Source organism: Streptomyces sp. NPDC012769 (assembly GCF_042901205.1).
GTDB lineage: Bacteria > Actinomycetota > Actinomycetes > Streptomycetales > Streptomycetaceae > Streptomyces.
The window spans coordinates 1,243,731-1,354,749 of record NZ_JBIBCP010000002.1; the positions used below are offsets into that span (position 1 = coordinate 1,243,731).

The following is a 111,019-nucleotide window of genomic DNA, read 5'->3' on the forward strand; positions in this document are numbered from 1 at the left end:
CAGCACGTAGCCGCCCTTGGCCGCGTCCTCGTTCGGCGCGTAGGTCGGCACGCCCTGGCGGGTCAGGGCCAGACCGTGCGGGGTGCCCTTGCCGAAGACCTTGGTGTGGCGCTGCATGATCTCGCGCCAGGCGATCGCGGTCTCGTTGGCGTCGGCCGGGCGGACGATGTTCAGACCCGGGATGGCGCGCAGCGAGGCCAGGTGCTCCACCGGCTGGTGGGTCGGGCCGTCCTCGCCGAGACCGATCGAGTCGTGCGTCCACACGTACGTCACCGGCAGGTGCATCAGCGCGGAGAGGCGCACCGCGTTGCGCATGTAGTCGGAGAAGACCAGGAACGTGCCGCCGTAGACCCGGGTGTTGCCGTGCAGGGCGATGCCGTTCATCTCCGCGGCCATGGAGTGCTCGCGGATGCCGAAGTGGATCGTCCGGCCGTACGGGTCCGCCTCGGGCAGCGGGTTGCCCTCCGGAAGGAAGGAGGACGTCTTGTCGATCGTGGTGTTGTTCGAGCCGGCCAGGTCGGCCGAGCCGCCCCACAGCTCCGGGATCACCGAGCCGAGCGCCTGCAGCACCTTGCCGGACGCCGCACGCGTCGCCACGCTCTTGCCCGCCTCGAAGACCGGGATCTTCCCGGCCCAGCCGGCCGGCAGCTCGTTCGCCTGGACGCGGTCGAACTCGGCGGCCCGCTCCGGGTTGGCGGTGCGCCACTCGGCCAGGGACTTCTCCCACTCGGCGCGGGCCTCGCGGCCCCGGTCGCCCAGCGCGCGGGTGTGCGCGATGACCTCGTCGGAGACCTCGAAGGTCTGCTCCGGGTCGAAGCCCAGGACGCGCTTGGTGGCCGCGACCTCCTCGTCGCCGAGCGCCGAGCCGTGCGCGGCCTCGGTGTTCTGCGCGTTCGGCGCCGGCCAGGCGATGATCGAGCGCATCGCGATGAACGACGGACGCTCGGTCTCGGCCTCGGCGGCCTTGATCGCCGCGTACAGGCCGGCCGGGTCCAGGTCGCCGTTGGCCTGCGGCTCCACGCGCTGGACGTGCCAGCCGTACGCCTCGTAGCGCTTGACGGTGTCCTCGGACACGGCCGTCTCGGTGTCGCCCTCGATCGAGATGTGGTTGTCGTCCCACAGCATGATCAGGTTGCCGAGCTTCTGGTGCCCCGCGAGCGAGGACGCCTCGGCGGAGATGCCCTCCTGCAGGCAGCCGTCACCGGCGATCACGTAGATCCGGTGATCGAAGGGAGAGGTGCCCCGGGGGGCCTCCGGGTCGAACAGGCCGCGCTCGTAACGGGCGGCCATCGCCATGCCCACGGCGTTGGCGACACCCTGGCCCAGCGGACCGGTGGTGGTCTCCACGCCCGCCGTGTGGCCGTACTCCGGGTGGCCCGGGGTCTTCGAACCCCAGGTGCGGAACGACTTCAGGTCGTCGAGCTCCAGCCCGAAGCCGCCCAGGTACAGCTGGGTGTACAGGGTCAGGGACGAGTGCCCGGCGGAGAGGACGAACCGGTCGCGGCCCACCCACTCCGGGTCGGCGGGGTCGTGGCGCATCACCTTCTGGAAGAGGGTGTACGCGGCGGGGGCCAGGCTCATCGCGGTGCCGGGATGGCCGTTGCCGACCTTCTGTACGGCGTCGGCGGCCAGGATGCGGGCGGTGTCCACGGCCCGCTGGTCCAGTTCGGTCCACTCGAGGTCTGTGGTCGTCGGCTTAGTGCTCACCCTGGGTCAGGGCTCCTCTCCGCATGTCTTGAGCCGGTGACTGAGGGTGTCCCGGCGATGTCGAGCCTACCCCCGGATTTCGCCCCTCTTTTCGTGTCCATGCCCCTCATATGAGCGCTTACTTCCAAAGACTGCCGGTGGCCGCGGGAGTTCGCCTCCCGAGGTGGGCGCGCTCCGCCGCGGGGCGTGTCCACCCCTTGGGACACGCCCCGCGGCGGAGCCCCTCAACACGACCCCACCCCCGCGAAGATCGGCGTATGGGCAACGTCTACAGTGGCGTGGTACGCGCAAGTTTCATCCCCTCTTCACGCGGGGAGCTTGCTGGGATTTCTCTGTCAGGGGTGTGCGTGACGGCCGTCGAGTCCCGACCCGCCGGGGTCGTCTTGACTCCCAGCCCGGGGGGCCATCGGCCGTTCGGGGCCCGCGTCAAGGCATTCGTGGCGCTGACCAAGCCGCGGATCATCGAGCTGCTGCTCATCACCACCGTTCCGGTGATGTTCCTCGCCGAGCAGGGCGTGCCCGACCTGTGGCTGGTGCTCGCCACCTGCATCGGCGGCTACCTGTCCGCGGGCGGCGCCAACGCGCTGAACATGTACATCGACCGCGACATCGACGCCCTCATGGACCGCACCTCCCAGCGGCCCCTGGTCACCGGCATGGTGTCGCCGCGCGAGGGACTGGTCTTCGGCCTCACCCTCGCGGTGGTCTCCACCGTCTGGTTCGGCCTCCTCGTCAACTGGCTCTCCGCCTGGCTGTCGCTCGGCGCGCTGCTCTTCTACGTCGTGGTCTACACGATGCTGCTGAAGCGGCGCACCACCCAGAACATCGTCTGGGGCGGCATCGCCGGCTGCCTGCCGGTGCTCATCGGCTGGTCCGCCGTCACCGACTCGATGTCCTGGGCCGCCGTCGTCCTCTTCCTCGTCATCTTCTTCTGGACGCCGCCGCACTACTGGCCGCTGTCGATGAAGGTGAAGGAGGACTACGCGCGCGTGGGCGTCCCCATGCTCCCCGTCCTCGCCTCCAACAAGGTCGTCGCCCGGCAGATCGTGATCTACAGCTGGGTGATGGTGGCGGTCTCGCTGCTGCTCACCCCGCTGGGCTACACCGGCTGGTTCTACACGACCGTGGCGCTGCTCACCGGCGGCTGGTGGCTCTGGGAGGCGCACGGTCTGCTCAACCGCGCCAAGGCGGAGGCGACGGGCGCGAAGCTGAAGGAGATGCGCCTGTTCCACTGGTCCATCACCTACGTCTCCCTGCTCTTCGTGGCGGTCGCCGTGGACCCGTTCCTGCGCTGACCCCGACGGTCCCGGTCGACGGCCGGGGCGCGTGGCCCACGCCACGTGCCCCGGCCGTCGCCAGTCGATCTACCCGGCAGTAGCATCCTTGCCATGGCAGACACGCAGCAGGCGGACACGAAGCAGGCCGACACCAAGGGCGCGGAGCGCAAGGCGGCCAAGCTGGCCCGGGAGATCAAGGCGTTCTCCGCGAAGCACGGCGGCGCCGAGGGCCAGCTCGCCCACATCGGCCAGGCGGGCACCCGCATCGTCCTCGTCGGCGAGGACGGCGGCTGGGGCGACCTGGTGGCCCCCACTCACGCGATCGCCCAGGCGGCGGCCGAGAAGGCCGGTCTGACGCTCCACGAGGAGTTCGATGGCGAGTTCGCCGCCAAGGTCGTCACCGGGCCCTACGAGTGGACCCGTATGGCGGGCATCCAGATCGGCGGCCCGGCCAACGCCTGAGCCCCGGGGCCGGGGCGCGAGGCCGGTCGCCGGCCGGTCGCGGTCGGGCCCCGGAAGGCAACAACCTCACGCGGGGCTCACCCGTTAGGAGGGGTGCAAGCCCGTCCACACGTGGGAGCCCCCCGAATGATCGACACTCCGAGCCTGGTGGACCAGTACTGCCACGGGGTGCTCCGTACGGAGCTCGGCCTCGGCACCTTCGAGAGGCACCTCGCCCCGACGGCCGCCCTCCCGGCCGCCGGCACCACCTTCTTCGACACCCAGGCCGGCTTCGCCGTACGCCGCTGGTGTCCGCCGCTCCTCGGCCTCGAACCGCACTGCCCGCCCGCCCGCTATCTCGCCCGGCGCCGAGAACTCGGCGTCATCGAATCGGGCCGGCGGCTGCTGCGCGCCTCGGGGATCGCCACCTACCTCGTGGACACCGGACTGCCCGGGGACCTGACCGGCCCCGCCGAGCTCGCCGCCACCGGCGGCGCCGCCGCGCACGAGATCGTGCGCCTGGAGCCGCTCGCCCAGCAGGTCGCCGACACCTCCGGCACCGTCGACGCCTTCCTGGCCAACCTCACCGAGGCCGTGCACGGGGCCGCCGAGGGCGCGGTCGCCTTCACCTCCGTGGCGGGCGTACGGGGCGGGCTCGCGGCCGTGCCCGAGCCGCCCGGACCCGGCGAGGTGCGCGGCGCCGCGGGGCGCTGGCTGGCCCGGCGCACGGCCGGCGGGGCGGTCGACGACCCCGTGCTCCTGCGCCATCTGCTGTGGGTCGCGGTCGGCGCGGGCCGGCCGCTGCAACTGCACGCCGGCGAGCGTGACCCGGACACGCTGGCCGGCTTCGCCGCCGCCACCGGCGGGCTCGGCGCCGACCTGGTGCTGCTGCACGGCTACCCGTACCACCGCCAGGCGGCCCGCCTCGCCGGACACTTCCCGCACGTCTACGCGGACCTCGGCCCGGTCGTCGCCCGCACCGGCGCCCGCGCGGCGGCCGTCCTCGCCGAGTTCCTGGAGCTGGCCCCGTTCGGCAAGCTGCTCTTCTCCAGCGGCGCCCGCGCCCTGCCCGAGCTGCACGTGGTGGCCGCCAGCGTCTTCCGGGGCGCGCTCGCCCGGGTCCTGGGCGAATGGGTCGGCGACGGCTCCTGGTCCCGTACGGACGCGCAGCGGGTCGCCGACATGATCGCGGCGGGGAACGCGCGGCGGGTCTACCGGCTGGGCTGACCGGGCTCGCGGGCGCGCCCGGCTCCGCCCGGTCCCGCTCAGGCGGTCGCGAGCTCCGCGTCCGGCCGGGACGGGATCTCGGGGGCCGTCACCGGCCGCTCGCGCAGGCTCAGCGCCAGGCGCACCACAGCGATCCACATCAGCGACGAGCCGAGCATGTGGGCGGCCACCAGGAGCTCCGGGACGCCCGTGAAGTACTGGACGTAGCCGATGCCACCCTGGGCGAGCAGCACGATCAGCAGGTCGCGGGCGCGGGCCCGGGTGTCGTCGGGGGCGTCCACCACGCGCAGGACCAGCCACATGGCGAGCGCCAGGGCGCAGACCACCCACGCGGCGATGGCGTGCAGATGGGCGGCGGCGGTCCAGTCCCACGGCATGCGCGGCACGTCACTGCTGTCACCGGCGTGCTTGCCGGCGCCGGTCACCGTCGTGCCGAGCGCGATCAGCAGCGCGGAGACCACGACGATCGCCCAGGACAGCCTGCTCACCGGGCGCGGGACCCGCGGCCGGGGAGCGGTGTCGCCCTCGCCGGTGCGGTGCCAGGTGATCACCGCCACCGTCAGGAGCGCGTTCGCGGCGAGGAAGTGGCCGGCCACCGTCCACGGGTTGAGGCCCATCCACACGGTGATGCCGCCGAGGACGGCGTTGCTCATCACGATCCAGAACTGGAGCCAGCCGAGCCGCGTCAGGCCGCGCCGGCGGGGCTTCACGGAGCGCGCGGCGATGATCGCCCAGCCGACGGCCGCCGACAGGACGTAGGTCAGCATGCGGTTGCCGAACTCGACCAGGCCGTGGAAGCCCTGCTCGGAGGTGACGATCAGGCTGTCGTCCGTGCACTTGGGCCAGGTGTCGCAGCCGAGACCGGAGCCGGTCAGCCGGACCGCGCCGCCGGTCACGATGATCAGCACGCTCATCACGACGGCGGAGAGCGCGGCGCGCCGGAGCGTCCGGGGGGACGGGGTCCAGCGCTGGGCGATGAAGGCGAGGGGGGTCTGCACGGGCCCCATCGTAGGCGGGGGCTTGTGCACGCTTTCACGAGGGGGTGGTTACGGGGCGAGTCGCCTCGAATCGACCCCGAAACGTCACCGCGCGGCTACGAGGAGCGTCACTCCCAGCGGAAGAACCGCGCCGCCGCGCCCAGCCCCAGGGCCGCCCACACGGCCAGGATCAGCGCGTCGCCCCACGGCATCCCGGCGCCGCCCTGGAGGACGTCGCGCAGGCCGTCGGAGAGCGCGGAGATCGGCAGGAACGCGAGGACGTCGCCGGCGGGGCCGAACTTCTCCAGCGGCACCATCACCCCGCCGCCGACCAGCAGCAGCAGGAACACCAGGTTCGCGGCGGCCAGCGTCGCCTCCGCCTTCAGGGTGCCGGCCATGAGCAGGCCGAGCCCGGAGAACGCGGCGGTGCCGAGGACGAGCAGGACGATCACCGAGAACGGGTCCCCGTGCGGGGACCAGCCGAGCGCCAGCGCGATCGCCGTGAGCAGTGCCACCTGGAGCACCTCGGTGACCAGCACCGAGAGCGTCTTGGCGGTCATCAGCGCCCAGCGCGGCAGCGGAGAGGCGCCGAGCCGCTTGAGCACCCCGTAACGGCGTTCGAAGCCGGTGGCGATGGCCTGCCCGGTGAAGGCGGTGGACATCACGGCGAGCGCGAGAACACCCGGGGCGAGGAAGTCGACGGCCTTGCCCGCGCCCGCGACTGTGCTCGTGTCGACGATGTCCACCGTCGAGAAGAGCACCAGGAGGAGGGAGGGGATGATCACCGTCAGGAGCAGCTGCTCGCCGTTGCGCAGCAGCATCCGGGTCTCCAGCGCGGTCTGCGCGGCGATCATCCGCCCGACGGGAGCGGCCCCCGGCTTCGGTGCGTACGTACCCGTGCTCATCCGCGCAGCTCCTTGCCGGTCAGCTCCAAGAAGACGTCCTCCAGGGTGTGGCGCTCGACGGCGATGCGTTCGGGCATCACGCCGTGCTGGGCGCACCAGCTGGTGACGGTGGCGAGGAGCTGGGGCCCCACCTCGCCGGTGATCAGGTAGGTGCCGGGCAGCGGCTCGGCCGCGGCGGTGCCGTCCGGGAGGGCCTTCAGGAGCGAGCCGATGTCGAGGCCGGGGCGGCCGGTGAAGCGCAGCGTGTTCTCGGCGCCGCCGCGGCACAGCTCCTCCGGGCTGCCCTGGGCGACGACCCGGCCGGCGTCGATGATGGCGACGTCGTCGGCGAGCTCCTCCGCCTCGTTCATGAGGTGGGTGGTCAGCACGACCGTCACGCCGTCGGCGCGCAGCTCGCGGACCAGGTCCCAGGTGGCGCGGCGGGCCTGCGGGTCGAGTCCGGCGGTCGGCTCGTCGAGGAAGACCAGCTCGGGGCGGCCCACGACGGCCATGGCGAGGGAGAGCCGCTGCTGCTGGCCGCCGGACAGGCGCCGGTAGGTGGTGCGGCCGCAGGAGCCGAGGCCGAGGCGCTCGATCAGGGCGTCCACGTCGAGGGGGTGGGCGTGCAGCTTGGCCATGTGGCGGAGCATCTCGTCGGCGCGGGCGCCGGAGTAGACGCCGCCGGACTGGAGCATCACGCCGATCCGGGGCCGCAGCGCGGCGGCGTCGGCGACCGGGTCGAGGCCGAGGACGCGTACGGTGCCGGCGTCCGGGCGCCGGTAGCCCTCGCAGCTCTCGATGGTGGTGGTCTTGCCGGCCCCGTTGGGTCCGAGGACGGCGGTGACAGTGCCCGCGCGGACGTCCAGGTCGAGGCCCTGGACGGCGGTCTTCGTCCCGTACCGCTTGACCAGGCCCCGGACCCGGACCACGGACTCGACGGAGTCGTTTCGCATGCCGGGAAGTCTAAGGACCCGCCGGGAACGCTCGGTCCGCGGGCCCGGTCGGGGGCCCGGCGGCCCGGCCCGGGGCGATCCGGGTGTGCGGCCGCCCGGTGCGGGAGGAGGGTGCCGGATGACCGGGGCCGGGGCGGGGCAGTGGCCCCGTATGACGGTCTTCGTGGGCACCTCGGGGTGGCAGTACCGGGACTGGCGGGGCGTGCTCTATCCCGAGGGCGTGCCCCAGCGCCGCTGGCTGGAGGAGTACGCGCGCCGGTTCGGCGCCGTCGAGAACAACAACGCCTTCTACCGGCTGCCCGGGCGGGACACCTTCGCCGAGTGGCGGAGGCGGACCCCGGACGGCTTCGTCATGGCGGTCAAGGCCAGCCGCTATCTCACCCACATCAAGCGGCTGAAGGAGCCGGAGGAGCCGGTGGCGCGGCTCATGGGGCGGGCGGAGGCGCTCGGCGAGCGGCTCGGCCCGGTGCTGCTCCAGCTGCCGCCCACGCTGCGCGCGGACCCGGCGCTGCTCGACGCGGTGCTGGCCTGCTTCCCGCCGGAGGTGCGGGTGGCGGTGGAGCCGCGGCACGTGTCCTGGTGGACGGAGGAGACGGCCGCGCTCCTGCGGGCCCGGGGCGCGGCGCTGTGCTGGGCGGACCGGGGCTCGCGGCCGGTGGCGCCGCTGTGGCGGACGGCGGACTGGGCCTATCTGCGCCTGCACGAGGGCCGGGCGCGGCCCCACCCCTCGTACGGCCGGCGGGCGCTGATGACCTGGGCGGAGCGGCTCATCGACACCTGGCCGGACGAGGCGGACGTGTACGTCTTCTTCAACAACGATCCGGGGGGCGCGGCGGTCCGGAACGCGGAGACTTTCGTCGGTCTGATGGAGCGGCGCGGAAGGATGATCAAGGTGCCGGAGGTCGGCCGCGCCGGGGCGGAAACCGCTGGTCAGGCCGGTCGGCATTCGTCCTACGAATGATCGTTTCCGCAGGTCAGGTAAGGCTTACCTGCGTGACGCACAGCACCGCCCCGGGCCCGGACCGCGCTTGTCAGTGCCTGATTAATTACGCAACAATGGCGTTGTGAAAAACGTCGGTGAGGCTCCCACGGAGGAACTCGCGACCGGTGAGCGATCCACGCGCAACCGGGTCGCGCGCTCCATCCTGGACCACGGGCCCTCGACCGTCGCCGATCTGGCCCAGCGGCTCGGCCTCACCCAGGCCGCCGTCCGCCGGCATCTCGACGCGCTGGTCACGGAGAACGTCGTGGAGGCGCGCGAGAAGCGGGTCTACGGCGCCCGCACCCGGGGCCGCCCCGCGAAGGTCTTCGCGCTGACCGACTGCGGCCGGGACGCCTTCGACCAGTCGTACGACACCCTCGCCGTGGAAGCGCTGCGCTGGATCGAGCGGAACGCCGGGGGAGAGGCGGCCGTCGCCGCCTTCGCCCGCGACCGGATCGAGGCCCAGGCCGAGGCGTACCGCGAGGCCGTCGAGTCCGCCGACCCCGAGCGGCGCACCGAGGCTCTGGCCAGGGCGCTGACCGCCGACGGGTACGCTGCCACCGCACGCAACGCGCCGGTCGGCGAGCAGCTCTGCCAGCACCACTGCCCGGTCGCCCACGTCGCCGAGCAGTACCCGCAGCTGTGCGAGGCGGAGACGGAGATCTTCTCCCGCCTCCTGGGAACGCACGTCCAGCGTCTGGCCACCATCGCGCATGGTGACGGCGTCTGCACCACGTTCATCCCGCACGGCAGCCCACCACAGACCACGCCATCCACAGCATCCGCAAGCACGGCCGGGAGGAACCCCGCATGACCACCGAGATCAGCCACCCCGAGCTCGAGGGCCTGGGTCGGTACGAGTACGGCTGGGCCGACTCCGACGCGGCCGGCTCCGCCGCCAAGCGCGGTCTCTCCGAGGACGTCGTCCGCGACATCTCCTCGAAGAAGAACGAGCCCGAGTGGATGCTGAAGCTGCGGCTCAAGGGTCTGCGGCTCTTCGACAAGAAGCCCATGCCGACCTGGGGCTCCGACCTGTCGGGCATCGACTTCGACAACATCAAGTACTTCGTGCGGTCCACCGAGAAGCAGGCCGAGTCCTGGGAGGACCTGCCGGAGGACATCAAGAACACGTACGACAAGCTCGGCATCCCGGAGGCGGAGAAGCAGCGCCTCGTCGCCGGTGTCGCCGCCCAGTACGAGTCCGAGGTCGTCTACCACCAGATCCGCGAGGACCTGGAGGAGCAGGGCGTCATCTTCGTCGACACCGACACCGCGCTGAAGGAGCACGAGGAGCTCTTCAAGGAGTACTTCGGCACCGTCATCCCGGTCGGCGACAACAAGTTCGCCTCCCTGAACACCGCCGTCTGGTCCGGCGGATCGTTCATCTACGTGCCGAAGGGCGTGCACGTCGAGATCCCGCTCCAGGCCTACTTCCGCATCAACACGGAGAACATGGGCCAGTTCGAGCGGACGCTGATCATCGTCGACGAGGACGCCTACGTCCACTACGTCGAGGGCTGCACCGCCCCGATCTACTCCTCGGACTCGCTGCACAGCGCCGTGGTCGAGATCATCGTCAAGAAGGGCGGCCGCTGCCGCTACACGACCATCCAGAACTGGTCGAACAACGTCTACAACCTGGTGACCAAGCGCGCCGTCGCCTACGAGGGCGCCACCATGGAGTGGGTCGACGGCAACATCGGCTCCAAGGTCACCATGAAGTACCCGGCCGTCTACCTGATGGGCGAGCACGCCAAGGGCGAGACCCTGTCCATCGCCTTCGCGGGCGAGGGCCAGCACCAGGACGCCGGCGCCAAGATGGTCCACATGGCCCCGAACACCTCCTCCAACATCGTCTCCAAGTCGGTGGCGCGAGGCGGCGGCCGCACCTCCTACCGCGGTCTCATCGAGATCGGCGAGGGCGCCCCGGGCTCCAAGTCGAACGTCCTGTGCGACGCGCTGCTCGTCGACACGATCTCCCGCTCGGACACGTACCCCTACGTGGACGTCCGCGAGGACGACGTCTCCATGGGCCACGAGGCCACCGTCTCCAAGGTCTCCGAGGACCAGCTCTTCTACCTGATGAGCCGCGGCCTCACCGAGTTCGAGGCGATGGCCATGATCGTCCGCGGCTTCGTCGAGCCCATCGCGAAGGAGCTGCCGATGGAGTACGCGCTGGAGCTCAACCGGCTGATCGAGCTGCAGATGGAGGGTGCGGTCGGCTGACGCCGCCCCGCCGTCCGTACCCCCTGGTCTTTGCGTAGTAACGAGGAAGAGAGCAACACGACAGCCATGGCTGAGGCTCAGAACATCCCGGCGGGCTCCACCACCGCCGGCTCGATCGCGGTGGCCGCCGAGTCCACCGTCGCCACGCGCATGAGCGCCCCCCCGTCCTTCGACGTCGCGGACTTCCCGGTCCCGCACGGTCGCGAGGAGGAGTGGCGGTTCACGCCGCTGGAGCGGCTGCGCGGTCTGCACGACGGCACCGCCGTCGCGACCGGCGAGGGCGTCAAGGTCGAGATCGAGGCCCCCGAGGGCGTCACCGTGGAGACCGTCGGCCGTGACGACGCGCGGCTCGGCAAGGCCGGCACGCCGGTCGACCGGGTCGCCGCCCAGGCGTACTCCTCCTTCGAGAAGGCCTCGGTCGTCACCGTCGCCAAGGAGGCGGTGCTCGCCGAGCCGATCCGCATCACCGTGCACGGCCAGGGCGGCGTCGCCTTCGGCCACCAGGTGATCGAGCTCGGCGCCTTCGCCGAGGCCGTCGTCGTCATCGACCACACCGGTGACGGCGTGCTCGCCGCCAACGTGGACTACGTGCTCGGCGACGGCGCCAAGCTGACCGTCGTCTCCGTCCAGGACTGGGACGAGAAGGCCGTCCACGTCGCCCAGCACAACGCGCTGGTCGGCCGCGACGCCTCCTTCAAGTCGGTCGTCGTCACCTTCGGCGGCGACGTCGTCCGCATCCACCCGCGCGTGACGTACGCCGCCCCCGGCGGCGAGGCCGAGCTCTTCGGCCTGTACTTCACCGACGCCGGCCAGCACCAGGAGCACCGCCTCCTGGTCACCCACAACGTGCCGCACTGCAAGTCCAACGTGGCCTACAAGGGCGCGCTGCAGGGCCAGGACGCCCACGCCGTGTGGATCGGCGACGTCCTCATCGAGGCCAAGGCCGAGGGCACCGACACCTACGAGCTCAACCGGAACCTCGTCCTCACCGACGGCGCCCGGGTCGACTCCGTGCCGAACCTCGAGATCGAGACCGGCGAGATCGCCGGCGCCGGCCACGCCTCCGCCACCGGCCGCTTCGACGACGAGCAGCTCTTCTACCTGATGTCCCGCGGAATCCCGGAGACCGAGGCCCGCCGCCTCGTCGTCCGCGGCTTCTTCGCCGAGCTGGTCCAGCAGATCGGCCTGCCGGACGTCCAGGAGCGCCTCATCGCCAAGATCGAGGCCGAGCTGGAGGCGTCCGTCTGATGGCCTTCGTCCGCGCCTGTGCGCTGAGCGAGCTGGAGGAGGACACCCCGAAGCGGGTGGAACTCGACGGCACGCCGGTCTCCCTCGTCCACACCGAGGGAGAGGTGTTCGCGATCCACGACATCTGCTCGCACGCGAACGTCTCCCTGTCCGAGGGCGAGGTGGAGGACTGCCAGATCGAGTGCTGGCTGCACGGCTCCGCGTTCGACCTCCGCACCGGCAAGCCGTCCGGCCTCCCCGCGACGCGCCCCGTCCCCGTATACCCCGTAAAGATCGAAGGGGACGATGTGCTCGTCTCCGTCACCCAGGAGTCCTGAGTCACCCATGGCAACGCTTGAAATCCACGACCTGCACGTCTCCGTCGAGGCCGAGAACGGTCCGCGTGAGATCCTCAAGGGTGTCGACCTGACCATCAAGCAGGGCGAGACCCACGCCGTCATGGGCCCGAACGGCTCCGGCAAGTCGACCCTGGCGTACTCGCTGGCCGGCCACCCGAAGTACACGATCACCGGCGGCACCGTCACCCTCGACGGCGAGGACGTCCTGGAGATGTCGGTCGACGAGCGCGCCCGCGCCGGCGTCTTCCTGGCCATGCAGTACCCGGTCGAGGTCCCCGGCGTCTCGGTCTCCAACTTCCTGCGCACCTCCGCCACCGCCGTCCGCGGCGAGGCGCCCAAGCTGCGCACCTGGGTGAAGGAGGTCAAGGAGGCCATGGAGAAGCTCCACATGGACCCGGCCTTCGCCGAGCGCAACGTCAACGAGGGCTTCTCCGGCGGCGAGAAGAAGCGCCACGAGATCCTCCAGCTCGAACTCCTCAAGCCGAAGATCGCGATCCTCGACGAGACCGACTCCGGCCTCGACGTCGACGCCCTTCGCATCGTCTCCGAGGGCGTCAACCGCGTCCGCGAGACCGGTGAGGTCGGCACCCTGCTGATCACCCACTACACGCGCATCCTGCGCTACATCAAGCCCGACTTCGTGCACGTCTTCGCGAACGGCCGCATCGTCGAGTCCGGTGGCGCCGAGCTCGCCGACCAGCTGGAGAACGAGGGCTACGACAAGTACGTGAAGGGTGGCGCATCCGCGTGACTTCCGCCCATCAGGGGCTGACCGGCCTCCTCGACACCGAGGCGATCCGCAAGGACTTCCCGCTCCTGGATCGCACGGTCCACGACGGCAAGAAGATCGTGTACCTGGACTCCGCGGCCACCTCGCAGAAGCCGCGCCAGGTCCTCGACGCGCTCAATGCCTACTACGAGCGGCACAACGCCAACGTCCACCGCGGCGTCTACACGGTCGCCGAGGAGGCCACCGCGCTGTACGAGGGCGCCCGCGACAAGGTCGCCGCCTTCATCAACGCGCCGAGCCGCGACGAGGTGATCTTCACCAAGAACGCCTCGGAGTCGCTCAACCTCGTGGCCAACATGCTGGGCTGGGCCGACGAGCCCTACCGCGTGGACCACGAGACCGAGATCGCCATCACGGAGATGGAGCACCACTCCAACATCGTCCCGTGGCAGCTGCTCTCGCAGCGCACCGGCGCGAAGCTGAAGTGGTTCGGCCTCACCGACGACGGCCGTCTCGACCTCTCCAACATCGAAGAGGTCATCACCGAGAAGACCAAGATCGTCTCCTTCACGCTGGTCTCGAACCTGCTGGGCACGGTCAACCCGGTCGAGACGATCATCCGTCGCGCCCAGGAGGTCGGTGCGCTCGTCTGCATCGACGCCTCCCAGGCGGCCCCGCACATGGTCCTGGACGTGCAGGCGCTCCAGGCCGACTTCGTGGCCTTCACCGGCCACAAGATGTGCGGCCCGACCGGCATCGGCGTGCTGTGGGGACGGCAGGAACTCCTGGAGGACCTGCCGCCCTTCCTCGGCGGCGGCGAGATGATCGAGACCGTCTCGATGCACTCCTCGACCTACGCGCCGGCCCCGCACAAGTTCGAGGCGGGTACGCCCCCGATCGCCCAGGCCGTCGGCCTCGGCGCGGCCGTGGACTACCTGTCGGCGATCGGCATGGAGAACATCGCGCGCCACGAGCACGCGATCACCGAGTACGCCGTCCGCCGCCTCCAGGAGGTGCCGGACCTGCGGATCATCGGCCCCACCACGGCCGAGGACCGCGGCGCCGCGATCTCCTTCACGCTCGGCGACATCCACCCCCACGACGTGGGTCAGGTGCTCGACGAGCAGGGCATCGCGGTCCGGGTCGGCCACCACTGCGCGCGGCCGGTCTGCCTCCGGTACGGAATTCCTGCGACCACGCGGGCGTCGTTCTATCTGTACTCCACTCCGGCCGAGGTCGACGCCCTGGTCGAGGGACTGGAGCACGTTCGGAACTTCTTCGGCTAGGGGACGGCTCGTGAAGCTGGATTCGATGTACCAGGACGTCATCCTGGACCACTACAAGCACCCGCACGGGCGCGGTCTTCGGGACGGCGACGCCGAGGTGCACCACGTCAACCCCACCTGCGGCGACGAGATCACGCTCCGCGTGAAGTACGACGGCTCGCGCATCGCGGACGTGTCGTACGAGGGCCAGGGCTGCTCCATCAGCCAGGCCTCGGCCTCCGTCCTCAACGAGCTGCTCGTCGGCAAGGAGCTGGCCGAGGCGCAGAAGATCCAGGGCACCTTCCTGGAGCTGATGCAGTCCAAGGGCCAGATCGAACCGGATGACGCGATGGAGGAGATCCTGGAGGACGCGGTCGCGTTCGCCGGTGTCTCGAAGTACCCCGCCCGGGTCAAGTGCGCCCTGCTCAGCTGGATGGCGTGGAAGGACGCGACCGCCCAGGCCCTGGGGGACTCCGATAAGTCTGTGAGGAAGTCGGCATGACCGAGAACGCCGAGGCCACGATGAAGCCGGCCTCCGAGGAAGAAGTCCGCGAGGCGCTGTACGACGTCGTCGACCCCGAGCTGGGCATCGACGTGGTCAACCTGGGCCTGATCTACGGGATCCACATCGACGACTCCAACGTCGCGACGCTGGACATGACCCTGACGTCGGCGGCCTGCCCGCTGACCGACGTGATCGAGGACCAGGCGAAGGCCGCCACCGACGGCATCGTCCGCGAGCTGAAGATCAACTGGGTCTGGATGCCGCCGTGGGGCCCGGACAAGATCACCGACGACGGCCGCGAGCAGCTCCGCGCGCTCGGCTTCAACGTCTGACCCGACGTCCCCATGACGGGCCGCACCCCTCCGGGTGCGGCCCGTCGGCGTTCTCAGGGTCGGGCGGGGCAGCGCGTCTGCCGGTCAGGGTGCCGGCGTGGCGGCCGTCTGGGCCAGGAGCTGGGCCAGGTTCTCGCGGCGGATGCGCTGGTCGACGTAGAGGAGGCTGGAGACCAGGGGCTGGAAGGGGGCGGCGACGGCCTGGACGACGAGCTGGCCGATGACCAGGACCACCATGAGGCCGCCGAACGCGGCGAAGACCTCTCCCGGGGTCGGCTCCGCGCTCAGGTCGATCGTGGCCATCGGGATCGCGCCGATCTGCGAGATGACCTGCTGAATCAGACCGACGGCCATGCCCACCATCATGGCCGTGGCGATCGTGCAGCCGAAGACGCGCCACCAGGAGCCCTTGACCAGGGCGGAGGAGCGGCGCAGGGAGGCCATCGGGCCCTGGTCCTCGATGACGGCGACCGTCGGGGCGAGGCTGAACTTGATCCACAGCCACAGCGCCAGCGGGAGCAGCGCGAGCGCGCCGACGAAGATCAGTACGCCGACGACGGCGAGCCCGGACCCGTCGTCCGTCCGGCTGCCCTCGGAGCTGGCGAGGGAGGCGAACATCGCCGCCATCAGGACGCCGAAGCCGACCATGAAGAGCAGCATCGGGACGAGCGTCGCGAGCATCGCCAGGAATACCGAGCCGATCACCGCGCCCAGCCGCGACCAGGCGCGGCGCCACACGGCGCCGAAGCCGATCGGGCGGCCGAGCACGGCCTCCTGGACCACCGCCGGGGCGGCCGCGAAGACCAGGCCGCTGGAGACGACGTAGACGACCATGGCGACGAGCCAGACGCAGACGAAGGCGACGATCAGCGGCTGGACGTCGGAGAAGTCCGGGCTCTGGCCGTCCGGCATGGCGATCAGACGCTGCACGTCGTCCTCGACGGCGACCCAGGCGACCAGCAGCGCCGCGCCGATCAGCGCCGCGGCGGCCGCGTAGGCGGCCACGGCGACACCGACCAGAGGCTTCCAGTAGCGGCCGTAGGTGGCGAAGGCGCCGGTCAGGATGTCGCCGAAGCCCAGCGGCGCCAGGGGTATGACGCCGGGCTTCGGCGGCGGTGGCGGAGGGGGATAGCCGTATCCGTACGGCCCCGAGGCGTATGTCATGCGCACACCGTAGCCGGGACCCCCTCCACCGCCGCCATCGCTTGTGCGTCCGCTGTGCGTCCGCGCGCGGCAGGCCGGCGTCGGGTGCCGGACGAAGACTCCAAGGAGGCGGCCGCCGGCTCGTCGAAAGCCACGGACCGGCGGCCCGACACCTGAGACCGGTTGGCCCGTGCGCCGCCCGGCCGGTTAGGTTTTCCGTCATGACCACTGCTCCTCGCACCACCGGCGCCGTCGCCGCCGGCCTCGCCACCCTCGCCGCTGACGGCACCGTTCTCGACACCTGGTTCCCCGCCCCCGAGCTGACCGACGCCCCCGGCCCCGCCGGCACCGAACGGCTCACCCCCGAAGCGGCCGTGGACGCCCTCGGCGAGGGCGCCGCCAAGGCCCTCGGCGTCGACGCCCGCCGCGGTGTCGAGGTGGTCGCCGTCCGCACCGTCATCGCCTCCCTCGACGACAAGCCGCTCGACGCGCACGACACCTACCTGCGGCTGCACCTGCTGAGCCACCGCCTGGTCAAGCCGCACGGCCTGAGCCTGGACGGCATCTTCGGCCACCTCGCCAACGTCGCCTGGACCTCGCTCGGCCCCGTCGCCGTCGACGACATCGAGAAGGTGCGGCTCAACGCCCGCTCCGAGGGCCTGCACCTCCAGGTCACCTCGATCGACAAGTTCCCCCGCATGACCGACTACGTGGCGCCCGCCGGCGTCCGCATCGCCGACGCCGACCGGGTCCGCCTCGGCGCCCACCTCGCCGCCGGCACCACCGTCATGCACGAGGGTTTCGTCAACTTCAACGCGGGCACCCTGGGCACCTCGATGGTCGAGGGCCGCATCTCCGCCGGCGTCGTCGTCGGCGACGGCTCCGACATCGGCGGCGGCGCCTCCACCATGGGCACCCTCTCCGGTGGCGGCAACGTCGTCATCTCCATCGGCGAGCGCTGCCTCATCGGCGCCGAGGCGGGCGTCGGCATCGCGCTCGGCGACGAGTGCGTCGTCGAGGCCGGTCTCTACGTCACCGCCGGCACCCGGGTCACCATGCCCGACGGCCAGATCGTGAAGGCCCGTGAGCTCTCCGGCGCCTCGAACATCCTCTTCCGCCGCAACTCGGTCACCGGCGCCGTCGAGGCCCGCCCGAACAACGCGGTCTGGGGCGGTCTGAACGAGATCCTCCACAGCCACAACTGATGGGGGCGACTCCGCGTTACCAAGGTGACGCGGAGTCAATCATCGGACAAGACGAGGAGTCGACATGAGGACGAGGCCCACCGTTGTCGGTGCACTGGTGATCGCGGCGGTCCTGCTGCCGGCAGGGGCCGCCTCGGCGGACGAGACGCACACGCGTACGCACAACGGGCCCCAGGTCACCAACGGTCCCAGCCTCTCGCTGCACACCGGGCAGATCGACGACCCGCTCGAGGACGTCCTCGAACACGCGGCGATCCTCAACAGTCGGACCCACACGACCGACGCCGCCTGAACTCCGCTCCTCGCCGACGGCCCGCCACCCCTCCCCGGGGGCGGCGGGCCGCCCGCGTCTCTGGCATGATCACCCTGCGCGACAGGAGGCCAGCGAAAAGGATCCCGCACATGACTGCCGAACAGCGCGTCGCCCTCGTCACCGGCTCGTCCTCCGGCATCGGAGCCGCCGTCGCCCGCCGCCTCGCCGCCGCCGGCTACCGGGTCGTCGTCAACTCCGCCCGCTCCGTCGAGGCCGGTCGGAAGCTCGCCGCCGAACTCCCCGGCGCCCACTACCTCCAGGCCGACGTCTCCGACGAGGCCCAGGCCACCCGGCTCGTCGAGGAGACGGTGGCCCGCTTCGGCCGCCTCGACCTCCTCGTCAACAGCGCCGGTACCACCCGGTTCATCCCGCACGACGACTTCGCGGCCGCCTCGCCCGACGTGTGGCGCCACCTCTACGACGTCAACGTCATCGGTGTCTGGCAGACCGTCACCGCGGCGGTGCCCCACCTGCGCGAGACCCGCGGCGCCATCGTGAACATCTCCTCGCAGGCCGGCGTCCGGCCCGGCGGCAGCTCCATCCCCTACGCCGTGACCAAGGCCGCCGTCAACCACATGACCAAGCTGCTCGCCAAGACCCTCGGGCCCGAGGTGCGGGTCAACGCCGTCGCGCCCGGCCTCATCGACACCCCCTGGTTCGACGGCGTCGAGGGCGCCGACGCCGCCAAGGAGCACGTGGCCTCGGTCGTGCCGCTGCGCCGGGTCGGCCGCCCCGAGGACATCGCCGAGGCCGTCCACGACCTGGCGAACGCCTCGTACATCACGGGCGAGGTGCTGCTCGTGGACGGCGGCGGGCACCTGCTGGGCTGACCGGCCTCAGAGCGCCAGCTTGAAGCCGTCGTGGCTGCGGGCGAAGCCCAGCGACGCGTAGAAGCGGTGGGCGTCGGTCCTGCTCTTGTCACTGGTCAGCTGGACGAGGGCGCAGCCGCGGGCCCTGGCCCGTTCGACGGCCCGGGCCATCAGCTCCCGGCCGAGCCCGCCGCCGCGCCGGTCGGCCCTGATCCGTACCGCCTCGATCAGCGCCCGCTCGGCCCCGCCCTTGCCGAGGCCGGGGATGTACGTGGCCTGGAGGCAGCCCACGACCGGGCCGCCCTCCTCCGCCACGAGCACCAGCACCTCGTTGCGCGGATCGGCCTCGATGTCCGCGAACGCCCGCTCGTAGGCGGCGGTGACGGTCACCGTCGCCGGGTCCACCACCCGCTCCTCGTCGGCGAGCAGGGCGAGGACGGCGGGCAGATCGGCACGGGTGGCGGGACGGAGGATCATGGCCGGAAGTCTCGCACGACCGGCCCTGGGCCCCGGGGGGTCTCCCTTGACTGTGGGGTCTTCCTTGACCTCAAGTGCGGTCGAGGAGCCAGCCTGGGAGTCATGGACACCATCGAGAATCCGCACGCATGGGAGACCCGGGACTGGCCGGACGCGGGGCTGCTGTCGTACAGCGTCCTCGTCGGCAGCGACGGCGACACCCTCCTGCACTACTCGCAGTGGACGGGCGAGGAGGCGTACGAGGACTTCTTCCGCACCCACCGCGACGACCGCAACGCCGAGATCGACGCCGCGGTCCCGGGCATCGAGCGCGTCGGACTGCGGCGCCTGGCGCCGCCCTTCCGTACGACGGTGTACGGCGACGGGGTGGCCGACGGGGCCGACGCCGCCGAAGCGGTGCCGGGGTGCGTGGCCGCCGTTCTCGTCGAGGTGGGCCCCGAGGGCCCGGAGGCCCTGGCCGACGCCCTGGAGGCGGGCGGTGCGGGTGGTGCGGGGGTGGCCGGCGGCCAGGGCGGCGGTGCGGGCGGTGGTCGGATCGCCGCGTACGCCCATCTCACCACCGACGGCACCCATCTCTTCCACTACGCCGAGTGGGAGAGCGAGACGGCGCACGTCTGCCGGCAGGCCGAGGCGGGGCCCCACCCGGGGATCGCCGACGACCGCACCCGCAGGTACGCGCCCGCGCTCAGTCTGAGCGCGGGCGCGTGAGTCGCCGTCCGGCGGTTACGGGCGGAAGCGCAGGACCTGCGGGTCGTGGTCGCTGTTCTGGTCCGCGAACTCGGCGTTGATGTGCACGCTGTCGTACTCGAAGTGGTGCACGCCGGGGCTGGTCAGGATCTGGTCGAGGACCTGGCTGTTGCCCTGGTAGACGTACGAGTAGCGCTCGCCGCGCGGCAGCGACTTGATGGCGGGGAACAGCGCGCCGCCGTCGGTCAGCGCCTGCGTCGTCCCGGAGAACTCGAAGTCGTTGATGTCGCCGAGCACGACCACGTCGGCCTGCTTGTCGAGGGCCAGGGCGTCCTTGACGAAGGCGTTGACGGCCTGCGCCTGGAGCAGGCGCTTGGCCTCGGAGGAACGGTTCGGCGGCTGGTGGTGCGAGACGAGCGACTCGTCGCCGCCCTTGGAGCCGAAGTGGTTGGCGACCACGATGACCGTGCGGCCGCGGAAGACGAACTCGCCCGCGAGCGGCTTGCGGCTGTTGTCCCAGGCGGTGTTCGCCGGGTCGATCCGGCCGGGCGAGACGGTCAGGTGGGCGTCGCCCTTGGTGCCGGTCACCGCGGTCGCGGTGGTGGCGTCGCCGCCCGGGCGGTCGACGAAGGAGACCCGCGCCGGGTTGAAGAGGAAGACCTGACGGATGTTGCCGCCGGGCTCGCCGCCGTCCTTGTTGTTCTGCGGGTCGACCGAGCGCCACTCGTACGCCGGGCCGCCGGCCGCCGTGATCGCCGCCGTGAACTTCTTCAGCGTCTCGCCGGCCGTGACCGTGCCGTCGTTCTTGGCGCCGTTGTCGTCCTGGATCTCCTCCAGGGCGAGGATGTCGGGCGAGGCGAGGTTCTCGACGACCGCCTTGGCGAGCGCGTCGAACTTGTCCTGCGGGTCGCTCGGGTCGAGGTTCTCCACGTTGTACGTGGCGACGGCCAGCTCGTTCTTGTGCTGCCGCTCGGTCACCTCGCGCTCCAGGCCGAGGTCGACGTGCTCGCCGAGGGTGTTCGCGACCAGGGTGTAGCCGCCGAACTGGTTGAAGTCCAGCGGGCCCTCGGTGGTGCCGGCCAGCCAGTCGCCGACGTTCGCCTTCGGGAACGGCTTCTGGGAGATCGGGGCGAGCTGCTGGATCTGGAGCCGGCCGGTGTTCTGGGAGTCGTACGAGCCGTAGACCGTGCCGCCGCGGACGCTGTCGTTCTCGAACGGCTTCACCGTCACCCACAGCTCGGAGTACGGGTCGGTCGCGCCGACCACCCGCGAGGTGCCGATGCGGACGTTGGCGCCCTCCAGGGACTCGTAGTAGTCCAGGGCGTAGGTGTCCGGTCGCAGGGTGAGCCCGTTGATGGAGCCGCCGGCGGCCGGGTCGCCCTCGGGGGTGTACGCGCCCGGGACGGAGCCGGCCCAGATCGTGACGGGGGCGGGGACGGCGTTGCCCTTCGACAGGACGGTGATCGCCGGCTTGGAGATCTGGGTCAGCGACTGGTTGCCGGAGTTGAGGCCGCCCGGCACGTACTCGGTGACGGTGCCGTTGACGCTGACCGCGTCGCCGACGGCGACGGTCGGGATGGAGCTGGTGAAGACGAAGATGCCCTCACTGGTGGCCGGGTTGTCATCGGATTTCGGATCCTGGATCCAGAATCCACGCGAACCGTACGTACGCACACCGGTGACGACGCCCGTGACGCCGGTGACCTGCTTGCCGACGAGCGGCGAGACGCGGGTGGTGCCCTGGATGTCGTGGATCCGGACGGGGGCCGCCGCGCCGGTGGCCGAACCGGTGGCGGTGGTGGTCGCGTCGTCGGCGGAGGCGGACGCGCCGCCGAGCAGACCGGCGGCGAGGGCGGCGGAGACGACGGCGGCGACGGCGGCCGATCTCGGTATGGAGGAAGACATCAAGGTGCTCCGTGAGGGATTGGAGAAACGATCCAACGATCTACGCGCGTCAATTTCGTAGGAGAGCGGCACCCTTGTCAAGGGTTGACGGGTGTACGAAGGCTGACGCCTCGATGAACCGGCGGACCGCCCCCCGAATGCGTCTACGCTGAAGGCTTCGAGAAGCTACCCGAAGCCCACCGCCCCGCCGAGGAGAACACCCCAGATGGCACCGGACCGTCCGACCCTGCCCCCCGTTCGACTGCCCTCGGACGCGGAACTGGCGCGGGACGCCCTGGCCGCACCCCTCCTCGTCCGCGCCGTGCGGCTGGCCCGCTGGGCCGGCCCCGAGACCCGGGTCGGCGCGGGCGGCGAACTCGTCGACGAGCAGCTGCCGGCCGCCGCCGAGGTCCTCGGCCTCGCCGACGACGAGGACGGCGAGGCGTACGCGAGCGAGGCGTGGCGGGTCGCCGTCGACACCGGCCTGGTCGACGTGGAGGACCCGGAGGAGGCGGAGGCCGGGGACGCCGAGGAGGCCGGGGAGGGCGAGGGCGGTACCGCCGCTCCCGGCGAGAACCTGAAGCTCCTCACCGGCGGTTCGCCCCAGGACGTCCTCGCGATCTGGCTCGAGGCCCTGGAGGCGGTCTTCGCCGACGCCGCCGCGCCCTACTTCGACGACCTCGACGCGATCGTCGGCGCCGACGGCGAGATCGACTTCGAGGCGCTCGACTGGGACCCCGAGGGCGAGGCCGAGTTCCTGGAGCGCGTCCTCGGCAACCTCTACCTGCTGACCGTCAGCGAGGGCGGGGCCGGCGACGGCCCGGTGCCGCTGCCCGCGCTCGCCGCGTCCGTGGTCGTCCCCGACGACATGGGCGAGCCCACCGACGACGTCCTGGAGCAGGTCTCCGACGCGATGATGCGGCTGGACGAGCAGTTCCGGATCCTCGAACCGGTCGGGTTCGTCGAGTACCGGCCCGTGGACGAGGCCCTGATGGTCGAGGAGGGCGAGGCGGCGGACGAGCCCGTGCCCTCCGTCGACGAGGAGGACGTCAGCCGTTACGGGCTGGTCCGGCTCACCCCGCTCGGCCTCTACGGCATCCGCGCCCGGATGCTGGAGGCCGGCCTCGGCGCGCCCGCGGTCGGAGACCTCGCCGACAAGGGCGCCGATGTGCTGCTCGACGGCATCGCCAGCTATCCGCAGGACGCTGCCCGTGCCGAGACCGTCGGCTGGCTCGCCGGCCGCGACGGCGCCGCGGCGGCCCGCGAACTCCTCGCCGCGGCCCGCGGCTCCGACCCCGGCGCGCCGGTGCGCCGCCTCCACGCCCAGCAGGCCCTGTCCCTCGTCGGCCCGGAGGCCGAACCCGCCGTACGGGAGGTCCTCGACGACCCGGAGCTCGGCGGCCTCGCCCGGGTCTGGCTCGCCGAGCGCGGCGCGGCGGACGTGCCGGCTCCGCCGGAGTCGATGATCTACTGGCTGGCCGTCGACACGATCGCCGCCCACCTCGACGCCGACGGCGACCTGGAGGAACTCCAGGACCTCATCGAGGGGCTGACGGGCCGCCACGGAGGCTTCTTCGAGGCGGTCTGGCGCGTGGACCACCCGGCGACCGCCGACGTCCTCGACGCCATGGGCCGCCTCCACCGCGACAAGCCCACGGCCAAGGAGGCCCGCAAGGCCGCCTTCAAGGCGAGGTCCCGCCCCTGACGAGTGCGCCGGCCCGGAGCGTGGGCCCGGCTGGGCTCGGTGCCCCGGGCCCCGGGCCGCAGGGTCACGTGCGGAGGTAGGACGCGCCGTTCAGGTCCAGGACCGTGCCCGAGGCCCATTCGGCCGCGGGGGAGGAGAGCCAGAGGACGGCGGCGGCGATCTCGTCGGGGGTGGCCACGCGGCCGAAGGGGCTCTGGGCGCGGATGGATTCGGCCTCGGGGCCGGTCAGGCGGGGGGCGACCCGTTCGGTCGCGAAGAAGCCGGGGGCGACGGAGGCCACGGCGATGCCGTGCGGGGCGAGGGCGACGGCCAGGGACTGGCCCAGGGCGTGGACGGCGGCCTTGGTCGCCCCGTACGCGGGGTGGTCCGGCTCCCCGCGGAAGGCGCCCCGCGAGCCGATGTTGACGATCCGGCCGCCCCGCCCCGCGTCGATCATCCGCCGCGCCGCCAGCTGGCTCAGATACGCCGTGCCCAGCAGGTTCACGGAGACGTGCCGCTGCCACAGCTCCACCCACTCCTCGTACGGCGTCGTCGCCGGCGGGTGCGGCAGGTTCACGGCCGCGTTGTTCACCAGCACGTCGATGCCGCCGAGCGCCCCCGCCGCCGCGTCCGCGACCCGCGCCGCCGCCACGGGGTCGGCGAGGTCGCCGGAGACCAGGGCGTGGCCGGTGCCGTCGAGCAAGGCCAGGGTCTCGCGGGCCTCCTCGGCGCGGGAGCCGTAGTGCACGGCCACCCGGTCGCCGTTGGCGGCGAAGGCGCGGGCCACCGCGCGGCCCAGACCGCGAGAGGCTCCGCTGACGAGGACGCGCCGTCCATGGGCAGGCAGGTTCATGGCAGTTCGCCTTTCTGTTCAACCGCCGTTTATACGGGGGCGGGACCGTGTGCCGCGACACCGGGTGACGACAGGGAGAGAACCGTCTATGTCCCTCAACCGCAGAGACTTCGCCAAGCAGTCCGCCGTCGCGGGCGCAGGGCTCGCCCTCACCGGCGCCGTGGGCGCGCTCGCCACCGCGCCGCAGGCGCTGGCCGCCGAGGAGCCGCAGGCCCACGGCGACGGCGACCGCGACGGCCAGGGGCACGGGCACGGCCACCACCGCCTCGGCTACGGCGAGCTCGTCCCCGACCCGGACGGCCTCCTCGCCCTCCCCGAGGGCTTCACCTACCGCGTCATCACCCACAGCGGCGTCACCCGCCTGGAGTCGGGCGAGTTCACGCCCGAGAAGCACGACGGCACGGCCACCTTCGAGGGCCCGCGCGGCACCACGTACCTCGTCAACAACCGCGAGCTCAAGGGCCCCCGCTCGAAGTGGGCGCACCCGGTCCCGCTCGCCGAGGGCCTGGTCTACGACCCGGCGGCGGCCGGCGGCTGCACGGTCGTCGAGGTGCACCGCGACGGCACCGTCGCCGAGTGGGTCGGCATCGCCGGCACCTCCACCAACTGCGCCGGCGGCCGCACTCCCTGGGGCACCTGGCTCACCTGCGAGGAGAACTCCGACCTCGCCGGTGTCAACGGCATGACGAAGGACCACGGCTACGTCTTCGAGGTCGACCCGGCCGACCGCCGCGCCAACCGCGACCCGAAGCCGCTGAAGTTCTTCGGCCGGTACGACCACGAGGCCGTCGTCATCGACACCCGGCGCGGCCACGCCTACCTCACCGAGGACGCCTCCGGTCCCAACGGCCTCTTCTTCCGCTGGGTCCCGCCCCAGGGCTTCGCGCACGGCCGCGGGAAGCTGGCCGGTCTCGCCGACGACGCCGGCCGCCTCCAGGCGCCCAAGTGCTACGACGCGGCGGGCCGCTTCGTCGACGACCTCTCCCGCGCCCCGAAGATCGGCACCGTCTACGGCGTGGACTGGGTCGACGTCCCCGACCGCGACGCCCGCACCACCCCCGTACGCCGCCAGTTCGGGCCCGGCGAGGTCACCCGCGGCCGCAAGCTGGAGGGCATGTGGTGGGCCGACGGCGGCGCCTACATCGTCTCCTCGTACGCCCGCGAGGAGAGCCCCGGCACCCCGCACGACGGTCAGGTCTGGTTCTACGACCCGAAGCGCCGCACCCTCACCCTCAAGGTGCTGCTCGGCGTCAACGCCGCCCCCGACCAGGACGGCGCCTACGACGGCCCGGACAACATCACCGTCTCCCCGTACGGCGGGCTGGTCATCGCCGAGGACGGCAAGGGCGTCCAGCACCTCTTCGGCGCGACCGAGAGCGGCCGCACCTACCCGATCGCCCGCAACGACCTGAACGACAGCGAGTTCGCCGGCGTCGTCTTCTCGCCCGACGGCGACACCCTGTACGCCTGCATCCAGAACCCCGGCATCATGCTCGCGATCACCGGCCCCTGGCGCCGCCAGCCCCGCCGCTGACCCGTTTCCCCGGAAGCCGTCCCTTCCGGGTGACTGACATCTAACATGTCAGTTCATGGACGACTTACGACCCGTGGGCCGGACGCTGCTGCGCGACCGGGCGTACGACACCCTGCGCGAGGCCATCGTGCGCGGTGACCTCCCACCCGGTTCCGTGGTCAAGGACAGCGAACTCGCCGAGCGGCTCGGGCTCTCGCGCGCACCCGTGCGCGAGGCCCTCGCCCGGCTCGGCGACGAAGGGCTCGTCGAGACCAAACCGCAGAGCTACACCCGGGTCACCCGGCTGGTCAGCCGGGTCGTGCGGGACGCCGCCTCCGTGGTGCGGGTGATGCACGAGCTCGCCGCCCGCACCGCCGTCCCGCTGCTCGGCCCCGAGGGCATCCGCGCCATGCGCGAGGCCAACGAGCGGTTCGCCGCGGCCGTGCGCGCCGCGGACGTCGACGCCGCCCTGCGCGCCGACGACGAGCTCCACGACGTCCTCGTCGGCGCGAGCGGCAACCACGCCCTCGCCGCCACCATCGAGCGGTACACGCCGCTGATCCGCCGCGTCGAGCGGCACCTCTTCGGCGACTCCGGCACCTGCGTCTCCGCCGCCCTGCACACCCGCCTCATCGACGCCTGCGAGGCGGGTGACACGGAGGAGGCGGTGCGGGTGACCTCGGAGATCTGGCGGGCCCTCGAAGAGCTCGCGGACGAGGCGACCGACCCGTCCGGGACCACCGCCGTCCATTAGCGCGGGACCACCGCCGTCCGTTGGGTCAGGGCCACCGCCAGTCCAGGGTCACCGCCGTCCGTCACCTCACCCCGGGAGCACGCATGCCGACGATCGCCGACTTCGAGCGCTATCCGCTCCTCTTCGGACCCTCGCCCCTCCACCCCCTGCCACGGCTCTCCGCCCATCTCGGCGGCGCCGCCCTGTGGGCCAAGCGGGAGGACTGCAACTCCGGCATCGCCTACGGCGGGAACAAGACCCGCAAGCTGGAGTACCTCCTCGCCGACGCGCTCGCGCAGGGCTGCGACACGCTCGTGTCGATCGGCGGGGTGCAGTCCAACCACACCCGGCAGGTCGCCGCCGTCGCCGCCCGCGCCGGACTGAAGTGCGTCCTGGTGCAGGAGAGCTGGGTCGACTGGCCGGACTCCGTCTACGACAAGGTCGGCAACATCCTCGTCAGCCGGCTCGCCGGAGCCGATGTCCGCCTGGTCAGGGCCGGGTTCGGCATCGGCTTCAAGGAGAGCTGGGAGCAGGCGCTGCGCGAGGTCGAGGAGGCCGGCGGCCGGCCGTACGCCATCCCGGCGGGCGCCTCCGACCATCCGCTCGGCGGGCTCGGGTTCGCCAACTGGGCCCATGAGGTCGCCGAGCAGGAGCGGGAGCTCGGCGTCTTCTTCGACACGGTGGTGGTCTGCTCGGTGACCGGCTCCACCCAGGCCGGGATGGTCGCGGGCTTCGCCGCGCTCACGGAGGCGGGCGGCCCCGCCCGGCGGGTGGTGGGGATCGACGCGTCGGCGAAGCCCGGCTCGACGCATGAGCAGATCACCCGGATCGCCCGGAACACGGCGGCCCTGATCGGTGTGGAGCGCCCGCTCTCCGCCGCCGACGTCGAGCTGGACGCGCGCTATCACGCGGGCGTCTACGGCATCCCGGACGAGGCCACCCTGGACGCGATGCGGCTGGCCGCCCGTACGGAGGGCATGGTCACCGACCCGGTCTACGAGGGGAAGTCGATGGCCGGTCTGATCGACCTGGTGGACCGGGGCGAGATCGGCCGGGACTCGACCGTGCTCTACGTCCACCTGGGCGGCCAGCCGGCCCTCAACGCGTACAGCGCGCTCTTCTAGCGCCCCTGGCCGCCCGGGCCCGGGGCCCGCCGCCTCGCACGGCCGCGCCTCACAGGACTGCGTCTCACAGGGCCTGGGCGGCGGGCTTCACCATGCCCCGGACGGTCCGGGACTTCACGAACTCGCCCATCGCCGTCATCTCCCACTCACCCGAGAACTGCTTGATGAGCTTGGCCATCATCACGCCGGTCTGCGGCTCGGCCGTGGTCAGGTCGAAGCGGACCAGCTCCTCGCCGGTGGCGGCGTCCATGAGCCGGCAGTACGCCTTGGCGACCTCGGTGAACTTCTGGCCGGAGAAGGAGTTGACGGTGAAGACCAGGCCGGTGGCGTCGGCGGGCAGCCGGCCCAGGTCGACCACGATGACCTCGTCGTCGCCCGCGCCCTCGCCGGTCAGGTTGTCGCCGGAGTGCTTGATGGCGCCGTTCAGGATGGACAGCTTGCCGAAGTAGCAGCTGTCGAGGTGGTTGCGCTGGGGGCCGTAGGCGATGACGGAGGCGTCGAGGTCGATGTCCTTGCCGCGGTAGGCGGGCTCCCAGCCGAGGCCCATCTTCACCTGGGAGAGCAGCGGGCGGCCGCCCTTGACGAGGGAGACGGTCTGGTTCTTCTGGAGGCTGACGCGGCCCTTGTCCAGGTTGATCTTCCCGGCGCCGGGGGCCGGTGCCGCGGGGGCGGCCGGCGGGGCGGGCGGGGTCGCCGCGGGAGCGGCCGGCATGGACGGCATGGTCGCCGCGACGCGCGGGTCCACCGGGGGAGCGGCGGGCGCGGGCGTGGGAGCCGCCGCGGGCGTGGGCTCCTCGTCCACGCTCACGCCGAAGTCGGTCGCGATGCCGGCGAGGCCGTTCGCGTACCCCTGGCCCACGGCGCGGGCCTTCCACGCTCCGTTGCGGAGATAGATCTCCACGACCACGAGCGCCGTCTCCGTGCCCAGCTGCGGCGGGGTGAAGGTGGCGAGCACGCTGCCGTCGTCCGCGTTGCGCAGGGTGGCGGTGGGCTCGATGCCCTGGAAGGTCTGGCCCGCGGCGTCCGGACTCGCGGTCACCACGATCTTCTCGATGCCGGCCGGCACGGCGGTGGTGTCCACCAGGATGGCGTCCGGCGCGCTGCCTCCGCCGGAGCGGTAGGTGACGCCGGGGCCCGCGGGCTGGTTGTAGAAGATGAAGTCGTCGTCGGAGCGCACCTTGCCGTTGGCTCCGAGCAGCAGGCCCGAGACGTCGAGCCGCACCGGGGCGGCGACGTCCACCGCCACGCGCGCGGCGGTGAGAGGGATGTTCGAGCCGGGGGTCATAGCGGTCATGCCCGGGTTAACGACCGGGACCCCTTTGCCGTTCCCTTACCTTCCCCGGGTTCGGCCACTCCGGTTACGCGGATCGCGGGGGTGGCGGCCGCGCGGCCGTGGTGCGTCCCGCCGTTCCCGGTCACGTCCGTCATGTGAATATTCTTTCGATCCGTGGGTGGGAGCTCTTTCCGGACGCGGGACGTGGACGAGGCGCGCGAGGAGATCGACGCGCGGTACTACGCGAACTTCATGGACGTCATCGACGCGCGGGACCGTCCCTTCGCCGCGCGGTTCGACACTGTCGGGCTCGGGCCGCTGATGATCGGCGACCTCAGCTGCGGCGCGGACGTGCGGATGCGCTTCGGTGAGCTGGGGGCGTTCCACCTCAACGCGCCGCTGAGCGGCACCATGGAGCTGCGCCAGGGGGCGGGCGCGCGCCGGCTGCTCGCCACCGCCGACGAGGCGGTGCTGCTCGACCCGGCGGGGGACACCTTCCTCGACCGGTGGAGCGGCGACTGCCGCACACTTTCGGTCAAGATCGACGCGGGGGCGCTCCAGGACCGCCTGGAGCGGCTGCTCGGCCGTCCGCCGGGCCGCAGGCTCGCCCTGGGCCCCGTCCTGGACATCTCGCGCGGCCCCGGTCTGAGCTGGGTGACCTTCGCCCGGCAGGTGGCCGCGGGGGCGCTCGCGGGGGACGGTCTCGCCACCCACGAGCTGGTGGCGCGGCCGCTTCAGGAGGCGCTGCTCAACGGGCTGCTGCTGGCGGCCGAGCACCCCTGGCGGGACGAGCTGGCGCACCCGGGCGGGCCGGTCAGACCCGCGCCGGTCAAGCGGGTGATGGACGCGGTGCGGGCCCGCCCGGAGCACCCCTTCACCAGCACCGAACTGGCCGCTCTGGCCCGGGTGAGCGTGCGCCGCCTCCAGGAGTCGTTCCGGGAGTACGTGGGGATGTCCCCGATGGCGTACGTGCGCGAGGTCCGCCTGGAGCGGGTCCACGAGGAGCTGCGGGCGGGCGACCCGGACGGACTGAGCGTCGGTGACGTGGCCTGGCGCTGGGGGTTCACCCACCCGGGCCGCTTCGCGGCGCAGTACCGGGCCCGCTTCGGCGAGGCACCGTCGCGCACGCTGAGGGGCTGAGGCGGCCGGGCCGGAGGGCGATCAAAGGCCCGTCGGGCGGCGCCCACGACCCGCCCGGTCACCCCTCCCGTCACGCGCCCGGTCACCCCTTCCGTCACGCGCCGGTTCACCCCTCCCGCAACCCGTCGCGTTTTGCGGACAGGCGCCGCGCTCAGCGGCTCGCGATGATCTTGACCGAAACATATCGTCAGATCGTCCGCGAACGTCATGCGTCGCTCGCGTCGACCCGGGTCCCGGCCGGCTCCCCCGCATTGTCCGGCCGGGCCCGAGCTCCTCCGTCGCCGTCAGTGCGGCCAGCGCGGCGGGTCCACACAGAAGTGGCCGCCCAGATAGACGTCGTCCGCGCTTCCCGGCGCCGGCAGACCCTTCTCCGCGATCAGCCGCTCGGCGAACACCTCCGAGTCGTCCTTCGGTTCGTAGCCGAGCGCCCGCGCCGACGACAGGTCCCACCACTCGCGGGTGTTGGCGGAGGAGCCGTGGACCACCGTGTGCCCCACCCCGGGCGCGGTGAGGGCCGCGTGCAGCAGCCGGGCGCAGTCGGCCGGGCTGAGCCACATCGACAGCATCCGCACCGAGGTGGGCTCGGGGAAGCAGGAGCCGATCCGCACCGAGACGGTCTCGACGCCGTGCTTGTCCCAGTAGAACTGGGCCAGGTCCTCGCCGAAGGCCTTGGACAGGCCGTAGAACGTGTCGGGCCGGTGCGGGGTGTCGACGGGGACCGGGGGCTCGCCCGGGCGCGGCCGCCGGGTGAAGCCGACGGCGTGGTTGCTGGAGGCGAAGACAACCCGGGGCACGCCCTCCTCGCGCACGGCCTCGTAGAGGTGGTGCAGTCCGGTGATGTTGGCGGCGACGATCTTGTCGAAGTCGGCCTCCAGGGAGATCCCGGCGAGATGGACGACGGCGTCGACGCCCCGCACGGCCTCCCGCAGCGCCTCGCGGTCGGCGGGGTCGGCGAGGTCGGCGACGATCGCGTCCGGGGCGCCGGGGACGGGGACCAGATCGAGCGGGCGGAGCGCGTAGCCGTAGCCGGGCAGCAGCTCCCGCATCAGGGTGCCGACGCCGCCGGCGGCGCCGGTGAGCAGGACGGTTCGGGGTGCGGCGTTCAAGGAGGGCATCTCCGTCCGTAGACCGAATTCACACACATGGAAGAGCCGACACGCTAGGGACTCGGCTCTCGCACCGTCAAGAACCGGAGTCGCGAAGGCACTTCGCACACTGACGGATTCTTGACCGGCTCTTCCTCGCTGCCTTAGCGTGAAGATGTTCAAGAGTATGGACAGCAGTCAGAATCTTGTACGAGTCAAAATCTGGATCTTGTACGACAGGGAGTGCCCGTGACCACACCCCCGCTCGCCGACCGGCTCGACGGCCTGCTCTTCTTCCCCGTCACCGCCTTCGGCCCGGACGGCGGCGTCGACCTCGACGTCTTCCGCGCCCATGTCCGCGCCGGCGTCGACGCGGGCGCGGGAGCGGTCTTCGCCTGCTGCGGCACCGGCGAGTTCCACGCGCTCACCCCCGAGGAGTTCCGCGACTGCGTCGCCGCCGCCGTCGAGGAGGCCGCCGGACGCGTGCCCGTCCTCGCCGGCGCCGGATACGGCACCGCCCTCGCCGTCCGCTACGCCCGGCTCGCCGAGGAGGCCGGTGCCGACGGGCTGCTGGCCATGCCGCCGTACCTCGTCGTCGCCGACCAGGCCGGGCTGCTGCGCCACTACACCGAACTCGCCGCCGCCACCCCGCTCGACGTCATCGTCTACCAGCGCGACAACGCGGTCCTCACCCCCGAGACCGCCGTCGCCCTCGCCCGCACCCCCGGTGTCATCGGCCTCAAGGACGGCCTCGGCGACCTCGACCTCATGCAGCGGATCGTCAGCGCCGTCCGCTCCGCCGGCCTCGACCTGCTCTACTTCAACGGCCTGCCCACCGCCGAGCTCACCGGCCTCGCCTACCGAGGCATCGGCGTCACCCTCTACTCCTCCGCCGTCTTCTGCTTCGCCCCCGACATCGCCCTGGCCTTTCACCGCGCCCTCGCCACCGGCGACGACACCACCGCGCACCGCCTCATCGACGCCTTCTACCGCCCCCTGGTCGAACTGCGCGCCAAGGGCCGCGGCTACGCCGTCTCCCTCGTGAAGGCGGCGGTACGGATGAACGGCCTGGACGTCGGCGAGGTCCGGCCCCCGCTCAGCGAGCCGGCCCCCGAGCACCGACACGAACTCGCCGCGATCATCGAGCGCGGCCGGGCCGCCCTCACCGCGGGCACGGAGGAGGCCCGATGAGAGCCGGCGCCTTCCTCTACCCCTGGGACGTCGACGGCGACCCCGACGCCCCCGCCCGCCTCGCCGGCCTCGGCCTCGACCAGGTCACCCTCGCCTCCGCCTACCACTCCACCCGCGCCCTGACCCCCCGCCACCCCCGCCGGCGGATCGTCACGGCGGCGCACGCGGCCGTCCTCTACCCGCCGGACCCGGCCCGCTGGGCCGGCCGCGCCCTCGCCCCGTACCCGTCGGGCGACTGGGCCCCGGGCGACGCCTACGGGCGGGCCGCCGACGCGCTCGCGGACACGGGCCTGGCCGTCCACAGCTGGGTGATCCTGGCCCACAACTCCCGCCTCGGCGCCGAACACCCCGAGACCTCCGTCGTCAACGCCTACGGCGACCGCTACCCCTGGGCGCCCTGCATCGGCCAGGACGCCGTGCGCGAGCTCCTGGTGGAGCTCGCGGCGGAGGCGGCGGTCCGGCAGGGCGCGGCCGGCACCGAGCTGGAGTCCTGCGGCTGGTACGGCCTCGCGCACCTCCACGCCCACGACAAGACGGCCGGCGTCCCGCTCGACGACACCGCGCAGTACCTGATGTCGCTCTGCTTCTGCCCGGCCTGCCGGGAGGGTTACGGCCGGCACGGCGCCGACCCCGACGAGCTGGCCGCCGCCGTCCGGGCCGCCCTCGCACCGGTCTGGCGCGGCGGCCCCGCCGTCTGGGAGGGCGGTCTCGCCGACGCGGCCCTCGCCTGGCGCCTGACGGCCGCCCGCGGCCTCCAGGAGGCCGCCGTCGCCGCCGTACGGGCCGCCGCCCCGCCCGGCTTCCGCGTCCTGCTGCACGCGGACCCGGTCCCGTACCGCTGCGGGGCCAACGCCGGCACCGACCCGGCGCACATCCTGTCGGTCGCGGACGGCGTGGTGACCCCGGCCCCCACCGTGGCGGCCTTCGTCGCCCACGCGCGCGAGCGGACCGTCCTCGCCGCCAACCTCCCCGTCGTCACCGGCATGGGCGGCTCCCCGCACACCCTCGCCGAGGACGCCGCACGGGCCGCCGACGCGGGCGCCACCGAACTCCGGCTCTACCACGCCGGGCTGGCGTCGGACGCCGACCTGGAAGCCGTACGGAAGACCCTCACGGCGCGGTGACCCGGCCGGGCCGGGGGCGGGCGGCGGCCAGGACCCCCGCGCCGGCCGCCCCCGCGAAGCCGAGCAAAGGAAGCAGCGTCCGCACGTCCACCAGCGCCGTCAGGCCGGCGCCCAGACCGAGGGCCACCGCGTTCGGCACGAAGACCAGGGTGTGGGCGGTGCCCGACGCCCGGCCCACCGTGTCCGCCGGGACATGGCGCTGGACCGCCGTCATCGTGGCGATCAGCACCCACGGCAACCCCACCCCGATCAGCCCGCTCGCGCCCAGGGCCACCGCGTCGTACGGCAGCGCCCTGGCCGCCGCGCCGACCGCGAAAAGACCGAGACCCGCCGCCGCGAGAGCGCGCTCCGGGACCCGTCGCAGCAACGGACCCGCCACGACCCCGGCCGCCACGGACCCCGCGCCCTGGACCGCGTACAGCACGCCCGCGTACGCCGGGGCATGCCCGAGCCCCCGGTCCACCACGGCGTAGACCGCCGCCCCGTTGAGCCCCGCGAGCAGCATCGTGAAGCCGCCCGCGAGCACCAGCGGGCGCAGCGCCGCCGACTCCCACAGCAGCCGGGCACCGTCGGCCACCGGGGCGCGCCGTCCCGGCACCGGCCGCCCCTCCCGCACCCGCAGCAGCGCGAACACGCCCGCCGCCACCGCGAAGGTCGCCGCGTCCAGGAGCGCCACGGGGCCGCCGCCGTACCGGGCGAAGAGCCCCGCCGCCACCAGCGGGGCGACCAGCTTCATGCCCTCGCTGACCGTCATCCGCAGCCCGTTCAGATCCCCGAGCCGCTCCCCGTCGAGCGCCCCGGCCGCCAGCGCGGCCTCCGCCGCCTCGTGGACCGCGCCCTGTGCGCCGTACACGACGAGCACCACGAACAGCAGCCACACCCGCTCCGCCCGGTCGACCCACAGCAGCGGCGGCAGCAGCGCCGCCATGGCCAGGTTCACCGCGATGAGCAGCGGGCGCCGGCGCACCCGGTCCACCAGCGAACCGAGCAGCGGACCCAGGAGCGCGGGCGCCCACAGGGCGAAGGCGGTCAGCGCCGCCAGGGCGTCGGAGCCGGTGAGCGACTTGACCCAGATCCCGGAGACCAGCCACATCGCCGTCGTGCCGAATCCGGACACCAGGACGCCGGTCAGATAGAGAGGAACGCGCATGACCGCAGGCTGGCGTCTGAGGCGGCCCCTCCGGATCGGTCAGGTGCCCTAGGAAGCCGTACGGAGTTTCCCGTTCCGCTCGCCTGCGGGCGGGGTCGCCAGCGCGATCCGGCGGTGAGCCCGGCGCAGCATACGGCGGACGAGGTACGGATGGACCCGGCGCACCACCGCGAAGTAGAGGCGGCCGTAGGCATTGTGGAGCCGTACCGCCGTCGCCAGGGTCACGCTCTCGTCGTCGACCACCAGCGAGGCGCGGAAGTCGAGGTGGAACGCGTCCTCGCCGAGCATGAGTTCAGGGCCCTGCGCGCCCCGCTCGGCGAAGGGCAGCACGGAGCGCCACGCCCGGGGGTCGCGGGGCATGCCCGGGGGCAGGGGCATGCGCCAGGCGTCGGTGAAGTCGGGCCGCTCGAAGGCGGTGCGGAGCAGCCGGGCCTCGTCCGGGACCGGGACGGCGGTCGGCCTCACCCAGCGGAGCCGGTGGGCCAGCATGGCGCGCCGTGACCGGCGGACCGGCGGGTGGGTCAGGGAGCCGAGGGCGGCCCGCTCGGCGTTGTCGAAGATCTCCTCGACCATCGTGTCGTGCACGGGCTCGACCACCAGCTTGTACAGGGCGAACGCCTGCGGAGGCATGGCCACTTCGAGGACGTGCGAGATGCGGCACCGGTCGGGGCCGAGGGGTTCGACGTCGAGCCGGTGGTAGCCGGTGCCCAGGTCGTCGTCGGTGTCGAAGCGGACGGACCGCCCGGGCTCGTAGGTGGTGACGTGGTAGCGGACCGGGCCGTGGCCGCCGTCGGCGCCGACGGAGAGGGGCCGGTCGAGGACCATCGCGGGCCAGACCGGGGTGGGGAACAGGGGGTCGTCCGGCGCGGAGAGCCGGTCGACGAGGGCGCCGACGGTATCGGCCGGGGCCTCGACGATCCTCTGGTGAACGTTGCGAACCGTGCGCACACCGCGCATACCGCGCATACCGAACCTCCATACGGGAGCGTATGTTCACCGTACGGTACCGTACGGTGATATGCGCGACCACGAGGACCCCCAGGAACGAGACGGCACCCGGCGGGGCGGAGACCGGCAGGGCGGAGCGGGGCAGGGCGGCACGGGGCAGGACGGCAGCGGGCGGGGCGGGACCGGCCGGGGCGGCGGTCCCCGGACTCGTGGCGCCGGCCGCAGGCGACTGACCGCCGACGACTGGGCGGACGCGGCCCTCACCGCGCTCGCCGAGCGCGGACTCGCCGGAGTCGCGGTGGAGCCCCTCGCCACCCGCCTGGGCACCACCAAGGGCAGCTTCTACTGGCACTTCGCCAACCGCGACGCGCTCGTGGCCGCGGCCCTCGCCCGCTGGGAGGAGCTGTCGACCGAGCGGATCATCACGGCCATGGAGGCCGCCGAACCCGACCCCGCGGCCCGCCTCGGCACCCTCCTGCGTGGGGCGACCGCATCGGCCGCCGACGACCCCCTGGAGGTGCGGCTGCTCGCCGCCGGCGACCACCCCGAGGTGGCGGCGGCGCTCGCCCGCGTCACCGAACGCCGGGTCGGCTACCTCGCCCACCTCTTCGAACTGCTCGGCTTCCCCCCGCCCGAGGCCCGCCGCCGCGGCTTCCTCGCCTACACCAGTTACGTGGGCCACGCCCAACTGGCCCACGCCGTCCCGGGCTCCGTCCCGTCGGACCCGGAATACCTGGCGGCGGTGGCGGCCGCGCTCCTCGCACCCTGACCGGTGACGGTGAGGGTGCCGGAAGCGGGCGGCCGGTTCAGAAGTGCCGGGCCGCGACCCGGTCGGCCAGGGTGAACGCGGTCCCGCAGTCGGGGCAGACGGCCCGGCCGAACAGCACGGTCACCCCGTGGGCCACCTCCGTGTGCCCGGCCTCCAGGGCCGTCCGGCGCAGCCGCGCCGGAAGCCCGTCGGCGGGCTCGACCGGCGTCACCCCCGGATCCGCGAAACCGACCGCGAACTCCGAGAAGCAGTCGGCGCACTCGACCTCGTACTCGCCCTCGAAGAGCCCTTCCAGCCGCCCGGCGCTCCACACCCGCTCGCCCTCGAAGGCGAGCACGCACTGCAGCAGATAGACGAAGAGCGCGGGATCGTCGGTCTCGGCGTCGAGGAGCCGCCCGGCCACCGGCAGGAGCGCGGCGATCTCCGCCGCGTACCGCTCGGTGCGGGGCCCGTCGGCCGCCGAGACGATCAGACCGGCCATCAGGACCGCGTCCATCGGCGAGCCGGCGGCCCGGCCGGCCGCGATCGCGGCCAGGTACGGCAGGGCGAGGAAGCTGTCCTCGTAGACCGACCCCTGGTGGCACAGGTCGTCCCACAGCTCGCTCCACACCGCGCCGTCCGCGTCGCCGCCGAGGCGGGCGAAGGTGCCGGGCAGGTCCTCGGAGGGCCGCGCCGTCACGCCACCGCCTCCTTCCGGGACGCCCGCCGGGACTCGACGCGCAGGGCCACACCCGTCGCCAGGGCGCCCGCCGCCTCCCACAGGCCCACGCCGAGGAAGCCGGCCGGGGCGCGGTCGGTGAGGACGGCGAGGGTGAAGACCGAGAAGGTGAGGAACCGGAAGGGGACCGTCCATCGGAAGAAGGACTTCCAGTCGGCGAGGGCCGCCAGCACGTAGTAGACGCCCATGTTGAGCGCGGCCATGGAGGAGGCGGTCAGGAAGAGCACGGTGTGGTCCCCGGCCGGCCGGTCGGCCCGCGGGGCCAGACCCATCAGCCGGATCGTCGTGTCCGGGGAGACCAGGCCCACCAGACCCAGGGCGGCGGCGAGGACACCGAAGACGGCCATCGTCCAGCCGGACGGGGAACGGGGCAGACGGGCGTTCGAGAGCATGCCCCCTGCATATCGTGCGGCGGGGACCGGTCCGCAACCGGCCCCCGCCTCCCGTCACTTCACCGCGCCCGCTGTCTGTCCCCGCGCCGTCCGCCCGCCCCGCGCGGGCAACAGCGGAGGTCCCTCACTTCAGCGCGGCCTTCATCATCTTCTGCGCCACCGGCGCCGCGAGACCGTTGCCGCTGACCTCCGAGCGCGCCGCGCCCGAGTCCTCGATCATCACCGCGACCGCGACCTCCTTCCCGGTGGCCGGGTCCTTCGCGTAGGACGTGAACCAGGCGTACGGCGTCTTGCTGTTGTTCTCGCCGTGCTGGGCCGTGCCGGTCTTGCCGCCGACCTCCACGCCGCCGATCGCCGCGTTGGTGCCGGTGCCCTCGTCGACCACGGTCCGCATCGCGCTGCGCAGCTGCTCCGCCGTCGACGAGGACACCACCCGCCGGGTGTCCCCGTCCTCGTACGACTGGAGGGCGTCGCCGTCGGAGTCGACGACCTGCGACACCATGTGGGGGCTCGCCATGAGACCGTCATGGGCGATGGCCGCCGACACCATCGCCATCTGGAGCGGCGTGGCCGTCACGTCGAACTGGCCGATACCGCTCAGGCCCGTCTGCGCCTTGTCCATGCCGGACGGATACACACTCGGGTACGCCCGCACCGGGACGTCCAGCTCCTTGTCGTTGAAGCCGAACTTCTCCGCCATCGCCTTCACCTTGTCCTGGCCGAGGTCGACGGCCGTCTTCGCGAAGACGTTGTTGCACGAGTAGCGCAGCGCGGTGCGGAGGGTGGCGTTCTCGCAGGGCGCGGACGCGTTCTCGTTCTTCAGCACGGTCCGGGTGCCGGGCAGCGTGTACGGGTTCGGGCTGTCGGTCGCCGTGTCCACCGAGCCGTACAGCCCGTCCTCCAGCGCCGCCGCCGCGACCACCAGCTTGAACGTCGAGCCGGGCGGCAGCGGCTGCCGCAGCGCCCGGTTGACCAGCGGCTTGTCCTCGTCCTCGGTGAGCCGTCGCCACTCGTCGCCGTCCGTCAGACCGGCGATCCTCGACGGGTCGTACGAGGGTGTCGACACCATGCCGAGGATCCGGCCCGTCTTCGGGTCGACGGCCACGGCGGCGCCCTTCTTCTTCCCGAGCGCCTCGTGGCCGGCCTTCTGGACGGCCGGGTCGATCGTCGTCAGGACGGTGCCGGGCTTCGCGTGCTCGCCGGTGAGCACGGAGAGCGGGTTCTTCAGGCGGGTGTCGGTGCCGTCGAGGACGTCGGAGTAGATGCCCTCCAGCTGGGTCGCCCCGTAGGCCTGCGAGCTGTAGCCGGTGACCGCCGCGTACAGCGCGCCGTCGGTGTAGACCCGTTTGTAGGCGAGGTCACCGCCCTTCGTCTCCTTCGATCCGGTGACCGGCGAGCCGGCCACGACGATGTTCCCGAGCGGCTGCGCGTACTGCGCGATGGTGTTCCGCCGGTTGTTCTTGTCGTTCGCGAGGGCCTGGCCTTCGTACGCCTGCACCCAGGTGGCCCGTCCGAGGAGGGCGAGCACCAGGAGCAGCGCGAAGACCGAGGCGCGCCTGATCGTCTTGTTCATCCCATATGCGGGACGAGCGGGCCGGCCGCCGGCGTTCCGGAGGTGTCCGGTTTCTCAGGGAACCTTCATGTACGGGCGCGCGTCACCCGCCGGCGCTCGGCCGGATGAAGCCCGACTCGTACGCCACGATCACCGCCTGTGTACGGTCCCGGGCGCCGGTCTTCGCGAGGACGGCGGCCACGTGGGTCTTCACGGTCGCCGGGCCGACGCCGATCAGGCCGGCGATCTCCGCGTTCGTCAGGCCCTTCGCCATGTGCCGCAGCACCTCCGCCTCGCGGTCGGTGAGCCGGGACACCCACGCGGGGGCGGCCGGCGGGTGGCGGCGGGCGTGCTCGGCGGCGAGGCCCCGGACCGCCGCCGGGTAGAGCAGCGAGTCGCTGCGGGCGACCAGACGGACCGCGCTCACCAGCTCCTCCGGCGCCGCCCGCTTGAGCAGGAACCCCGCCGCCCCCACCCGCAGCGCGTCGTACACATAGGCGTCGTTCTCGAAGGTGGTCACCACCACGATCCGGGGCGCGTCGGATCCGGCCCCGGCGAGGATCCGGCGGGTCGCCTGGATGCCGTCGATCTCGGGCATCCGGACGTCCATCAGGACCACGTCGGGCCGCAGTTCCCGCACCACCGACACGGCCTCCGCGCCGGTCGACGCCTCCCCGACCACCTGAAGGCCGGGCTCCGCGTCCAGGATCACCCGCAGCGCGGTGCGGACCATGCGCTCGTCGTCCGCGAGCACGATCCTGATCGCCGAATCCTCGCGGGCGGGCGCCTGGCCCTCCGGGGCGGCCCCCCGGCCCTCCGGGGCGGTCATCGGGCGCCTCCGGCCGGGCCCACCGGCAGTCGGGCGGACAGCAGCCAGCGGTCGTCCACCGGGCCCGCCTCGGCCGTGCCGCCGAGCAGCCGGGCCCGTTCCGCGATGCCGCGCAGGCCGCGCCCGCCGTCCGGGCGGGCGACCGGCGCCGTGCCGGTGAGCGGATTCTCCATGGTGATCTCCAGTTCGTCCCCCGACAGCGCGATCCGCGCCGTCACCGTCTCCCCCCGCGCGTACCGCACGGCGTTGGTGAGTCCTTCCTGCACGATCCGGTACGCCTCGCGCGACACCGCCTCCGGAAGCCCCGCCGGGTCGCACCGCACCGTCAGCTCCACCGCCGACCCCGTGCCCCGCACCAGGGCGTCGAGCGCGTCCAGCCCCGGGGCGGTGAGCTCGCCGTCGTCCTTGCCGCTGCGCAACAGGCCGAGCACGGCGTCGAGTTCGCCGACCGTGCGCCGGGTGGTCTCCTCGATGGCGGTGAGCGCCTCCCGTACGAAACCGAGGTCCGCGTCCGCGTCCCCGTCCGCGTCGAGCGCCCGGCGGGCGGCGCCGGAGTCGAGCACCCGGCGGGCGGCGCCCGCCTGGAGGGTGACGGCGCTCAGCGCGTGGCCGACCGAGTCGTGCAGCTCGCGGGCGAGCCGGTTGCGCACGGCCAGCTCGGCGGCGCGCCGCTCGGCGGCGGCCAGCCGGTCCGCCGGGCTCGGCCCGAGCAGCCGGGGCGCCGCCGAGGCGAGCAGCGCTCCCGTCGCCGCCGCCGCGGCGGCGAGCCCGAGCAGCAGGAGCAGCCCCAACGGCAGTCCGGCCCAGGCGAGCCAGGGCCGGTCCAGGTGCCAGAACCGCCCGAGCTCCGAGGTCCGCAGCTCCGCAGAGAACGGCAGCGCGGCCACGGCCAGGGCAAACGGCGGCAGCGCCAGGCTGGCACCGCTGACCAGCGCGCCCACGCCCAGGTGGAGGGTGAACCAACCGGCGGTCCGCGCCTTCGCGTCCCGCCCCCGGGCCGGCCCCTCCGCGAACCGTCCGGGCGGCACCCCGCACAGCGCCCGCGCCGCCGCCACCGACATCGGGCGGGTCAGCGGGAAGAGCGCGGTGAGGGCGGCGAGGGGCAGCCCCACGGCGTACGCGCCGAACTGGACGGCGAGGCTGTTCGTGAACATCGACCCGCCGTCCGTGAACGGCCCCATGACCACCGTGCCCACCAGCCAGTACGGCATGAACACGGCGCCGCCGAGGATCAGATGGAGCCAGCGGCGCCTGGCCCGCTGCCCGAGCAGGGCCTCCCACGCTCGTCTCATGCGGTCCGGCTCCGCCGGTTCAGGACCACGGCCAGGCAGCCGGCCAGCAGGAATCCGGTGATCATCTCGCCAGCGTACGTGGCGGTCATCAGGTCCGTCGGCTCCTTTCCGGGATCGGCGAGAGGCAGCAGCGCGACCAGGGACATGTACGCGCCCCAGCACCCGGTCGCACCCGAGGACACCCAGGCCAGGGCCATGGTGGTGCGCACCGCGCGGCGGGCCGGGCGGCGCAGGACGAGGGCGGGCGTGGCGACGGCGGCGACGAGGAGGAAGACGGCCCGCACGGCGTCCACGACGGCCCGGTCGGCGTCGTAGGCGCCGGTGAGTTCGGGCGAGAGGCCCCGGGCCGTGCCGCAGGCCCACAGGATGTGCAGGGCTGCCGGTGCGAGGGCGAGCACGGCGCCGGCGACGGCGCAGGCCCGCAGGACGGGGCCGCTGACGGCGGTGGGCAGCTCGCCGAGGCGCCCGCGCCAGACATGGCCCCAGCGGTCGCGCGCGTACAGGACGAAGAGGATGCCGAGGCTCAGGCCCTGGACGATGAAGCCGCCGTAGACGACGGGGAAGACCCAGGCGTCGAGGAAGGGCTCGTCGGGCGGCCCGGCGGACGCGGAGCCCGGCCCGCCGAGGAGGGCGACGGCCACCTGGGCCGGGTAGGCCACCATGATCGGGGCGAGGAGTCCGATCGCCGCCCACACGGGGAAGGCGAGCAGCCACGCCCGCACCCGCAGCCCCCAGGGCCGGGTGAGGAGCAGCGCGAGCAGGACGACCACCGCGTCGGCGAGCACGGAGATCCCGTTGACGACGGCCATCATCGCCGGGTGGTCGAGCAGCACGCTGCCCTCGGGGATGCCGATCGTGCTGCCGGCCGTCCAGGCGACCTTGAGGGCGATGTAGGGCAGGGTGCCGAGGACGGCGAGGACGCGCAGCGTCCGGCGGAGACGGCTCGCGGGAGCGGGTGCCGGACCGGGTGCCCGACCGGCGGGCGAGGCGGGGCCGGGGGAGTCGGGCGCGGCGGGTGCGGGGAGCGTCGGTGTCGTCATGTCCCCACCGTCCCGCCCGGACCGGCCCCCGCACCTCCTGCCGTACGACGAACCTCCTCCGCCGCACGGGGGAGGAGGTTCGCCGTGGGGGACGAGAGGCGCCCCGCCGTGGGGGGACTAGAGGCGGCGGGTCGCCAACGTCAGCCGGTCGCGGGCGTCGAACAGCGCGTCCTTGATGAGCTGTTCGTGGCCCGGGGTCAGCCGGGCCACCGGCACCGAGCAGCTGATGGCGTCGCGGGCCGGGGTCCGGTAGGGGATCGCGATGCCGAAGCAGCGCAGCCCCAGGGTGTTCTCCTCGCGGTCCACCGCGTAGCCCTGCCCGCGGATGACGTGGAGCTCCTCGATCAGCTTCTCGCGGTCGGTGATCGTGTGCTCGGTGAGCGCCGGCAGGGTCTCCGGGAGCAGCTTGCGGACCTGCTCGTCGCTGTAAGTGGCGAGCAGCGCCTTGCCGAGCGAGGTGGAGTGGGCGGGCAGCCGGCGGCCGACGCGGGTGAACGGGCGCAGATAGTGCTGGGACTGGCGGGTCGCCAGATAGACCACGTTGGTGCCGTCGAGCCGCGCCAGGTGGATGGTCTCGGTGGTGTCGTCGGAGAGCCGGTCGAGGGTGGGCCGGGCGGCGGCCACCACCTCGTCGCCGTCGATGTACGAGGTGCCCACGAGCAGCGCCCGCACCCCGATGCCGTACCGGGTGCCGGTCGCGTCCGTCTCCACCCAGCCGAGCTCGACGAGGGTGCGCAGCAGCATGTACAGACTGGACTTGGGATAGCCGACCGCCTCCTGGACGGCGGCGAGCGAGTGCATGCCCGGCCGTCCGGCGAAGTACTCCAGCAACTCCACGGTCCGCACGGCGGACTTGACCTGGGCCCCGCCCGCGTCGTTGGTCGACATCGCCCTCGCCCCTCTCCCCGAACCCTCTTGTGGAGACGGCTGGGCCGTCCATAGAGTCCCTGTCGGGTTCACCTACAGGGACCGTGTTCAGAATAGCGAACAACATGGGCGAGAGGTGTGGCGTGGCAGCAGAATCAGCCGTGACGGCGGAACACGTGGCGGAACCAGTGTGGAGCGTGGACCCCCGGACGGGGAAGCCGCGGGAACAGGTCGCGGTCGAGGCCACGGCCGAGGAGGTCGACGGGGCCGTACGCGCCGCGCACGCCGCCCGTGGCGCGCTCGCCGACCGCACCGCCCGCGCCGCGCTGCTGCGCACCGCGGCCGACCTCCTCGACGGGGCCAGGGACCGGGTCGTCGAGGCCGCCGACGCCGAGACCGCCCTCGGACCGGCCCGCCTGACCGGGGAACTCGCGCGGACCACGGCCCAGTTGCGCTACTTCGCCGACATCGTCGACGACGGCGCCTTCCTGGACGTGCGGATCTCCCGCCCCGACCCCACCACCACGCCGCCCACTCCCGACCTGCGGCGCATGAAGATCCCGCTCGGCGTCGTCGCCGTCTACGCCGCCGGCAACTTCCCGCTCGCCTTCTCGGTCCCCGGCGGCGACACCGCCAGCGCGCTGGCCGCCGGCTGCCCCGTCGTGATCAAGGCGCACCCCGACCACCCGGCCACCTCCGAGCTCTGCGCCGCCCTGCTGCGCCGCGCCGCCGCCGAGACCGGGCTGCCGCAGGACGTCGTCGTGCTCGTGCACGGCTTCGGCGCCGGCGTGGAGCTGATCCGCCACCCGCTGGTCGCCGCGGCCGGTTTCACCGGCTCGGTGACGGGCGGCCGTGCCCTGTTCGACGCCGCCGCCGCCCGACCCGTACCCATCCCCTTCCACGGCGAACTCGGCTCGCTCAACCCGGTGGTGATCACCGAGGCCGCCGCCGAGGAGCGGGCCGAGGAGCTCGGCGCCGGACTCGCCGGGTCCATGACCCTGGGCCAGGGCCAGTTCTGCACCAAGCCCGGCTTCGTCCTGGCCCCGGCGGGCGAGGCCGGCGACCGCTTCGAGGCCGCCCTGACGGCCGCCCTCAAGGACGCCGAACCGGGCGTGATGCTCGCCGGCCGGATGCGGGGCCACTTCCTCACCGCCACCTACGAGGACGCCCAGGTCGAGGGAATCGCCGCCCCCGTCCACCCCGGCCCCGCCGGTCCGCACACCGTCCAGGCGGGCTACCTCAGCACCGATGCCGCCACCCTGCTCGACGGACAGCGGCACGTGCTGCTGCGGGAGACCTTCGGCCCGGTGACCCTCGTCGCCCGCTACGGCTCCCGCGAGGAGGTCAGCGCCGTCCTCGCCCTCGTCCCCGGCAACCTCACCGCCACCCTGCAGATGGCCGACGAGGACCCCGACGCCCCCGCGCTGCTCGCCGAACTCACCCCGCTCGCCGGCCGCGTCCTGGTCAACGGCTGGCCCACGGGCGTGGCGGTCGCCGACGCCCAGCACCACGGCGGCCCGTACCCGGCCACCACCTCCCCCTTCACCTCTGTCGGCGGAACGGCCATCGAGCGCTGGCTGCGCCCGGTCGCCTACCAGTCCACCCCACAGCACCTGCTGCCGCCGGAGCTGCGGGACTGAGGCCGGGTCAGACCCGCACCACGATCTTCCCGGTGTGGGTGTTGGACTCCATCAGCCGGTGGGCGTCGGGCATCGCCGCCAGCCCGTCGAAGACCTCGGCGACCACCGGCGCCAGCGAGCCGTCGCGCAGCCCCGAGCCGATGAACCCGGCCATCCGGGCGCGCCCCTCGGCCGAGCGCACCACCGCGCCGTTGGCGTAGCCGCGCACGGTCAGCGGCCACTGCATCGGCACCTCCGCCGGCCGGTGGTCCAGCCAGCCGTACAGCACCGCCGTGCCCTCCGGGCGCAGCGCCCCGCCGAGCCGGGCGAAGCCGGGGCCGCCGATCGCGTCGAAGACGAGGTCGGCGCCCCGGCCGCCGGTGATCCCGCGCACCGCGCCGACCAGGTCCTCGTCATCGGTGACGACCACGTGCGGGGCGCCGAGCTCCAGCAGCCGCTCCCGCTTCGCCTTCTCGCGGGTCGCGGCGATCGGCACCGCGCCGACCCGCAGCGCCGTCTGGATCGCGGCCGTGCCGACCCCGCTGGACGCCCCGGTGATCACCACGTGGCCGCCGGGACGCAGCCCGCCCGCCTCCACCATGCCGCCGTACGCCGTCGAGTACGCCAGCCAGGCCGCCGCCCCGGCCACCGCGTCCACCCCCGCCGGGCGCGGCACCACGTACTCCTCCCGGAGCACCACCCGCTCCGCGTACACCCCGTGCACCCCGAAGTCGAAGTTGGCCGCCGCCATCACCGGATCGCCCGGCGCGTACGCGGTGACGCCCTCGCCGACCTCCTCGACGACGCCCGCCGCCTCGTAGCCGAGCCGTGAACCGGGCAGCGTGGCCCGGTAGTAGTACGTGCCCGAACGGAACAGCGCCTCCGCCCGGTTGAGGCCGATCGCCTCCACCCGCATCCGCAGCTCGCCGGGCCCCGGCGCCGGAAGCGCGATCTCCTCGACGCTCAGCACCTCCGGTCCGCCGAGCTCGTGGAACAGAACCGCCGTGGTCTTCGTGTCGTTTCCCATGCCCCTGACGCTAGGCGGGCAGGGCGAGACGCTCCATGTCTCTCCGGCTCCTGTCCTTGTCCGATCGTCTCGTCCTGCGCGCTGAGCGGTACGGTGCGGGGCATGGACGTACTGAGCGATGCCATCGCCGCGATGCGCACGGGCCGGCCGCACTCCTCCCGCACCGTCAGGTTCGCGCCCTGGGGCTTCCGTTTCCCGCCGAGCAGGGGCGCCGGCTTCCACGTCGTCCTCCAGGGCACCGCCTGGCTGCTGCCGCCGGACGACGCCGCGCCCGTCCGGCTCTGCCCCGGCGACGTCGTCCTGCTCGCCCACGGCACCGGCCACGGCCTCGCCGACCGCCCCGACACCCCGCTCGTCGACGCCGTGCCCGCGCCCGACGGCAGCTGGCCCACCGCGCCCGACCGCGGACCCGTCGGCGCCGAGGAGACCCTGCTCCTGTGCGGCGCCTACCAGTTGAGCCGGACCCGCGCCCATCCCCTGCTCACCGAACTGCCCCCGTACGTCCACATCCCCGCCCGGGTCGGCGCCCACCCCCGGCTGCGCGCCGCCGTCGAGATGCTCGGCGCCGAACTCGCCGAACCCCAGCCCGGATCCGACGCGATCGTCCCCGCCCTCCTCGACACCCTGCTGCTCTACTTGCTGCGCACCTGGTGGCTGACCGAACGCGCCGACCGCTCCACCGGCTGGTCCGCCGCCCTCGGCGACCCGGCCGTCGCCGCCGCACTGCGCGCCCTCCACGACGACCCGGCCCGCGCCTGGACGGTGGAGGAGCTCGGCGCCCTCGGCGGCCTCTCCCGCGCCGCCTTCGCCCGCCGCTTCACCACTCTCGTCGGCCGCCCGCCGCTCGCCTACCTCACCTGGTGGCGTCTGACGACCGCGGGCCGGCTGCTGCGCACCGACGACCTGCCGCTGCGCACGGTCGCCCGACGCTCCGGCTACTCCTCCGAGTTCGCCTTCGCCAAGGCCTTCAAGCGGGAGTACGGGGTGGCGCCGGGTCAGTACCGCAAGGCGTCCTGACGGCCGCTCCGGCGACTCCCCCGGCGACCACGGCCGATGACTCCCCCCGGCGGCCACGTTCGGCGTGACTCCTCCCGGCGGCCGCGCCCGGCGACTACGCCCGGCGGCGGGGGAGCCGCAGCGACCCGAGGGCCGTCAGGGTGAGCAGCCCCGCGCTGACGAGCAGCGAGTCGCGCAGGGCCCGCTCCACGCCCCCGGCGGCGGCGAGGGAACCGAAGACCGCGACGGCCAGCGCCCCGGCCGTCTGCCGGACCGCGTTCAGCAGGCCCGCCGCCGTGCCCGCGCGCTCGGCCGGCACGGCCTCCAGCATCGTGGCGATCAGCGGCGGCAGGGAGAAGCCGCAGCCCAGGGCCAGCGGCACCAGCAGCAGCGCCTGCACCGGCCGCGGGGTGCCCGCGTCCACGGTGAGCAGCCCGAGCAGCCCGGCCACCGCGACGACCTGGCCGACGACGATCGGCAGCCGGGACCCGTACCGCGCCGCCACCCTCGCCGACAGCACGTTCACCCCCGCGAGCAGCCCCGTCATCGGCAGGAACATCAGCCCCGCACCGAGCGCCGACAGGCCCAGGACCTGCTGGAAGAACAGACTGAAGACGAAGACCATGCCGTAGAAGGCCACCGTGTTGGCCGCGCCCGCCGTCACCGCGACGACCACCGGCACGCGGCGGAACAGGTCCAGCGGCACCATCGGATGCCTCCGCCGTGCCTCGATCACCAGGAAGGCGGCGAAGGAGACCGCCGCCACCCCGAGTGCCCACCACACCCGCGGGCCGCGCTCGATCGCCGCGAAGGTCAGCGCGGTGAGCGCGACCACGGCCGTCAGCTGACCCGGCAGGTCGAGCGGCACGGGCCGCCGCGGCGAGCGGGCCACCCGGGCGAGCAGCGCGAGCGCCAGCAGGCCGAGCGGCAGGTTGACGAAGAAGATCCCGCGCCAGCTCCACGCCGTGGTCAGCGCCCCGCCCACGACCGGGCCGAGCGCCACCGCCACCGTGCCGCCCGCCGCCCACAGCGACACCGCGCGGGCCCGCCGCGCCGGATCGCCGTACGCCTCCCGTACGAGCGCGAGGGAGGCCGGCAGCATCACCGCCGCCGCGGCGCCCTGCACCGTACGGGCCGCGAGCAGCGCCGGAAGCCCCGGGGCCAGACCGCAGGCGGCCGAGGCCAGGGTGAAGACGACGACCCCGGCGGCGTACGCCCGGCTCGCCCCGATCCGGTCGGCGAGCGCGCCGCTGGACAGCAACAGCGCGGCGAACGGCAGCGTGTACGAGTCGACCACCCACTGCAGTCCGGTCATCCCGGCCCCCAGATCGGCGCCGATCGCGGGCAGGGCCACGTTCACCACCGACGTGTCGAGGGTGATGAGCGCGAAGCCCAGCAGGGCGGCGGTGAGCGCGGTGGACGGGCGGCGGTGGGCGGCGGGGGAGCCGACGGGCGGGCGGACGAGGTCTGTTGTGCTCATCCGCCCAGCCTGGTGATCATCGCGGCCGTACAGTAGTGGCCGGAATGCCATATCCCCGGAGGTTCTGGCCATGACCCGTCTCCGGCGCGTCGCCGTCGTCGCCGCCCCGCCCGTCTCGATGTTCAACCTCGCCATCCCGGAGATGCTCTTCGGCAAGGTCGAGATCGACGGACGCCCCGGCTACGAGACCGTCATCTGCACGCCCGACCCCGGCCCCGTCGCCACCACCGGCGGCCTCGACCTGCACGTCCCGCACTCCCTCGACGCCGTGGACGCCGCCGACACCGTGGTCCTGGCCGGCAGCGGTTCGTACACCGACCCCGATCCGCGCATCCTGGACGTGCTGCGCCGGGCCGCCGCCGACGGCAAGCGGATCGCCTCCATCTGCACCGGCTCCTTCGCGCTCGCCGCCGCCGGACTCCTCGACGGCCGCGGCGCCACCACCTACTGGGCCTACCGCGAGCTGCTCGCCGAACGCCACCCGGCCGTCGACCTCCAGGACGACGTCCTCTTCGTGCAGGACGGGCCGCTGCTGACCTCCTCCGGCTACGCCGCCGGCATCGACCTGTGCCTGCACGTCATCCGGACCGACCACGGCGCCGCCGTCGCGAACACCGTGGCCCGGCTCGCCCTGGTCGCACCGGTACGGCCCGGCGGCCAGACCCAGTTCACCCAGACCCCGCTGCCGCCCGAGCGCGGCGTCTCCTTCGCCCGCACCCGCGCGTGGGCCATGGAGCACCTCGACGAGCCGCTCACCCTCACCGACCTGGCCCGGCACGCGGGCGTCTCCGTCCGCACCCTCTCCCGCCGTTTCCTCGCCGAGACCGGTCTGAGCCCCCTCCAATGGCTGCTGCACCAGCGCATCGAGCGGGCCAAGGAGCTCCTGGAGACCACCACGCTCCCCATGGACCGCCTCGCCCACGAGTCCGGCCTCGGCAGCGCGGACTCCCTCCGCCGCCACCTGCTGCGCAGGACCGGGCTCACCCCCACCGCGTACCGGGCCTCCTTCAGCCGCCTCGCCGAGGCCGGGGCCGGCGTGGACGTCGACCGGCTCGCACCGGCGCGCGCGGCGGGTGAACGGTGAGGGCCTCCGGCGCCGACGGTGGGGGCGGCACAAACCTGTTCGCCACAGAATCAACCGTAAAGGTGAGAGATCGGCGGGATCGCCCCTTTCTCGTCGCGTGAGCAGAAGGATGGGGCGCGGGATGGATCTTCCTCCAGCCCCACGCACGCACGCGAACACAGGGAGCTTGTTTTGGCCGCGGAGCAGAACATCGAGCAGCAGGTCGGAAGTCTGGTCCTCCAGGCGTCGGTCTCTTCCGTATCCCCCCTGCCGTACCCGGTGCCGGACGCGGACGAGGAGTGGGACCTGCCGTACGGGTTCGCGAGGGTCTACTACGGCGAAGGCTTCAAGGGCGTCCGATGGCCGGTCATCATGGCCGACGGGTTCAACCTGGGCGCGAGCGACCTGACCGCGTTCTACGCCGGGCTCGACCGGGACCATTCGCTGATCACCAAGATGCGCCGGCAGGGCAGGACGGTCATCCTGCTCGGCTTCGAGGACCGCACCGCCTCCATCCTCCACAACGCCGAAGCCGCGCAGGCGGCCGTCATGCGCACCATCGCCGAGCAGGTCGGAGACGACCGGCTGGCCGTCGGCGGCTTCAGCATGGGCGGCCTGGTCACCCGCTACGCCCTCGCCCGCCTGGAACACCAGCGCATCGACCACCGGACCGCGGTGTACTTCTCCTACGACACCCCGCACCGCGGCGCCGTGATCCCCATCGGGATCCAGGCCTTCGCCCACTTCATCCCCACCCTGCCGGGGCAGCGGAACGACTTCGCCCGGCAGATCGACAGCCCCGCCGCGCGGCAGATGCTGTTCCGCCACTACGACAGCGACACCGGCACGGTCCGGGAGGACCCGCTGCGCACGGAATTCCTGCGCCGGCTTCAGGAGGTCGGCGGCTGGCCCCGGATCCCGCGCCTCATCGGGGTCGCCAACGGCACCGGCGACGGCACCGGCGTCGACGCCCGGCCCGGCGAGATGGCCCTGAAGTCGACCGGCGCGGTCGTCTTCCCCGGCACCACGTTCCACACCCAGGCCACCGGCGACGGCGTCACGGTCGCCGAGCTGAAGCGGCTGCTGCCGCCCGCCTCGAAGACGGTCAAGACCGACGGCCTCCCCGAGCTCGACGGCGCCCCCGGCGGCACCCTCGACTCCTACGGCATCATCGCCAAGGCCCTGGAGGACAAGGGCGGCAAGACCGACCTGCGCCACCCCACCGTCTGCTTCGTCCCCTCCGTCAGCGCCGTCGCCGTCCGCGACATCGGCAAGCAGGACGACCTCTACATCAAGATCGACGGCCTCGACCCGGAGGAGAGCGAGCTGGACGACTTCCTGTGCTCCTCCGGAACCACCGCCCACACGGCCATCACCGCCGAGCTCTGCGAGTGGCTTCTGGACCGGCTCCCGAACTGACCTCGTTGTAACCCCCCACGAATGACCGACCGCCATGCGGCAGCGAAAGGTGTGAACTGTGCAAGCGAACGTCGGAGATCAGATCATCATGACCAACCGAGTCGGTCAGCACGAGACCGTTGAGGTCGTGGACGTGCGAGGAGCGGACGGGGCCCCTCCCTACCTCGTCCGCTGGCCCAACGGACGAGAAGCGCTCGTGCACCCCGGCCCGGACTCAGAAGTCATCGCCGGCGGTTAGCCCGCTGTCGTCCCGTCGCCTGTAGCCCGTCCCACGACCCCCGCTTCACGCGGGGGTCGTTCCTTCTGGCGGGACGGTCGGCGTCAGCGTTCCTCCGGTGTCGTCCGCCTCACACCGGTCCCGGCGGCGGAATGAATCCGGCGGGCCGGGGCGTTCCCGCCACGGAAACAGCCCGCCCGCCGTCCCCGTCGAGGAGAGAAGCCCCCATGCGCGTCGAGATCTGGAGCGACATCGCCTGCCCCTGGTGCTACATCGGGAAGGCCCGCTTCGAGAAGGGGCTCGCGGCCTTCGCCCATCGCGACGAGGTCGAGGTCGTGCACCGCTCCTTCGAGCTCGACCCGAACCGGCCCAAGGGCGACACCGCCCCCGTCCTGGAGATGCTGGCGAAGAAGTACGGGCGCACCCTCGACGAGGCCCGTGCCATGGAGGCCCATGTCGCCTCCAACGCCCGGTCCGAGGGGCTCGGCTACCGCTCCGAGGGTCGTGATCACGGCAACACCTTCGACATCCACCGCCTGCTGCACCTGGCGAAGGACCGCGGCCGGCAGAACGAGCTGCTCGACCTGGCCTACCGGGCCAACTTCGCGGAGGAGCGTTCGGTCTTCGACGCCGAGACGCTGGTGGCCCTCGGCGTGGAGGCGGGTCTCGACGAGGGCGAGGTGCGTGCGGTGCTGGCCGACGAGACCGCGTACGCCGAGGCGGTGCGGGCCGACGAGCGCGAGGCGGCCGAACTGGGCGCCAACGGGGTGCCGTTCTTCGTGCTCGACCGGAAGTACGGGGTCTCCGGCGGCCAGCCCGCCGAGGTCTTCACCCAGGCCCTGGAGCAGGCCTGGCAGGGCCGGACCCTGCAGCCGGTCGGCGGGGACGCCGCCGCCTGCGACATCGACGGTGGCAACTGCTGAGCTGTCGCTATAAGTGACTCTTTGAGATCTTCCGAGACTATAGGCAATTGACTTGGGGTCGCGAGGGATCCAGGCTGTGGCCATGGAACCTCTGGAAGTCACGGAAACCCTGGAGCCCCTCGGCGGCGCCGAGTTCGCGCCCCGGCAGACCTATCTCAACACCTCCGCCTGCGCGCTGCTGCCGCGCCGCACGGTCGAGGCCGTCACCCTCCTCGCCGAGGAGACCGCCGCCGGCCGCCCCGACGGCGCGGGCAGCTTCGACGTCGTGGACGAGGCCCGGGCCGCCTTCGCCCGGCTCGCCCACGTCGCCCCCGAGCGGGTCGCGGTCGGCAGCTCGGTCTCCGTCCACGTCGGCATGGTGGCGCAGTCCCTGCCGTCCGGAGCCGAGATCCTCTTCCCCGAGGGCGACTTCTCCTCCGTCATCACCCCCTTCACCGTCCGCGGCGACCTGAAGACCCGCTTCGTGCCGCTGGAGCGGCTCGCCGAGTCCGTCCGGCCGGAGACCGCGCTCGTCGCCTTCTCCGCCGTGCAGTCGGCGGACGGCCGCACGGCCGACTTCGCGGCGATCCGCGCCGCCGCGGCGGCGCACGGCGCCCGCACCCTGCTCGACGCGACCCAGTCGGCGGGCTGGCTGCCGCTGTACGCGGGGGAGTGGGACTACACCGTGTCCGGCGGCTACAAGTACCTGCTCTGCCCGCGCGGCGCGTCCTTCCTCACCGTCACCGAGGAGGCGCAGGACACGCTGCTGCCGATCCACGCCGGCTGGGTCACGGGCGAGGAGCTGTGGGTCAACAGCTACGGCCCGGTGCGCGAACTGGCCCGCTCGGCACGACGGTTCGACGAGCCCGCCGCCTTCCTGTCGTACCACGGCGCGGCCCGCTCGCTCGCCCTCCTGGAGGAGGTCGGCATCGAGCGCATCGAGGCCCACAACAAGGCCCTCGCCGCCCGCTTCCGGGCCGGGGTCGCCGCGCTCGGCCACGCCCCGGTGCGGGACGACTCGACGGTGGTCGGCGTCCCGGGCCTCGGCGACCGCAGCGCCGCCCTGCGCGAGGCGGGCGTCCTGCTCTCGGCCCGCGCCGGCAATCTGAGGGCCTCCTTCCACCTCTACAACTCCGCCGCGGACGTCGACCGCGCGCTGGAGGTCCTGGCGGGCTGACCCGGCAGATCGGGCTACGCGCCGCCGGCCGGCGGCGCGCAGGCGTCCACCCCGTCGCCCGCCTCGTGACAGAGGTTCTCCTCCAGGCGTGCGAGGAGGCGTACGAGGTCCCCGCGTTCGGCCGGTCCGAGGCCGGCCAGGGAGTCCTCCTCCAGTCCTGACCACACCTCCTCGACGCGGGCCCGCAGGGCCTCGCCCTCCTCCGTCGCCTCGACCAGCACGGCCCGTCGGTCGGCAGGGTCGGGGCGACGGCGGACATGGCCGCACTGCTCCAGGCGCTGGAGCATCTTCGTGACCGTCGAGGGGTCGAGCCCGAGCGACTGGATCAGCGCGGACTGGCGCACCGGCCCGCAGTCCCAGAGCGCCATCATCAGGAACTCCTGCCCCGGGTAGAGGCCCAGCTCCCGAAGGCGCCGGCCCGCCGCGATCCGGTGCAGCCGGGCCACCCGCGAAAGGGCGAAGCTCAGGGGGCCGCCGCGGGCGGCGGACGGCAGGTCGCCCGCCACGGCGCTACAGAGGGGGTCGGTTCCAGACATGTGCGGCTCCTCGTGAAGTCTCTGTCACCAGATTAGCTTGGTCGGCCAATCAATGCGCTACAGTGGCTCGCACGGAGATAGTTGGCCGACCACATAAAACTGTGAGGGAACCGCCATGACCACCGCCTTCGACCCCGTCGACCTCGCCGGCACGCGCCTCGCCAACCGCATCGCCATGGCGCCCATGACCCGCAGCCGGGCCGACGGCGTGCACCGCACCCCGAGCCCGCTGGTCGCCGAGTACTACGCCCAGCGCGCATCGGCCGGACTCATCGTCACCGAGGGCATCCAGCCGGTCCCCGAGGGCCAGGGCTACCCCAACACCCCCGGACTGCACAGCCGCGAGCAGATCGCCGCGTGGCGCGAGGTCACCGACGCCGTCCACGAGCGCGGCGGAAAGATCTACGCCCAGCTGATGCACGCCGGCCGGATCAGCCACCCCGACCTCCTCGACGGCGACCTCCACCCCGTCGCCCCCTCGGCCGTCACCCCGGCCGGACAGCTCTTCGCCGGCACCGGCCTCATCGACTTCGTCGCCCCGCGGGAACTCACCGGCGACCAGGTGCGCGAGGCGATCGCCGGCTTCGCCGCCGCCGCCCGCAACGCCGTCGAGGCCGGCTTCGACGGCGTCGAGATCCACGGCGCCAACGGCTATCTGGTCCACCAGTTCCTCGCCACCGGCTCCAACCGGCGCACCGACGAGTGGGGCGGCCCGGTGGAGAACCGGATCCGCTTCGCCGTCGAGGTCGCCCGCGCCGTCGCCGACGAGATCGGCCCCGAGCGCACCGCGATCCGGCTCTCCCCGGCCAACCCGTACAACGACATCACCGAGACCGACACCGACGAGACCTACACCCGCCTCGTCGACGCCCTCGAACCCCTCGGCCTCGCCTACCTCCACGTCACCGAGGCACAGCCCGGAGGGCGCGAACTCACCCTCGCCCTGCGCAAGCGGTTCTCCGGCACCTTCGTCCTCAACCCGGCCACCGAGGGACCCACCGGCCCCGAGTCCCTGGCCCTGATCGAGGACGGCACCGCCGACCTCGTCGCCTTCGGCGCCCTCTTCCTCGCCAACCCCGACCTGCCCGCCCGCCTGAAGGCCGGCGGCCCGTACAACACCCCGGACCGCGGCACCTTCTTCGGCGGCGACCACCGCGGCTACACCGACTACCCGACGCTGTAGCCACGGCCCCCACGGAGGCGTCGGCCTACGCGCCCCACGCCTCCGTGGCCGCCCGGTGCGCCGCCGCCGGGTCCACCGGGCGGCCGGTCTCCGCCAGCGCCGCACCCAGCGCCGCGAGCGAGGACCGCACCACCTCGGGGGTGGCGTCCACCCCGTAGTGGTTCACCCGGATCATCTCCTTCGCCAGCGCCCCTCCGCCCGCGACCAGCGGCAACGACGGGTCCGCGGCCAGCGCCTTCGCCACCAGCTCCGAGGCGTCCACGCCGGCCGGGGACCGCAGGGTCGTCGCGACCGGCGCCGCGTCCCTCGCCTCGTGGACGTACGGCTCCAGGCCGCCGCCGAGCGCGAGCGCACCCGCGCGGGTCGCCGCCGCGGCCGAGGCGTGCCGGGCCATCAGCGCGTCCAGACCCTCCGCCTCGATCCGCTCCAGGCACGCCTCCAGGGCCAGCATCTCCAGCTGCGCCGGGGCGTGCAGCAGCGCCTTGCGACCGCCGTCGATCCACCGCTCCTTCCAGTCCAGGAGGGACAGGTACGAGCGGCGCGGCGCGGCCGGGTTGGCGGCGAACCGCTCCCAGGCCCGCGCGCTCACCGACACCGCCGAGACACCCGCCGGGCCGCCCATCGCCTTCTGCGCGCCGATGACGCACAGGTCGACGCCCCACTCGTCCGGCAGCACCGGCTCGGCGCCGATCGACGCCACCGCGTCCAGGTAGAACAGCGCGCCGTGCTCCCGCACCACCTCGCCGATCTCCGCGACCGGATTGGTGTTGCCGGTCGCCGCCTCCGCGTGCACCAGCGACACGAAGTCGATCTCCGGGTGCTCCTCGAAGGCCCGCGCCACCTGCTCGGCGGTCACCGCCGAGTGGAACGGCACCTCCAGGTCCACCACCGTCGCACCGCAGTCCCGCAGCCAGTCGCCGAAGGTCTGCCCGTACGGGCCGGTGATCACGTTCAGTGCCGTCGAGCCGGGCCGCGCACCGCTGCGGATGCAGCCCTCCAGCGGCAGCAGCGCCTCGCCCTGGGTGATCACCACGTCCTGCCCGGTGCGGAGCAGCTCGGCGACCCGCCGCTCGATCGACGCGAACCGCGCGGCGGTCAGCGGGGCCAGGTCCAGAAACGGATGGGTCACGGTCACGGCGGTGCCTTCTTCGAATCGCATACAGAGGTACGGGTGGAACTCCCGGCCAGCGTAACGGGGCACCCTCGTAGAGTGCGGGTATGAGCGATGACGCGGTGCTGCATGTGAAGGGGCGGGTGCTCGTCGGCCCGGAGGACGTACGGGACGAACTGTGGTGCGTCGACGGGCGGATCACGTTCGAGAGGCCGGCCGCGCCCGCCGGGGAGACCCTGACCGTCGAGGGCTGGGCGCTGCCCGGCCTGGTCGACGCCCACTGCCACGTCGGCCTCGACAGGCACGGCCCCGTCGACGAGGTCACCGCCGAGAAGCAGGCGCTCACCGACCGGGACGCCGGCACCCTGCTCATCCGCGACGCCGGCTCGCCCTCCGACACCCGCTGGATCGACGACCGCGACGACCTGCCGAAGATCATCCGGGCCGGCCGGCACATCGCCCGCACCCGCCGCTACATCCGCAACTACGCCCACGAGATCGAGCCCGACGAGCTCGTCGCCCACGTCGGCCGCGAGGCACGGCGCGGCGACGGCTGGGTCAAGCTCGTCGGCGACTGGATCGACCGCGACCTGGGCGACCTGGCCCCGTCCTGGCCCCGCGCCGAGGTCGAGGCGGCCATCGCCGAGGCCCACCGGCTCGGCGCCCGGGTCACCGCGCACTGCTTCGCCGAGGACTCGCTGCGCGACCTGGTCGAGGCCGGCATCGACTGCGTCGAGCACGCCACCGGCCTCACCGAGGACACCATCCCGCTCTTCGCCGAGCGCGGGGTCGCCATCGTGCCCACCTTGGTCAACATCGCGACCTTCCCGCACCTCGCGGACGGCGGGGAGGAGAAGTTCCCGCGCTGGTCGGCCCACATGCGCCGACTGCACGCCCGCCGTTACGACACGGTCCGCGCCGCCTGGGACGCGGGCATCCCGGTCTTCGTCGGCACCGACGCGGGCGGCTCCCTCGCGCACGGCCTGGTCGCCGCCGAGGTGGAGGAGCTCACCAAGGCCGGCATCCCGGCCCTGGACGCCCTCTCCGCCACCACCTGGCGCGCCCGCTCCTGGCTGGGCCGCCCCGCCCTGGAGGAGGGCGCCCCGGCCGACCTCGTCGTCTACGGCGAGGACCCGCGCGCGGACGTCCGGGTCCTCGCGGCCCCCCGCCGCGTCATCGTCAACGGCAGGGTGATCGGCTAGTCACCGGCCTTGGTGAGCCTCTCGGAACGGGAGAAGAAGGCGAGGCGCGCCCTCTTCTCCGGGATGAAGACCTCCGGCAGGTCCACCTCCGGCAGCACGACCTCCGGGCCCAGCTCGAAGCCGGCCCGCACCAGCCGGGCGATCGCCTTCTCGTTGGCGGCGTCCGGCTCGCCCACGATCCGGGTCCGGCCGGTCAGCGCGAAGTCGATCAGGGCCGTCAGCAGCCCCTCGGTGAAGCCCCGCTCCGGCGCCACCGACGGCCCGACGAACAGGTGCACGCCGATGTCCCCGGGCCGCACCTCGTAGCACTCGGAGACCCGGTCGGCCTCGGGGTCGTACGTCTGGAAGAGCGCGACCGGCACGTCGTCGCGGTGCACCAGGAAGCCGTGGTGGGTGGTGAGCGAGTCGAGGTGCGCGTAGATCTCCCGCACCTGCTCGACGGTGGTGCCGGCCATGCCCCAGAAGCGGCCGCGCTCCTCGTTCACCCAGGCGTGCAGGAGTGGGGCGTCCCGCTCGGGGTCGACGCGGTCGATCCGGACGGTGCCGAAGCCCTCGACGGTCTGGACGTGCTCGGTTCTGCTCATGCGGTTTCCTTGGTGAGGTGGTTCCAGTCGGTGGTGACGGGGGCGAGTTCGCCCCGCAGCCACAGGGGGAGCTGATCGCGGTGGTGCGGGTCGCCGGCCACCCCGGAGGCGCCGAACGGCACGACCCACAGGCTCCGGTCGCGGTCCGCCAGGTCCCAGACGTAACGGGCGGCCGAGGCGCGGGCGCTGCGGTCGGTGAAGCCGGGCACGCTGGAGGTGGACAGCACGCAGTCGTGGTCGCCGCCGAGCCCCGGCCACTGGTCGTCGTCCTCGTCCGGCAACGCCTGCCAGGGCGCGAGCCGGTGCGTCACGCCCCACGCGGGCGGGATGCGGCCGGCCGCGACCTCCGCTCCCACCTCCTCCAGCGCCTCCCGGACGATCCGCTCCACGTCCCCGGCCGGCACCGGCCCCGAGACGAGCAGCGTCTCCAGGGCGAACGCGACCCGTGGGCCGAGCGCGAGCCAGGGCTGGAACAGCGCGGGACACGGGGCCGGTTCACGCAGCTCCGCGAACGCCTCGTGCCCGGCCATCCGCCGCACGACCGCGCCGCGCACGGCCGCGTACAGGCCGGCGTCGGTGCTGTCGGCCGCCATCCGCCGGTCCCAGCCGAGCAGCCGGTCGCGCACCGAGAGGGCGGCGGGGGACAGCCCGTCGTCCCCGGTCTTCCGCAGCGCGTCCAGGAGGCGGCGGGCGGACGGGTTGTCGGTGTCGGTGTGGACGGCCGCCGTCGCGGCCGGCGTCCAGGACGTGGAGCCGTCGAGCAGCGCGGCGATCCGCTCGGCCCGGTGCGGTGGCGCGAACTCGACGCCCAGCGGCGCGGCGAGCCCGCGCGCGTTGGCCATCACGGCGTAGCCGTCCACCTCGGCCCGGGGCATCGCCCGGGCCTCCGGCTCCCACCCGTGGCCCGCCTCCCAGGCGGGCACGACCCGCAGCTGGTGCGCCCTGTCCCGTACGGGCACGTAGCCGGCGACCCGGTGCAGCAGCCCACCGTCCACATCGGCGGCCTGGACGACGTTCACCGGCTCGACCCACCGGTCGAGCACCCGGTCCACGTCGTCGACGCGGCGCGCCCGCAGCAGCGCGGGCAGCACGGAGAAGCCGAGCTCGCCGGTGACCCGCGGCGGATAGCGCAGGCTGACGGCCTCCCACTCGGCGCCCTCGCCGTCCACGTCGCCGCCTTGGAGCCCCTCGGCGCCCTCGCCGTCCGGGCCCTCCTCCGGATCGCCCGTCCCCAGGGCGCCCGCGCCGGTCGTGGGGCCGCCGTCCGCGCCGATGATCACGGGGCCGCGGGCGGTCTCGATGACCTCGATCGCGACCGGCTCGGACAGGTCCCGGACGTGGACCGACTCCGTGTGCGCGGTGGCCGCCTCCCAGCCGTCCGGGCCGAGGGCCTCGACGCGGCCGTCGGGCAGCCGGCGCAGGCGCTCGTGGTAGAGGTCCTGGTAGTCGGCCATGGCGTTGGTGATGGCCCAGGCGACCCGGCCGGTGTGGCCGAAGTGGGCGAGGCCGGGCACGCCGGGGACGGCGAGGCCCATGACGTCGTACTCGGGGCAGGAGAGACGGATCTGCTGGTAGACGCCGGGCGCCTCGATGAAGCGGTGCGGGTCGCCCGCCACGATCGCCGCGCCGCTCGCCGTCCGCGCGCCGGAGACCACCCAGCCGTTGGAACCGGCCGTCCCGGGGCCGTCCGTGGCGAACAGCTCGGTCCACTCCTCGCCGAGCCGCCGCGCGACCCGGTCCCGCCACAGCTTGGTGGGGAAGCCGGCGAAGAGGATGTGGGTGGAAAGCCACACCGCGAGCGGCGTCCACGGCTCCCAGTGCCCCGGCTCCAGACCGGTCGCGGCGAACTCGGGCGCCCGCCGGGCCCCGTCCGCCAGGCCCTCGTTGACCCCGTCCACGTAGGCCCGCAGCCATGCCGCCGTCTCCGGGTCGAGCCGGTCCCGGCAGCGGCGCGCGGTGTCGGCCAGCCTGGCCTGCCGGGCGAAGGTGTCCCAGCCGGTCTCCGCCGCACCGAGGAACGCGGCCGTGGTGCCCTGCGCCCGGTGCCGCTCGACCTCCAGCTGCCAGGCGCGGTCCCGGGCGGTCACGAGGCCCTGGGCGCGAGCCAGTTCGCGACTGTCGGCGGCGCGCAGATGCGGGACGCCGTAGGCGTCCCGGAAGACCTCGATGCTCACTGCGTACGACCCCGATCCACTCGCCGGTTCTTAGGTTAGGCTGACCTAAATTAATCTACAGGACCGCAGGGGGAGGAGATCACGGTGGGTCGTACGGGCCACGGCTGGGAGGGCGTCGTCCTCAAGCTGTTCCGGGGCAGGGACTTCACGTTCACGGTGACCGGCGCCGAGCAGGTCACCGAGCACTACCGCCGGGTGCGGCTCACCGACGGCGGACTGCTCGCCGCCGCCGGCGTCCACCCCACCATGTGGGTGCGCCTCTGGTTCGACCATGCCGGCAAACCGCACCAGCGGGCCTACACCCTCGTCGACCCGGACCCCGAGACCGGCACCTTCGGCCTCGAGTTCGCCCTCCACGACGGCGCCGCCAGCCGCTGGGCCCGCACCTGCGCCCCCGGCGACACCATCGAGGCCACCCTCCAGGGCACCGGCTTCACCGCGCCCGACCCGGCGCCGGGCCGGCTCCTCGTGATCGGCGACGCCGCCTCGCTGCCCGCGATCAACTCCCTGCTCGACGCCTTCCCCGGCACGCCCGCCACCCTCTGGTTCGAGACCGTCCACGCCTCCGACGAGCAGCTGCCGCTGCGCCTCGACGGCGACCTGCACGAGGTGCGCCGGGTGCCGCGCGAGGACGCCGGCGGGGCCCTGGTCGCCCGGGTCCGGCAGGAGCTGCCCCCGCTCGTGGCCGCCGCGACCGACCCGTACGTCTGGATCGCCTGCGACACCGCCACCACCCGCACGCTGGCCGCATACGTCCGCAAGGAACTCGCCCTCCCCAAGGAGCGGGTGCACGCGCTCGGCTACTGGCGTCCGACGCGGGAGCGTGCCGCGGACCGCACGGCCGGCCGCGCCACCGACCGCACCGCGGACCGAGCCGCGGGTTGACGGGCCGTTACCCCCGTCCGGCGCACATCGTTCTCACTCCTCCCTGGTGAGCGCCCTCGCGGCCGCGCGCACGTGACGCACGGGGCGCCCGGGAACGCTTGTGCCGAAAGATTCGAATATGAACGCGGAAACCACCCTTTGGAGTGAACTCACGCCGGGTGCCCGCCAGTTCACCCACAGTGCGTAAAGATTCCGGTGTCTCGAGTCGCCGGCGCCGCAGTGACCCACAGTCCCCGTGGCGAGCGGCCGGCGACGCCATGTCTTCTGTGGGGGTTCCACCACCGTGAACAGCAACACCTTCCGCCTGCCCGTACGCCGCACCGCCGCCGCGGCCACCGTCGCCGCGCTCGCCGTCGGCCCCCTGGTCCTCGCGGCCCCGGCCGCCCACGCCACGGGCGGCACGGGCGGCGCCGGAGGCGGCGGAGGCCAGGGCGGCGAAGGCCGCGCCACCGCCGTCGTCCTGCGCACCGGGCTCGACGTCAACCTCCTGAACAAGGCCGTGAGCGTGCCGCTGCGCGCCTCCCTCAACGAGGTCGAGGCGCCGGCCAGCGCCGAGAAGACCGCGCTCAGCGTGAAGGTGCAGGGGGCCGAGGGCGGACAGCCCGTGGACATCCTGAAGGCGGACGTCGCCACCGCCGAGGCGACCGTGGAGGGGAACACGGCCAAGGGCCACGTCAACCTCGTCAAGGCCCGCCTCCACGTCCCCGGGCTGCCGCTGCTGTCCCTCGTCGAGCTGGAGAAGGTCACCTCCAAGGCCGTCTGCGAGGCCGGCAAGCGGCCGGTCGCCGCGTCCAACCTCCTCGGTCACGTCACCGTCCTCGGCAAGAAGACCACCCTGTCGACCGGCGGACGGACCAAGGTGAGCGTGCCCGGTGTCGGCGAGGTCGTCCTCGACCTCTCCCGTACCTCCACCACCTCCCGCACCGCCGCCGCGACCGCCCTCGAACTGACGGTGGAGGTCAACCCGCTCCAGCTCAACGTCGCCGAGGTCAAGGGCAAGGTCACCCTCGCCGAGGCCACCTGCGTCACCCCGGCCGGCACCCGGCCGACCGAGCGGCCCTCGCAGCGGCCCAGCGAGCAGCCCACCAGGGAGCCCTCCGCCGAGCCCAGCCGCGACACCGACGTGCAGACCCAGAACGGCGGCACCACCCCCACCCAGAACCTCGCCGAGACCGGCGGCAGCTCCATGACCCCGTACCTGGTCGGCGGCGCGGTCCTGCTCCTCGGTGTGGGCGGCGGCGCGCTCGTCCTGGCCCGCGGCCGGGCGCGCGCCCGCGGCTGACCGGCCCGAGGGGGAGCGGAAGGGGACGAAGGGGGTGGCGCCGGCCGGGCGCCACCCCCACGCGTCCCGCTCCGCTCAGCCCAGCAGCAACAGCGCCTGGTCCAGGGCCTGCAGGAACCGGTTCGTCGTCACCCGGTCCCGCACCGCGAGCCGCAGCCAGTTCCGGTCGAGCCCGGGGAAGGTGTCACCGCGCCGGGCCGCGAACCCGAGCGCCCGCAACCGGTCCCGTACCGCGTCCGCGCCCTCGATGCGGACGAGGACGAACGGACCCTCCGCCGCCGCGACCGCCCGCACCTCGTCGAACTCCGCGAGCCCCGCGAGCAGATGCGCCCGCTCCACCCCGATCCGGTGCGCCGCGTCCTCCGCCTCCGCGAGCGCCGCCCGCGACATGCACGCCTCCGCCGCCACCAGCGCCGGCGTCGACACCGGCCACAGCGGCTGTACGCGCTCCAGCGCCTCGATCGTCTCCGGTTCGGCCAGCACATAGCCGATCCGCAGCCCGGCCAGACCCCAGGTCTTCGTCAGGCTGCGCAGCACCACCAGACCCGGCACGTCCGTCCGCGAGGCCAGGGACTCCCGCTCGCCCGGCACCGCGTCCATGAACGCCTCGTCGACCACCAGCGTCCGCCCCGGACGGGCCAGCGACGCGATCGCGGCCGCCGGATGCAGCACGGACGTCGGGTTGGTCGGATTGCCGATCACCACCAGATCCGCGTCCTCCGGCACCGCCGAGGGATCCAGCCGGAAACCGTCCTCCTCCCGCAGCAGCACCCGCTCCACCTCGTGACCGGCGTCCCGCAGCGCGGCCTCCGGCTCGGTGAACTGCGGATGCACCACGACCGGCCGCCGCACCGGCAGCGCCCGCGCGAGCAGCACGAACGCCTCCGCCGCACCGGCCGTGAGCAGCACCCGCCGGGCCGGCAGATCATGCCGCTCGGCGACCGCCGCCCGCGCCACCCGGCCGTCCGGATAGGCCGCCAGACCGGTCAGCGAATCGGCGATCCGCGCCCGCAGCCACTCCGGCGGCGTGTTCGTCCGCACATTGACCGCGAGGTCGATCAGCTTCTCGTCCCGCACCTCGGCGTCGCCGTGGTGTCTCAGATCGTGCGCGTCAGCAGAAGTTGGGGTGTCCATGGCCGCCGTCGTGTGGGGGGTGGGGATGGGGATGGTGCACGTGGGGGGAGAGGTGAGCTTGCCAGCGATGTACCCGTGGGTCGAGGGCAACAACCGTGTGGTGTGCGCAACTTCGTTCGTACAAAGCGGTACGGAACGGGCGATCGCGCAGGTCACGCGCCGGGTCTTCCGCTTCGGCACCACCAGCACCGACCCCGGCCCCGCCCCGCGCAGCGCCGCCGCCTCCGCCACCGACCCCGTGCCCGTCGCCGCCCGCGCGGCCGCCGACGGATGCGGTACGGCCACCTCCGCGAGCTCCTCACTCACGAACGCCCGCACCGGAACCCCGAGCCGTGCCGCCGCCGCCACGATCCCCGGCTCCGCCGCCCGCGCGTCCAGCGTCGCCAGCGCCACCACGTCCCCGCCGCTCAGCCCGGCCTCCCGCAGGACCGCCCCGATCAGACCGAGCACCTCCTCCGCCGTGACGCCCGACCGGGCGCCGACTCCGGCCACCACCGCCGAGCCGAGGTGCGCGCGGGCGCCGCCATCCGATAGCAAAGGCCCATGGCTGTAGTCGTCGCGCTCGGCGCGTTCCTCATGACGCTGTTCGGAGGCTGGACGGCCCAGCGCGTCACCGACCGCCGCCACCTCGTCCTCGGCCTCGCCGGCGGCCTCATGCTCGGCGTCGTCGGACTCGACCTGCTGCCCGAGGCCCTGGAGGCCGCGGCCACCCCGGTCTTCGGCGTCCCCGAGGCCCTGCTGCTCTTCGCCGGCGGCTTCCTCTTCGCCCACGTGGTGGAACGCCTGCTCGCCGTCCGCCAGGCCGCGCACGGGGCGGAGGCCGGAGACAGGGTGCCGCAGGTCGGACTCACCGCCGCCGCGGCCATGGTGCTGCACAGCCTCATGGACGGCATCGCCCTCGGCGCCGCCTTCCAGGTCGGCGGCGGCATGGGCGCCACCGTCGCCGTCGCCGTCATCACCCACGACTTCGCCGACGGCTTCAACACGTACACGATCACCAGCCTGTACGGGAACGCCCGCCGCAGGGCCGTCGCCATGCTCGTCGCCGACGCCCTCGCCCCGATCGCCGGCGCCGCCTCCACCCTGCTGTTCACCCTTCCGGAGGAACTGCTCGGCTGCTATCTCGGCTTCTTCGGCGGCGCCCTGCTCTACCTCGCGGCCGCCGAGATCCTCCCCGAGGCCCACCACGAACACCCCGCCCGCACCACCCTGCTGTGCACGGTGGCGGGCGTGGCCTTCATCTGGCTCGTGGTGGGCCTGTCCGGACACTGACGTCACGCGCAGTGCTCCACGAACCGCACGGCGGCCTGCGGAGCGCCCGCCCAGTGCGTGTGCACGTAACTGGCGTGCACCCCGCCCCGCACGAAGCCCTCCACGCGGCGCTCCGGCTGCCGCAGCCCCCAGGCCGCCCGCTCACCCGCGCCCGGCTCGATCACCGTCCGGTGGAACTCGTGCCCCCGCATCCGCGTCCCCGAGGCCGCCAGCACGCTGTCGTTCACGGCGACCGCGTCCCGGTAGCCGAGCGTGAGGCGCGACGACATCCGCGCGTCGGCGTCCAGCACCCCGCACATCGGCCGCCCGTCCAGCGACCGCGCCAGATACAGCAGGCCCGCGCACTCCGCCGCGACGGGCGCACCCGACGCGGCGAGCTCCGCCACGGCCTTCCGCAGCGGCTCGTTGGCGGACAGCTCCTCCCCGTACACCTCCGGAAAACCGCCGCCGACGACCAGCCCCTTCGTCCCTTCCGGAAGGACTTCGTCCCGCAGCGGATCGAAGGTGACGACCTCCGCGCCCGCCGCCGTCAGCAGCTCCGCGTGCTCGGCGTACGAGAAGGTGAACGCCGCCCCGCCGGCGACGGCAATACGGGGCGGGGCCCCGCCGGCCGGCACCCGCACCGCGACCTCCTCAGCCGACCACGGCGCGCAGCCCAGCTCCGGCGCCGACCGCGCCAGCGCCAGCAGCGCGTCCAGGTCGCAGCCCCGCCGCACCTGCTCGGCCTGAGCGGCCACCGCCTCGACCGCCGCCGCCTGCCGCTCCGCCACCGGGACCAGACCCAGGTGCCGCGACGGAGTCGCCACCGCCGGCGCCCGCCGCAGCACACCGAGCACCGGAACGCCCGACTCCTCGAGCGCCTCCCGCAGCAGCGCCTCGTGCCGGTCGGTGGCGACCTTGTTGAGGATCACCCCGCCGAGCCGCACCCCGGGGTCCCACGAGGCGAAGCCGTGCACGAGCGCCGCCACCGAGCGCGACTGCGACGAGGCGTCCACCACGAGCACCACCGGCGCCCGCAGCAGCTTCGCCACCTGCGCGGTCGACGCCAGTTCGCCCTGGCCCGCCGCCCCGTCGTACAGGCCCATCACGCCCTCGACGACCGCCAGGTCGCAGCCCCGCGCACCGTGCGCGAAGAGCGGCGCGACCAGCTCCGTACCGCACATGTACGCGTCGAGGTTGCGGCCCGGGCGCCCGGTCGCGAGCGCGTGGTAGCCCGGATCGATGTAGTCCGGACCCACCTTGTGCGGGGAGACCGCCAGACCACGGCCGGCGAACGCGGCCATCAGACCGGTCGCGACCGTGGTCTTTCCCGCGCCGGACGACGGCGCGGCGATGACGAGACGTGCTACCACTCGATGCCCCGCTGGCCCTTCTGACCCGCGTCCATCGGGTGCTTCACCTTCGACATGTCGGTCACCAGGTCCGCGAAGTCCATGAGCTCCTGCGGGGCGTTGCGGCCGGTGATGACCACGTGCTGCTGCCCCGGACGGTTCCGCAGCACCTCCACCACCTCGGCGGTGTCGATCCAGCCCCAGTGCAGCAGATACGCGAACTCGTCGAGGACGTAGAACTTGTACCGCTCCTCGGCGAGATCCCGCTTGACCTGCTCCCAGCCCTCGCGCGCCTTGTCCTCGTGCGACTGCTCGCCCTCGGCGACCTCGCGCTGGATCCAGGACCAGCCCTCGCCCATCTTGTTCCAGACGACCGTGCCGCCCTTGCCCGTCTCGCCCAGCGCCTTGAGCGCGTTCTCCTCGCCGACCCGCCACTTGGCGGACTTGACGAACTGGAACACCCCGATCGGCCAGCCCTGGTTCCAGGCGCGCAGCGCCATGCCGAAGGCGGCGGTCGACTTCCCCTTCCCGACGCCCGTGTGCACCATCACCAGCGCGCGGTTACGACGCTGACGGGTGGTCAGTCCGTCGTCCGGAACGACGGTCGGCTGTCCCTGCGGCACTATGCGGCCCTCCTCGTAGAGCTGTTGCCTTGTACGTTCCTGACGAGCCCGGCGATCGAGTCGGCGCGCAGCTCGTCCAGCGTCACGGCGGTCCCGCCCAGATCACGGGCGAGGTTCCCGGCGAGACCCAGCCGCACCGGCCCGGTCTCGCAGTCCACCACCACCGCGGCCGTGCCGTCGGCGGCGTGCAGCCGCGCGGCACGGGCGGCGAGCGCCACCGGGTCCGCGCCGCCCCCGGTCGCCCGGCCGTCGGTCACCACCACCAGCAGCGGACGCCGCGAGGGGTCCCGAAGGCGCTCCACCCGCAGCACGTCATGGGCCTTCAGCAGCCCCGCCGACAGCGGGGTGCGCCCGCCCGTCGGCAGCTGCTCGAGCCGCGCGGCGGCGGCGTCCACGGACGAGGTCGGCGGCAGCGCGACCTCGGCGTCCCGGCCACGGAAGGTCACCAGACCGACCTTGTCGCGCCGCTGGTAGGCGTCAAGCAGCAGCGACAGCACCGCGCCCTTGACCGCGCTCATCCGCTGCCGCGCCGCCATCGAACCCGAAGCGTCCACCACGAACAGGACCAGGTTGCCCTCCCGGCCCTCCCGGGTCGCCTGCCGCAGATCGTCCCGGCGCACCACGAGTCCCCGGCCGCTGCGGCCGCGCGCCTTCTGGTGCGGGGCGGCGGCCTGGACCGTCGCTGCCAGGTGCAGCTTCGTCAGCGCGCCCCGGGGCCGGGTGGCGCCGGTCGTCCTGCCGTGCGCGGTCCTGGCCCGGGAGCGGCGCCCGGCGGCACCCTCGCCGAGACCGGGCACGCTCAGCATCTTCGTACGGAACGGCTCACCGGCCTTCACCGCGGCGCGCTCACCGGCTCCGGAGCCGCCGCCCCGCGGGGCCGGTGCCGGGGCCTCCTCGGGCGCCGCGCCGTCGCTCTCGGGGGCCGGCCCCTCGCCCTGCGGCGGGATCCCGCCACCGCCGCCGCCACCGGGCCCGCCGTCCCCGGGGCCGTCCGGCTCCGGGTCCTCGTCCGGCTCCTCGCCCTTGAACTGCTCCAGGGTCTCGTCGAGTTTGTCCTCGTCGAGGCCCGGCGCGTCGAAGGGGTTGCGGCGCCGCCGATGGGGGAGGGCCAGCAGGGCCGCCTGGCGCACGTCCTCCGAGGTGACCTCCGTGCGCCCCGCCCACGCGGCGAGCGCCGTCGCGGTCCGGGCCATCACGATGTCGGCGCGCATGCCGTCGACCTCGAACGCGGCGCAGGTCGCGGCGATCTGGAGCAGCGCGGCGTCCCCGAGGACCACCTGCGGCAGCAACGCCCGAGCCGTGACGATGCGTTCGCGCAGCGCGGCCTCCTCGCCCGCCCAGCGCGCGGCGAAAGCGGCCGGGTCGTCCTCGAACGCGAGCCGCCGCCGCACGACCTCCACCCGCTGCTCGGGCTCACGCGAGGCCGCCACTTCCACGGTCAGCCCGAACCGGTCGAGCAGCTGCGGCCGCAGCTCGCCCTCCTCCGGGTTCATCGTGCCGACCAGCAGGAAACGGGCCGCGTGCCGTACGGAGACGCCCTCGCGCTCCACGTAGGAGGAGCCCATGGCGGCGGCGTCGAGCAGCAGGTCGATGAGGTGGTCGTGGAGCAGGTTGACCTCGTCGACGTACAGGATCCCCCGGTGCGCGGCGGCAAGGAGCCCCGGCTCGAAGGCCTTCACGCCCTCCGCCAGTGCCTTCTCGATGTCCAGCGCCCCGACGAGCCGGTCCTCGGACGCGCCGACGGGCAGCTCGACCATCCGCGCGGGCCGGGCCTGCCGGGCGCCGTCGCGGTGCGGTCCGTCCGGACAGCCCGGGTCCGGCGCGGCCGGATCACAGCTGAACCGGCAGTCCGCGGCCACGGCGACCTCCGGCAGCAGCTCCGCGAGCGCGCGGACGGCCGTGGACTTCGCCGTGCCCTTCTCGCCCCGGACGAGGACGCCGCCCACCGCCGGGCTGACGGCGTTCAGCAGCAACGCCAGCCGCAGGTCGTCCATGCCGACGACGGCGGTGAACGGATACCGGGTGCTCATCGGGTCTTCCTTCCCTCGAGTCCACTTCGCTGACAATGCACGGACCGCGCCGCACGGCGCGGCCGCCCCCTCACGGCGCACCCGGCGGCACGAACGGCAGCCCCTGCGGCGCGCCCTTCTCGATCAGCCGCAGCAGCGCGTCCGTGTCCGCGTGTTCCTCGATCAGGTCGCCGAGGCGGTCGAGCTGCTCCTCGCGCAGCGCGCCGAACGAGGTGTCCGGGGCCGGGACGAAGCGGCGGCCCGCGGCCGCCGCGACCTCCCGCAGGAACGCCCGCCGGAAGCCGTCGGACTCCAGGGAGCCGTGCCAGTGGGTCCCCCACACCGCGCCGACGCGGCAGCCGTCGAGGAACGGCTCACCGCCCAGCATCTCGGCCACGCCGTGGTGGATCTCGTAGCCCTCGACCCGCTCGCCGAGCGCCTCGCCGACCGGTCGGGCCAGCGTCTTCCCGGGCGCGAACCGCACCCGTACGGGCAGCAGGCCGAGCCCGTCGACCGTGCCGGCCCTGGACTCGACCTCGTCGTCGATGCGCTCGCCGAGCGCCTGGAAGCCGCCGCAGATGCCGAGCACGGGACGGCCCTCGGCGGCGCGCCGGGCCAGGGCGTCGGCGAGACCCCGCTCGCGCAGCCAGGCCAGCGCCTTCACCGTGCCCCGGGTGCCGGGGACGACGACGAGGTCGGCGTCGACGAGCTCCTCGGGGCGGTCGACGAACCGCACCACGACCCCCGGCTCGGCGGCGAGCGCGTCCACGTCGGTGAAGTTGGACATCAGCGGTACGGCGCACACGGCGACCCGCAGCACGTCCGCGCCGAGCGGCGGCGCCACGACGGACTCGCGCACCGCGCCCCGCAGCGAGACCCGCAGGCCGTCCTCCTCGTCGATGCCGAGCCCGTGCGCGTACGGCAGGACGCCGAACGTACGGCGGCCGGTCAGGTCGTGCAGCATGTCGAGGCCCGGCTCGAGGAGGGTCACGTCGCCCCGGAACTTGTTCACCAGATAGCCGGCGACCAGCGCCTGGTCCTCGGGCGCGAGCAGCGCCGTCGTCCCGAAGAACTGGGCGAAGACCCCGCCCCGGTCGATGTCGCCGACCACGACCACGGGCAGCTTCGCCGCCCGTGCGATGCCCATGTTCACGATGTCCGTGCGCCGCAGGTTGATCTCGGCCGGACTGCCGGCGCCTTCGCAGATCACCGCGTCGTACGTGCTCCGCAGCTCCTCCAGGCAGGCGAGGACCGGCTCGAACAGCTCCTTCTGCCGCCCGCCGTGGTAGCCGCGGGCGCTGAGCTCGCCGATCGGCCTGCCCATGAGCACGACCTGGCTGGAGCGGTCGCTGCCCGGCTTGAGGAGCACCGGGTTCATCAGGGCGGTCGGCTCGACCCGCGCGGCCTGTGCCTGCATGGCCTGTGCCCGCCCGATCTCGGCACCCTCCCTCGTGACGAAGGAGTTCAGGGACATGTTCTGGCCCTTGAACGGCGCCACCTTCATGCCCTGCCGGACCAGCCACCGGCAGATGCCGGCCGTGACGACGCTCTTGCCCGCGTCGGACGTGGTCCCGGCGACGAGCAGCCCCCCGCCCCTCATGCGTACCTCCGCTTCACCGCGTTCGTCAGGATCCGGCCGCCCACGCAGGCGGCCAGGGTCAGCCAGGTCACCCGGCGGGACAGCCGTACCGCCCGGTCGATGTCGGCCACCTCGACGGCCCGCCCCTCCCCGTTGAGCACGGGCCGGTGCTCGACCCGTCCGCCGTACGACAGGGTGCCGCCGAGCCGTACGCCCAGCGCACCCGCGAAGGAGGCCTCCACCGGGCCCGCGTTGGGGCTCGGGTGCTTCCCGGCGTCGGCCCGCCAGGCCCTCAGCGCGCCGCGGGGGTTCCCGCCCGCCACGCCGGCGAGCACGGCGGTGAGCCGGGCGCCCGGCCAGCCGGCGAGGTCGTCGAGGCGGGCCGAGGCCCAGCCGAAGCGCCGGTAGCGGGGGGACTTGTGGCCGACCATCGCGTCCAGGGTGTTCACCGCCCGGAAGCCGAGCAGGCCGGGCACGCCCGCGACCGCCCCCCAGAAGAGGGCGCCCACGACGGCGTCCGAGGTGTTCTCGGCGACCGACTCGACGACCGCGCGGGCCATCGCGGGCCCGTCCAGGGACTGGGGGTCGCGGCCGCACAGATGGGGCAGCCGCTCGCGGGCCACCTCCAGGTCGCCGGCGGCGAGCGCGCCGCCGATCGCGCGGGCCTCGCGGCCCAGGGTCGTACCGCCGACGACGGCCCACACGGAGGCGGCGGTCAGGGCGACGGAGGCGGCGTGGTGGCCGCGTACCGTACGGGCGGCGAGGGCGCCGAGCGCCACGGTGGTGCCGGCGCAGACGGCGGTGTGCAGGGCGCCGCGTCCGCGGTGGTCGCGGTGCAGGCGCTGCTCGACCGCGGCGGCGGCCCGGCCGAAGGCGGCGACGGGGTGGCCGCGGCGGGGGTCGCCGAGGAGCAGATCGACGGCGAGGCCGGCGGCCGCTCCGTAGGCGTAGACACGGGTGGTGCCGGGAAGTCTGGGGCGGCGGCCGGGCATGGCGCTGTGTCCTCACTCAGGGTCCGCGCCCTGGATCGACGTGACCGGCGGCGAGAGTTCCTGACTCCCGGCCCCGCGGGGCCGGTCACAGTGGCGGGACCGCGCCGGAATCGCACCGGGCTTCCTCTCCATTGCCGCCGTACTGGCCTCGGCAGTCCACCACGCTCCGCGAACAGCCGTCAACTCACCCTTGACCTGCGGCGGGTCACTGTGCGAAGCACCACAAACACGGCGGCCGGGCGGCCCGCACACGAGGTGCGGACCGCCCGGCCGTCAGGTCGTCCGGTTCGCCGGGTCAGGCGACGATCAGATAGATGCCGTACGCCACGGCGGCGGCGCACAGGGCGAAGCAGGCGTAGGCGCCGGTGCGGGCCAGGGCGGCGGAGCCTCCCTGGGCGGCGGCCTGCTCCTGCTTGGAGAGGCCGACGATGCCGAGGGTGAACAGGCCCACGAGGGCGACGGTCGCCACGAGGCTGACTCCGAAGACGGAGCCGAGAGCTGCCCAGTCGATCTTCATGCGGTTGCTTCCTTGTTCCTCTTGCTCAGACCGCGGCCGGGGCCGGGGGAGCGGTCGGGTCCGCCGTGCCCGGCGCGGGGATGGTGGCCTTGAGGTCCTCGTCCGTGACGGCGGCGACGGAGCCGGCCGGCGGCGGGGTGACGGCCGCGATGGCGGTGGTGACGACGCCCGCGGGCTCGGTGTCGGTCTCGACGTCGTTGACGTTGGTGTGGTCGACCACCTGGCGGCGGGAGATCAGCCAGATCGCGAGGCAGGAGGCGGCCAGGAAGGTCGCGACGGTGTAGACGCCCCAGTCGCCCTGGCGGGCCACGTACTCGGCACCGGCTCCGACCAGACCGGCGGCCGGCAGGGTCAGGCCCCAGGCGACGAACATCCGGGTGGCGGTCGACCAGCGGACGACACCGCCCTTGCGGCCCAGGCCCGCGCCCATGACGGCGCCGGAGCAGGAGTGCGTGGTCGAGAGGGAGAAGCCCAGGTTGGAGGAGGCCAGGATGACCGTGGCCGCGCTGGTCTGGGCGGCGAAGCCCTGCTGCGGCTGGAGGTCGGTGAGGCCCTTGCCCATGGTGCGGATGATGCGCCAGCCGCCGAGGTAGGTGCCGAGCGCGATCGCCACACCGGCGGAGACGATGACCCAGACCGGCGGGTTGGAGCCGGGGGCGATGGTGCCGCCGGCGACCAGGGCGAGGGTGATGATGCCCATGGTCTTCTGCGCGTCGTTGGTGCCGTGGGCGAGGGAGACGAGACCGGCGGAGGCGATCTGGCCGGCCCGGTAGCCCTTCGCGGTCGTCTTGGCGTCCGCGTTCCGGTCGAGGCGGTACGTCAGGCGGGCGGCCAGCATCGCGGCCAGGCCGGCGACCAGCGGGGCGGCGATCGCGGGCAGGAGCACCTTGGTGACGACGACGCCGCCGTTGACACCGCTGACGCCGATGGAGGCGACGGTCGCGCCGATGAGGCCGCCCATCAGGGCGTGGGAGGAGCTGGAGGGCAGTCCGACCAGCCAGGTCACCAGATTCCACAGGATCGCGCCGACGAGCGCGGCCAGGATGACTTCGGGCTGGATGCCTTCCTCGTTGACCAGTCCCTTGGAGATCGTGTTGGCGACCTCCACCGACAGGAACGCGCCGACCAGGTTCAGCACGGCGGACATGGCCACCGCCGTCTTGGGCTTGAGAGCACCGGTCGAGATGGTCGTCGCCATCGCGTTGGCGGTGTCGTGGAAACCGTTCGTGAAATCGAACACGAGAGCTGTCACGACCACAATCGCGAGCAGCAGCGTGATGTGTTCCATTTACCCAGGCAATCGTTTGACGTCAGTGGCTAGCCGAACGTAGGCAACCTGGGTGAACGGAAGGTGAACTGGGTCGGGCGGCGTGGTGTCCCGAACCGGTGTCGGCAGATTCCGTTTCCGCCCTTCGCGACCCCCCTGTCCACGATGCGGTCACCCTGCGACCCCGGGTAATCCGTGCGATTCCGGTACGGAGCCGACCTGTGCCGCTTCCCCCGCTCTCATCCCGTATCGCCCCGTGGACGACGTCAGCCGCACGGAGGACCCCGTCGGGGAGACCCACATCACTCGAAGGAAGGGCCGCCCGGTGGCACGGCGGGGCCCGGCTGCGGACACTGGGAGCGTGCGCCCGGCTACAGCGACGGCAGCGGCCGTCACCACAGTGATCGGTCTCGGCGCGGCCGCGGTGGCGGCCGGCCGGTACGCCAGCGACGCCGCCCTCGGGGTGCCGTCCGGACGGCCCTTCCCCGGAGACCCCAGACTCACCGTGCACGCCACGGGCCCCGGTCGGATCACCCTCACCCGCAGCCTCGCCTCCCTGCGCCCGGGCACGTACGGCATCGAGGCCGACGGCCTGCACGCCGTCGTCGGCCCCGTCCTCGACCGGGTCCCGCACACCGCCGACACGGTGGTGCGCCGGCTCGAGCGCGTCGAGCTCGGTGCCCTCGCCCCCGGCGACCGCGTCCGCCTCACCCCCCAGCTGCACCGCGGCACCCCCGAGACCGCCCTCGGCCTGCCCTACGAGGAGGTCGAGATCCCCGGCGAGCTCGGCGGCCTGCCCGCCTGGGTCGTCCCCGGCGCGCGCGCCACCTGGGTGATCGCCCTGCACGGCCTCGGCACCACCCGCGAGCACCCGCTCAACCTGCTCCCCTTCTTCCACCGCCGGCAGATCCCCGTCCTCGTCCCCGCCTACCGGGGCGACCTCGGCGCGCCCGACGCGCCCGACGGGCTCGGACACCTCGGCGACTCCGAGTGGCGCGACGTCGACGCCGCCGTCCGCTACGCCGTCCGCCGCGGCGCCGCGAACGTCGTCCTGCACGGCTGGGGCACCGGCGCCGCCATGGCCCTGCACGCCGCGGCGAGCTCCGGGATGCGCGACCGGATCCGCGGCCTCGTCCTCGACTCCCCGGTCCTCGACTGGGAGGCCACCCTGCGCAACCTGGCCTCCGCCCGCCGCGTCCCCGGCCCGCTCCTGCCGCTCGCCGTGCGTGCGGCCCAGGGCAGGACCGGCCTGCACGGCGACCGCCTCCAGGAGGCGGCCGACCCCCGCGCCCTGCGCGTCCCGACCCTCGTCCTGCACGGCCCCGACGACACCCTCGCCCCCTGGGACCGCTCCCGGCGCCTCGCCGAGCTCCGCCCCGACCTGGTCACCCTCACCACGGTCCGCGAGGCCCCGCACGCCGCCATGTGGAACGCCGACCCGCTCGCCTACGAAGAGGCCCTCCGCCGCTTCCTCACCCCCCTCGTCTGACGGCGTCCGCCCGGCCGGGCCGGGCGGTGCGCGGGGGCCGGACGGGGCCCCGCCGCGGCGAAGGCGAGGGCGCCGACGCGGCGTTGCGGATTCCGATTGGGCTTTCGGGCCGTCAGCGGGAAGACTGCCTCCGTGACGTCTCGAAAGCCCGATGAACCATTGGCGCGCAACTCCAGACTCCGACTCGTCCGTCCGCGGTCCCTCGCCACCGCGCGCAGGGCCGTGACGAACCGGCGCACCCGCCCGGCGCCGCGGCCGCCCGAGGGGACGCCACCCCGGGCGGAACTGGCCCGGCAGGCCCGGGCGGTCCTGGCCGACGCCGTGCGGATCGCGCGGTGGGCCGCCGTCGAGCGGCAGGCCGAGACGGCACCCCCCGACGGGGAACGTGCCTCCGCCGCACTGGACCTGACCCCCGCACAGGTCAAGGCCGGCTGGGACCGGGCCCGGCTCGCCGGGCTCGTCGAACTGCACGGCGACACCGCCCGCCCCGGCTGGCGGCTCCAGGCCTGGGACCGGGACGACTCCGCGGTGCTGCGCGGCTGGGTCGCCCTCTTCGACGCCTGGTCACTGACGCACCCCGCCCCCGAGGACGTGGTGCCGGGCGCCGTCGCCGAGGTCGTCGAGGCCGTGCCCCAGGTCCTCTCCCTGCTCCAGCTCTCCGCCGGACCCGTCGCCGTGGCCGGCCTGCTCGACCTGCTGCGGCAGCGCGTCGCCGAACTCCGCGAGGAGCGCTGCGAGGTCCCGGCCCCCGGCGCCGCCGTCGAGACGCCGCCCGCCGCCGAAGGCCTGCCCGCCCTGCTCGACTGGGCGCTGAAGGGTCTCGCGGCCGTCGGCGCCCTGACGCTCGGCGAGGGCGCGGACGGCGGTCACGCCACCCTCACCCCGCTCGGCAACTGGGCGGTGTGGGTCAAGCTGGAGCAGATCTGCGTCGCCGCCCAGAGCCCGGCCGGCAACATCGAGCAGTCCGCCGAGGACATGCTCCGCGGCTGCGCCCGGCTCAGCCCGGGACCGGCCCGGGACGAGTACCGCGCCTGGCTCGCCGCCCGCACCCTCTCCAGCGCCGTCGCCGAGCTGCTCGCCGTCGCCCGCGGCGAGGACGCCCTGCTGCGCGGCCTCGCCTTCGAGGCCCTCCGCGTCGTCGGCGCCCCGGCCGAGCCCGAGGTCAGGGCCGCCCTCACGGAACCCTCGCTCCGGCCGTACGCCCTGCTCTGGCTCGCCGAGTACGAGGGCGCCGACCCGGACGACGCCCCCGAGGTGCTCACCCGCGAGGAGGCCACCTGGCTGTGGGTGGACACCGCGGCGGCCGTCGCCGACCACGGCGAGAGCGCCCTGCTGGTGCGCCACCTCGACTCGGCCGTCCAGGGCACCGTCCCCGCCCTGCTCGACGAGGTCCGGGCCGTCGGCCACCCCCGCACCGTCCAGGTCCTGGTCGCCCTCGCCGCCGCCCACCCCGACCCGGCCCTGGCCAAGGCGGTCCGCAGGGCAGCCTTCCAGGTCCACACGGGCGGCGCCTGACGGGCGGGCCGGAGGCCGGGGCCGGGCGCCCCGGCCGAGACACCCCCTAACCGGCGGTCGCCGCGCCGGGGGCGTAGGTCCCGAAGCTCCAGACGTTGCCCTCGGCGTCCCGGGCCATGTAGTCCCGGGAGCCGTAGTCCTGGTCCGTCGGCGGCATCAGGATCTCGACGCCGTGCGCCACGGCCCGGGCATGGTGTTCGTCCACGTCGGTCACGTGGACGAACACCCCGGCCGGGCCCGCGCCGGTCATCAGCTTGTCGAACTCGCTGCCCGTGCCCTTGCTGCCGAGCATCACCGTCCCGTTCCCGTAGGACAGCTCGGCGTGCACCACGCTGCCGTCCTCCCCCTCGTACACGGCGTCCGCGGTGAATCCGAACGCCTCCGTGAGCAGCCTGATCGCGCCCTTCGCGTCGTCGTACGTCAGCGTCGGACAGATGTCGGGTGCCTCAGCCATCCCGATCACTTCCTCTCGATGTGACCTGCGTCTCAGTCTGGCAGCCGCCACCGACAACGCACGCGACTCACCGGAAGGTGTCGCAGCGCGCCATGTCGCCCGTGGTGTAGCCCGTCCGGAACCACTGCTGCCGCTGCGCCGCCGAGCCGTGCGTCCAGTTCTCCGGGGTCACCCGGCCCTGGAAGCGCTCCTGGATCCGGTCGTCGCCCACCGCCGCGGCCGCGTCCAGACCGTCGCGGACGTCCTGGTCCGTGAGTCGGGTGAGCAGCGGCCGGCCGGTTTTGTCGTCGGGCGTGGTCGTCGCGTGCCGCGCCCACACGCCCGCGTAGCAGTCGGCCTGCAGCTCCACGCGCACGGCGTTGGAGTCCGCCCCGGTCCGGCCGTCCTGGGCGCGGGCCAGCGTGCCCATGAGGTTCTGCACATGGTGGCCGTACTCGTGCGCCACCACGTAGGCCTGCGCGAAGGGCCCGCCGGTCGAGCCGAACTTCGTGCGCAGCTCGTCGAAGAAGCCGAGGTCCAGATAGACCTGCCGGTCGCCAGGGCAGTAGAACGGGCCGACGGCCGAGCTCGCCGTGCCGCAGGCGGTGGGGACCCGCTCGCTGAACATCACGGTCGACGCGGCCCCGTACCGCCCTCCGCGCCGCTGGTACTCCGCCCGCCAGAAGTCCTGCACGCTGTTGACGACGGCCACGATCCGGCAGTCCTCGCGGGTGTTGGCGTCCGAGCCCTTCCGGCAGGTCCGGTCCACCTGGGCCGCCGACGAGGAGGTCGCGACCGGTTCGTCGCCGCCGGAGGAGAGGCCCAGCTGGTCGGGGCCCACCCCGAAGAGCAGGCCCAGGATCAGGGCGATGACACCGACGATCCCGCCGCCGACGGTGGCTCTGCCGCCGGGGACGCGGCTGCCCCGGACGTCCTTGACCTCCGAGGTGTCCAGGTTGGCGTCGTCGTCGAACTGCATGGCCACCGCCCTCCGCGTTTCTGCCGAGTATCGGAGAGACCGACGACTTCCACCCCTTTTGCAGGCGTTCGTGGGGACTGTGGGGAATCTCGCGAAATGCCCTGCCTGTGATCTGTGGCCTAAAAGCAGTTGCAGGGGGCCGTTAGACTGGCCGCATGGCCATTCTCCCCGTGCATTAGCGGCGTCGAAGCCCCGTCCAGCCGTCCTTCCGCCGTTTCCCACCGCCCTGGAGTCTGTCCGTGATCACCGCTTCCGGCATCGAGCTGCGCGCCGGCGCCCGCGTCCTCATCGAGTCCGCTTCCTTCCGCGTCGCCAAGGGTGACCGCATCGGCCTCGTCGGCCGTAACGGAGCGGGCAAGACCACGCTGACCAAGTGCCTCGCCGGCGAGGGCCAGCCCGCCGGCGGCACCATCACCCGCTCCGGCGAGGTCGGCTACCTCCCGCAGGACCCGCGCACCGGCGACCTCGACGTCCTCGCCCGCGACCGCATCCTGTCCGCCCGCGGCCTCGACCTCCTCATCCGCAAGATGCGGCAGAACGAGGAGCGCATCGCCACCGGCAGCGGCGCCACCCGGGAGAAGGCCCTGCGGCAGTACGAGCGCCAGGAGACCGAGTTCCTCACCAAGGGCGGGTACGCGGCCGAGGCCGAGGCCTCCACCATCGCCGCCGCCCTCGGACTGCCCGACCGGGTCCTCGCCCAGCCGCTGCACACCCTCTCCGGCGGTCAGCGCCGCCGCATCGAGCTCGCGCGGATCCTCTTCTCGGACGCCGACACCCTGCTGCTCGACGAGCCCACCAACCACCTCGACGCCGACTCGATCATCTGGCTGCGTGACTACCTCAAGTCCTACCGCGGCGGCTTCATCGTGATCTCCCACGACGTCGACCTGGTCGAGACCGTCGTCAACAAGGTCTTCTACCTGGACGCCAACCGCTCCACGATCGACGTCTACAACATGGGCTGGAAGCTCTACCAGCAGCAGCGCGAGGCGGACGAGAAGCGCCGCAGGCGCGAGCGCCAGAACGCCGAGAAGAAGGCCGCCGCCCTCAACTCCCAGGCCGACAAGATGCGCGCCAAGGCGACCAAGACCGTCGCCGCGCAGAACATGGCCAAGCGCGCCGAGCGGCTGCTCTCCGGCCTGGACGCCGTGCGGGTCTCCGACAAGGTCGCCAAGCTGCGCTTCCCCGAGCCCGCGCCCTGCGGCAAGACTCCGCTCACGGCGGAGGGTCTGTCCAAGTCCTACGGTTCCCTCGAAATCTTCACCGACGTGAACCTGGCCATCGACAAGGGCTCGCGCGTCGTCATCCTCGGCCTCAACGGCGCCGGCAAGACCACCCTGCTCCGGCTCCTCGGCGGGGTCGAGCAGCCCGACACCGGCGAGGTCACCCCCGGCCACGGCCTCAAGCTCGGCTACTACGCGCAGGAGCACGAGACCCTGGACCCCGAGCGCACGGTCCTGGAGAACATGCGCTCCGCCGCGCCCGACCTCGACCTCGTCGAGGTCCGCAAGGTGCTCGGCTCCTTCCTGTTCTCCGGCGACGACGTCGACAAGCCGGCCGGCGTGCTCTCCGGCGGCGAGAAGACCCGGCTCGCGCTCGCGACCCTGGTCGTCTCCTCGGCGAACGTGCTGCTCCTGGACGAGCCGACCAACAACCTGGACCCGGCCAGCCGCGAGGAGATCCTCGGCGCGCTGCGCACCTACAAGGGCGCGGTCGTGCTCGTCACCCACGACGAGGGCGCCGTCGAGGCGCTCGACCCGGAGCGGATCATCCTGCTCCCGGACGGTGTGGAGGACCTGTGGGGCGCGGACTACGCGGACCTGGTGGCCCTGGCCTGACCGTACGGGCCCGGTTGGATCATGCCGGGCTGAATCATTCGGCTCATGGGTGATCCTTCATCTGAGTGAGTGCGTCTCATACCCCCCGGCGCGGCCTCTGCGGAATCCTTCCGTCAGGGGTCGCGCCGCTGCGGTTTCCGCGCGGCGGCGCTGACCTGGGGATTCCCGGTGCGGAGGGGAGTGGGAGGGGTTCCGGGGCACCCGGAATGATCAATTCCGGTCGTGGCGGCCGCTTCCCCGCGCGCCAAGCGAATGGCACGGACCTTGTCGAATGGGTGGCCAGGACGTCCGGGAGGGGTGATCATGAGAAGTCCAGAGCGCACTTCCCATGAGGAGGCACGGGTGGCCGAGACTCTGAAGAAGGGCAGCCGGGTGACCGGCGCCGCGCGCGACAAGCTCGCGGCAGACCTGAAGAAGAAGTACGACTCCGGTGCGAGCATCCGGGCGCTGGCCGAGGAAACCGGCCGCTCCTACGGATTCGTCCACCGGATGCTCAGCGAGTCCGGAGTCACGCTGCGCGGACGCGGCGGAGCGACACGGGGCAAGAAGGCGGCCTCGGCCTGACATCGGGGCGGCTCGATCGGGCCACCGGGTCTCCCGGTGGCCACCCGGTCGGCCGTGAGGTCGACCGGGTGGTTACTGTGCAGTCACTTAGCATCGGATGCAGTGCTGCACCGGAACCGGAGGCGCCCCATGACTTCGCTCCACGACTCTGAGCACGACGAGCGCGAGCGCAATGAGCACGAACAGCTCGTTCTCGACAAGGACGGTGTACGGCTCACCGTCGAGGACGCCGTTGCCACGGTGACCCTGACCAACCCGGCGAAGCGCAACGCCCAGTCTCCCGCTCTGTGGCGGGCGTTGACGGAAGCCGGCCGGTCACTGCCGGGCAGCGTGCGGATCGTGGTCCTGCGCGGTGAGGGCAAGTCCTTCTCCGCCGGCCTCGACCGACAGGCGTTCACGCCCGAGGGCTTCGACGGAGAGCCGTCCTTCCTCGACATGGCCCGGGGATCCGACGAGGACCTCGACGCGGTCATCGCCGAATACCAGGACGCGTTCACCTGGTGGCGCCGCAGCGACATCGTGTCGATCGCGGCCGTCCAGGGCCACGCCATCGGCGCCGGCTTCCAGCTCGCCCTCGCGTGCGACCTGCGGGTCGTCGCCGACGACGTGCAGTTCGCCATGCGCGAGACCAGCCTCGGGCTCGTGCCCGACCTCACCGGCACGCACCCGCTGGTCTCCCTCGTGGGTTACGCCCGCGCGCTCGAGATCTGCGCCACCGGGCGCTTCGTCCACGCGGACGAGGCCGAGCGGATCGGCCTCGCCAACCTCGCCGTGCCCGCGGCCGAGCTCGACAGCGCCGTACGCGACCTCGGCGCCGCCCTGCTCGCCGCGCCGCGCTCCGCCGTCATCGAGACCAAGGCCCTGCTCCAGGGCGTCGCCGGCCGCTCGTACGAGGACCAGCGGGTCGCCGAGCGGGCCGCGCAGGCGCGCCGGCTGCGGGACCTGGCGGGCCTGGGGGACTGAGCCTTTCCGCTTGTGCGGGCCGAGCCCGTGGGGACGCTCCGGGCCCCACGGGCATCTCCGTAGCCGGGTGGCTCACCGCAGCTCCGAGACCAGGACGGTGATCGGTCCGTCCGGAGCGGTGGGGGGCAGGGCCGCGCGGAGCGCGCGGGTGACGGTCAGCGGGGGGTGCTCCTTCGTCACCGCCACCTCGACGCGGAGTGCGGTCGCCGTACGGACGAGGGGCGCGCCGAAGGCGTCGGTCAGGGCGGCCACGCCCGGGACCGCGAGGGCCGCCAGGGCGGCGGGATCGTCGGGGGCGGGCGGGGAGGTTCGCCCGGGTGGGGGAGTGGGCGGCGGGGAATCCGGCGGCGCGTCGAGCAGGTCCGTGATCCGCAGGTTCACCTCCGCCACCGCCAGGCCCAGCGTGCCCTCCGCCGCGTCCAGGAGCGCGACCCGCAGCCGGCTCGCGAGCTGGGGGAGCGGGCGGCCCAGCACCGCCGCGAAATCCAGGGAGACCCGGAGCCTGCCGGGTGGGAGCCCGCCCGGGGGAACGGGGATTCCCCCGTCCGGAAAGGCCTCCGCGAGCCGGAAACGGGGGCGGCTCGGAACCACCCCGCGTACCCCCTGCGCTGCCGTCATCAGCAGCGCCTGTACTGCCTGCTCGGCGATCCACGCGCCGTCCGCCGCTTCCCCCAGCGGCAGCAGCCGGTCCGTCGTGCGCCACACCTCAGCCGTCGTCATTGCTCCAGCCTGCCGCATCCCCGGAGCAAACCCGGGCAACCGCCCTTAATGTGGGCAGACAAGGCTGAATCTTCATGGAAGGGACGAGTGACGATGGCTGACAGCGTGCACTCCGACCAGCAGAACCCGGTGACCAAGCGAGGCGGCGGAGATCCCGCCTCCCGGGGCCGGACCACCATCGCGGACGGAGTCGTCGAGAAGATCGCCGGCCTCGCCGCGCGCGACGTCGTCGGCGTCCACGCCATGGGCAGCGGGCTCTCCCGCACCCTCGGCGCCGTCCGCGACCGCGTCCCCGGCGGCGGCAGCGCGAAATCCGGCGCCACCCGCGGCGTCAAGGCCGAGGTCGGCGAGGTGCAGACCGCGCTCGACCTGGAGATCGTCGTCGACTACGGAGTCTCGATCGCCGATGTCGCCGGCTCCGTCCGGGAGAACGTCATCGCCGCCGTCGAGCGCATGACCGGCCTGGAGGTCGTCGAGGTCAACATCGCCGTCAGCGACGTCAAGCTGCCGGAGGAAGAGGAAGAAGAGCCGGAGTCCCGACTCCAGTAGCGGGTGACGTCACGACGAAAGGGCTCAGCATGAGCATGGCGGTGGTCGGCCTGGTGGCCGGCATGGCGCTCGGCTTCGCCGGGTACTTCGGCGGGTTCGGCGCGTTCCTCCTGGTCGCGGCGCTGGGAGCGGTCGGCTTCGTCGTCGGTCGCTTCCTCGACGGGGACCTGGAACCGGGCGACCTCTTCCGGGGTCGCGAGCGCGACCGGCGGCGGTGACCCGGGGTGGCGGAGCTGGTGAAGGACCGGGTGGGGGCCGCCGCCCGGGGAGCGACCACGATCGCCGACCGGGTCGTGGCGAAGATCGCCGCCCAGGCGGCCCGGGAGGCGCTGGACGCCGTCCCCGAGGGCGGCTCGCCGCCGCACGCCTCGGTGGTCGTCCATCGTGACGTCGCCCGCGTCTCGGTGAGTCTCGAACTCGACTACCCCTCCGACATCGGCCGCCAGTGCGGCGCCGTCCGGGGGCGGGTCCGCCACCGGGTCGAGGAACTCGCCGGCATCGAGGTCCACGAGGTCGCCGTGCACGTCGAACGACTGCACTCGGCCCGCACCGTGCACCACCGGAAACGGGGGCGACTGGCATGAGCGGCGCGACCGAGTCCGTACCCGTGCTGAGGGAGGACGAGCGGGAGGCAGCACCGAGGGCCGGACGCCGGTTCTGGGCCGTGCGGCGGATCCCCGCCGCCGTCCTCGCCGCCGTCGTCCTCGGCGGCGCCGGACTGCTCCTCTACGACATCGCGGCCGTCCGCGCCGAACGCAGCGCCATGGCCTGGCGCCGCTCCCTCGCCGACGACCTCGCCACCCGCACCCTCGACAACGCCTGGACGCTCGCCGGCGCGGCCCTCGCCGTGGTCCTCGGCGTCTGGCTCCTGGTGCTCGCGTTCACCCCCGGCCTGCGTGCCGTGCTCCCCATGCGCCACGAGCACCCCGACGTCCGCGCCGGACTCGACCGCGAGGCCGCGGGGCTCGCCCTGCGCGACCGCGCCATGGAGGTGTCCGGCGTCCAGTCCGTACGGGTCCGCATGGGGCGGTCCAAGGTGGCCGTGCGGGCCGTCTCCCACTTCCGGGAACTCGACGACGTCCGGCACGACCTGGAGTCCGTCCTCGCCGGCGGCATCGACGAACTCGGCCTCGCCCACCCGCCGGACCTGACGGTGCGGGTGGCCAGGACCGCCAGGAAGGGGTGACAGGATGACCCGCGTGCTCCGGCGCGTCAACCGGATCGTGCTGGCCCTCGCCGGCCTGCTGCTCCTCGTGGGCGGCGGGGCCGCGCTCGCCGCCGGCCTCGACCTGTCCGTACCGTCCTGGTGGCCCTGGTCGGGCCCCCACGACGTGCTGCTCAGCCGCTCCGAGCGGCAGCACTGGCGCGGCGAGGGCTGGTGGTGGCCGGTGGTCATCGCCGTGCTCGGGCTCGTCGTGCTGCTCGCGCTGTGGTGGCTGCTCGCCCAGTTCCGGCGGGCCCGCCTCGCCGAGGTCGTCGTCGACAGCGGCGACGGCGAGGAGGCCGTGCTGCGCGGCCGGGCCCTGGAGGCGGTCCTGGAGGCCGACGCGGCCGCCCAGGACGGCGTGGCCCGGGCCCGGGTCGCGCTCACCGGAAACCGTGCCGCGCCCCGCACCCGCGTCGCCCTGCTCCTGGAGCCCTACGCGTCCCCGGGCGAGGCCCTGACCGCGCTGTCCTCCGAGGCCCTCGGCAACGCCCGTACGTCCACGGGCCTCGGGGCCCTGCCCACCGAGGCCCGGCTGCGGGCGGTCAAGCACCGGGCCAGACGGGTCACCTGAGCGTCCCGCACCCCCGCGGGGTCGGAAACCGCCGCGGGGTCAGAAACCGCTGCGGGCACCGCCGTCCACCGGGAGCATCACCCCGGTGAGGTACGACGCGGCGGGGGACAGCAGGAACGCGGCGGCGCGGCCGAACTCGTCGGGGGTCCCGTAGCGGCGCAGCGGGATCGCCGCCTCGTTCGCCGCGCGCGTCGCGTCCGCGTCCCCGGACATCGCGTCGAGCGAGCGCACCCGGTCGGTGTCGATCCGGGCCGGCAGCAGGCCGACCACCCGGATGCCCCGCGGGCCCAGGTCGTTGGCCAGGGACTTGGCGAAACCGGCCAGACCCGGCCGCAGGCCGTTGGAGATGGTCAGCCCCGGGATCGGCTCGTGCACGGAGCCGGACAGCACGAAGCCGATGACGCCGCCCTCGGGCAGCGTCTCCGCCGCCGCGCGGGCCAGCCGGACCGCGCCAAGGAAGACGGTGTCGAAGGCGGCCGCCCACTGCTCGTCGGTGTTGTCGGCGCCGAAGCCCGGTGCCGGGCCGCCCACGCTGATGAGGATGCCGTCGAAGCCGCCGAACCGGGAGCGCGCCTGTGCGATCAGCCGGGCCGGGGTCTCCGGATCGGCGTTGTCGGCGGCGACGCCCGCCGCGCCCGGGCCGAGTTCGGCGGCCGCCTCGGCGACCGTCTTCTCCTCGCGCCCGGTGAGCAGCACCTTCGCGCCCTCCGCGAGCAGCGCCTCCGCCGAGGCCCGGCCGAGCCCCCGCGTCGCGCCGGTCACCACATACACACGGTCCTTAAGCCCAAGATCCATGGGCCGATTCTAGGTCGCCGCCCCCCGGGCGGGCCCCGGACGCCCGTACGGTGTGCGGCATGAGTGATCCCACCGACTACTGGACCTCGCCGCCGGACCGTACGGTGCACGGCGCGCTCGGCCGCTGTGACCTCACGATCCTCCAGCCCCCCTTCACCGTGGACGAGAAGGGCTTTCCGGACCATGACCCGGTGCGGGCGCGGGAGTTGGCGCTCTCCTTCGGGACGGTGGAGGAGGTGCTCGAGGAACTGGGACCCCGGGGGGCGATCGAGGCCCCGCCCTACCCGGCCGAGCGGGCCGACCTCGACATCGTCCTGGCCGGGGCGTGGGGGCACGTCCTCGGCATCAGCGACCTCGCGCTCGCCGACGACGGCAACGACGAGCCGCTGCTGTACGAGGCGCGGAAGCTGCGCGAGCGCTTCCCCGACGCGAGGATCCTCGGGCGGGTCTCGTTCGACCCGGGCGACACCCACACCGAGGACCTCGTGTGGCTGCCGGACGGCACCCTGTTCCACGCCTCCGGCTGGTCCGGCTCGGACCCCTGGGAGCTGACCGGCGATCCGTACGAGGTCGCCGCCGCGCTCGGGATCACCGGCCGGATGCTGGAGGACGCCGACCTCGACCTGGACGCGGAGCCCGAGGAGGTGGAGTGGGCCGACCTCGTCTCCCTGGCCCTGGGGGACGCCGACCCGTGGGCGCTGCCCCAGCCGAGGGTGAGCGCCTTCCGGGTGCGGCACACCGCGTCGTACACCCGGCGCATGGAGGAGCTGTTCCTTCCGGATGTGTGACAACTCCCCTGGGTCTTCGCCGAATTGACACGCCGCCTTAGGCATGACCCTGCCATCCGTGGGGGCGGCCAGGTCTAGGGTGAATCGGGGCGGCGCTCATGTCACGGGGGCTTCACGCGCCGCCCCTCACCCCCTCATGCCCCCCACCACGAGGGAAGGCACGTCACGTGAACAGGGCGATACGAACACCCCGGAGATGGCGACCGCTCGCGCGCCTCGCGGCCGCTCTCGGCCTGGCAGGCGCCATCACCCTCACCGGACTGCCCGGCGTCCCGGTCGAGGACAGCGCCGCCGTCCCCACCACGGCCCGGCTGAAGCCCGGTACCGGCAAGCGCTGCGACACCAAGCACCTGAACAAGGCGTACGACACCACGCCGGTCAACTCCGGCTTCCCCACGGCTCCCGGCACCAACTTCGACAAGTGGAGCGGGGACCCGAAGAACTTCAACTACCCGCTGCCGGGCAAGGCCTACGACGGGCTCAAGGCGCCGACCGAGGCCGAGAAGGCCAAGGCGCTCTCCAAGGTCCCCGGTGACCTGAGGAAGAACGTCGAGGCCTGGAAAGAGCAGGCGGCGAGGACGCGGGAGCCCGCCGACAAGGCGATGGAGATCTACGCCCGCTACCTGGAGAAGCAGCGCTCCCAGACCTTCGAGCGCTGGTTCGACAAGACCTACCTCCGCAACGAGATCAACCTCAACAAGGGAGCCGCCTTCGAGGCGCGGCTCGTCAGGGACTTCCGGCTGATCGGACCCGACTGGCTGTGCGAGGTCTACGTCGAGATCTTCGACGAGAACGGCAAGAAGGTCGCGACGCGCAAGTTCGACGCGTACAACCAGCGCACCAAGGAGTTCAACGAGTTCAAGTCGAACAGCACCCTGACCAAGAAGCAGCTCGGCGACGACCGGGTCATCGCCAGGTCGATGCCCGACCACACCTTCCGCTACGCCGGCGCCAAGAACTTCGACGCCAGGCAGCGCAAGCTCATCGACGACTTCAACCGTGACGTCGAGCAGATGCGCCCGGGCAAGAAGAACCAGGTCCGCGGCTTCCAGCGGCTGTACAACGCGATCCCGCAGACCACGCCCATCCGCGGATACTCCCGCTACGACACCTGGTTCGCGCCCGGCTGTCAGGGCGGACAGCCCCGGCTCGCGGCCGCGAGCGCCTGCGGCACCCGCGGCCCGCTCAACGACCGGATCAACGGATCCGGCCGCACCCCGAACGAGGCGAAGCAGATCCAGGCCGAGGCCCGCCGGCTCGACACCCGCGGCACCCTGCCGCGCGGCGGCCCGGGCGGCGTGGACTTCACCACCCTCGAACTGCGCTACGTCGGCGGCCTCGCCAAGGGCAAGGGCATGCAGTACTCGATGAAGGCCGACATGATGCCCGACCCGGACGAGAACCCGGGCTTCGGCGGCCAGGCGTCGATGCAGCTCGCCTCCGACGCGCTGTTCACCTGGCTGGCGCTCACCCCGGACAAGTTCTGGGTCAACCTGAACCCGGACGAGCCCCACCGCGTCATGGACGCCAAGTTCGCCTCCACCGACGCCGGCCGGGTGCTGCTCGAGGCCGACCTGCGGATGAAGCACGACTTCTACAAGGCCATGGACCCCAAGACCGACCTCGGCAAGCGCTACTGGGCGGCCCTGCCCAAGGAGAACGGCTACCCGTGCATGCCGGGCCTGCGGAACTGGATCGAGCCCAAGCCCGCCCAGGTCCGCGAACAGGACGGCGGCATCTACATCCTGGACGCCCCGCTGGCGCTGAAGTCCACCGCGCAGAAGACCGTCACCCAGGGACCGGGCGAGCCGATCTGCGACCCCGGCCCGGAGCAGATCAAGGCCGCGCAGAAGGTCGTCGACTCGATGATCGTCCCCGAGGTCGAGAAGATCATCAACACCGCCCCGCAGTACGCCGACCTGCGCCGCGTCTACACCTCCCGGGTCGCCGCCGAGTGGATCCGGCAGCAGGACGCCAAGAAGGAGAGCGACTTCCGTCCCATCATCGACAGCGGTGACGTGTCGAAGTGGCCGCTGCGCGCCCCGAACGAGAAGTGGGACAAGGACGAGCTCTTCCAGCGCTACCGGAAGATCTACATCGAGGGCGAGTTCACCTACGACATCGACACCGACCACGGTGTGACGGTGTACATCGTCGGTGGCGTCGACTTCTCCCGGCAGCCGAAGAAGAACATCAGCAAGGTCCGCTTCGACACCGAGAACCGCACGCTCGACACCACCACGCGGACCTCGATGCAGTCGGACGACACCTCCTACCGGGACACCGACATCCTCTACATCGGCGGTGACTCCTCCGGCGACACCGGCGGCGGCACCCCGACGCCGACGCCGCGGCCGACGACACCGAAGCCGACCGGGAAGCCCACCCCGACCGCCGAGCCGTCGCAGAGCCACACCCCGGCGCCCAGCGAGAGCCCCCGGCGTCCCGGCGGCGACCTCGCCGACACCGGATCCGACACGCCCGTCGGCACCATCGCCGGCGTGGCCGCCGCGGTGATCGCCGCCGGCGCGGGCCTGGTGTGGTGGATGCGCCGCCGCCGGTCCACCACCGGCTGATCCGCCACCCGCTCATCCGCCGACCCGGCCGCTCCGGCCGGACGGCCGCGGGGCCCCGCTCTCAGCTTCCGAGGGCGGGGCCCTCGCCGTCCTCCGCCGCGGCGTCCAGCGCGAGGGCGGTGCCCACCAGCCCGATGTGACTGAAGGCCTGCGGGAAGTTCCCCAGCTGCCGGCCCGTCACCGGGTCGTACTCCTCCGCGAGCAGCCCCAGGTCGCTGCACAGCCCCACGAGCCGCTCGAACAGCTCGCGCGCCTCCTTCGCCCGGCCGGTCATCAGCAGCGCGTCCGCCAGCCAGAACGAGCACACCAGGAAGGTGCCCTCCTCGCCCGGCAGGCCGTCGACCGAGGGGCCCGCCGTCGAGTAGCGGCGCACGAAGCCGCCGTCCATCAGCTCCCTCCGCACCGCGTCGACCGTGCCCAGCACCCGCGGGTCGTCCGGCGGCAGGAACCCGATCCGGGGGATCAGCAGCGTCGCCGCGTCCAGCTCCATCGAGCCGTACGCCTGCGTGAAGGTGTTGCGCACCGGGTCGTAGCCCTTCGCGCACACCTCCGCGTGGATCTCGTCCCGCATCGCCCGCCAGCGCGACGGGTCCCCCGGCAGCGAGGGATCCTCCTCCAGGGTGCGCACCGCCCGGTCGGCCGCCGCCCACGCCATCACCTTGGAGTGCACGAAGTGCCGCCGCGGCCCGCGCACCTCCCACAGCCCCTCGTCGGGCTCCCGCCAGGTCGACTCCAGGAAGCCGAGCAGGCTCAGCTGGAGGTTCCAGGCGTGCCGCTCCGGCGGGATCCCGGCCTCCCGCGCCCGGTACAGCGAGTCCATCACCTCGCCGTACACATCCAGCTGGAGCTGCTCCACGGCCGCGTTCCCGATCCGCACCGGCGCCGAGTCGGCGTAGCCGCGCAGCCACGGCAGGGTCGTCTCGGGCAGCCGGCGCTCCCCGGCGGGCCCGTACATGATCTGGAGGTCGGCCGGGTCGCCGGCCACCGCGCGCAGCAGCCAGTCACGCCAGGCGGCCGCCTCCTCGACGTATCCCGCGGACAGCAGGGCGCCGAGGGTGAGGGAGGAGTCGCGCAGCCAGCAGGCCCGGTAGTCCCAGTTGCGCACCCCGCCGAGCTCCTCGGGCAGGGAGGTGGTGGGGGCGGCGACGATGCCGCCGGTGGGGCCGTAGATGAGGGCCTTCAGGGTGATCAGGGAGCGCATCACCGCGTCCCGGTAGGGCCCCCGGTAGGTGCAGCGGGCCGCCCATTCACGCCAGTCGGCGAGCGAGTGCTCCAGGGACTCGAACGGGTCGACGAGGGCGGGCCGCGGCTCGTGGGAGGGGTGCCAGGTGAGGACGAAGGCGACCTTTTCGCCGGCGGACACGGTGAACGACGACCAGGTGCCGAACTGCTGGCCCCAGGTCTTCACCGGCGGCTCGCTGCGCAGCCATACGGAGTCGGGCCCGGCGACGGCCACCCGGTGGCCGTCGGCGCGGCGCACCCACGGCACGATCGAGCCGTAGTCGAAGCGCAGTCGCAGCACCGCGTTCATCTCCACGGTCCCGCTGACGCCCTCCACGATCCGCACGACGTCCGGGGCCTTGTCGCGCTGCGGCATGAAGTCGACGACCTTGACCGTGCCCGTACGGGTCTCCCAGAGGGTCTCCAGGACGAGGCTGTCCTCGGCGTAGCGGCGGCTCGTGCAGCTGGTCGCGCCCTTGGGGGCGATCCGCCAGTGGCCGTTGTCCTCGTCGCCGAGGAGGGCGGCGAAGCAGGCGGCGGAATCGAAGCGGGGCAGACACAGCCAGTCGATCGACCCGTCGCGGCCGACGAGAGCGGCGGTCTGGAGATCGCCGATGAGGGCGTAGTCGTCGATACGTTGCGTCACGCTTTGGGCTGTTCCCGCAAGTGGCGACGGTCAATCAGTTCGGGGGGCGGGGGTGACGGACCCCTCAGGCGGAGGCGGTGGCCGGCTCGGGCGTCCCGTCCGCCTCTTCGGCCTCGCGGGCCGCCGCCTCCCGGTCGCGCTTCTCGCGCCGGACCAGGACCACCCAGCCGACCGGCACACCGGCGGTGAACAGCCACCACTGGACGGCGTACGCCATGTGCGCGCCGATCGAGTCGTGGTCGGGGTCCGGGATCAGCTCGGGGGTGCCGCCGGCCGGTGCGGGCGCGGTCTGCTGGAGGTAGCCGCCGAGGACGGTGCGGCCGATCAGCTCGGCCTGCTGGGCGCTGCTGATCAGCATGACCTGACGGTCCGGCAGCCCCTTGAGGTCCTTGATGCCGCTGGCGCCGGTGGTCTCGTCGGCCATGAGCCGTCCGGTGACGGTGACCTCGCCCCGGGGCGCGGGCGGCACCTCGGGGTAGGCGCGCTGGTCGCCGGCCGCCGGGATCCAGCCGCGGTTGACCAGGACGACCTTGCCGTCCTTCAGGACGAGCGGGGTGAGCACGTGCACGCCCACCCGCTCGTCGGCCGACACCCGGCGGCGTACGACGACCTCGTGCGCGGGGTCGAAGGTGCCGGTGGCGGTGACCCGGCGCCAGTAGTCGGCCCGCGGGACGGTGTGCCCGGGGGAGGTGAGCTCCTCGACCGGGACGGGCTTCGCCGCCAGGTTGTCCGCGATCAGGGCGTTCTGGGCGACCCGGCGCTCGTGCCGGTGGAACTGCCAGAAACCCAGCTCGATCATCACGGGGATGAGGACGAGGGCGAGCAGGGTGAGGATCACCCACTGCCGGGACAACAGGAAGCGGTACACCCCACGACCGTACCTCCGGGGTCGCGGGGTGCGCGCACGGGGGTTCCGGTCACCGGGGCGACCGGCCAGAGGATCGTTTCGTCACACCTTGTCGACGATGCCCACCTTCCCCTCCGCGCGGGCGCAGTGCCCGCCGCAGTACCAGCTGCCCTCCACCTCCACGCCCTGTCCGATGATCTGGACCCGGCAGTGCTCGCAGATGGGCGCCATGCGGTGGATGGCGCAGGCGAAGCAGTCGAAGACGTGCACCGCGCCCTGCGCGTGCACCTCGAAGGACATGCCGTAGTCGTTTCCGCAGACCTCACAACGTGCCATGCGCCACAGGGTGCGGCCACCCGCGGGCGAAGGGTGGGCGGCGCGCCCGTCGGTCACCCGTCTGCCGGGGCCACGTCCCGCAGCAGCTGGGTGTAGGCCGCCTCGTCGACGATCGGCGTGCCGTACGACTTCGCCTTGACCGTCTTGGAGGTGGCCGCGTCCGGGTCGTTGGTGACCAGCAGGCTCGTGAGCCGCGACACACTGCTCGCCACGTGCAGCCCGGCTTCGACCGTGCGGTCCTCCAGGAGCTCGCGGTCGACGGAGGTGTCGCCGGAGAACGCCACCCGCATGCCCTGCTTGAGCGGTTTGTCCGACTCGTAACGTCCCGGGTTCGGATACGGGCACGCCGGCCGCTTGCGCGAGGGCCGCCAGCTGTTCGCCCGGTACGAGGCCTGGTGGCCGATCCGCGGCCGCTCCGGCGACGCCGCCCACTCCGTCAGCGGCCGGCACTCGAGCAGCGGCAGCCGCACGTTCCGCTCGGCGGCCGCGTGCAGGCTCGGACGGAACGCCTCGGCCAGCACCCGCGCGTCGTCCAGCGCGTTGTGCGCCCGCTGCTGCACCACGCCGAAGTGCGCGGCCAGCGACTCCAGCTTGTGGTTGGGCAGCGGCAGCGACAGCTCCTTGGACAGCGCGATGGTGCACAGCCGCTGTCGCACGGGCGCGGCGCTCTCGGCCCGCGCGTACTCCCGGGCGATCATCTGCCAGTCGAACATCGCGTTGTGCGCGACCAGCACCCGCCCGTCGAGCCGCGCCGCGAACTCCTCGGCGATCTCGGGGAACAGCGGCGCGCCCTCCAGCACGTCACTGGTGAGCCCGTGGATCCACACCGGCCCCGGATCCCGCTCGGGGTTGACCAGCGTGTACCAGTGGTCCTCCACGTTCCCCTGCGCGTCGAGCCGGTAGACGGCAGCCGACACTATCCGGTCGTCGCGGGCGAGGCCGGTGGTCTCCACGTCGACGACCGCGTACCCCTGCGGGTAGGCGGCCGGCCACGTCGCTGCTGTCGTACGGTCGTCGAGCATGGTCACTGAGAATACGGGCCGCCACCGACATCCCGGTCCACCGGTGTCCCCTCGGCGACCGGAACCGGCCGTCGCGTCGACGGCTCCCGGCCGGCCGCCGGCGCCAGCAGTCCGGCCACCAGGGCCCGTACGGCGGTGGCGAAGAGGGCCTCCGTGTCGACGGGCTCGGCCAGGGCGCGGGCGAGCGCCGGGTCCGCCGTCGTGAGGGCGGGGGCCGTCTCGGCCGCCCACGGCTCCGGCTCGGCGGGGGCCTGGACCGGGGCGCGTTCGCGGTTGCGCTCGACCAGGACGTGGCCGACGACCTGGAACTGGACGGCCCGCACCAGGTCGGCGGCGCGGGTGCCGCGCAGGCCGGCCGCGTGGGCCTCGTGGACCAGGGCGCGCTGGGCGGGCAGGAACATGCGTTCCGTCAGGCCGCGTTCGTGGACCATCGCGACCAGGTGCGGCCGCTCGCGCAGCGCGCGGCGCAGCAGCAGGGCCACCGAGACGATCCGCTCGGCCGGGTCCGCGCCGCGCGGGCGCAGGGTGCCGAGGTCGGCGACCGTCCGCTCGACGAGCGCGTCGAGCAGCGACTCGCGGTTGCCCACGTGCCAGTAGATCGAGGTGACCGCGGTGCCCAGGGCGGCGGCGAGCCGGCGCATGGTGAGGCCGTCCGGGCCGTGCTCCTTGACCAGGGCGGCGGCGGTGGCCAGGACCTCGTCGCGGGTCAATGCGCTGCGTGCCATCCGAATCCGTCCCCCAACTCCCGTGTGTGCACGGCTCTTTACCCTCCCGGGGTGTCGGTGTAACTGTGTTACAGGCCGATACGTTCCCGAGAGGTGGTACGTCATGGCACGAGTACGGTACGGGGCGCGCAGCGAGGCGGAGATCGCAGCGACCCGCGCCCGGAGCGCCGGGATCCCCGACATCTGGTCCACCGGCGTGGTCGCCGTCTGGGAGACCGACCCGGACGTCGTGGCGGCCGTTCTGCCGCCCCCGCTCAAACCCACCGGGCGCCCGCTGGTCCGCGCCACCGTCAGCAGGGTCGACCTGCCGGGCTATCCCCTCGGCGCCGGATCCGTCGCCGTCGCCGCCGCCCACGGCGACCGGGAGGGCTGGTACCCGCTGGTCATGCCGATGACCCACGAACGCGCCCTGACCGGCGGGCGAGAAGTCTTCGGCGAGCCCAAGAAGCTCGGCGAGGTGGTGCTGGAGCGCGACGGCCTGGTCGTGCGCGCCTCGCTCGCCCGGCACGGCATCGCCTTCGTCGAGGTGCGCGGCGCGGTCTCGGGCGCGCTGCCGCTGCCGGAGCCCGCCGAGAAGACCGACTTCTACTTCAAGTTCCTCCCCGCCGTGGACGGTTCAGGCTTCGACGGCGACCCGCTCCTCGTGCACTGCGTGCGCCACGAGAAGGTGCGCAGGCTGGAGCGGATCACCGGGGACGTCGTCCTGCGCGAGTCGATGTACGACCCGGTCGCCGACCTGCCGGTGCGCCGGCTCGTGGAGATCACCATCGGCGAGAAGACCACCGACCAGAAGGGCCGCATCGTCGAACGGGTCAGCCCCCAGGACCTGCTGCCCTATCTCCACCAGCGCTACGACGATCCGCAGCAGGCGCTCGACGCGCCGCCCGAAGGGAGCGTCGGCTGATGGAGCTGCGCGAGGGGCAGGTCGCCGTGGTCACGGGCGCGGCCAGTGGGATCGGCCTCGCCATGGTCCGCCGGTTCGCGGCCGAGGGGCTCACCGTGGTCCTCGGGGACGTCGAGGAGGCCCCGCTGGCCCGGGCCGCCGAGGAGCTGATGGGGAGCGGGGCGCAGATCCTCGCCCGTACCGTCGACGTCAGCGATCCCGACTCCGTACGGGCCTTCGCCGACGCCGCGTACGACACCTTCGGCGCCGTCCACGTGCTGTGCAACAACGCGGGGGTCGGCTCCGGCGCCGAGGGCCGGATGTGGGAGCACGACCCGAACGACTGGAAATGGGCCTTCGCCGTCAACGTGTGGGGCGTCTTCCACGGCATCCAGGCCTTCGTGCCGCGGATGCTCGCGGGCGGCGAGCCCGGGCATGTCGTCAACACCTCCTCCGGCGACGGCGGGATCGCCCCGCTGCCCACCGCCTCGGTCTACGCCGTGACCAAGTCCGCCGTCGTCACCATGACCGAGTCGCTCTACGCGCACCTGAAGGCGGAACGCGCGCGAGTGGGCGCCTCCGTGCTGTTCCCCGGCCCGCACATGCTGCGCACCGGCCTGTGGGAGTCGCACCGCAACCGGCCCGAGCGGTACGCCAAGCAGCGCCCCCGCACGACCCCGTACCGCAGCCTCGACCAGTGGGAGGCCGCCATGAAGGAGGCCGGGCACGAGGTCGCCTTCACGCCGGTCGAGGAGGTCGCCGGACACGTCGTCGACGGGATCAGGGCCGACCGGTTCTGGATGCTTCCCGAGAGCGAGCACAGCGACCGGCAGATCAGGGCCCGCGCGCGGTCGATGCTCGACCGCTCCGACCCGGCGTACCTGGAGAGCTTCATTCTCGACTGAGGGGCTTGGCCATGAGCTACGAGGACCCGTATCTGATCATCTCGTCCGACTGTCACGCCGGGCTTCCCACCGAGGAGTACCGGCCCTATCTCGACTCCCGTTTCCACCGCGCCTTCGACGACTTCCTCGCCGGGCGCGAGGCCCGCCGCGAGGCCATGACGCGGCTCGGGGTGCGCAACGAGGCCTTCGCGGACAAGTGGTTCAGCGACAACGAGGAGGGCCTGCGGGGCGGCTGGGACGCCGCTCAGCGGATCAAGGAGCTCGACGGCGACGGCGTGGCCGGCGAGGTCGTCTTCCCCGACGCGGACGCCGTCGACAGCCGGACCGCCGCGCCCTTCGGCGTCGGCCTCGGGCTCTCCGGCGACCAGGACCCCGAGCTCGGCATGGCGGGCGCGCGGGCGCACAACCGCTGGCTCGCCGACTTCGTCTCCGAGCACCCGGAGCGGCACTGCGGGGTGGCCCTGCTGCCCGTGACCGCCGACACCGCCGAGGTCGTCGCCGAGATCCACCGGGCGAAGGAGTCCGGGCTCGGCGCCCTGATGATCCCGTCGATGTGGGTGGACAAGGAGCCCTACCACGACCGGCGTTACGACCCGGTGTGGGCGGCGGCCGCCGAGACCGGGATGCCGGTGCTCACCCACTCGGGCGCGGCGCCGCGCGAGGAGTACGGCGACCACCTGGGGATCTACGTCTCCGAGGTGACCTGGTGGCCGGCCCGGCCGCTGTGGTTCCTGCTCTGGTCGGGGGTCTTCGAGCGCCATCCGGGGCTGCGGTTCGGTGTCGCCGAGTCTGGCTGCTGGTGGCTGCCGAACCTGCTGTGGTTCATGGACCGGCTCTATCTGGGCGCGCACGGCGGCAAGAAGCTCTCCCCCTTCGCCGAGTTGAAGCGTCCGCCGAGCGAGTACCTGGACCGGCAGGTGTTCGTCTGCGCCACCAACACCAAGCGGCGGGAGCTGGCGCAGCGCTACGAGATCGGGGTGGACAACATCCTGTGGGGATCGGACTTCCCGCACCCGGAGGGCACCTGGCCGGCCACGCGGGCGTGGCTGCGGAACACCTTCCACGACATCCCGGTGGCGGAGACCCGGCGGATGCTGGGCCTGGCCGCGGCCGAGGTCTTCGGATTCGATGTCCACAAGCTGGATCCGATATCCAGGCGGATCGGCCCCACGCCCGCCGAGCTCGGCCAGCCCGCCGACCAGGCCGCCGTCGAGGCGTCCTGGGCCCGCTCCCGCGAGGTCGGCCGCCACTGGCTCACCGACCACGACTTCCCGGCCATCGGAGCGAGCTGATGGACAGGTACACCGTCATCTCCGCCGACTGCCACGCGGGCGCCGACCTCCTCGACTACAAGCCGTACCTGGAGAAGAAGCACCACGACGACTTCGACGCCTGGGCGGCGACCTACGTCAACCCGTACGAGGACCTCCTCGCCGACACCGCCGACCGCAACTGGAACTCGGGGCGCCGGCTGCGCGAACTGGAGGCCGACGGGATCGTCGCCGAGGTCGTCTTCCCCAACACCATCCCGCCGTTCTTCCCCAAGGCCTCCCTGATGGCCCAGCCGCCCACCGCCGCCGAGTACGAGCGGCGCTGGGCCGGCCTCCAGGCGCACAACCGCTGGCTGGCCGACTTCTGCGCGGACGCGCCGGGGCGCAGGGCGGGTGTGGCGCAGATCCTCCTCAACGACGTGGACGCGGCGGTCGCCGAGATCCGGCGCGCCCGCGAGGCCGGACTGACCGGCGGCATCCTGCTGCCCGGGGTGCCGCCCGGCTCGCCCGTCCCGGAGCTGTACTCCGAGGCGTACGACCCGATCTGGGCCGTCTGCGCCGAGCTCGACGTGCCGGTCAACCACCACGGCGGCTCCGCGTCGCCGCCACTCGGTGACGAACCGGCCGCCCGGGCGGTCTTCATGGTGGAGACCACCTGGTTCTCGCACCGGGCCCTGTGGCACCTGGTCTTCGGCGGCGCCTTCCGGCGCCACCCCGGCCTCAAGCTGGTCCTGACCGAGCAGGGCTCGGGCTGGATCCCCGGAGTGCTCGACATGCTGGACTACTACCACGGCCGGCTGGTGTCGGCGGCGACGAGGGCCGCCACCGCCGAGTCCAAGTTCGGCGCCGGGCTCGCCGCGTCCATGGGCAAGGGCCCCAGCGAGGTCTGGCGCGACAACTGCTTCGTCGGCGCGAGCTTCATGCGTCCGCACGAGGTGCCGCTGCGCGAGCGGATCGGCCTCGACAAGATCATGTGGGGCAGCGACTACCCCCACGACGAGGGCACCACGCCCTACTCCCGCGAGGGCCTGCGGATCGCCTACGCGGGGCTGCCGCGGGAGCAGGTCGCCGCCATGGTGGGCGGCAACGCGGCCCGCGTCTACGGCTTCGACCTCGCCCGTCTCGACACCCTGGCCGCCGCCCACGGCCCGGCCGTCGAGGAGATCGCCGAGCCCCTGAAGGAGGTACCCGCGGACGCGACCAGCCCGGCCTTCGCCCCGGGCGGGTCGGTCCGTGTCTGGTGACACACCGGATGCGAACCTCCTGGGGTGACTGAAGCCCCCGCACACGACGAGGCCCACGGCGGTGGCCTGGGCTCCCGGCTCAACTGGCTCCGGGCCGCCGTGCTCGGAGCCAACGACGGAGTCGTCTCCACCGCCGGCCTCGTCGTCGGCGTCGCCGGCGCCACCGGGTCCCGGTCCACCCTGCTCACCGCGGGCCTCGCGGGACTGCTCGCCGGCTCGATGTCCATGGCGGCGGGGGAGTACGTCTCCGTCTCCACCCAGCGCGACTCCGAGAAGGCCGCCCTCGCCGAGGAACGCCGCGAACTGCGCGAGCGGCCCGAGGCCGAACTCGCCGAACTCACCGAGCTCCTCGCCGCCCGCGGCCTCACCGAGGAGGTCGCCCGCGAGGCCGCCGAACAGCTCACCGAACGCGACGCCCTGCGCGCCCACGCGCGCGTGGAGCTGGGCATCGACCCCGACGACCTGACCAACCCCTGGCACGCCGCCGGCGCCAGCTTCCTCGCCTTCACCGCCGGCGCCCTGCTCCCGCTGCTGGCCATCGTCCTGCCCCCGGCCGCCCACCGCCTCTGGATCACCGTCGCCTCCGTCCTCGCCGCCCTCGCCCTCACCGGCTGGTCCTCCGCCCACCTCGGCGCCGCCCCACCCGCCCGGGCCGTCCTGCGCAACATGGCGGGCGGTGCCCTGGCGATGGCGGTGACGTACGGGGCGGGGTCGTTGCTGGGGGCGGCGGGGGTGTGACCCGGGCCCACCGCTTGTCGGAAGGTGCCAAAGCTTGCTGACAAGGCGTCTCGCATACTTGTCGGTAACGACGTCTAGCCGTGCCCCGCCCCTCGCGCCTACCGTCGTCGGCATGCCGAACCTGCCCGATGTCGTGCTCTGGTCCATACCGGCGTTCGTCCTGCTCACCGTCCTGGAGATGGTCAGCTACCGGATCCACCCGGACGAGGACGCCGCCGGGTACGAGGCGAAGGACGCCGCCACCAGCCTCGGGATGGGGCTGGGCAGTCTCGCCTTCGACGCGTTGTGGAAGATCCCGGTCGTCGCGATCTACACGGCCGTCTACGAGCTGACGCCGCTGCGGGTGCCCGTGCTGTGGTGGACGATCCCGCTCATGCTGCTCGCACAGGACTTCTGCTACTACTGGCAGCACCGCGGGCACCACGTCGTCCGGATCCTGTGGGCCTGTCACGTCGTGCACCACAGCAGCCGCAAGTTCAACCTCACCACCGCGCTGCGGCAGCCCTGGACCAGCCTGACCTCGTGGCCGTTCTACCTGCCCATGATCGCGCTCGGGGTGCACCCGGCCGCCGTGGCGTTCTGCTACTCGGTCAACCTCGTCTACCAGTTCTGGATCCACACCGAGCGGGTCGGGAAGCTGCCGCGGCCCTTCGAGTTCGTGCTCAACACGCCCTCGCACCACCGGGTCCACCACGCCTCCCAGGGCGGCTACCTGGACCGTAACTTCGGCGGCATCCTCATCGTCTGGGACCGGATGTTCGGCTCCTTCGTGCCCGAGACCGACAAGCCCGTCTTCGGGCTCACCAAGAACATCGAGACCTACAACCCGCTGCGGGTCGCCACCCACGAGTACGCCGCCATCGCCCGCGACCTGAAGGCCGCGCGCAGCTGGCGCGAGCGCGGCGGCCGGCTGTTCCGCGGACCCGGCTGGCAGCCTGGGCCGGACACCCCCAAGACGGGCGGCACCCAGGGCGGCACCGCGCCGGAGCCCGCCGCGTGAGCCGGCCCGCCGAGGCCTCCCGCGCGTCCGGCTCCCGGCCCGCCCGCGCCGCCTCCGAGGCCTCCCGTGCCTCCCGGTGGCTGCTCGGTGCCTTCCTCCTCGCCGCCGCCGTCGACCTGGTCTCCCTCCTCGCCGGCGCCGAGCTCGGGCACCGGATCGCCAAGCCGCTCCTGATGCCACTGCTCGCCGCCTACGCGACCACCCGCGGCGGCCCCCGGCTGCTCACCGCCGCGCTGCTGTTCGGCTGGGGCGGCGACGTCTTCCTGCTGTTCGACGCCGACTGGGCCTTCCTCGTCGGCATGGGCTCCTTCGCCGCCGGACACGTCTGCTACCTCGCCCTCTTCGGACGGCGGCGCACCTCCCCGGCCCTCGGCGCGCTCTACGCCGTCGCCCTCGCCGGCACCGTGACCGCCCTCTGGCCCGACCTGCCCGCCGACCTGCGCGTCCCCGTCGCCGGCTACTCCCTGCTGCTCACCGCGATGGCCTACCGGGCGAGCTCCCTCGGTGCCCTCGCCGGCGCGGGCGGCGCGCTGTTCCTGCTGTCCGACACCCTCATCGCCACCGACGTGGCCGACTGGCCCCAGCTGCCCGTGCCCGACTTCTGGGTCATGCTGACCTACATCGCGGCACAGTGCCTGCTGACCGAGGGAGCCCTGCGCGCGATGTACGGTGAACGTCGTACAACGCAGGAAAGCACCGTCTGAGCACAGCGAGGAACGCCCGCCATGCGCGCCACCACCATCCACGCCCCCTTCGACATGCGGGTGGAGGACGTGCCCGACCCCGTGGTGCGGGACGCCGCCGACGTCGTCGTCCGCGTGGTCCGCGCCTGCATCTGCGGCAGCGACCTGTGGGCCTACCGCGGCGAGTCCGCCCGCACGCCCGGCCAGCGCATCGGCCACGAGTTCCTCGGGATCGTCGAGGAGGCCGGCGCGGACGTGCGCGGCTTCCGGCCCGGCGACCTGGTCGTCGCCCCGTTCGTCTGGTCCGACGGCAGCTGCGAGTACTGCGCCGAGGGCCTCCAGACCTCCTGCCCCAACGGCGGCTTCTGGGGCTCGGTCGGCTCCGACGGCGGCCAGGGCGAGGCCGTCCGGGTCCCCTTCGCCGACGGCACCCTCGTCAAGCTGCCCGCCGACGCCGCCTCCGACGACCGCCTGCTGACCGCCCTGCTGGCCCTCTCCGACGTCATGGGCACCGGGCACCACGCCGCCCTCGGCGCCGGTGTGCGCGCGGGCGCCACCGTCGCCGTCGTCGGCGACGGCGCCGTCGGCCTGTGCGGGGTCCTCGCCGCCAGGCGGCTCGGCGCCGAGCGGATCATCGCGCTCGGCCGCCACACCGCCCGTACCGACATCGCCCGCGCCTTCGGCGCCACCGACGTCGTCGCCGAGCGCGGCGAGGCCGCCGAGGCCGCCGTGCGCGAGCTCACCGGCGGCCAGGGCGCCCACGCCGTCATCGAGGCCGTCGGCACCGAACAGTCCATGCGCACCGCCGTCGCCATCACCCGCGACGGCGGCTCCATCGGCTACGTCGGCGTCCCGCACGGCAGCGGCACCGGCCTGGACCTCTCCGTCATGTTCGACCGCAACATCGCCCTGCGCGGCGGCGTGGCGCCCGTCCGCGCGTACATCCCCGAACTGCTCCCCGACGTCCTCGACGGCACCATCGACCCCTCCCCGGTCTTCGACCTGACCGTCGACCTCGAAGGCGTCCCCGGCGGCTACCGGGCCATGGACGAGCGCACCGCGCTCAAGGTCCTCGTCAGGCCGTGAGCCAGGCGGGCTCGTCCCCGCCCTGACGGCCCGGCGGGCGCGACCAGTCCGCCGGGCCGCCCTCGTACGCCACCGGCGACCGCGCGTACCGCAGCCGCCCCAGCGGGCCGTCCGCCTCCGCGAGGTACCGCTCCGGCTCGTAGCGGGGCAGGGCGTGCGTCAGCCAGTGCCCCGTCTGCGCCAGCGCCAGGCGTACGAGGCGGGTGCCGCCGTCCCGGCCCTGCTCGGTCAGCGAGCGCAGCACCGCCGCCGCGAGCAGATAGCCGGTGCCGTGGTCCAGGGCCTGCGCCGGCAGCGCCCCCGGCCGCTCCGGGGAGCCCTCGGTCACCGCGATGCCGCTCGCCACCTGCACCAGGCTGTCGAAGCCGCGCCGCCCGCCCCACGGCCCGTAGTCGCCCCAGGCGGAGAGCCGGGCGGTCACCAGACCGGGCCGGTGCAGACCGAAGCGGTTCAGGGCGCCGGGACGGTAGCCGGTCACCAACACGTCCGCCGCGTCGAGGAGTTCGTCGAAGGTCCGCCGGTCCGAAGGACGGTTCAGGTCCAGGGCGGCCGTCCGCTTCCCGACGTCCGTGTCCGCGTGCTGGTCCGGCAGCTCGGGGCTGACCGGCGGATCGATCCGCAGCACGTCCGCGCCGAGCAGCGCGAGCGTCCGGGTGGCGACCGGGCCGGCGATCACCCGGGTGAGGTCGAGCACCCGCAGCGGGCCGCCCGACCGGCGCCGGGGCGCGGCCTCGTCGAGCCGCTCACGGGTCAGCAGCGGCCGCGCCGCCACCTGGCGGCCCTGCTCGTGCGCCGCCCACTCCTCGGGCGTGCGCAGGGCGACGGCCAGGCCCCCGGCCCCGTACACCGCCGTCTCGACCTCGACGGCCTTCCGCCCGCCGATCGCCGCCGCCACCGCGTCCACCGAGTCGGCCGCCCCCAGCGCCCTGAGCAACGCCGCCTTGTGGTGGGGGTAGTTGGCGTGGGTGCGGACCCAGCCGTCGGCGGCGCGCCAGGACCGTGACAGGGGTGCGAAGCTCACCGGCGCCCGCCCGTCCACCCGCAGATGACGCTCGCTCACGAAGGCGGTGGCGACCGCCCCGTCGTCCACCCGCACGGGCCCGGGCGCACCCGCGTGCTCGGCCGCCGCCAGCGAGCAGACCGCGACCGTGGCCCGCGCCAGGTCCATCACCGGCAGCCGCGCCGCGAGCAGCCCCGAGACCCCGCCGTAGGCCACCCGGTCCACGAGGGCGGGATCGCCGCCGAGGGCCGACCACAGCAACTCCGTACCCGTACGCACCGTGTTGTCCATGGCCGCACTATGGCATCGGGTGCCACCCCCCGGACATGCGGAAAGGCCCTGGTGTGGCGCACCACACCAGGGCCTTCCGCGTACGGGCTTCCCGCGTACGGGCCTTCCGGACGCGTTACTTGCGGACGGCGTCCAGCGCGTCCACCAGACCGGCCCCGTAGAAGCCGTTCTTGTTCACGTCGCCCTCGCACACCGCGTCGACGGTGCCGTCGCCGTTGATGTCGTACGGGTTGGTGCAGGCGCGGTCGTCGGCCTGCGCGTAGAGCAGGGCCTTCAGAGCCGCCGGGCTCGCGTGCGGGTGGGTCGACTTGAGCAGCGCGAGGACGCCCGCCGCGTGCGGCGCGGCCATCGACGTGCCGGCCTTGTAGTTGAAGCCGCCGTTGACCGTGGTCGACAGGATGCGGCCGTTGACCGCCGGGGCGTCCGGGGTCTGGTACTCGGTGCGGTCGCCGCCGGGGGCGGCGATGTCGACGACGCCGAGACCGTAGTTGGAGTACGACGCCTTCAGGTCCTTGGCACCGGTCGAGGAGACCGTCACCACGCCCGGAATCATCGCCGGGTAGTCGAGGCAGACCTTCGGGTCGATCACGCGGTCGCCCGGGGTGGTGTCGTTCGGGCTGCTGTTGTCCACGATGGAGTCGGCCGCCAGGTCGAACCGGGAGTTGCCGGCCGCGGCCACGTTGACCGTGCCCTTCTTCTCCGCGTACCGGGTCGCCCGGGTGACCGCCTCGAGGAGGGCCTTCTGGTCCTCGTCGTTCTTGCAGGCGAACATCCACGGGTCGGTGTAGTAGCTGTTGTTCGTGATGTCGATGCCGTTGTCGGCCGCCCACATGAAGCCGCAGACCACGGCCTCGGTGTAGAAGAAGCCGTCCGGCGTGGACACCTTGATGCCGGCGAGCTTCACGCCGGGCGCGACACCGGTGATGCCGGTGCCGTTCTTGGCGGCGCCGATGGTGCCCGCCACGTGGGTGCCGTGGTCGCTCTCGCCCGGGTTGGGACGCCACGAGCCGGCGGTCGTGTCGGCCTTGCCGCTGACGCAGTTGGCGGAGGCTGCGGCGTCGAAGTTCGGCGCCAGGTCCGGGTGGGTGTCGTCCACACCGGTGTCGATGACGCCGACGGTGACCCGCTTGCTGCCGAGGGTCTTCTCGTGCGCCTTGTCGGCCTTGATCGCCGGCAGGTCCCACTGCAGGGGCTCCAGCGCGTCCTGCTCGCCGGTGGCGGCGGCCGCGGCGGCCTTGGCCTCGGCCGGGGTGAGCGCCTGCGTGTCCTCGCCGACGGAGGTGTCGGTCGCGGCGGCCAGCGGAGCCGTACGGGTCGCACCGGCCGACACCACGCCACGAGCCTGGCGGATCGTCTGCGCGAACTCCGGGTTCTGCGAGTGGACGACGATCACGCCGATCCGGTCGTAGGACACGACCACCTCACCGCCGGCGGCGGCTATCGCCTTCTTCACCGACGCGGCCGTCCAGCGGCCGTGGTCGACGTTCACGACGTACGACAGCTTCGGGCCGTTCGTGGCGACGGCGGCCGTCGGGAGGTCGCTCAGTTCCGCGGCGGACGCGGCGCCCGAGGGCAGGAAGCCGAGCGAGGCCGTGAGCGCGAGGCCGGCCGGCAGAGCGAGTACTCTGCCGCGCCTCGATCCCAGATGAGCCATGGGTTCTCCACATCATCCGTATGTACTGCCCAGACGCCGATTGCGCGTGAGCAGGTGCATGACGAGTGAAGCTATCGCCGATCTTCCCCGGTCATCAATGGCATGGGCGGACTTCATGAAGATCCGGGGAAGAAAAAACATCCGGGTGAACCACTTCGCCGCCCGCTCCGTGCCGTTGAGCAGGGGAGGGGCTCCGTCCGGAACCCCGCTTCCCACCTCAGCGAGGCCCCCTTTGTCCATGCCCACCGCACCCGCGTCACGAGGAGAATCCGTGGCTACCGACGCACCTCCGCCGCCCCGAGACGGCACGGAAACCGCCGCCCCCGCACAGCCCACGACGGAGGAGTTCGTCGAGGTGCAGGAGAGCGCCGAGTTCGGCGAACTGCGCCGCACCTACCGCTCCTTCGCCTTCCCCCTGACGATCGCCTTCATCGCCTGGTACCTGCTGTACGTGCTGCTCTCGAACTACGCGGGCGGCTTCATGGGCACCCAGCTCTTCGGCAACGTCAACGTGGCCCTGGTCCTCGGCCTCGGCCAGTTCGCGACCACCTTCCTCATCGCCTGGCTCTACTCGCGGCACGCCGCGGACCGCCTCGACCCCAAGGCCGAGGCCATCAAGGAGCGCATGGAGTCCCGCATGGAGTCCCGCACGGAGGCCGACGCATGAGCGACACCCTTCTCCTCGCCGCCGGCAACGCCACCAGCGAGCACCGCCCGCTGATCATCAGCCTCTTCGCCGCCTTCGTCGTCGCCACCCTCGCCATCACCGTCTGGGCCGGCCGCCAGACCAAGAGCGCCGCCGACTTCTACGCCGGCGGACGGCAGTTCACCGGCTTCCAGAACGGCCTGGCCATCTCCGGCGACTACATGTCCGCCGCGTCCTTCCTCGGCATCGCCGGCGCCATCGCCCTCTTCGGCTACGACGGCTTCCTCTACTCGATCGGCTTCCTCGTCGCCTGGCTGGTCGCCCTCCTCCTGGTCGCCGAACCGCTGCGCAACTCCGGCCGCTTCACCATGGGCGACGTCCTCGCCTACCGGATGCGCCAGCGGCCCGTCCGCACCGCCGCCGGCACCTCCACCATCGTCGTGTCGATCTTCTACCTGCTCGCGCAGATGGCCGGCGCCGGCGTCCTCGTCTCGCTGCTGCTCGGCATCACCAGCGACGGCGGGAAGGTCGCCATCGTCGCCCTCGTCGGCGTCCTGATGATCGTCTACGTGACCATCGGCGGCATGAAGGGCACCACCTGGGTGCAGATGGTCAAGGCCGTCCTGCTCATCGCGGGCACGCTCCTGATCACCTTCCTCATCCTGCTGAAGTTCGACTTCAACCTCTCCCAGCTGCTCGGCGCGGCCGCCACCAACAGCGGCAAGGGCCCGGCCTTCCTGGAGCCCGGCCTCAAGTACGGCGTCAGCGGCACCTCCAAGCTGGACTTCCTGTCGCTCGGGATCGCGCTCGTCCTCGGCACGGCCGGACTGCCGCACATCCTCATCCGCTTCTACACGGTGCCGACCGCCAAGGCCGCGCGTAAGTCCGTCAACTGGGCCATCGGCATCATCGGCGCCTTCTACCTGATGACGATCGTCCTCGGCTTCGGCGCCGCGGCCCTGCTCAAGAACAGCGACATCATCGCCTCCAACAAGGCCGGCAACACCGCGGCCCCGCTCGCCGCCCTGGAGATCGGCGGCGGCGCGGACTCGACGGGCGGCGCCATCCTGCTCGCGGTCATCTCCGCCGTCGCCTTCGCCACCATCCTCGCCGTCGTCGCCGGCCTCACCCTGGCCTCGTCCTCGTCCTTCGCGCACGACATCTACGCCAACGTCATCCGGCGCGGAAAGGCCACCGAGAAGGAGGAGGTGCGGGCCGCCCGCTGGGCCACCGTCCTCATCGGCGTCGTCTCGATCGCCCTCGGCGCCCTCGCCCGCGACCTCAACGTCGCCGGCCTGGTCGCCCTCGCCTTCGCCGTCGCCGCCTCCGCCAACCTCCCGACGATCCTCTACAGCCTCTTCTGGAAGCGGTTCACCACCCAGGGAGCGCTCTGGTCGATCTACGGCGGTCTGGTCTCCGCGGTCGTCCTGGTGCTGTTCTCGCCCGTCGTCTCCGGCAAGCCGACCTCCATGTTCAAGAGCGTCGACTTCTACTGGTTCCCGCTGGAGAACCCCGGCCTGGTCTCCATCCCGCTCGGCTTCCTGCTCGGCTGGCTCGGCTCGGTCCTCTCCAAGGAGGAGCCGGACAAGGGCAAGTACGCGGAACTGGAGGTCAAGTCCCTCACCGGTGTCGGAGCGCACTGAGTCGTATACGTTCCGCTGCGGGCCGACGGCCGCGTCGTATGGTTCTACGACGCGGCCGTCCCGGTCCTCGTGACAATCGGCCCCTGCCCGATGTCCGAGGGCTCACGTAGGCTCGTACACAAGCGAACCGGAAGAAGGGGAGGGGGCCCAGTGCTCCTCGACACCTACGGCCGCGTGGCCACCGACCTGCGGGTCTCCCTGACCGACCGGTGCAACCTGCGCTGCACGTACTGCATGCCGGAAGAGGGCCTGCAGTGGCTGGCCAAGCCCGACCTGCTCACCGACGACGAGATCGTCCGGCTGATACGGATCGCGGTCACCGAGCTCGGCGTCACCGAGGTCCGCTTCACCGGCGGCGAGCCCCTGCTCCGCCCCGGCCTCGTCGGGATCGTCGAGCGCTGCGCCGCCCTGGAGCCCCGCCCCCGCATGTCGCTGACCACCAACGGCATCGGACTCAAGCGCACCGCCGAGGCCCTGAAGGCGGCCGGCCTCGACCGGGTCAACGTCTCCCTCGACACCCTGCGCCCCGACGTCTTCAAGACCCTCACCCGCCGCGACCGCCACAGGGACGTCCTCGACGGCATGGCCGCCGCCCGCGCGGCCGGCCTCACCCCGGTCAAGGTCAACGCCGTCCTGATGCCCGGGCTCAACGACGACGAGGCCCCCGACCTCCTCGCCTGGGCGATCGAGCAGGGTTACGAGCTCCGCTTCATCGAGCAGATGCCGCTCGACGCCCAGCACGGCTGGAAGCGCGATGGCATGATCACTGCCGGGGACATCCTGGAGTCCCTGCGCACCCGCTTCACCCTCACCGCCGAGGGCGACGACGAGCGCGGCTCGGCCCCCGCCGAGCGCTGGGTCGTCGACGGCGGCCCGCACACGGTCGGCGTCATCGCCTCCGTCACCCGCCCCTTCTGCCGGGCCTGCGACCGCACCCGCCTCACCGCCGACGGCCAGGTGCGCACCTGCCTCTTCGCCACCGAGGAGACCGACCTGCGGGCGGCGCTCCGCTCGGACGCCCCGGACGCGGCCATCGCCGACATCTGGAAGAAGGCCATGTGGGGCAAGAAGGCCGGCTCCGGCCTGGACGACCCGAGCTTCCTCCAGCCCGACCGCCCCATGTCGGCGATCGGCGGCTGAGCCCCGGTCGCTCAGGCGCCCCGGTCGGTCAGGCCGAGTCCCCGTCGGTCCACTCGGTCAGCGGGACGACGTCCTTCAGGAAACCCCGTACGCCCAGGAACTGGGAGAGGTGCTCGCGGTGCTCCTCGCACGCGAGCCACGTCTTGCGCCGCTCCGGCGTGTGCAGCTTGGGGTTGTTCCAGGCGAGCACCCACACGGCGTCGGCCCGGCACCCCTTGGCGGAACAGATCGGCTTCTCTTCGCTCACTGGACCCTGGATCACCTGATCATTGTCCAGCAAGGGCGATGCCGGGCAGCCACGGGGGGAGCTGCCCGGCATCGGTCCGTCGCTCCGACGGGGGATGCGGAGCGCGTAGGCAGTATGTCACGGCGCATGGGGTGCGGTGCACCGGAACTTCATGATTGATCTGAGCATTTCTTGAGCTTCGCGCTCACCGTACGTGATCGGTCCGGCCGTACGCGCCGTAGGTGGGTTCCGCAACGGCTTCCGCACCGCGCTCGAGCGCCGGCCGCACCGGAGCCGGGACGAAGGTGGAGGGAAGGGACGGCGCGTTCTCCCGGCCGGCGTTGGCGATCACCACCGCGATGTACGGCAGCACCGCGCCCAGCACCAGCGCCACCACCGCCACCGGCCGCTGCACGTTCCACAGCGAGGCCGCGGCGATCACCGCGAGCGTGCGTATCGACATCGACACCACGTACCGGCGCTGCCGGCCCCGGACGTCGTCGGCGAGTCCCTGCCGGGCCCCGGTGATCCGGAAGACCTCGGTTCCGCCACGCTTCCGCATCACGTTCCACCGCCCACGTGCCGTGCCGGACCCTCCCCGGTCCGGACCTGCTTCCACGGTACGCCCGCCGTCCCGGGCGGACGAGACCGGGGCACGTACGGAGCCGTCCGACATGCGCCGTATGACCGATCGGTCGAGACTGGGCACACATGCGCACTAGGAGGCGACGATGAGTTGGTTGTGGGCGATCATTGTGGGCCTGGTCCTGGGCCTGCTCGCCAAGGCGATCCTCCCCGGCAAACAGCAGATCCCGCTGTGGCTGACGACCGTTTTCGGCATTCTGGGCAGCGTGCTCGGCAACGCGGTCGCGACCTGGATCGGGGTCAACGACACCAAGGGCATCGACTGGACCCGCCATCTGCTCCAGCTCGTCGGCGCCGTCGCCGTGGTGGGCGTCGGGGACATGCTGTGGGCCTCGATCAGAGGCAACCGCCGACGGGCCTGACCCCCCAAGGCCCCGCCCGGCCCCGCCCGACGACACGACGGAGGCCCGGTACGGCACGGAGGCCCGGTACGGCGCACCGCGCGCGTACCGGGCCTCCGGCCGTGTCCCTACGGGGTCAGCCGGCGACGACCTCGATCGCCGCCAGGTTCTTCTTGCCCCGGCGCAGCACCAGCCAGCGCCCGTGCAGCAGCTCGTCCGCCGACACCTCGGCGTCCTCGGCCGTCACCTTGACGTTGTTGACGTAGGCGCCGCCCTCCTTCACCGTGCGGCGGGCGGCCGACTTGCTCGGCGCGAGACCGACCTCGGTGAACAGGTCCACCACCTGGCCCGGCTCCGCCACGCGCGCGTGCGGCAGCTCGGACAGGGCCGCGGCCAGCGTCGCCTCGTCCAGGTCACCCAGCTCGCCCTGGCCGAACAGCGCCTTGGAGGCGTTGATGACTGCCTGGCACTGCTCGGCGCCGTGCACGAGCGTGGTGAGCTCCTCGGCGAGCGCCCGCTGCGCCGTACGGGCCTGCGGCCGCTCGGCCGTCAGCTGCTCCAGCTCCTCCAGCTCCTCGCGGGACTTGAAGGACAGGATCCGCATGTACGTCGAGATGTCGCGGTCGTCCACGTTCAGCCAGAACTGGTAGAACGCGTACGGCGTGGTCATCTCCGGGTCCAGCCAGACGGCGCCGCTCTCGGTCTTGCCGAACTTGGTGCCGTCGGCCTTCACCATCAGCGGCGTCGCCAGCGCGTGGACCTGCGCCTCCGGCTCCAGCTTGTGGATCAGGTCGAGGCCCGCCACCAGGTTGCCCCACTGGTCGGAGCCGCCCTGCTGCAGCGTGCAGCCGTAGCGCCGGTACAGCTCCAGGAAGTCCATGCCCTGGAGCAGCTGGTAGCTGAACTCGGTGTAGCTGATGCCCTGCTCCGACTCCAGGCGCCGGGCCACGGAGTCCTTGGTCAGCATCTTGTTGACCCGGAAGTGCTTGCCGATGTCCCGCAGGAACTCGATCGCCGACATGCCGGCGGTCCAGTCCAGGTTGTTCACCATGACCGCGGCGTTCTCCCCCTCGAAGGAGAGGAACGGCTCGATCTGCGAACGCAGCCGGTTCACCCAGTTCGCGACCGTCTCCGGGTCGTTCAGGGTCCGCTCGGCGGTCGGCCGCGGGTCACCGATCTGGCCGGTGGCCCCGCCGACCAGCGCCAGCGGCCGGTGCCCGGCCTGCTGGAGCCGGCGGACGGTGAGGACCTGGACCAGGTGGCCGACGTGGAGACTGGCCGCGGTCGGGTCGAAACCGCAATAGAACGTGACGGGACCGTCCGCGAGCGCCTTGCGCAGGGCCTCTTCGTCGGTGGACTGGGCGAAGAGCCCGCGCCACTTCAGCTCGTCGACGATGTCCGTCACGATCTTCGGTCTCCTTGATTGATGGTCGTCACGCCGCCCCCAGTCTATGGGGGTCAGACGCCCTTGCTGACCGAGCTCATGTTGAAGTCCGGCACTCGCAGGGCGGGCATCGCGGCCCGGGTGAACCAGTCGCTCCACTCGCGCGGCAGCGTCTTCTCCGTCCGGCCCGCCTCGGTGGCCCGCGACAGCAGGTCGACCGGCGACTCGTTGAACCGGAAGTTGTTCACCTCGCCGACCACCTCGCCGTTCTCGACGAGGTAGACGCCGTCCCGGGTGAGGCCGGTGAGCAGCAGCGTCGCCGGGTCGACCTCGCGGATGTACCAGAGGCAGGTCAGCAGCAGACCGCGCTCGGTGGCGGAGACCATCTCCTGAAGCGACCGCTCGCCGCCGCCGTCCAGGATCAGGTTCCCCGCCCCCGGAGCCACCGGCAGGCCGGTGAGCCCCGCGGAGTGCCGGGTGGTGATCAGATGCTCCAGCCGGCCCTCCCGCACCCAGTCCACGGGGGGGATCGGCAGACCGTTGTCGAAGGCCGAGGAGTCGTCGCTGGACGAGTGGGCGATCACGAACGGCGCCGACTCCAGGCCCGGCTCGTTCGGGTCGCTGCGCAGGGTGAGCGGCAGCGGCGAGAGGGTCTCGCCGATCCGCGTGCCGCCGCCGGGCTTGGAGAAGACCGTGCGGCCCTCCACCGCGTCCCGGGCCATCGAGGACCACAGCTGGTAGATCAGCAGGTCGGCCACGGCGGTCGGCGGCAGCAGCGTCTCGTAGCGCCCGGCAGGCAGCTCGATCCGCCGCTCGGCCCAGCCGAGCCGGGTGGCGAGCTCCGCGTCCAGCGCGGTCGGGTCGACGTCCTTGAAGTCCCGCGTCGAGCGCCCCGCCCACGCGGACCGGGTGCGGTCCGGCGACTTGGCGTTGAGCTCCAGGGTGCCGTTGGGCTGGTCGTGCCGCAGCCGCAGCCCCGTGGACGTGCCCAGGTAGGTCGACGTCAGCTGGTGGTGGGCGAAGCCGTACAGCTCGCGGCCCCCCGCCCGGGCGTGGGCGAAGGCCTCGCCCAGCGCGGGCGCGAAGGCGTCGAACACGGCGGAGGAGGTCTCGGCCGGCGCGTCCGTGAAGTCCGGCGACGACGGCACGCCCTCGACCAGCGGCTGGGCGTCCTCCGCGGGCCCGGCCGCCCGCGCGGCCTCCTCGGCGGCCCGGACCAGCGGCTCCAGGTCGTCCGCGGTCACCGCCGAGCGCGACACCACACCGGAGGCGGTGCCCTGCGCCCCGTCCACGGTGGCGATCACGGTCAGCGTGCGGCCCCGGGTCACCCCGTTGGTGGTCAGCGCGTTGCCGGCCCAGCGCAGGTTCGCCGAGGACTCCTCGTCGGCGATGACGACACACCCGTCCGCGCGGGACAGCTCCAGCGCCCGCTCGACGATCTCGTACGGCTTGCTGACGCGGCTCATCGACCGGCCTCCTGCGTCGTGTTCAGAATGTTGACACCCCGGAACAGGGCGGACGGACAGCCGTGCGAGACCGCCGCGACCTGGCCCGGCTGGGCCTTGCCGCAGTTGAACGCGCCGCCCAGGACGTAGGTCTGGGGGCCGCCGACCTGCTCCATGGAGCCCCAGAACTCCGTCGTCGTCGCCTGGTACGCGACGTCCCGCAGCTGGCCCGCGAGCCGGCCGTTCTCGATGCGGAAGAAGCGCTGGCCGGTGAACTGGAAGTTGTAGCGCTGCATGTCGATGGACCACGAACGGTCGCCGACCACGTAGATGCCCCGCTCGACGCCGCCGATCAGGTCCTCCGTGGACAGACCGCCGGGATCCGGCTGGAGCGACACGTTCGCCATCCGCTGCACCGGCACGTGGCCGGGGGAGTCGGCGAAGGCGCAGCCGTTGGAACGGCCGAGACCGGTCAGCTTCGCGATCCGGCGGTCCAGCTGGTAGCCGACGAGCGTGCCGTCCTTCACCAGGTCCCAGGACTG

Annotated in this window: 109 protein-coding genes and 1 riboswitch (2 of these 110 only partly in view); of the genes, 60 read left to right on the plus strand and 49 right to left on the minus strand. The window is 73.1% G+C overall.

The window, feature by feature from the left end; genetic code table 11:
* On the minus strand, positions 1-1,707 hold the 5' portion of the coding sequence (gene tkt, locus ACFY7C_RS14680; protein WP_389649062.1) for a transketolase. Its footprint begins 381 nt before the window's first position; only the first 1,707 of its 2,088 coding nucleotides appear in the window; its start codon is at positions 1,705-1,707; its stop codon lies off the left edge, out of view.
* Between the two features lie 347 nt (positions 1,708-2,054).
* Here tkt and ACFY7C_RS14685 point away from each other — a divergent pair, with 347 nt between their 5' ends.
* The 3 genes from ACFY7C_RS14685 (at position 2,055) to ACFY7C_RS14695 (ending at position 4,652) form a co-directional block, all read left to right on the plus strand.
* Positions 2,055-3,002, plus strand: a complete 948-nt coding sequence (locus tag ACFY7C_RS14685; protein WP_389649534.1) for a heme o synthase — start codon at positions 2,055-2,057, stop codon at positions 3,000-3,002.
* 93 nt (positions 3,003-3,095) lie between these two features.
* A complete protein-coding gene (locus tag ACFY7C_RS14690; RefSeq protein WP_389649065.1) occupies positions 3,096-3,446 on the plus strand; it encodes a hypothetical protein in 351 nt (116 codons plus the stop codon).
* Between the two features lie 126 nt (positions 3,447-3,572).
* On the plus strand, positions 3,573-4,652 hold the full coding sequence (locus ACFY7C_RS14695; protein ID WP_389649068.1) for an amidohydrolase family protein: 1,080 nt from the start codon (positions 3,573-3,575) through the stop codon (positions 4,650-4,652).
* A 38-nt stretch (positions 4,653-4,690) separates the two neighbouring features.
* Here ACFY7C_RS14695 and ACFY7C_RS14700 read toward each other — a convergent pair whose 3' ends face one another.
* The 3 genes from ACFY7C_RS14700 to ACFY7C_RS14710 form a co-directional block, all read right to left on the minus strand.
* Positions 4,691-5,659 (minus strand): heme A synthase, encoded by a 969-nt coding sequence (locus ACFY7C_RS14700; RefSeq protein WP_389649071.1) that lies wholly within the window; start codon positions 5,657-5,659, stop codon positions 4,691-4,693.
* Between the two features lie 98 nt (positions 5,660-5,757).
* Entirely contained in the window at positions 5,758-6,534 is a 777-nt protein-coding gene (locus ACFY7C_RS14705) for an ABC transporter permease (RefSeq protein ID WP_389649074.1), read from the minus strand.
* Complete coding sequence (locus ACFY7C_RS14710; RefSeq protein WP_389649077.1) at positions 6,531-7,466, minus strand: ABC transporter ATP-binding protein; 936 nt, start codon at positions 7,464-7,466, stop codon at positions 6,531-6,533. Before ACFY7C_RS14710 ends, ACFY7C_RS14705 begins: the two co-directional genes overlap by 4 nt.
* 151 nt (positions 7,467-7,617) lie before the next feature.
* On the opposite strand from ACFY7C_RS14710, the gene ACFY7C_RS14715 reads away from it, so the two are divergent.
* The 9 genes from ACFY7C_RS14715 to ACFY7C_RS14755 all read left to right on the plus strand — a co-directional run bounded on the left by ACFY7C_RS14715 (position 7,618) and on the right by ACFY7C_RS14755 (position 15,092).
* The gene (locus ACFY7C_RS14715) at positions 7,618-8,427 is read left to right on the plus strand and encodes a DUF72 domain-containing protein (protein ID WP_389649537.1); all 810 of its coding nucleotides are present in this window, start codon (positions 7,618-7,620) and stop codon (positions 8,425-8,427) included.
* Between the two features lie 103 nt (positions 8,428-8,530).
* Positions 8,531-9,262 (plus strand): helix-turn-helix transcriptional regulator, encoded by a 732-nt coding sequence (locus ACFY7C_RS14720; RefSeq protein WP_389649080.1) that lies wholly within the window; start codon positions 8,531-8,533, stop codon positions 9,260-9,262.
* Positions 9,259-10,674 carry a Fe-S cluster assembly protein SufB gene (sufB, locus tag ACFY7C_RS14725; RefSeq protein ID WP_389649083.1) on the plus strand — a complete coding sequence of 472 codons (1,416 nt, stop codon included), beginning with the start codon at positions 9,259-9,261 and terminating at the stop codon, positions 10,672-10,674. Before ACFY7C_RS14720 ends, sufB begins: the two co-directional genes overlap by 4 nt.
* A gap of 66 nt (positions 10,675-10,740) precedes the next feature.
* Complete coding sequence (gene sufD, locus ACFY7C_RS14730; protein WP_389649086.1) at positions 10,741-11,922, plus strand: Fe-S cluster assembly protein SufD; 1,182 nt, start codon at positions 10,741-10,743, stop codon at positions 11,920-11,922.
* Positions 11,922-12,239 (plus strand): bifunctional 3-phenylpropionate/cinnamic acid dioxygenase ferredoxin subunit, encoded by a 318-nt coding sequence (locus ACFY7C_RS14735; protein ID WP_389649089.1) that lies wholly within the window; start codon positions 11,922-11,924, stop codon positions 12,237-12,239. Before sufD ends, ACFY7C_RS14735 begins: the two co-directional genes overlap by 1 nt.
* 7 nt (positions 12,240-12,246) lie before the next feature.
* Positions 12,247-13,011, plus strand: a complete 765-nt coding sequence (gene sufC / locus ACFY7C_RS14740; RefSeq protein ID WP_309053393.1) for a Fe-S cluster assembly ATPase SufC — start codon at positions 12,247-12,249, stop codon at positions 13,009-13,011.
* The gene (locus ACFY7C_RS14745; RefSeq protein WP_389649092.1) at positions 13,008-14,276 is read left to right on the plus strand and encodes a cysteine desulfurase; all 1,269 of its coding nucleotides are present in this window, start codon (positions 13,008-13,010) and stop codon (positions 14,274-14,276) included. The genes sufC and ACFY7C_RS14745 overlap by 4 nt, the downstream gene beginning before the upstream one ends.
* 10 nt (positions 14,277-14,286) lie before the next feature.
* Positions 14,287-14,757 carry a Fe-S cluster assembly sulfur transfer protein SufU gene (gene sufU, locus ACFY7C_RS14750; RefSeq protein WP_389649096.1) on the plus strand — a complete coding sequence of 157 codons (471 nt, stop codon included), beginning with the start codon at positions 14,287-14,289 and terminating at the stop codon, positions 14,755-14,757.
* Positions 14,754-15,092, plus strand: a complete 339-nt coding sequence (locus ACFY7C_RS14755; protein WP_389649099.1) for a metal-sulfur cluster assembly factor — start codon at positions 14,754-14,756, stop codon at positions 15,090-15,092. The genes sufU and ACFY7C_RS14755 overlap by 4 nt, the downstream gene beginning before the upstream one ends.
* Positions 15,093-15,176: 84 nt before the next feature.
* Here ACFY7C_RS14755 and ACFY7C_RS14760 read toward each other — a convergent pair whose 3' ends face one another.
* Positions 15,177-16,256 carry an oxidoreductase gene (locus tag ACFY7C_RS14760; RefSeq protein ID WP_389649102.1) on the minus strand — a complete coding sequence of 360 codons (1,080 nt, stop codon included), beginning with the start codon at positions 16,254-16,256 and terminating at the stop codon, positions 15,177-15,179.
* A gap of 200 nt (positions 16,257-16,456) precedes the next feature.
* Here ACFY7C_RS14760 and dapD point away from each other — a divergent pair, with 200 nt between their 5' ends.
* The 3 genes from dapD (at position 16,457) to ACFY7C_RS14775 (ending at position 18,583) form a co-directional block, all read left to right on the plus strand.
* Positions 16,457-17,440, plus strand: a complete 984-nt coding sequence (dapD, locus tag ACFY7C_RS14765) for a 2,3,4,5-tetrahydropyridine-2,6-dicarboxylate N-succinyltransferase (RefSeq protein ID WP_389649105.1) — start codon at positions 16,457-16,459, stop codon at positions 17,438-17,440.
* A gap of 64 nt (positions 17,441-17,504) precedes the next feature.
* Positions 17,505-17,732 carry a hypothetical protein gene (locus tag ACFY7C_RS14770; RefSeq protein WP_356691714.1) on the plus strand — a complete coding sequence of 76 codons (228 nt, stop codon included), beginning with the start codon at positions 17,505-17,507 and terminating at the stop codon, positions 17,730-17,732.
* A 110-nt stretch (positions 17,733-17,842) separates the two neighbouring features.
* Positions 17,843-18,583, plus strand: a complete 741-nt coding sequence (locus ACFY7C_RS14775) for an SDR family NAD(P)-dependent oxidoreductase (protein ID WP_389649108.1) — start codon at positions 17,843-17,845, stop codon at positions 18,581-18,583.
* A gap of 6 nt (positions 18,584-18,589) precedes the next feature.
* Here ACFY7C_RS14775 and ACFY7C_RS14780 read toward each other — a convergent pair whose 3' ends face one another.
* Complete coding sequence (locus ACFY7C_RS14780; RefSeq protein WP_389649111.1) at positions 18,590-19,039, minus strand: GNAT family N-acetyltransferase; 450 nt, start codon at positions 19,037-19,039, stop codon at positions 18,590-18,592.
* A gap of 102 nt (positions 19,040-19,141) precedes the next feature.
* Between ACFY7C_RS14780 and ACFY7C_RS14785 the strand changes: the two genes are divergently transcribed.
* Positions 19,142-19,747 (plus strand): antibiotic biosynthesis monooxygenase, encoded by a 606-nt coding sequence (locus ACFY7C_RS14785; RefSeq protein WP_389649114.1) that lies wholly within the window; start codon positions 19,142-19,144, stop codon positions 19,745-19,747.
* A 15-nt stretch (positions 19,748-19,762) separates the two neighbouring features.
* Here the strand turns inward: ACFY7C_RS14785 and ACFY7C_RS14790 are convergent, their stop codons facing one another.
* Positions 19,763-21,631 (minus strand): endonuclease/exonuclease/phosphatase family protein, encoded by a 1,869-nt coding sequence (locus ACFY7C_RS14790; protein ID WP_389649117.1) that lies wholly within the window; start codon positions 21,629-21,631, stop codon positions 19,763-19,765.
* A gap of 205 nt (positions 21,632-21,836) precedes the next feature.
* On the opposite strand from ACFY7C_RS14790, the gene ACFY7C_RS14795 reads away from it, so the two are divergent.
* Positions 21,837-23,315, plus strand: a complete 1,479-nt coding sequence (locus tag ACFY7C_RS14795) for a hypothetical protein (RefSeq protein WP_389649120.1) — start codon at positions 21,837-21,839, stop codon at positions 23,313-23,315.
* 64 nt (positions 23,316-23,379) lie between these two features.
* Here ACFY7C_RS14795 and ACFY7C_RS14800 read toward each other — a convergent pair whose 3' ends face one another.
* Entirely contained in the window at positions 23,380-24,147 is a 768-nt protein-coding gene (locus tag ACFY7C_RS14800) for an SDR family NAD(P)-dependent oxidoreductase (protein ID WP_389649122.1), read from the minus strand.
* A gap of 88 nt (positions 24,148-24,235) precedes the next feature.
* Here ACFY7C_RS14800 and ACFY7C_RS14805 point away from each other — a divergent pair, with 88 nt between their 5' ends.
* From ACFY7C_RS14805 to ACFY7C_RS14815, 3 genes are all read left to right on the plus strand, one after another.
* Complete coding sequence (locus ACFY7C_RS14805; RefSeq protein ID WP_389649125.1) at positions 24,236-25,681, plus strand: alkaline phosphatase PhoX; 1,446 nt, start codon at positions 24,236-24,238, stop codon at positions 25,679-25,681.
* 55 nt (positions 25,682-25,736) lie between these two features.
* Positions 25,737-26,414, plus strand: a complete 678-nt coding sequence (locus ACFY7C_RS14810) for a GntR family transcriptional regulator (RefSeq protein ID WP_389649127.1) — start codon at positions 25,737-25,739, stop codon at positions 26,412-26,414.
* 83 nt (positions 26,415-26,497) lie between these two features.
* Positions 26,498-27,517, plus strand: a complete 1,020-nt coding sequence (locus tag ACFY7C_RS14815) for a 1-aminocyclopropane-1-carboxylate deaminase (protein ID WP_389649130.1) — start codon at positions 26,498-26,500, stop codon at positions 27,515-27,517.
* 64 nt (positions 27,518-27,581) lie between these two features.
* Here ACFY7C_RS14815 and ACFY7C_RS14820 read toward each other — a convergent pair whose 3' ends face one another.
* On the minus strand, positions 27,582-28,802 hold the full coding sequence (locus tag ACFY7C_RS14820) for a TerD family protein (protein ID WP_389649540.1): 1,221 nt from the start codon (positions 28,800-28,802) through the stop codon (positions 27,582-27,584).
* A gap of 162 nt (positions 28,803-28,964) precedes the next feature.
* On the opposite strand from ACFY7C_RS14820, the gene ACFY7C_RS14825 reads away from it, so the two are divergent.
* Positions 28,965-29,930: an AraC family transcriptional regulator gene (locus ACFY7C_RS14825; protein ID WP_389649133.1), complete on the plus strand. Its 966-nt coding sequence runs from the start codon at positions 28,965-28,967 to the stop codon at positions 29,928-29,930.
* 284 nt (positions 29,931-30,214) lie between these two features.
* On the opposite strand, the gene ACFY7C_RS14830 is transcribed toward ACFY7C_RS14825, so the two are convergent.
* Positions 30,215-31,036: an NAD-dependent epimerase/dehydratase family protein gene (locus tag ACFY7C_RS14830; protein ID WP_389649136.1), complete on the minus strand. Its 822-nt coding sequence runs from the start codon at positions 31,034-31,036 to the stop codon at positions 30,215-30,217.
* A 228-nt stretch (positions 31,037-31,264) separates the two neighbouring features.
* Between ACFY7C_RS14830 and ACFY7C_RS14835 the strand changes: the two genes are divergently transcribed.
* Positions 31,265-32,206, plus strand: coding sequence for a 5-dehydro-4-deoxyglucarate dehydratase (locus tag ACFY7C_RS14835; protein WP_389649139.1), 942 nt, complete (start codon positions 31,265-31,267; stop codon positions 32,204-32,206).
* Complete coding sequence (locus ACFY7C_RS14840; protein ID WP_389649142.1) at positions 32,203-33,330, plus strand: hypothetical protein; 1,128 nt, start codon at positions 32,203-32,205, stop codon at positions 33,328-33,330. Before ACFY7C_RS14835 ends, ACFY7C_RS14840 begins: the two co-directional genes overlap by 4 nt.
* Here ACFY7C_RS14840 and ACFY7C_RS14845 read toward each other — a convergent pair.
* A complete protein-coding gene (locus ACFY7C_RS14845) occupies positions 33,317-34,480 on the minus strand; it encodes an MFS transporter (RefSeq protein ID WP_389649145.1) in 1,164 nt (387 codons plus the stop codon). The genes ACFY7C_RS14840 and ACFY7C_RS14845 overlap by 14 nt on opposite strands.
* Before the next feature lie 48 nt (positions 34,481-34,528).
* Positions 34,529-35,446 carry a DUF2867 domain-containing protein gene (locus ACFY7C_RS14850; RefSeq protein WP_389649148.1) on the minus strand — a complete coding sequence of 306 codons (918 nt, stop codon included), beginning with the start codon at positions 35,444-35,446 and terminating at the stop codon, positions 34,529-34,531.
* A gap of 52 nt (positions 35,447-35,498) precedes the next feature.
* Here ACFY7C_RS14850 and ACFY7C_RS14855 point away from each other — a divergent pair, with 52 nt between their 5' ends.
* Positions 35,499-36,197, plus strand: a complete 699-nt coding sequence (locus ACFY7C_RS14855; RefSeq protein WP_389649151.1) for a TetR/AcrR family transcriptional regulator — start codon at positions 35,499-35,501, stop codon at positions 36,195-36,197.
* Between the two features lie 37 nt (positions 36,198-36,234).
* On the opposite strand, the gene ACFY7C_RS14860 is transcribed toward ACFY7C_RS14855, so the two are convergent.
* The 7 genes from ACFY7C_RS14860 to ACFY7C_RS14890 all read right to left on the minus strand — a co-directional run bounded on the left by ACFY7C_RS14860 (position 36,235) and on the right by ACFY7C_RS14890 (position 42,908).
* The gene (locus ACFY7C_RS14860; RefSeq protein ID WP_389649154.1) at positions 36,235-36,876 is read right to left on the minus strand and encodes a hypothetical protein; all 642 of its coding nucleotides are present in this window, start codon (positions 36,874-36,876) and stop codon (positions 36,235-36,237) included.
* A complete protein-coding gene (locus tag ACFY7C_RS14865) occupies positions 36,873-37,307 on the minus strand; it encodes a hypothetical protein (protein ID WP_389649157.1) in 435 nt (144 codons plus the stop codon). Before ACFY7C_RS14865 ends, ACFY7C_RS14860 begins: the two co-directional genes overlap by 4 nt.
* A 124-nt stretch (positions 37,308-37,431) precedes the next feature.
* Positions 37,432-38,880 (minus strand): peptidoglycan D,D-transpeptidase FtsI family protein, encoded by a 1,449-nt coding sequence (locus ACFY7C_RS14870; protein WP_389649159.1) that lies wholly within the window; start codon positions 38,878-38,880, stop codon positions 37,432-37,434.
* A gap of 82 nt (positions 38,881-38,962) precedes the next feature.
* On the minus strand, positions 38,963-39,688 hold the full coding sequence (locus ACFY7C_RS14875) for a response regulator (protein ID WP_389649162.1): 726 nt from the start codon (positions 39,686-39,688) through the stop codon (positions 38,963-38,965).
* Positions 39,685-40,980 (minus strand): sensor histidine kinase, encoded by a 1,296-nt coding sequence (locus ACFY7C_RS14880; RefSeq protein WP_389649165.1) that lies wholly within the window; start codon positions 40,978-40,980, stop codon positions 39,685-39,687. Before ACFY7C_RS14880 ends, ACFY7C_RS14875 begins: the two co-directional genes overlap by 4 nt.
* Positions 40,977-42,020 (minus strand): hypothetical protein, encoded by a 1,044-nt coding sequence (locus ACFY7C_RS14885; protein WP_389649168.1) that lies wholly within the window; start codon positions 42,018-42,020, stop codon positions 40,977-40,979. Before ACFY7C_RS14885 ends, ACFY7C_RS14880 begins: the two co-directional genes overlap by 4 nt.
* A gap of 117 nt (positions 42,021-42,137) precedes the next feature.
* Positions 42,138-42,908 (minus strand): IclR family transcriptional regulator, encoded by a 771-nt coding sequence (locus ACFY7C_RS14890; protein WP_389649171.1) that lies wholly within the window; start codon positions 42,906-42,908, stop codon positions 42,138-42,140.
* 104 nt (positions 42,909-43,012) lie between these two features.
* On the opposite strand from ACFY7C_RS14890, the gene ACFY7C_RS14895 reads away from it, so the two are divergent.
* Entirely contained in the window at positions 43,013-44,527 is a 1,515-nt protein-coding gene (locus ACFY7C_RS14895; protein WP_389649174.1) for an aldehyde dehydrogenase family protein, read from the plus strand.
* 7 nt (positions 44,528-44,534) lie between these two features.
* On the opposite strand, the gene ACFY7C_RS14900 is transcribed toward ACFY7C_RS14895, so the two are convergent.
* Positions 44,535-45,533 (minus strand): zinc-dependent alcohol dehydrogenase family protein, encoded by a 999-nt coding sequence (locus ACFY7C_RS14900; RefSeq protein WP_389649177.1) that lies wholly within the window; start codon positions 45,531-45,533, stop codon positions 44,535-44,537.
* A 102-nt stretch (positions 45,534-45,635) separates the two neighbouring features.
* Here ACFY7C_RS14900 and ACFY7C_RS14905 point away from each other — a divergent pair, with 102 nt between their 5' ends.
* Entirely contained in the window at positions 45,636-46,550 is a 915-nt protein-coding gene (locus ACFY7C_RS14905; protein ID WP_389649180.1) for an AraC family transcriptional regulator, read from the plus strand.
* Positions 46,551-46,644: 94 nt separating this feature from the next.
* Here ACFY7C_RS14905 and ACFY7C_RS14910 read toward each other — a convergent pair whose 3' ends face one another.
* A complete protein-coding gene (locus ACFY7C_RS14910; protein ID WP_389649183.1) occupies positions 46,645-48,009 on the minus strand; it encodes an MFS transporter in 1,365 nt (454 codons plus the stop codon).
* A 70-nt stretch (positions 48,010-48,079) separates the two neighbouring features.
* Between ACFY7C_RS14910 and ACFY7C_RS14915 the strand changes: the two genes are divergently transcribed.
* From ACFY7C_RS14915 to ACFY7C_RS14935, 5 genes are all read left to right on the plus strand, one after another.
* The gene (locus ACFY7C_RS14915; protein WP_389649186.1) at positions 48,080-49,093 is read left to right on the plus strand and encodes a GlxA family transcriptional regulator; all 1,014 of its coding nucleotides are present in this window, start codon (positions 48,080-48,082) and stop codon (positions 49,091-49,093) included.
* Between the two features lie 171 nt (positions 49,094-49,264).
* Entirely contained in the window at positions 49,265-50,491 is a 1,227-nt protein-coding gene (locus ACFY7C_RS14920) for a hypothetical protein (protein ID WP_389649189.1), read from the plus strand.
* Between the two features lie 58 nt (positions 50,492-50,549).
* Positions 50,550-50,729, plus strand: coding sequence for a DUF1918 domain-containing protein (locus ACFY7C_RS14925; RefSeq protein ID WP_389649192.1), 180 nt, complete (start codon positions 50,550-50,552; stop codon positions 50,727-50,729).
* Between the two features lie 206 nt (positions 50,730-50,935).
* Positions 50,936-51,631, plus strand: coding sequence for a DsbA family oxidoreductase (locus tag ACFY7C_RS14930; protein ID WP_389649194.1), 696 nt, complete (start codon positions 50,936-50,938; stop codon positions 51,629-51,631).
* 82 nt (positions 51,632-51,713) lie between these two features.
* Positions 51,714-52,787, plus strand: a complete 1,074-nt coding sequence (locus ACFY7C_RS14935; protein ID WP_389649197.1) for an aminotransferase class V-fold PLP-dependent enzyme — start codon at positions 51,714-51,716, stop codon at positions 52,785-52,787.
* A gap of 14 nt (positions 52,788-52,801) precedes the next feature.
* On the opposite strand, the gene ACFY7C_RS14940 is transcribed toward ACFY7C_RS14935, so the two are convergent.
* Positions 52,802-53,323, minus strand: a complete 522-nt coding sequence (locus ACFY7C_RS14940; RefSeq protein WP_389649200.1) for a MarR family winged helix-turn-helix transcriptional regulator — start codon at positions 53,321-53,323, stop codon at positions 52,802-52,804.
* A 115-nt stretch (positions 53,324-53,438) separates the two neighbouring features.
* Between ACFY7C_RS14940 and ACFY7C_RS14945 the strand changes: the two genes are divergently transcribed.
* Positions 53,439-54,506, plus strand: coding sequence for an alkene reductase (locus tag ACFY7C_RS14945; protein WP_389649203.1), 1,068 nt, complete (start codon positions 53,439-53,441; stop codon positions 54,504-54,506).
* Positions 54,507-54,531: 25 nt separating this feature from the next.
* On the opposite strand, the gene ACFY7C_RS14950 is transcribed toward ACFY7C_RS14945, so the two are convergent.
* The gene (locus ACFY7C_RS14950) at positions 54,532-55,635 is read right to left on the minus strand and encodes a pyridoxal-phosphate-dependent aminotransferase family protein (protein ID WP_389649543.1); all 1,104 of its coding nucleotides are present in this window, start codon (positions 55,633-55,635) and stop codon (positions 54,532-54,534) included.
* 89 nt (positions 55,636-55,724) lie between these two features.
* On the opposite strand from ACFY7C_RS14950, the gene ACFY7C_RS14955 reads away from it, so the two are divergent.
* Positions 55,725-56,819 carry an amidohydrolase family protein gene (locus tag ACFY7C_RS14955; protein WP_389649206.1) on the plus strand — a complete coding sequence of 365 codons (1,095 nt, stop codon included), beginning with the start codon at positions 55,725-55,727 and terminating at the stop codon, positions 56,817-56,819.
* Here the strand turns inward: ACFY7C_RS14955 and ACFY7C_RS14960 are convergent.
* Both ACFY7C_RS14960 and ACFY7C_RS14965 read right to left on the minus strand, forming a co-directional pair.
* Positions 56,816-57,403, minus strand: a complete 588-nt coding sequence (locus ACFY7C_RS14960; RefSeq protein WP_389649209.1) for a GNAT family N-acetyltransferase — start codon at positions 57,401-57,403, stop codon at positions 56,816-56,818. The two genes, ACFY7C_RS14955 and ACFY7C_RS14960, sit on opposite strands and share 4 nt — an antisense overlap.
* Entirely contained in the window at positions 57,400-59,577 is a 2,178-nt protein-coding gene (locus ACFY7C_RS14965) for a penicillin acylase family protein (RefSeq protein WP_389649212.1), read from the minus strand. Before ACFY7C_RS14965 ends, ACFY7C_RS14960 begins: the two co-directional genes overlap by 4 nt.
* Before the next feature lie 84 nt (positions 59,578-59,661).
* Here ACFY7C_RS14965 and ACFY7C_RS14970 point away from each other — a divergent pair, with 84 nt between their 5' ends.
* Positions 59,662-60,462 carry a siderophore-interacting protein gene (locus tag ACFY7C_RS14970; protein ID WP_389649215.1) on the plus strand — a complete coding sequence of 267 codons (801 nt, stop codon included), beginning with the start codon at positions 59,662-59,664 and terminating at the stop codon, positions 60,460-60,462.
* A 283-nt stretch (positions 60,463-60,745) separates the two neighbouring features.
* Positions 60,746-61,744 carry an SCO1860 family LAETG-anchored protein gene (locus tag ACFY7C_RS14975; RefSeq protein ID WP_389649218.1) on the plus strand — a complete coding sequence of 333 codons (999 nt, stop codon included), beginning with the start codon at positions 60,746-60,748 and terminating at the stop codon, positions 61,742-61,744.
* Positions 61,745-61,819: 75 nt separating this feature from the next.
* Here the strand turns inward: ACFY7C_RS14975 and cobC are convergent, their stop codons facing one another.
* Positions 61,820-63,415, minus strand: a complete 1,596-nt coding sequence (cobC, locus tag ACFY7C_RS14980; protein WP_389649221.1) for an Rv2231c family pyridoxal phosphate-dependent protein CobC — start codon at positions 63,413-63,415, stop codon at positions 61,820-61,822.
* A 6-nt stretch (positions 63,416-63,421) separates the two neighbouring features.
* Between cobC and ACFY7C_RS14985 the strand changes: the two genes are divergently transcribed.
* A complete protein-coding gene (locus tag ACFY7C_RS14985; protein WP_389649224.1) occupies positions 63,422-64,150 on the plus strand; it encodes a ZIP family metal transporter in 729 nt (242 codons plus the stop codon).
* A gap of 2 nt (positions 64,151-64,152) precedes the next feature.
* Here ACFY7C_RS14985 and ACFY7C_RS14990 read toward each other — a convergent pair whose 3' ends face one another.
* The 7 genes from ACFY7C_RS14990 to ACFY7C_RS15020 all read right to left on the minus strand — a co-directional run bounded on the left by ACFY7C_RS14990 (position 64,153) and on the right by ACFY7C_RS15020 (position 72,489).
* Positions 64,153-65,502 carry a cobyrinate a,c-diamide synthase gene (locus tag ACFY7C_RS14990; RefSeq protein ID WP_389649227.1) on the minus strand — a complete coding sequence of 450 codons (1,350 nt, stop codon included), beginning with the start codon at positions 65,500-65,502 and terminating at the stop codon, positions 64,153-64,155.
* A complete protein-coding gene (gene cobO / locus ACFY7C_RS14995; RefSeq protein WP_356691609.1) occupies positions 65,496-66,104 on the minus strand; it encodes a cob(I)yrinic acid a,c-diamide adenosyltransferase in 609 nt (202 codons plus the stop codon). Before cobO ends, ACFY7C_RS14990 begins: the two co-directional genes overlap by 7 nt.
* Positions 66,104-68,134 carry a putative cobaltochelatase gene (locus ACFY7C_RS15000; protein ID WP_389649230.1) on the minus strand — a complete coding sequence of 677 codons (2,031 nt, stop codon included), beginning with the start codon at positions 68,132-68,134 and terminating at the stop codon, positions 66,104-66,106. The genes cobO and ACFY7C_RS15000 overlap by 1 nt, the downstream gene beginning before the upstream one ends.
* Before the next feature lie 70 nt (positions 68,135-68,204).
* The gene (locus ACFY7C_RS15005; RefSeq protein WP_389649233.1) at positions 68,205-69,713 is read right to left on the minus strand and encodes a cobyric acid synthase; all 1,509 of its coding nucleotides are present in this window, start codon (positions 69,711-69,713) and stop codon (positions 68,205-68,207) included.
* Positions 69,710-70,684, minus strand: a complete 975-nt coding sequence (locus tag ACFY7C_RS15010) for a cobalamin biosynthesis protein (RefSeq protein WP_389649235.1) — start codon at positions 70,682-70,684, stop codon at positions 69,710-69,712. The genes ACFY7C_RS15005 and ACFY7C_RS15010 overlap by 4 nt, the downstream gene beginning before the upstream one ends.
* A gap of 34 nt (positions 70,685-70,718) precedes the next feature.
* Positions 70,719-70,852, minus strand: a riboswitch (cobalamin riboswitch).
* Between the two features lie 127 nt (positions 70,853-70,979).
* Complete coding sequence (locus tag ACFY7C_RS15015; protein WP_327377098.1) at positions 70,980-71,201, minus strand: hypothetical protein; 222 nt, start codon at positions 71,199-71,201, stop codon at positions 70,980-70,982.
* A gap of 25 nt (positions 71,202-71,226) precedes the next feature.
* Positions 71,227-72,489, minus strand: coding sequence for an anion permease (locus ACFY7C_RS15020; protein WP_389649238.1), 1,263 nt, complete (start codon positions 72,487-72,489; stop codon positions 71,227-71,229).
* 340 nt (positions 72,490-72,829) lie between these two features.
* On the opposite strand from ACFY7C_RS15020, the gene ACFY7C_RS15025 reads away from it, so the two are divergent.
* Positions 72,830-73,957 (plus strand): alpha/beta hydrolase, encoded by a 1,128-nt coding sequence (locus ACFY7C_RS15025; RefSeq protein WP_389649241.1) that lies wholly within the window; start codon positions 72,830-72,832, stop codon positions 73,955-73,957.
* 132 nt (positions 73,958-74,089) lie between these two features.
* Positions 74,090-75,472, plus strand: coding sequence for a hypothetical protein (locus ACFY7C_RS15030; RefSeq protein WP_389649244.1), 1,383 nt, complete (start codon positions 74,090-74,092; stop codon positions 75,470-75,472).
* Positions 75,473-75,518: 46 nt separating this feature from the next.
* Here ACFY7C_RS15030 and ACFY7C_RS15035 read toward each other — a convergent pair whose 3' ends face one another.
* Complete coding sequence (locus ACFY7C_RS15035) at positions 75,519-75,926, minus strand: VOC family protein (protein WP_389649247.1); 408 nt, start codon at positions 75,924-75,926, stop codon at positions 75,519-75,521.
* 67 nt (positions 75,927-75,993) lie between these two features.
* Positions 75,994-76,884, minus strand: a complete 891-nt coding sequence (locus ACFY7C_RS15040) for a neutral zinc metallopeptidase (protein ID WP_389649250.1) — start codon at positions 76,882-76,884, stop codon at positions 75,994-75,996.
* A gap of 239 nt (positions 76,885-77,123) precedes the next feature.
* On the opposite strand from ACFY7C_RS15040, the gene ACFY7C_RS15045 reads away from it, so the two are divergent.
* The 3 genes from ACFY7C_RS15045 to ACFY7C_RS15055 all read left to right on the plus strand — a co-directional run bounded on the left by ACFY7C_RS15045 (position 77,124) and on the right by ACFY7C_RS15055 (position 80,249).
* Positions 77,124-78,722, plus strand: coding sequence for an ABC-F family ATP-binding cassette domain-containing protein (locus ACFY7C_RS15045; protein ID WP_389649253.1), 1,599 nt, complete (start codon positions 77,124-77,126; stop codon positions 78,720-78,722).
* Positions 78,723-79,064: 342 nt separating this feature from the next.
* Positions 79,065-79,286 (plus strand): helix-turn-helix domain-containing protein, encoded by a 222-nt coding sequence (locus ACFY7C_RS15050; protein ID WP_006123601.1) that lies wholly within the window; start codon positions 79,065-79,067, stop codon positions 79,284-79,286.
* A gap of 129 nt (positions 79,287-79,415) precedes the next feature.
* Positions 79,416-80,249, plus strand: coding sequence for an enoyl-CoA hydratase/isomerase family protein (locus tag ACFY7C_RS15055; RefSeq protein WP_389649256.1), 834 nt, complete (start codon positions 79,416-79,418; stop codon positions 80,247-80,249).
* A gap of 72 nt (positions 80,250-80,321) precedes the next feature.
* On the opposite strand, the gene ACFY7C_RS15060 is transcribed toward ACFY7C_RS15055, so the two are convergent.
* A complete protein-coding gene (locus tag ACFY7C_RS15060; RefSeq protein ID WP_389649259.1) occupies positions 80,322-80,969 on the minus strand; it encodes a hypothetical protein in 648 nt (215 codons plus the stop codon).
* A gap of 93 nt (positions 80,970-81,062) precedes the next feature.
* Here ACFY7C_RS15060 and ACFY7C_RS15065 point away from each other — a divergent pair, with 93 nt between their 5' ends.
* The 5 genes from ACFY7C_RS15065 to amaP are packed head-to-tail and all read left to right on the plus strand — an operon-like array spanning position 81,063 to position 83,296.
* Positions 81,063-81,518: an Asp23/Gls24 family envelope stress response protein gene (locus ACFY7C_RS15065; RefSeq protein WP_389649262.1), complete on the plus strand. Its 456-nt coding sequence runs from the start codon at positions 81,063-81,065 to the stop codon at positions 81,516-81,518.
* Between the two features lie 29 nt (positions 81,519-81,547).
* Entirely contained in the window at positions 81,548-81,736 is a 189-nt protein-coding gene (locus ACFY7C_RS15070) for a hypothetical protein (protein WP_389649265.1), read from the plus strand.
* Positions 81,737-81,751: 15 nt separating this feature from the next.
* Positions 81,752-82,102, plus strand: coding sequence for an Asp23/Gls24 family envelope stress response protein (locus tag ACFY7C_RS15075; protein WP_389649546.1), 351 nt, complete (start codon positions 81,752-81,754; stop codon positions 82,100-82,102).
* Entirely contained in the window at positions 82,099-82,704 is a 606-nt protein-coding gene (locus ACFY7C_RS15080; protein ID WP_389649268.1) for a DUF6286 domain-containing protein, read from the plus strand. Before ACFY7C_RS15075 ends, ACFY7C_RS15080 begins: the two co-directional genes overlap by 4 nt.
* A gap of 4 nt (positions 82,705-82,708) precedes the next feature.
* Positions 82,709-83,296, plus strand: a complete 588-nt coding sequence (amaP, locus tag ACFY7C_RS15085) for an alkaline shock response membrane anchor protein AmaP (RefSeq protein WP_389649270.1) — start codon at positions 82,709-82,711, stop codon at positions 83,294-83,296.
* Between the two features lie 39 nt (positions 83,297-83,335).
* Here the strand turns inward: amaP and ACFY7C_RS15090 are convergent, their stop codons facing one another.
* Positions 83,336-84,091: an SDR family oxidoreductase gene (locus ACFY7C_RS15090; protein ID WP_389649273.1), complete on the minus strand. Its 756-nt coding sequence runs from the start codon at positions 84,089-84,091 to the stop codon at positions 83,336-83,338.
* Between the two features lie 59 nt (positions 84,092-84,150).
* Here ACFY7C_RS15090 and ACFY7C_RS15095 point away from each other — a divergent pair, with 59 nt between their 5' ends.
* Both ACFY7C_RS15095 and ACFY7C_RS15100 read left to right on the plus strand, forming a co-directional pair.
* Positions 84,151-84,879, plus strand: a complete 729-nt coding sequence (locus ACFY7C_RS15095; protein ID WP_389649275.1) for a DUF6333 family protein — start codon at positions 84,151-84,153, stop codon at positions 84,877-84,879.
* Positions 84,880-85,046: 167 nt separating this feature from the next.
* Positions 85,047-87,455, plus strand: a complete 2,409-nt coding sequence (locus tag ACFY7C_RS15100) for an LAETG motif-containing sortase-dependent surface protein (protein ID WP_389649278.1) — start codon at positions 85,047-85,049, stop codon at positions 87,453-87,455.
* 61 nt (positions 87,456-87,516) lie between these two features.
* On the opposite strand, the gene ACFY7C_RS15105 is transcribed toward ACFY7C_RS15100, so the two are convergent.
* The 5 genes from ACFY7C_RS15105 to ACFY7C_RS15125 form a co-directional block, all read right to left on the minus strand.
* Positions 87,517-89,322 (minus strand): glycoside hydrolase family 15 protein, encoded by a 1,806-nt coding sequence (locus ACFY7C_RS15105; RefSeq protein ID WP_389649281.1) that lies wholly within the window; start codon positions 89,320-89,322, stop codon positions 87,517-87,519.
* Positions 89,323-89,386: 64 nt separating this feature from the next.
* Positions 89,387-90,190: an SURF1 family protein gene (locus tag ACFY7C_RS15110; protein ID WP_389649284.1), complete on the minus strand. Its 804-nt coding sequence runs from the start codon at positions 90,188-90,190 to the stop codon at positions 89,387-89,389.
* Between the two features lie 81 nt (positions 90,191-90,271).
* A complete protein-coding gene (locus ACFY7C_RS15115; RefSeq protein WP_078489738.1) occupies positions 90,272-90,505 on the minus strand; it encodes a hypothetical protein in 234 nt (77 codons plus the stop codon).
* A gap of 53 nt (positions 90,506-90,558) precedes the next feature.
* Positions 90,559-91,533 carry a DEDDh family exonuclease gene (locus ACFY7C_RS15120; RefSeq protein WP_389649287.1) on the minus strand — a complete coding sequence of 325 codons (975 nt, stop codon included), beginning with the start codon at positions 91,531-91,533 and terminating at the stop codon, positions 90,559-90,561.
* Positions 91,530-92,252, minus strand: coding sequence for a TetR/AcrR family transcriptional regulator (locus ACFY7C_RS15125; protein WP_389649290.1), 723 nt, complete (start codon positions 92,250-92,252; stop codon positions 91,530-91,532). The genes ACFY7C_RS15120 and ACFY7C_RS15125 overlap by 4 nt, the downstream gene beginning before the upstream one ends.
* 103 nt (positions 92,253-92,355) lie before the next feature.
* Between ACFY7C_RS15125 and ACFY7C_RS15130 the strand changes: the two genes are divergently transcribed.
* From ACFY7C_RS15130 to ACFY7C_RS15165, 8 genes are all read left to right on the plus strand, one after another.
* Positions 92,356-93,156 carry an acetoacetate decarboxylase family protein gene (locus ACFY7C_RS15130; protein WP_389649293.1) on the plus strand — a complete coding sequence of 267 codons (801 nt, stop codon included), beginning with the start codon at positions 92,356-92,358 and terminating at the stop codon, positions 93,154-93,156.
* Positions 93,156-94,040, plus strand: a complete 885-nt coding sequence (locus tag ACFY7C_RS15135) for an SDR family NAD(P)-dependent oxidoreductase (protein WP_389649296.1) — start codon at positions 93,156-93,158, stop codon at positions 94,038-94,040. Before ACFY7C_RS15130 ends, ACFY7C_RS15135 begins: the two co-directional genes overlap by 1 nt.
* A gap of 11 nt (positions 94,041-94,051) precedes the next feature.
* The gene (locus tag ACFY7C_RS15140; RefSeq protein WP_389649299.1) at positions 94,052-95,332 is read left to right on the plus strand and encodes an amidohydrolase family protein; all 1,281 of its coding nucleotides are present in this window, start codon (positions 94,052-94,054) and stop codon (positions 95,330-95,332) included.
* A complete protein-coding gene (locus ACFY7C_RS15145; RefSeq protein ID WP_389649302.1) occupies positions 95,332-96,555 on the plus strand; it encodes an amidohydrolase family protein in 1,224 nt (407 codons plus the stop codon). The genes ACFY7C_RS15140 and ACFY7C_RS15145 overlap by 1 nt, the downstream gene beginning before the upstream one ends.
* A 24-nt stretch (positions 96,556-96,579) precedes the next feature.
* Positions 96,580-97,293 carry a VIT family protein gene (locus ACFY7C_RS15150; RefSeq protein WP_389649305.1) on the plus strand — a complete coding sequence of 238 codons (714 nt, stop codon included), beginning with the start codon at positions 96,580-96,582 and terminating at the stop codon, positions 97,291-97,293.
* A gap of 112 nt (positions 97,294-97,405) precedes the next feature.
* Positions 97,406-98,293 (plus strand): sterol desaturase family protein, encoded by an 888-nt coding sequence (locus tag ACFY7C_RS15155; protein ID WP_389649308.1) that lies wholly within the window; start codon positions 97,406-97,408, stop codon positions 98,291-98,293.
* Entirely contained in the window at positions 98,290-98,997 is a 708-nt protein-coding gene (locus ACFY7C_RS15160; protein WP_389649311.1) for a lysoplasmalogenase, read from the plus strand. The genes ACFY7C_RS15155 and ACFY7C_RS15160 overlap by 4 nt, the downstream gene beginning before the upstream one ends.
* Positions 98,998-99,018: 21 nt before the next feature.
* Positions 99,019-100,062 (plus strand): zinc-dependent alcohol dehydrogenase family protein, encoded by a 1,044-nt coding sequence (locus ACFY7C_RS15165; RefSeq protein WP_389649313.1) that lies wholly within the window; start codon positions 99,019-99,021, stop codon positions 100,060-100,062.
* Here the strand turns inward: ACFY7C_RS15165 and ACFY7C_RS15170 are convergent.
* Positions 100,052-101,353 carry a CoA transferase gene (locus ACFY7C_RS15170; protein WP_389649316.1) on the minus strand — a complete coding sequence of 434 codons (1,302 nt, stop codon included), beginning with the start codon at positions 101,351-101,353 and terminating at the stop codon, positions 100,052-100,054. The two genes, ACFY7C_RS15165 and ACFY7C_RS15170, sit on opposite strands and share 11 nt — an antisense overlap.
* A 115-nt stretch (positions 101,354-101,468) precedes the next feature.
* Positions 101,469-103,007, minus strand: coding sequence for a S8 family serine peptidase (locus ACFY7C_RS15175; RefSeq protein ID WP_389649319.1), 1,539 nt, complete (start codon positions 103,005-103,007; stop codon positions 101,469-101,471).
* A gap of 271 nt (positions 103,008-103,278) precedes the next feature.
* On the opposite strand from ACFY7C_RS15175, the gene ACFY7C_RS15180 reads away from it, so the two are divergent.
* From ACFY7C_RS15180 to moaA, 3 genes are all read left to right on the plus strand, one after another.
* Complete coding sequence (locus tag ACFY7C_RS15180; protein WP_389649322.1) at positions 103,279-103,674, plus strand: DUF485 domain-containing protein; 396 nt, start codon at positions 103,279-103,281, stop codon at positions 103,672-103,674.
* The gene (locus tag ACFY7C_RS15185; protein WP_389649324.1) at positions 103,671-105,296 is read left to right on the plus strand and encodes a cation acetate symporter; all 1,626 of its coding nucleotides are present in this window, start codon (positions 103,671-103,673) and stop codon (positions 105,294-105,296) included. The genes ACFY7C_RS15180 and ACFY7C_RS15185 overlap by 4 nt, the downstream gene beginning before the upstream one ends.
* 150 nt (positions 105,297-105,446) lie before the next feature.
* Positions 105,447-106,436 (plus strand): GTP 3',8-cyclase MoaA, encoded by a 990-nt coding sequence (gene moaA, locus ACFY7C_RS15190; protein WP_389649327.1) that lies wholly within the window; start codon positions 105,447-105,449, stop codon positions 106,434-106,436.
* Positions 106,437-106,464: 28 nt separating this feature from the next.
* On the opposite strand, the gene ACFY7C_RS15195 is transcribed toward moaA, so the two are convergent.
* Together ACFY7C_RS15195 and ACFY7C_RS15200 are read right to left on the minus strand one after the other, a co-directional pair.
* A complete protein-coding gene (locus ACFY7C_RS15195; protein ID WP_389649549.1) occupies positions 106,465-106,683 on the minus strand; it encodes a hypothetical protein in 219 nt (72 codons plus the stop codon).
* A 184-nt stretch (positions 106,684-106,867) separates the two neighbouring features.
* Positions 106,868-107,224 (minus strand): DUF3099 domain-containing protein, encoded by a 357-nt coding sequence (locus ACFY7C_RS15200; protein WP_389649330.1) that lies wholly within the window; start codon positions 107,222-107,224, stop codon positions 106,868-106,870.
* Positions 107,225-107,393: 169 nt separating this feature from the next.
* Here ACFY7C_RS15200 and ACFY7C_RS15205 point away from each other — a divergent pair, with 169 nt between their 5' ends.
* Positions 107,394-107,669, plus strand: a complete 276-nt coding sequence (locus ACFY7C_RS15205; RefSeq protein WP_389649332.1) for a GlsB/YeaQ/YmgE family stress response membrane protein — start codon at positions 107,394-107,396, stop codon at positions 107,667-107,669.
* A gap of 115 nt (positions 107,670-107,784) precedes the next feature.
* Here ACFY7C_RS15205 and tyrS read toward each other — a convergent pair whose 3' ends face one another.
* The 3 genes in view from tyrS to ACFY7C_RS15220 are tightly spaced (at most 53 nt apart) and all read right to left on the minus strand, a layout consistent with a single transcriptional unit that may run on beyond the window.
* Positions 107,785-109,053 carry a tyrosine--tRNA ligase gene (gene tyrS, locus ACFY7C_RS15210; protein ID WP_389649335.1) on the minus strand — a complete coding sequence of 423 codons (1,269 nt, stop codon included), beginning with the start codon at positions 109,051-109,053 and terminating at the stop codon, positions 107,785-107,787.
* Between the two features lie 53 nt (positions 109,054-109,106).
* On the minus strand, positions 109,107-110,498 hold the full coding sequence (locus ACFY7C_RS15215) for a metallopeptidase TldD-related protein (protein ID WP_389649337.1): 1,392 nt from the start codon (positions 110,496-110,498) through the stop codon (positions 109,107-109,109).
* Positions 110,495-111,019: the final stretch of a TldD/PmbA family protein gene (locus ACFY7C_RS15220; protein ID WP_389649339.1), read on the minus strand. Its footprint extends 1,011 nt past the window's final position; only the last 525 of its 1,536 coding nucleotides appear in the window; its start codon lies beyond the right edge, outside the window; the stop codon is at positions 110,495-110,497. The genes ACFY7C_RS15215 and ACFY7C_RS15220 overlap by 4 nt, the downstream gene beginning before the upstream one ends.

Bases quoted from the DNA above. Each gene is read 5' to 3' on its own strand.
- ACFY7C_RS14805 (WP_389649125.1), top strand. From the start codon at position 24,236: ATGTCCCTCAACCGCAGAGACTTCGCCAAGCAGTCCGCCGTCGCGGGC.
- ACFY7C_RS15215 (WP_389649337.1), bottom strand. From the start codon at position 110,498: ATGAGCCGCGTCAGCAAGCCGTACGAGATCGTCGAGCGGGCGCTGGAG.
- ACFY7C_RS15035 (WP_389649247.1), bottom strand. From the start codon at position 75,926: ATGGCTGAGGCACCCGACATCTGTCCGACGCTGACGTACGACGACGCG.
- ACFY7C_RS14785 (WP_389649114.1), top strand. From the start codon at position 19,142: ATGGACACCATCGAGAATCCGCACGCATGGGAGACCCGGGACTGGCCG.
- ACFY7C_RS14930 (WP_389649194.1), top strand. From the start codon at position 50,936: ATGCGCGTCGAGATCTGGAGCGACATCGCCTGCCCCTGGTGCTACATC.
- ACFY7C_RS15010 (WP_389649235.1), bottom strand. From the start codon at position 70,684: ATGCCCGGCCGCCGCCCCAGACTTCCCGGCACCACCCGTGTCTACGCC.
- ACFY7C_RS14900 (WP_389649177.1), bottom strand. From the start codon at position 45,533: ATGGGAAACGACACGAAGACCACGGCGGTTCTGTTCCACGAGCTCGGC.
- ACFY7C_RS14890 (WP_389649171.1), bottom strand. From the start codon at position 42,908: ATGTCGACCAACGACGCGGGCGGGGCCCAGGTCAAGTCCGCCGTGCGG.
- ACFY7C_RS15040 (WP_389649250.1), bottom strand. From the start codon at position 76,884: ATGCAGTTCGACGACGACGCCAACCTGGACACCTCGGAGGTCAAGGAC.
- ACFY7C_RS15070 (WP_389649265.1), top strand. From the start codon at position 81,548: ATGAGCATGGCGGTGGTCGGCCTGGTGGCCGGCATGGCGCTCGGCTTC.
- ACFY7C_RS15020 (WP_389649238.1), bottom strand. From the start codon at position 72,489: ATGGAACACATCACGCTGCTGCTCGCGATTGTGGTCGTGACAGCTCTC.
- ACFY7C_RS14780 (WP_389649111.1), bottom strand. From the start codon at position 19,039: ATGATCCTCCGTCCCGCCACCCGTGCCGATCTGCCCGCCGTCCTCGCC.
- ACFY7C_RS14735 (WP_389649089.1), top strand. From the start codon at position 11,922: ATGGCCTTCGTCCGCGCCTGTGCGCTGAGCGAGCTGGAGGAGGACACC.
- dapD (WP_389649105.1), top strand. From the start codon at position 16,457: ATGACCACTGCTCCTCGCACCACCGGCGCCGTCGCCGCCGGCCTCGCC.
- ACFY7C_RS14820 (WP_389649540.1), bottom strand. From the start codon at position 28,802: ATGACCCCCGGCTCGAACATCCCTCTCACCGCCGCGCGCGTGGCGGTG.
- ACFY7C_RS15005 (WP_389649233.1), bottom strand. From the start codon at position 69,713: ATGAGGGGCGGGGGGCTGCTCGTCGCCGGGACCACGTCCGACGCGGGC.
- amaP (WP_389649270.1), top strand. From the start codon at position 82,709: ATGACCCGCGTGCTCCGGCGCGTCAACCGGATCGTGCTGGCCCTCGCC.
- ACFY7C_RS14850 (WP_389649148.1), bottom strand. From the start codon at position 35,446: ATGCGCGGTATGCGCGGTGTGCGCACGGTTCGCAACGTTCACCAGAGG.
- ACFY7C_RS15155 (WP_389649308.1), top strand. From the start codon at position 97,406: ATGCCGAACCTGCCCGATGTCGTGCTCTGGTCCATACCGGCGTTCGTC.
- ACFY7C_RS14875 (WP_389649162.1), bottom strand. From the start codon at position 39,688: ATGACCGCCCCGGAGGGCCGGGGGGCCGCCCCGGAGGGCCAGGCGCCC.
- ACFY7C_RS14955 (WP_389649206.1), top strand. From the start codon at position 55,725: ATGAGCGATGACGCGGTGCTGCATGTGAAGGGGCGGGTGCTCGTCGGC.
- ACFY7C_RS15080 (WP_389649268.1), top strand. From the start codon at position 82,099: ATGAGCGGCGCGACCGAGTCCGTACCCGTGCTGAGGGAGGACGAGCGG.
- ACFY7C_RS15165 (WP_389649313.1), top strand. From the start codon at position 99,019: ATGCGCGCCACCACCATCCACGCCCCCTTCGACATGCGGGTGGAGGAC.
- ACFY7C_RS14940 (WP_389649200.1), bottom strand. From the start codon at position 53,323: ATGTCTGGAACCGACCCCCTCTGTAGCGCCGTGGCGGGCGACCTGCCG.
- ACFY7C_RS14960 (WP_389649209.1), bottom strand. From the start codon at position 57,403: ATGAGCAGAACCGAGCACGTCCAGACCGTCGAGGGCTTCGGCACCGTC.
- sufB (WP_389649083.1), top strand. From the start codon at position 9,259: ATGACCACCGAGATCAGCCACCCCGAGCTCGAGGGCCTGGGTCGGTAC.
- ACFY7C_RS14910 (WP_389649183.1), bottom strand. From the start codon at position 48,009: ATGAGCACAACAGACCTCGTCCGCCCGCCCGTCGGCTCCCCCGCCGCC.
- ACFY7C_RS14845 (WP_389649145.1), bottom strand. From the start codon at position 34,480: ATGCGCGTTCCTCTCTATCTGACCGGCGTCCTGGTGTCCGGATTCGGC.
- ACFY7C_RS14770 (WP_356691714.1), top strand. From the start codon at position 17,505: ATGAGGACGAGGCCCACCGTTGTCGGTGCACTGGTGATCGCGGCGGTC.
- ACFY7C_RS15205 (WP_389649332.1), top strand. From the start codon at position 107,394: ATGAGTTGGTTGTGGGCGATCATTGTGGGCCTGGTCCTGGGCCTGCTC.
- ACFY7C_RS15135 (WP_389649296.1), top strand. From the start codon at position 93,156: ATGGAGCTGCGCGAGGGGCAGGTCGCCGTGGTCACGGGCGCGGCCAGT.
- ACFY7C_RS15095 (WP_389649275.1), top strand. From the start codon at position 84,151: ATGAGTGATCCCACCGACTACTGGACCTCGCCGCCGGACCGTACGGTG.
- ACFY7C_RS14840 (WP_389649142.1), top strand. From the start codon at position 32,203: ATGAGAGCCGGCGCCTTCCTCTACCCCTGGGACGTCGACGGCGACCCC.
- ACFY7C_RS15060 (WP_389649259.1), bottom strand. From the start codon at position 80,969: ATGACGACGGCTGAGGTGTGGCGCACGACGGACCGGCTGCTGCCGCTG.
- ACFY7C_RS14755 (WP_389649099.1), top strand. From the start codon at position 14,754: ATGACCGAGAACGCCGAGGCCACGATGAAGCCGGCCTCCGAGGAAGAA.
- ACFY7C_RS15000 (WP_389649230.1), bottom strand. From the start codon at position 68,134: ATGAGCACCCGGTATCCGTTCACCGCCGTCGTCGGCATGGACGACCTG.
- ACFY7C_RS14790 (WP_389649117.1), bottom strand. From the start codon at position 21,631: ATGTCTTCCTCCATACCGAGATCGGCCGCCGTCGCCGCCGTCGTCTCC.
- ACFY7C_RS14915 (WP_389649186.1), top strand. From the start codon at position 48,080: ATGACCCGTCTCCGGCGCGTCGCCGTCGTCGCCGCCCCGCCCGTCTCG.
- ACFY7C_RS15200 (WP_389649330.1), bottom strand. From the start codon at position 107,224: ATGCGGAAGCGTGGCGGAACCGAGGTCTTCCGGATCACCGGGGCCCGG.
- ACFY7C_RS15170 (WP_389649316.1), bottom strand. From the start codon at position 101,353: ATGGACAACACGGTGCGTACGGGTACGGAGTTGCTGTGGTCGGCCCTC.
- ACFY7C_RS14905 (WP_389649180.1), top strand. From the start codon at position 45,636: ATGGACGTACTGAGCGATGCCATCGCCGCGATGCGCACGGGCCGGCCG.
- sufC (WP_309053393.1), top strand. From the start codon at position 12,247: ATGGCAACGCTTGAAATCCACGACCTGCACGTCTCCGTCGAGGCCGAG.
- ACFY7C_RS15055 (WP_389649256.1), top strand. From the start codon at position 79,416: ATGACTTCGCTCCACGACTCTGAGCACGACGAGCGCGAGCGCAATGAG.
- ACFY7C_RS14690 (WP_389649065.1), top strand. From the start codon at position 3,096: ATGGCAGACACGCAGCAGGCGGACACGAAGCAGGCCGACACCAAGGGC.
- ACFY7C_RS15115 (WP_078489738.1), bottom strand. From the start codon at position 90,505: ATGGCACGTTGTGAGGTCTGCGGAAACGACTACGGCATGTCCTTCGAG.
- ACFY7C_RS14715 (WP_389649537.1), top strand. From the start codon at position 7,618: ATGACGGTCTTCGTGGGCACCTCGGGGTGGCAGTACCGGGACTGGCGG.
- sufD (WP_389649086.1), top strand. From the start codon at position 10,741: ATGGCTGAGGCTCAGAACATCCCGGCGGGCTCCACCACCGCCGGCTCG.
- ACFY7C_RS15185 (WP_389649324.1), top strand. From the start codon at position 103,671: ATGAGCGACACCCTTCTCCTCGCCGCCGGCAACGCCACCAGCGAGCAC.
- ACFY7C_RS14880 (WP_389649165.1), bottom strand. From the start codon at position 40,980: ATGAGACGAGCGTGGGAGGCCCTGCTCGGGCAGCGGGCCAGGCGCCGC.
- ACFY7C_RS14985 (WP_389649224.1), top strand. From the start codon at position 63,422: ATGGCTGTAGTCGTCGCGCTCGGCGCGTTCCTCATGACGCTGTTCGGA.
- ACFY7C_RS14710 (WP_389649077.1), bottom strand. From the start codon at position 7,466: ATGCGAAACGACTCCGTCGAGTCCGTGGTCCGGGTCCGGGGCCTGGTC.
- ACFY7C_RS14760 (WP_389649102.1), bottom strand. From the start codon at position 16,256: ATGACATACGCCTCGGGGCCGTACGGATACGGCTATCCCCCTCCGCCA.
- ACFY7C_RS14870 (WP_389649159.1), bottom strand. From the start codon at position 38,880: ATGAACAAGACGATCAGGCGCGCCTCGGTCTTCGCGCTGCTCCTGGTG.
- ACFY7C_RS15065 (WP_389649262.1), top strand. From the start codon at position 81,063: ATGGCTGACAGCGTGCACTCCGACCAGCAGAACCCGGTGACCAAGCGA.
- ACFY7C_RS14815 (WP_389649130.1), top strand. From the start codon at position 26,498: ATGCCGACGATCGCCGACTTCGAGCGCTATCCGCTCCTCTTCGGACCC.
- ACFY7C_RS15125 (WP_389649290.1), bottom strand. From the start codon at position 92,252: ATGGCACGCAGCGCATTGACCCGCGACGAGGTCCTGGCCACCGCCGCC.
- ACFY7C_RS15015 (WP_327377098.1), bottom strand. From the start codon at position 71,201: ATGAAGATCGACTGGGCAGCTCTCGGCTCCGTCTTCGGAGTCAGCCTC.
- ACFY7C_RS14865 (WP_389649157.1), bottom strand. From the start codon at position 37,307: ATGCTCTCGAACGCCCGTCTGCCCCGTTCCCCGTCCGGCTGGACGATG.
- ACFY7C_RS14945 (WP_389649203.1), top strand. From the start codon at position 53,439: ATGACCACCGCCTTCGACCCCGTCGACCTCGCCGGCACGCGCCTCGCC.
- ACFY7C_RS14795 (WP_389649120.1), top strand. From the start codon at position 21,837: ATGGCACCGGACCGTCCGACCCTGCCCCCCGTTCGACTGCCCTCGGAC.
- ACFY7C_RS15175 (WP_389649319.1), bottom strand. From the start codon at position 103,007: ATGGCTCATCTGGGATCGAGGCGCGGCAGAGTACTCGCTCTGCCGGCC.
- ACFY7C_RS15090 (WP_389649273.1), bottom strand. From the start codon at position 84,091: ATGGATCTTGGGCTTAAGGACCGTGTGTATGTGGTGACCGGCGCGACG.
- ACFY7C_RS15145 (WP_389649302.1), top strand. From the start codon at position 95,332: ATGGACAGGTACACCGTCATCTCCGCCGACTGCCACGCGGGCGCCGAC.
- ACFY7C_RS14775 (WP_389649108.1), top strand. From the start codon at position 17,843: ATGACTGCCGAACAGCGCGTCGCCCTCGTCACCGGCTCGTCCTCCGGC.
- ACFY7C_RS14810 (WP_389649127.1), top strand. From the start codon at position 25,737: ATGGACGACTTACGACCCGTGGGCCGGACGCTGCTGCGCGACCGGGCG.
- ACFY7C_RS14885 (WP_389649168.1), bottom strand. From the start codon at position 42,020: ATGACGACACCGACGCTCCCCGCACCCGCCGCGCCCGACTCCCCCGGC.
- ACFY7C_RS15140 (WP_389649299.1), top strand. From the start codon at position 94,052: ATGAGCTACGAGGACCCGTATCTGATCATCTCGTCCGACTGTCACGCC.
- ACFY7C_RS14800 (WP_389649122.1), bottom strand. From the start codon at position 24,147: ATGAACCTGCCTGCCCATGGACGGCGCGTCCTCGTCAGCGGAGCCTCT.
- ACFY7C_RS14895 (WP_389649174.1), top strand. From the start codon at position 43,013: ATGGGCGAGAGGTGTGGCGTGGCAGCAGAATCAGCCGTGACGGCGGAA.
- ACFY7C_RS14705 (WP_389649074.1), bottom strand. From the start codon at position 6,534: ATGAGCACGGGTACGTACGCACCGAAGCCGGGGGCCGCTCCCGTCGGG.
- ACFY7C_RS15130 (WP_389649293.1), top strand. From the start codon at position 92,356: ATGGCACGAGTACGGTACGGGGCGCGCAGCGAGGCGGAGATCGCAGCG.
- ACFY7C_RS14935 (WP_389649197.1), top strand. From the start codon at position 51,714: ATGGAACCTCTGGAAGTCACGGAAACCCTGGAGCCCCTCGGCGGCGCC.
- ACFY7C_RS14700 (WP_389649071.1), bottom strand. From the start codon at position 5,659: ATGGGGCCCGTGCAGACCCCCCTCGCCTTCATCGCCCAGCGCTGGACC.
- ACFY7C_RS14855 (WP_389649151.1), top strand. From the start codon at position 35,499: ATGCGCGACCACGAGGACCCCCAGGAACGAGACGGCACCCGGCGGGGC.
- ACFY7C_RS14695 (WP_389649068.1), top strand. From the start codon at position 3,573: ATGATCGACACTCCGAGCCTGGTGGACCAGTACTGCCACGGGGTGCTC.